Source organism: Vibrio kagoshimensis, from assembly GCF_050337535.1.
Taxonomy (GTDB): Bacteria; Pseudomonadota; Gammaproteobacteria; order Enterobacterales; family Vibrionaceae; genus Vibrio; species Vibrio gallaecicus.
Map to the genome: position 1 here is coordinate 57,672 of NZ_JAKJSZ010000002.1, position 115,343 is coordinate 173,014.

Consider the following 115,343-nt stretch of genomic DNA (forward strand, 5'->3'; position numbering starts at 1 on the left):
GAGGCTAAGCTCGTTTCATGGTTAGTTCAAAATCACTTGTTAATGTCTGTGACTGCTCAACGTCGAGATATTTACGACCCTGAAGTCATTACCGAATTTGCCAAACAAGTAAGAGATGAAGAGCGTTTAGAGTTCTTAGTTTGTTTAACTGTCGCAGATATCTGCGCAACCAATCCAGAGCTTTGGAATAGCTGGAAACGCACCTTACTTGCTGAGCTTTTCCATTCTACTCAACGAGCACTACGCCGAGGACTAGAAAACCCAGTCGATGTCCGAGATCGCATTCGCCACAATCAGCAAATGGCGTCGGCGCTATTAAGAAAAGAAGGGTTCACCGCTCGTGAAATTGAAGTGCTTTGGCAACGCTTTAAAGCTGACTACTTCCTGAGACATACGCACAAACAGATTGCTTGGCATTGTGAGCACTTGCTTCGTCAGAAAAACCCAAATCAACCAGTTGTTCTTATTAGTAAGAAATCAACTCGTGGTGGTACGGAAGTCTTCGTCTACAGCAAAGATCAACCCGCCCTTTTTGCTTCAGTCGTAGCTGAGTTGGATAGACGCAATTTTAACGTGCATGATGCTCAAGTCATGATCAGTAAAGATGGCCATGTTCTTGATACTTTCATGGTGCTGGATCAACATGGTGAAGCCATTGACGAAAGCCGCCATAAAGCGGTCATTAAACATCTAACTCATGTGTTAGAAGACGGTCGCCCAACAAAAATTAAGGCCAGAAAAACACCTAGGAATTTACAGCATTTCACCGTAAAAACGGTGGTTGAGTTTCTACCAAGTAAGAATAAAAAGCGTACGCTCATGGAGTTCAGAGCATTAGACACCCCAGGATTATTAGCTCATGTCGGTGCAACTTTCTCCAAGCTTAATATCAATCTACACGGCGCGAAAATCACCACTATTGGTGAAAGAGCTGAAGATTTATTTATTCTTACCAGTGATACCGGTGGTCGATTATCTGAAGAGCAAGAGCAAGCTCTGAGAGAAAAGCTTACCGAGAACGTTTCTGAGCTTGCACCTTAGCTGGTTACTGGTTACTGGTTACTGGTTACTGATGATTATAACTAAGCCGTTTATTTATCGATAAGAGCATACGAAATAATGATCTAACGAGTATGGAAATATAAACATCAGTAATTGAAACAGTGGGTAAGGTATAGAGCGATCTTGCCCACAACTTAAACGATAATACTGATAAGCGCTATCTAGCTCGCCATTTGGCTGCTACATTATTTCTGTCACAACTTATAACATTGATGTATTTCACTAAAAATTTAGAGGTCGCTTATGTTTCCAAACCTCACTGGATTAGGTATTCATGAACCTAAACAGATTGAACGCTACTCTCTTCGTCAAGAAGCTCACAAAGACATCCTTAAAATTTATTTCCGTAAGCAAAAAGGCGAACTCTTCGCTAAAAGCGTGAAATTCAAATACCCACGACAAGTCAAGAATGTGCTGGTTGATAGCGGTAGCCATCAGTACAAAGAAGTGACTGAAATAAACCGTAATTTAACGCTGGTTATCGATGAATTAAATAAGATCACAAAACCAGCACCTAAAGCTGAAGTCGATGTGAAAGAAAAGATTCTTACTGATTTAAGACATCTTGAAAAAGTCGTCTCGAGTAAAATTGCCGAAATTGAAGCAGATTTAGAAAAACTAAAGTAGGCTTTACCCACTTAAGCTTTTGAATTCCAAATATATAAAGGGTTAATACTGAGCATTAACCCTTTATTTTAAGCGTCTGTTTAGTTGATATGAACGTTTATGTTTAGGTAGCTTTAAGTTCTAGACTGTTTTAATTACCGTGTTGCTTGTTTTTTATAGGTCGCATTTGATAGTTTTGCGTAGAAAATCATTGCCATTATCGCTGACCGTTTTTCAAATCCACCATCGACACTTCCCAGCCAAACGTCTCAAATAAACGTAACCAAGTCTCGTCTAGCCCAGCCGTCATGATCACCTCTTTTTCTGTAAAAGGGTGGATAAAACGTAATTCCGATGCATGTAATAATAAACGGTGCGAATCTAAATCATCTCTAAATAACCGGTTATGCTTGCCGTCACCATGGGATGTATCACCTACAATTGGGTGTCTTAGGTGAGCCATATGCCTTCTTAATTGATGCTTTCGACCCGTTTTAGGTAGCATCTCTACTAAGCAATAACGGCTGGTAGGAAAACGACCAGTAGAATAAGGCACTTCAACTTTAGCTAAAGGCTCGTAAACCGTAACCGCTTCTTGAGGCTCTTTATCCTCTTTAGCAAACTTATCTGCAATTTTATCCAGTTCAACTTTTAAAGCGTAATCGAGCGTATCCCCTTCCTCTATCCAACCTCGTACGATGGCATGATAGGTCTTTTGCATCTCATGGTTAGCAAACATTGGCATTACTTCAGAGGCCACCTCACTCGAAAGAGCAAAAACAAGCACTCCAGATGTCGGTCTATCTAGGCGATGAAGTGGAAATACATGCTGACCTATTTGATCTCGCAGTGTTTGCATCACAAACTGAGTTTCATGCTTATCTAACCAAGAGCGGTGAACGAGCATCCCTGCGGGCTTGTTGACCGCAACAAAGTATTCATCTTGATAAATGATTTCTAACACTACGCGCATACCTCATCAATTAAATTTAAAGTCTTCAGAATGTCACTCAGAGCCGGCTCTAATCTCCACACTTCATCAAAATAGGGCGATATTGAGAAACCTTTAGGCAATGGTTGATTAGCTTTGAGCATCTCACTTAACTTTTGAATAAACACCCACTGTAGCCACTGCTCTGGCTGTAAGGTATCTATTGCAAATGGTTCAACACTCGCTAAAGCTTGATCTGATGGTGGGAGAGTCTCCCATAACTTCGCTTCTTGCATTTGTTGCTTAAGTTGAACAAGTAATGAAGATAACTTTGCGGCAGCTGTCATTTTTCACCAAGTAATTTGTCTTGTGACCTTGAAATTGGGCCATAGAGTACCATCTATTTAGTAAAGAAAGTTAGGACCTTATTACTCATGGAAACAATTCATACTCTTACCCAGTTACTTAAGAATAGCGGCAGCCAATATAATATTTACGATCTTGGTCGACGTATTCAAAAAGTCGATAACAGCCTATTTTCGGATGTTGAACAGGGTAAGCAGCCCTACCCGTTTCCACTTCAAAAACAAGCTCATCTTGCAATTGCTTATTGGAATTCAGAAAAACAACCTTGGATTTGGTTCTTAAAGTTCAAACTTGATGAACGTGGATTGTTAAATCAAGGGGATGTGGGTAATTTTTTAAAGTTTGTTATTGAAGCTATGGGCACCCGCCTAAGTGGTGAAATGAGTGAAGATCAGCAACAAAAATTATCTAACAATCCCTACACGTTCAAACCATCTGAAGACAAAATGGCAGTCTTTCACAGCCAAGTAAGAGCTGAACTAGATTTACCGACAAGCCAATACTACGAACATGCTCAGCATTATTTCACAGGTGAGCTTGGTTGGGAAAACTGGCAAACCGTAGGGTTACAAGGTATTACCGATATCTGCGCTCGACTAAGTAGCCAGCAAAATGGTGTTGCGGTACGTAAAGCATTAATAAAACTGCCTAACGAGCCATTATATGCAACGCTAGGTGCTTTAGAGCATACGAAGATTTCCGACAAACTGGCAGGGCGCATCCAAGATTTAGCAGAAAATCAAATCAACAGCCAAGACCCAGATCTATTTTTACTGTCAGCCCTTGCTCGTGCACTATCAGGCGCTAAAAACACAATAAGCCATGCGGTTATATCTCAAATCTTATCAAGCCCTAGACTGAGCCACCAAGAGGTACTTATTGGGTTAGCGGGTCGTAGTTGGCAAACTCTGCAAGATCCAATCATTGCCGAGCAATTCCTGCTTCGCTTAGCTCAAACAGGTAACCAAACGCTGTTTAACCAACTTTTTGCCGATCTCGTTATGATCCCTGCATTAAGAATGATTTTTTTACCGCTATTGAATTCAAGCCCATCTCCAGAGTTAACCAATGCTTTGCTCAAACTTCAACAAGCAGCAAAAGCTTAAGTATTGATATTTGGTACTAGGTATTAGGTATTAGATGCTGAATGAGAAAGCTTCAGATTATATGAAAGGAACACATCAGGAATGATAGATAATCTACTGGCGATTTTACTGCTTTGCTTCTTCTGCTTCTTTTTTTGGCAGCAGCGTAGGCAGTCAGAATTGGCAAAATCAGCCATAGCGAAAAAATGTAAGCAACTGGATTTGCAACTGTTAAGTGTCGCTTTCAATGGTCATAAATTGAAAATGCCAGATGAACTCGCAATGAAAGTAAAATGGCGCTGGCACACCGTTTACCAATTTGAGTTTTCATCTTTGGGCGATGATTGTTACCACGGTAAACTAGTCATGATCGGCTTTCGACCTATGCACTTTGAGCTACAGCCCCATAAGATGTAGTCGCTTTACTTCCATACGCTGAATATTGATATAAATAATAAGGGCCAAACTGATCTTGTTTGGCTTCTTGTTGCACAAACCCTAACTTTTCTAGCAACTTAATCGATGGTACATGGTCGATATTCACTGTCGCAAAAACCTCGGATAAGTCTAATTCAAAACAAGCCATGGTGAAAAACGGTCGTAGAACTTCTGTCGCCAAACCTTCATTCCAGTACTCTTTATTAATGATGTAGCCTAGCTCATGCTTGCCTTCACTTTGTGTCACAAATAAGTGCCCTATATATTCACGAGTTTTGTTATCAATGATCGCTCGTGTAAAGCTTTGATTATCTGTAATTAAGTTTTCAAAGACACGCTTAGCTGAAGCAAGCGTATGGGGACCATTCATTTCTAATCGATTTATTGGACAACAATTTAATAAAATAAAATCGTGTTCTAAATGTTCAGTATACGGTACGAGTAAAGCTCTTGAAGTTGCAATCGTCATTTCCACATTCCTTGTGTTGACTGTTTATTTCAGTGATAAATCGTGTATTCAAAGTGACAAGTTAAACTTTATAAAACAGCGTGGCTTTGTTTTTAAAGGAGCAGAAAAAGAAAAGCCCCGACACCGAAGTGTCAGGGCTATAGTCTTACTCGCAGCAGTCCGGCTACTTATTAATGCTCCATGCATCATCCATAATAGTGGCTGTAATCCTTCAGCTCTTTCCTTTACTTCGCCGTCCTAGCGGTGTCCAATCATCCTGAAAGCTAACAATCCTAGTTAGCGCACATCACTTGTTCCGTGAGCGGTGTCCTTTACATCATCCTGATGTTGTTCCAAAACCTTCATCCAAAAGGTGTCCATTGTCATTCCGTTGCAGCTAACATCCTATTAACTGTTGTTTCCCTACAATGTCCTTTACTCCATGCTTGATTACTAATCCTAAGTAACCAAATCTTCATCCTGAAGATGACCAAATCCGTGGTGCTTTCCTGTTCCGTGTCAGTATCCTTCCGACAAGATATAATTTACGTGATTGGCTATTTTAAACAATAGATTCAGGTCACATTTCCGAACACGCAATAGTTGTTAAATATATATTACAATTAAAAATCAGCAACTTAGTGTTTTACGGTATATTTACACCATATCTAAACTTACTTTCTCTCACACCCTTTGTAAGAGATCTCGCACAAGCCTTGGGCGCTTTTGATATTCGCTAAAAACCACTAGAACAAGTATTATGCGGTATCAACGAAAATGGAGGTCATTATCATGCTGACTAAAGATGTTTCAGAAGAATTAAGAGCCGTGCTTGAAGGACTGCAAGCGCAAGGAAAAGAACCAACCGTTGCGCTGGTTAAAGCGAGAATGAGCACTTCAGTTCCAATGCCTGCACTTATCACAACCATTAAAAGCTGGAAAAGTGCGAACCGAATTCCCAAAATTGAAGTGGCAGCTTCTGAGCAACCCGAGATAAACAGAGTATCTCAACTTGAGCAACAGGTGCTCGATTTAACCGCACGAATTACAGCTCTAGAAGCTCAGTTGTCAGATAAATAAGCGATAAAATACAATTTTAAGGTCATTAGTTTTAAGTATTAAGACTCGAACTTTGAATTAATGTCCCAAGATAAAGAGAATTAATCATGAAAATATGGGTTGATGCCGATGCCTGTCCAAAAGTAATTAGAGAAACCATCGTTCGTGCAGCCGAAAGAACAGGAGTTGAATGTACTTTTGTTGCAAACCATCTAGTCCCTGTCCCTAAGCGCAACAATATACATTCCATCCAAGTGCCAAGTGGTTTTGACATTGCTGATGATGAAATAGTGAAACGAACAGAACCAGGTGATCTTGTGATTACTTCAGACATCCCTCTCGCAGACGAAGTCATCACTAAGGGAGGGCAAGCTCTGAGTTCTCGAGGTGAGCTTTACACTAAAGAAACGATCAAAGCACGCCTCAATATTCGAGATTTTATGGACACCATGCGTTCAAGCGGAATTCAAACGGGCGGTCCAAGCTCATTATCTCAAACAGACCGACGCGAATTTGCTAACCATTTAGATAAAATTTTAGCTAAACGTTAATCCATAATTATTGAGAGACTCAATTGATTGAAATCTAAAGCTGCTAAATTTTGGTTTCATCATTCAGGCTGTTTAAACAAAAAACCTGCATCAAGTGCAGGTTTTTTATTATCTCAATTTTAGAGCTTAGTTATATAGGCATAAAGCTATATAAGCATGAAGCTCAGATAAAGTAAGCGTGTTGCTCTAGTAAAATTGATTAAGGCGTGTAGAACGTTGCGGCGCCCGGACCAACAGGTAAACCAAAGACGAATACCCATAAGTAGAACAAAATACTCCAACCGAACATGAATACCATAGAGTAAGGCAACATAGTTGCAATTAGAGTACCAATACCTAAGTTCTTCATATAACGAGTTGCTACCGCAAGGATAAGACCGAAGTAGCTCATCATAGGTGTAATGATGTTGGTTGTTGAATCGCCGATACGGTAAGCCGCTTGAATCGTTTCAGGTGCGTAGCCTACTAGCATTAGCATAGGAACGAAGATAGGAGCCGTCACTGCCCACTGAGCAGAAGCCGAGCCAATCATCAAGTTGATGAAACCACACATTAAAATAAATGCGAAGAACAACATTGGACCCGTTAAGCCAATATCTTGTAAGAAGCTTGCGCCACCTACAGCAACTACTTGACCAAAGTTCGTCCACTTAAAGAAAGCGACAAACTGCGCAGCAAAGAATACTAGAACAATATACATGCCCATTGAAGACATAGACGTTGCCATTGCATTAATCACATCACGGTCATTTTTCATTGAACCGGTGATTTTTCCATAAACAAAGCCAGGAATTGCAAAGAATACAAAGATAAACGCAACGATACTCTTCAGGAATGGAGAACCTGAAATAGTACCCGCCTCTGAACGTAAAACACCGTCAGCAGGAACTACAGTCCAAGCTAAAAGCGCACTAACGATTAATACTGCAACACCAGCAAATTTAAGACCTTTCTTCTCAATAGCAGTGAGCTTGCCCATTGAGTCATTTGAAAGATCTTCAGACGCGTCTTCATCGTTGTATTTACCCAGCTTAGGTTCAACAATCTTCTCTGTTACAAATGCACCAGCAATAGAGATAAAGAAGGTTGAAACAAACATGAAGTACCAGTTTGATTCGGGACCAACAGAGTAAGAAGGATCAAGCATTTGTGCTGCGGTTTCTGTAATACCAGAAAGCAGTGGATCAACCGTACCGATAAGTAGATTTGCAGAATAACCACCAGATACACCAGCAAATGCTGCCGCTAGACCTGCTAATGGGTGACGACCCAATGAGTGGAAAAGCATTGCTGCAAGAGGGATAAGTACTACGTAACCTAGCTCTGAAGCCGTGTTAGAGATAATACCAGCAAATACCACGGTTACAGTAACCATGCGCTGAGATGCGCCCATTACCATGCCGCGCATTGCCGCAGATAATAGACCTGAGTGTTCAGCGATCGCAACACCTAGCATGGCAACAAGCACGGTACCAAGTGGTGCAAAGCCAACAAAGTTCTTAACTAGATTAGTTACGATTAGTTGTAAGCCTTCAGCATTAAGTAAGCTTACAACGTGGATCATGCCGTCAGCAGCACGACCGCTAGCACCTTCTGGGCGAGGATCCATTACAGATACTTCGAAGTAACCAGCAATTCCTGAAGAGACTAGGATTGCGACACAGAAGATTGCGAAAAGAGTGATTGGGTGGGGTAAAAGGTTCCCCAAATATTCAACGCCATCGAGAAAGCGGGTAAAAATAGGTTTCTTTGGCGAATTGTTTTTTATTGAAGCTGATGAACTCATCAGTTCCCTCCTTGTAGTGATTCCTGTGCAATTGTGACAAAAATGTTCAAATTGCCAGCGAAGGGTACGCGACAATATTATCAATTAGAAACTCAAAATGTTACAAGATGTGTAACAGGCAGGCATTCTTAACTAAATTTAAACAATTAATTAGCAAATAAATCTAAATTAAATACAAAATTAAGATTTATAGTTCACAACCATCCATTCACCGGAGGTATAACTAAAAGTATAACTCTTTGATTTCTTTAAACAACAAGACACACCGTACGATAAATATACACTCTACATTTGGTAAAGCTTCTCTCGAAGGAAAAGAAAAACAGGCAAATAAATGAAGTTTGACTTTCCCCTCGTTTTTACACACGAGTCACATCATATTGACGGTCATTTTTGAACCGCTTTAAACCTCGGGTTAGTTTTGCAAATCACATAAAGGCGCCCTTTTCTCTTTACGATTTGGCAATCAGGGTGTCGATTTTTAGCGCTTTTTAGTGAACTTAATACCTTCATTTTAATGTCCTTATTTAACGATCTTTCCAAATCTACGTTTAAAGTTAGCAATTCGCCCTTCTTGGCTTACAACTCGTTGCTTACCAGTGTAGAAAGGGTGAGATTCAGAAGACACATCTAAGGTGCAATAAGGGTACGTTTTCCCATCTTTCCATTCGATGGTTCTGTCAGTTTTAAGAGTTGAACCAACAACAAAATACTCATCTACACTCGTGTCATGAAATACAACAGGGCGGTAGTCTGGGTGAATTCCTTCTTTCATAATTTCCTCTAGGCTTAACTTGAAATGTTATAACATACCAAATGATAACCATTATCAATTAAAAGTAAAGGGATAAAATGTGCTACCTTTGCATTCTTTCTCGTAAAACAGCGCCTTTCCGATGCATTCAATTGAACCTATTGGCTATATTCAGAGCCCATTTAAAGAGAAATTTGCAGTTCCTAGACAGCCTAGATTAACGCCCAGCGCGCACTCCAGAGTCGAGCTAATCGGAGACAGTAATTCACCAGAAGCCGTTCGCGGTATAGAACAGTTCACCCATCTATGGTTACTATTTTTGTTTGATAAAAATATTGCAGCGGGTTGGAAGCCTACTGTTCGACCGCCCAGATTAGGAGGAAATGAACGAATAGGTGTATTTGCATCTCGTGCAACTTTTCGACCTAACGCTATTGGTATGTCAGCAGTGGAGTTGAAGGGAATAACACAGAAAGGGAACCAAACTTGGCTTGACCTGGGTAGCGCCGATCTTGTTGATGGGACTCCGATCATCGATATAAAACCTTATATCCCCTACTCGGACTCTATCCCAAATGCACAAGGCGGGTTTGCTGCTGATGAGCCAGTGACTTTAGATGTCAACTTTTCAGAATGCGCACTTAATAAGCTGCAATCTCACCCAAACGCCCACCATATTATGCAAGTAATCAAAGAGGTATTGGCACAAGACCCACGACCTGCTTATAAGAAGGGAAAGCCCGACAATAAAGAATATGCAGTAAATTTGTTCGATCTTAACGTGAAATTCGTTGTTGAGGCGTTTTTCATCAATGTTACTGACATTGAGCGCTTTTGAGATTCGAAATAGGCTGATATTATATGCGGCTAAATCAGATTTATTGTAGCAAAGGGCTACAGTAAGTTTTCTTTTATCAATGATGAAACGGATACCATAAAATGCGTACCAGTAACTATCTTCTTTCTACTGTGAAAGAGACTCCAAACGACGCAGAAGTTATCAGCCACCAGCTGATGCTACGTGCAGGTATGATCCGTAAGCTAGCTTCAGGTTTATATACTTGGCTACCTACCGGTCTACGTGTTCTGCGTAAAGTCGAAAATATCGTTCGCCAAGAGATCGATAATGCAGGTGCCGTTGAAATCTTGATGCCCGTTGTTCAACCGTTTGAGCTTTGGGAAGAGACTGGTCGTTCTGAAAAGATGGGTCCTGAGCTACTTCGTTTCACAGACCGTCACTCTCGTCCATTCGTTCTTAGCCCAACAGCAGAAGAAGTTGTGACGAGCCTAGTACGTAACGAGATCAGCTCTTACAAGCAGCTACCTCTAAACCTGTACCAAATTCAAACTAAATTCCGTGATGAGCGTCGCCCTCGTTTTGGCGTAATGCGTGCACGTGAATTCTCTATGATGGATGCGTACAGCTTTGATATCGACAAAGAAGGCTTAGAAAAGTCTTACCAAGCGATGCACGATGCTTACTGTAAAGCATTCGACCGCATGGGCCTTGAGTACCGTCCAGTATTGGCAGACTCTGGTGCAATCGGCGGTAGCGGCTCTCAAGAATTCCACGTTCTTGCTGAAAGCGGCGAAGATCTAATCGCATTCTCTTCTGAATCTGATTACGCAGCGAACATCGAGAAAGCAGAAGCACTAGCTCCTACAACTGAAGCGGCAGCGCCAACTCAAGAGATGGAACTAGTTGATACGCCAAACGCAAAAACAATCGCAGAACTTGTAGAGCAGCACGGTCTAGCAATCGAGAAGACTGTTAAGACTCTATTCGTTAAAGCATCTGACGATGTTGAAGCAGACATCATCGCACTTATCATCCGTGGTGATCACGAACTTAACGAAGTGAAAGCAGAAAACCTCCCACAGGTTGCTTCTCCACTAGAGATGGCTGATGAAGCTGCAATCCGTGCTCTTGTTGGTGCAGGTCCTGGTTCACTAGGTCCTGTTGGTCTAGAGCTACCATTCATCGTTGACCGCTCTGTTGCTGTAATGAGCGACTTCGGCGCTGGCGCAAACGTAGACGGTAAGCACTACTTCGGTATCAACTGGGGTCGTGACGTTGAGCTTGCTCAAGTTGAAGACCTACGTAACGTTGTTGAAGGCGATCTTAGCCCATGTGGTCAAGGCACTATTCAACTTAAACGCGGTATCGAAGTTGGTCACATCTTCCAGCTAGGTAACACTTACTCTAAAGCGATGAACTGTAATGTTCTTGGTCCTGACGGTAAGGCGACTACGCTAGAAATGGGTTGTTACGGTATCGGTGTTTCACGTGTTGTTGCATCAGCTATCGAGCAAAACCACGATAAATTCGGCATCATTTGGCCAGAAGCGCTAGCTCCTTTCCAAGTAGCTATCGTTCCAATGAACATGCACAAGTCTGAACGCGTTAAAGAAGCCGCTGAGAAGCTATACGCTGAATTAACGGCTATGGGCATCGAAGTTTTATTTGATGACCGTAAAGAGCGCCCAGGTGTTATGTTTAAAGATATCGAGCTAGTGGGTATTCCTCACACTATCGTTATCGGTGACCGCAGCATGGACGAAGGTAACTTCGAATACAAAAACCGTCGTTCAGGTGATAAAGAAGCTATCGCAATGGACACTGTTATCGAACACCTTAAAGCTCAACTTGCTTAAGTTTAAGTACTTGCTTACACATTAAGTAAAGAGTTTTTGATTTAAAAGGCTGCCATTTGGTGGCCTTTTTTATACTTTCCTTTTAACCCCACCCTTTTATATCGACTATTTCCCAAATCCTACATCTCTCAAGCACAAGCTAAAATAAACAACGTAAGTTAATCCCCTGTTCATCTTTAAATCCGTATATTGATCTTATTAATTTGGATCGCATCACTCATTTAGATAATTACGTTGGAGGATATCTATGGATATCAAAAGTCTACTGAATCAAGCTCTTAAATCTGATTTAGTTAAACAGGGAGCACAGAAGCTATCTCAAGGCTCCTCTAAACTCAGTAATAGTTCTCTATCAAATAGTAGTCCTCTTTCAAGTAAATCAAGTAACACCAGTACCTTAAGCGCATTAGGTGCAGGAGCTGTAGGTGGTGGTGTCTTAGGAATGCTTATGGGCTCTAAGAAAACTAAGAAGATGGGGAAAAAAGCCATAGGTGTGGGCAGTGTTGCGGCTTTAGGCGCACTGGCGTACAAAGTCTATAACGACCATCAATCAAAACAAGGTCAACCTGTCGAACCTCAGCAAGCTCAATTTGATGAAAACGATGCTAACCATAGCGTGTTGATTTTGCGCTCTATGATCGCAGCTTCAAAAGCTGATGGTCATGTTGATGAAGATGAGATGGCAAAAATAGAACAAGCTGTCGAAAGCATGGGAGCCGATTACCAACTGACTCGCCTAGTCTCGGAAGAACTTCACAAGCCACTAGACCCAAGCGAGATAGCTCAACTGGCTACCTCACCTCAACAAGCCAGCGAAATTTACTTAGCCTCACTAATTGTTGCTGATGAGCAAAACTTTATGGAAAAAGCTTATCTCAAAGAGTTGGCTAAACAATTACAGCTTTCAAATGAAGTCACAGAACAACTTCAACAGCAGATATCTGGTTAATTTAACGCTATACAAAATGAGACATTGAGCAAGAACAAACTAATCCTGATCTTAATCAGAACAGCTTTGTTTTTGCTTTTCTCTATGTGTATATTGAGAGCAGTTATCATTTGGTTAGGTATAAAGATGAAAGTATACGATTGTTGTGATTTAGTTCGTGAGCTGTATTCTCAGATTGGTAGTGGTGATCAAGGCTATATTCCTAAAGCGATCACTTGTGCAGTGAAAACACTTAACGATATTGCTGCAGATGAATCTCTCCCTAAAGAAACACGAGACAGCGCTGCATTTGCTGCAGCAAATCTACTTATCTCAGATTTCGAGGACTAAGCATGAACCTAGCGAACTATCAAAAGATGGATCCTGTCATGCTCATGAGCATCGTCAACATGAAATTACGTGACGATTTCGCAGGGGATTTAGACCGCGTAGTGAATTTCTACGAAATAGACAAAGATGCACTTATTGCAAAACTTGCCTCTGCGGGTTTTGAATTTATAGAAGAAGCAAAACAATTCAGATAATAATTTGAAAACGATATTCTTCCAAAAGACCAACCTAGTGTTGGTCTTTTTGTTTCTGCTGCTTTAACTTCCTTAATCATCCCTCACTGTAGCAAATTACGGTTCATGTATTCTCGCCACATTTACTAAACTCCAGATACAAAAAAGGCCCCAGAAGGAGCCTTTCAAATCACTACGAAGAAAAATTAAGCGTAAACAGGTAGACGCTTACAGATTTCTAGTACTTTTGCTTTAGTTGCTTCGATAACAGACTCATCGCCCATGTTATCTAGGATGTCACACATCCAACCAGCAAGAGCTTTCGCGTCAGCTTCAGAGAAACCACGACGAGTAATAGAAGGAGAACCAACACGGATACCAGAAGTAACGAATGGGCTACGTGGATCGTTTGGTACTGAGTTCTTGTTCACTGTAATGTTAGCTGAACCTAGTGCAGCATCCGCTTCTTTACCCGTGATGTCTTTGTCGATTAGGTCAACAAGGAATAAGTGGTTTTCAGTAGAACCAGAAACGATGTTGTAGCCACGAGCTAGGAATTCAGCAACCATTGCTTTTGCGTTAGCAACAACGCGCGCTTGGTATTCTTTGAATTCTGGCTCTAGAGCTTCTTTGAACGCTACTGCTTTACCAGCGATAACGTGCATTAGAGGACCACCTTGACCGCCAGGGAATACCGCTGAGTTCAGCTTCTTGTAAAGGTCTTCGCCTTCGCAAGAAAGAATTAGGCCGCCACGAGGGCCCGCAAGCGTTTTGTGCGTAGTAGTAGTAACAACGTGCGCATGTGGTACTGGGTTAGGGTAAACACCAGCAGCGATAAGACCCGCAACGTGCGCCATATCTACGAAGAAGTAAGCACCTACTTTATCAGCGATTTCACGCATGCGCGCCCAATCACAAACTTGAGAGTAAGCAGAGAAGCCACCAATGATCATCTTAGGCTTATGTTCTACTGCTAACGCTTCCATTTCTTCGTAATCAATTTGACCAGCTTCATCGATACCGTAAGGAATGATGTTGTAAAGCTTGCCAGAGAAGTTTACTGGAGAACCGTGAGTCAGGTGACCACCGTGAGCAAGGCTCATACCAAGAACAGTATCACCAGCGTTTAGAAGCGCCATGTATACCGCATTGTTTGCTTGAGAACCTGAGTGAGGTTGTACGTTCGCGTACTCTGCACCAAATAGTTCACATGCACGTTCAATTGCTAAAGTTTCAACTTTATCTACGTACTCACAACCACCGTAGTAGCGCTTACCAGGGTAACCTTCAGCGTACTTGTTAGTAAGCTGAGAACCTTGAGCTTCCATTACACGTGGACTTGTGTAGTTTTCTGAAGCGATAAGTTCGATGTGCTCTTCCTGACGAAGAGTCTCTTCTTGGATAGCTGCGAATAGATCCGCATCGTAATCAGCAATGTTCATGTCACGCTTAAGCATCTGTATCTCCTGACTCAGATTGTACTGAAAGTTTCAAAAAAACCACATAACGACCGAAAGCAAACGTTTTCGTCACCGTTTCAATGCGACGCATTCTACATAATTTGATCTAGGTCATAAAGAGCTAATTGCAATTTTATCATGCAGTTTTTTCATAATGACATGTAAGCCTCATCATACTTGTGCGACGAGTCGCATCGATAATTTACCTTACTGTCAATTTTACGCTTTACACCCTGTAAAACGCAGATTACATACATTTACCTTAATTTTATGCCTCTAGCTACCGAAATGATAAGTTTTTCTCTACTATGCTCGCCCTTACTGGCTAGATAATTATGAAATTGATGGAAAAACACTCAAAAAAAGAAGACTGGATGGCAATTTTAACGGGGACTTTCCTAGTCGCCCAAGGTGTCTTCTTTCTACAATCGGCTCACCTACTGACTGGTGGTACAACAGGTTTAGCTCTTTTACTTAGCCAGTTTCTGCCTATGACATTTGGTGTCCTGTACTTTATCGCAAATAGCCCTTTCTATCTTTTAGCATGGAAACGATTTGGGCGCAGGTTCGCGATCAACAGTGCAATATCTGGTGCTTTGGTTTCCGTTTTCGCAGATAACCTCTATTTGATGATATCACTCGATACGTTTAATGAAATTTATTGTGCTGTTGCGGGTGGTTTATTAATGGGGTTAGGAATGTTAATCCTATTTAGACACCGTTCAAGCTTGGGTGGCTTCAACGTTTTATGCTTATTCATCCAAGATAAATATGGCATCTCGGTTGGCAAGACTCAAATGGGGATAGACGCTTGTATATTGTTTGCTTCTTTCTTCTTTGTATCACCATGGATCATAATGGTTTCAATCATCGGCACCGTTGCATTGAATGTAGTACTAGCCATGAACCATAAGCCTACGCGTTACTCTGTTAACTACGGGTCTTAATCGCTTATTTTATCGTAAAGCGGGATACTGGAAGCTAACTGTCTAAAAACTCACGATCTACCAGTTAAAGAAAACTATAAATATGAAAGCTTTGAGCCTGACATAGAGTTCAGACTCAAAGCTTTTACTCGTATAGGGGAACGAGTATTACTCTATCAAGAGAATTTTTGTTTCATACGGGCGCAAGGTCACCGTACTTGAAGGAATGTGTGACTGCTCATCAGGGTAATTCCCCAACAACAATTGTGCTTTATCCAATTCAAGCTCATTTGGCAGCTCAACCTCACTCGTTTCACCATAGTAGTTACTAATGCTCACTAAGGTCTGTGTTTCAGTCTTACGCTGGTAAGCAAACACACGTTCATGCTCGGGCAATAAATCGGTGTAATCACCTTGGGTAATCACTGCTACCTCTTTTCTCAGCTCAATTAATCTCTTGTAGAAGTAAAAAACTGAGTCCTTATCTTGCAGTGCTTTTTCAGCATTGATATCCACATAGTTTTTAGCAACATCTAACCAAGGCTTTCCTTCTGAGAACCCTGCGTTCATTGCGCTATTCCACTGCATCGGTGTACGCGAGTTATCACGAGACTTTTGAGCCAATATATCCATCATATCCTGATGAGATACACCTTGCTCCTCAACCATTAGCTGATACATATTGGTGCTTTCTACATCTCGGTATTGCTCAATGTCAGTGTAGCCAGGATTCGTCATTCCAATCTCTTCACCTTGATAAATATAAGGTGTGCCTTGCATCATATGTACGGACGCCGCAAGCATTTTGGCTGACTCAACTCGATAGTTTTTATCATCACCTAACCGGCTAACAATTCTCGGTTGGTCATGGTTACACCAAAATAAAGCGCCCCACCCTTTGCCGTTCAAGCCAGTCTGCCAATGGTTAAAAATGGATTTTAATTGTAAGAAATCGAACGGGGCATTCGTCCACTTTTCACCATTGGTGTAATCCACTTTTAAATGATGAAAGTTAAACACCATAGACAGTTCACTGTTATCTACGTTTGAATATTGCTGACAGTGTTCAAGTGTGGTTGATGACATTTCACCCACGGTTACACTGCCATATTGCTGAAATACCGCTTCACTTATTTCTTGTAAGTATTCATGCACACGTGGACCATCTGTATAGAATCGGCGACCATCTCCAATTTCATCATTAGGGAAGTCTTGCTGTTTAGAAATAAGGTTGATCACATCTAAACGGAAACCATCCACGCCTTTTTCAGCCCAATAACTGATAACCCCTTTCACTTCTTCACGGACTTTAGGGTTCTCCCAATTTAAATCCGCTTGTTCTTTTGCAAATAAATGCAGGTAGTATTGACCTGTAGCTTCATCCAATTCCCAGGCATTACCACCAAATTTAGATTGCCAATTCGTTGGTGCTTGCCCGTAGATAGGGTCTTTCCAAATATAGTAATCTCGATATGGACTGTTTTTATCGCCGAGCGCAGACTGAAACCAAGCATGCGCTGTGGAAGTATGGTTAACCACGATATCCATTACAATTCGGATACCGCGTTGATGAGCAGCAGCAAGCAGTTCATCAAAATCAGCCATGGTTCCAAACTCTGGGTTGATCGCATAATAATCGGAAATATCGTAACCGTTATCGATCATTGGTGATTCATAAACCGGCGTTAGCCAAATCGCATCTATCCCTAAGGTTTTCAAATAATCTAATTTAGAGATAATGCCTTTAATATCACCAGAACCTTGAGCGCCACTATCACAAAAGCTTTTTGGGTAAATTTGATAGATGGTTGCTGTTTTCCACCACAACTTATCTTTCTTATTAATCGTCATCTCTACTTACTCTTACCAATTCAAAACGTACAAAACAAAATGTGGAGGAGCGAACATTGCTACTCCAAAAATCTCTACTACTTACCCTTCACTCCAAACCACAATTAGTTAATTTAAAAATAATTAGTTTAGTAGAGAGGAAGAAAGGTAAGCACCCACTAAACATAGTGGATGCCATGTTTTAATTAATGGGTAGTATTAGCTAGCGCTTGCCATTTCAAGTTCACCTTTAGACTGTGCACGCTTATAGAAAAACAGCGTAAGCATTGCAGGTAGAACAATGGCAACTAACATTGCAACTAGGTAAATAGACCAATATTGAGGTTGAATCGATAGGATACCTGGTAAGCCACCTACTCCGATGCCATTTGCCATCACGCCTGCACTGCCGCAAATCGCCGCTGCGGCTGCACTACCAATCATTGCACTCAGCATTGGGAATTTATACTTCAAGTTAATACCGTACATTGCAGGTTCTGTTACACCTAAGTAAGCAGAAATCGCCGCAGGTACTGAGATGTCTCTTTCACCTTCACGCTTACTTAGAATAATGATGCCAACGACAGCCGATGCTTGTGCGATATTAGATAATGCGATTAATGGCCAAATTGGAGTTCCGCCAAGTTCCTGCATTAATTGAAGATCAACCGCATTCGTGGTGTGGTGAATCCCTGTAATAACCAGAGGTGCATACAAGAAGCCAAAGATTACCGAACCTAGAATTGCGAAATCACCCGTCATTGCAGCTTTAGCCGCGAACGCAACCCCATCGCCAAGAACACGACCAAATGGTCCAATGAAAGCGTGAGCCAGAATAACCGATAGAATAATGGATACGAATGGAACCACGACTAAGTACAAGTAAGCAGGCACAATACGCTTTAAATTTGTTTCAATAAATGCCAACGCCACACCAGCTAACATTGCAGGGATAACTTGTGCTTGGTAACCGACCTTTTCAATGACAAAGAAGCCAAAATCCCACACTTCAGGTACCGATTTACCTATCATGTAAGCATTCATTAATTGAGGAGAAACCAAAGTAACACCTAACGTGATACCTAAAATGGGTGTCCCTCCTAGCTTTTTCACCGTTGCCCAACAAACGCCAACAGGTAAGAAGAAGAAGATTGCTTCGCCAATTAACCACAAGAAAGAATGAACCGTTGCCCAAAATTGACTTATTTCAACTAAGGTTTTTCCATCAAACATGCGAATGTCGCCAATCACATTACGGAAACCAAGGATCAGACCACCAGTAATAATGGCAGGGAGCAGAGGTACAAAAATTTCAGCTAAATGGGAAATACCACGCTCTAGAAAGTTCATGTTCTGACGAGCTGCAAGTTTTGACTCATCTTTTGAGGAAGATTGCTTACCTGTTTGCTCAATAAGCAGCTTATAAACGTCATCAACTTCTGTACCAATAACAACTTGAAACTGACCAGCATTCGTAAAGCAGCCCTTCACTATTTTGAGCTTTTCTAATTCTGCTGTATTCGCTTTCTCAGTATCGTTTAATACAAAGCGTAATCGTGTCAAACAGTGACTTACACTCGCAATATTATCACTTCCACCGATTTGCTCGATAAGACGCGTGATGTCTTGCTTCGCAATCTTACTCATACTTTCCCCACCCTGGTTCTTGGATCATCTCTTTACCCAGATATCATGCAATCCGGATTTGCCAAAACACAAATGGGAACATTCCCATTTATTTGTAAGTATACTGCCCAAACATTGATGAAATTAAAATGGGAACAGTCCCAATAATTGAAAGGGATCACACTCTAATTTTAAATGACTTTTGGGTTAAAAGTTTGTTTTTGAGGTATTAGATGATAGGAACTTGAGTATGGTGAGTGATCACTTCTCGACCAGAAAGCTGGGAGATCAATAAGTTAGCCGCCAATTCACCTGCGCTTTGATAACCAGGATCAATACTATGAATATTTGGAAATAGGAAAGATAAGAGATCATTACCACCGACCCCTGTTACTGCAATATCTTCACGTTGTAATTCTTGTAAGCGTTTGATTACGCCTAACGCAAGTGTGTCACTGGCGCATACTATGGCTTGGGTTTCAGGTTGTATGACACGATCCACCAGCAGGTATGCACTCTCATGATGCAGCTGCCCAGTTTGATAATTGGGAGTAGACTGAGTTCGCTCACACCAATCTAAATAGGCCTTTAGGCGCATCTCACCAGTCGATTTATCACTCGGGTCAACACCAATGAATGCGATGTTTGATAAGCTTTTCTGGGTAAGGTGATCCAATGCGTTATCAATCACGCCTTGGTTATCATAATTAATTGAAGTGACGTTTTCGGTATCTAGAGCAATCACTACTGCGCGATGTTGCCATAACTCTATCTCAGCAATATCACACTCTGTGAACCCAAATACGATAACGCCATCAACATTCCTTCTTTTTAGCACTTGAAGGTGTTCATTGGTTTTATCACGGTCGAACTGACTTTCCATGATCACCACATCATACCCTGAACCATAAAGCTTATTGAGCATGGTGCTTACCGCTTTATTTTCTGAAGGAGAATCCAAACGAGAAATAATGACACCAATGACTTTTTGGCTTCCGCCACGCATAGACTGAGCAGACTTAGAAGGAACGTACCCAGATTCCGCAATAACTCTCTCCACTTTTTCTCGTGTTGCTGGCTTTACTTTAGGGTCATTGGTCAGAACTCGTGAAACTGTTGATTTTCCAACACCGGAGAGTTTTGCGATATCAAGAATGGTGAGGTTTTTGCGCATAAAAAGTCTAATATTTAGTGAAAAAAGAGTATGAAATAATGAAGGTAATCCCGCTTAACTCATAAAATTAAACCGTACATTGGCTAACAATGCACGGTTTATATTAGTTCGATAAGTAGCAGTTTTTATAGATAACTCGACCCAGCTCAAGACGAGCATTGTCACCTTTAGTATGAAGTGTCACGCTATTCAGTATTTCGGCAGTACCATCATCCAGAATGTACTTAGTCCCAGATCCAGCTGCTACTTGCGTAAGACGATATTCATGATCAGGTAAGCGTAACACCGCTTTTTCATGTTCAGGAAACGCCACGTCAAATGAGCGATTAGATTCACACTGATACGTCATAAACTGACTAGAAGTATCATCTTTTACTACTGCAGACTGACTACAGCCCACTAAAGCAGTAACAATGATTAAAACAGGAATAGACCATGTCTTCTTCATTTAATGCTCCAAAAGATATTATTAGCGTTAAGTCGATTAACTGATTTAGCCTTTAAGATAGTGCGGAACGTCAGCAATACTGTCGAGTACAACGCTCGCAAGCGATTCGCCTTTCTCAGTAACAGGTTTACCTGTGCGCACTAACACCTTAGTACCCACACCTGCAGCTTCAGCTGCCATCATGTCTTCTGCTTTATCTCCGATCATCACTGAGTTAGCCATGTCGATTTTTAGAAAATCACGAGCTGAAATAAACATACCAGGCTTAGGCTTACGGCATTCACAATCTTGCTTATATTCACCTACACCATGTTCGGCGTGATGAGGACAATAGTAAATACCATCAAGTTCAACACCGTTATCTTCAAAGTTCCAATCCATCCACTGGGTTAAAGAAATAAAACGGTCTTCACTGAACATGCCACGAGCAATACCCGATTGGTTTGTCACTAGAACCAATAAATAGCCCATATCTTTAAAGGCTTTAGCGGCTTCAAATACACCATCAATGTATTCAAAGTCATGTTCATCATGTACGTAACCGTGATCCACATTAATCACACCATCACGATCTAAAAAAACGGCAGGTTTAGACAAAATTCAGTTCTCAATAGACTCTCTATAATCAGTAATTATTACACGCTTTATTTGCTTCATCACTATCTATTTAAATGAACGGTGACTCAGTCATTTACGTTTAGACGTCTAGACGTAAAAATATCTATTGACTTAGATCACATAACACCATAGCATCGTCTGTAAATCGAACTAATTATCAACATTTTATTCTGTTTTCCCTGCACAGGTTTTTTATGATTACAGTTAATCAAGTAAACAAGACTTTCTATCAAGGCACTAAGGAAATCAATGCCTTAATAGACATCAACCTACATATTCCTCAAGGTCAAATCTTTGGGGTGATCGGCTCTTCAGGTGCAGGGAAAAGCACGCTGATTCGCTGTGTTAATATGTTAGAAGCACCGACAACAGGCGAAGTGATTGTTGATGGTGTAGATCTAACAAAACTCAGTAAATCTGAACTCAGCGAAGCTCGCCGTAATATCGGTATGATCTTTCAGCACTTTAATTTACTTTCATCACGTACAGTGTTTGAAAATATCGCGCTACCTTTAGAGCTTTCTGGCACAAATAAAGAAAAGATTGAAACTAAAGTTAATGAATTACTGAATCTGGTAGGGCTTGCTGACAAACGCGATACTTACCCAGCTAATTTGAGCGGCGGTCAGAAACAAAGAGTCGCGATTGCTCGTGCCCTTGCCTCTGACCCTAAAGTTCTACTGTGCGATGAAGCAACCAGTGCTTTAGACCCAGCAACGACACAATCAATTCTTGAGCTACTGCGTGAGATTAACCGTAAACTAGATATCACCATATTACTGATTACCCATGAAATGGATGTTGTGAAAAGCATCTGTCATGAAGTCGCTATCATTGGTGGTGGTGAATTGGTTGAGAAAGGCACGGTAGGTGAAATTTTTGCTCACCCTAAAACAGAATTAGCGCATCAGTTCATTCGTTCAACGTTAGATTTAACCATTCCTGAAGACTATCAAGCACGTTTGCAGCAGGCTCGTGTAGACGGTAGCTACCCTCTTGTACGTCTTGAGTTTACTGGCGCAACCGTTGATGCCCCTTTAATGACGCAAATTGCACGTAAATTTAATATCGATGTAAGCATATTAAGTTCTGACCTTGATTACGCAGGTGGCGTGAAATTCGGCATGATGGTCGCAGAGCTATTTGGTAATGAAGAAAACGATAATGCAGCAATTGAATTCTTACGCGAACACAATGTAAAAGTAGAGGTGCTAGGTTATGTCCTTTAATGTCAGTGAAATTACAGATTGGATAAGCCTTAATGGCAACCTACTTTTAGGGGCGACTTGGGAAACACTCTACATGGTAGCAGTTGCTGGCATTGTTGGCTTTGCTGTGGGTATTCCTCTTGGTGTGATTCTGCACACGACTAAAAAAGGTGGGCTACTTGAGAATACTAAACTCAACAAGATTCTCGGTGCGATTGTCAACATAGGCCGCTCTGTACCTTTCTTAGTACTAATGGTGGCGATTATCCCATTAACGAAAATGCTGATCGGCACTTTCATTGGTACCACAGCAGCTATCGTACCTTTAACAATTGGCGCCATTCCATTTGTTGCTCGTTTAATTGAAAGTGCATTGCTTGAAGTACCAACAGGGTTAGTTGAAGCAGCTCAATCAATGGGGGCAACTCCAACTCAAATTATCAACAAGGTACTGCTTCCTGAAGCTCTACCAACTATTGTGAACTCTGTAACTATCACTCTAGTGACGCTAGTAAGCTACTCTGCAATGGCAGGTACTGTTGGGGGTGGCGGTTTAGGTGACGTTGCGATTCGATACGGTTTCCACCGATATGACGTAACTATCATGGCAGTCACAGTCGTCATGCTGATTGTGTTAGTTCAAATCATTCAGTCTATTGGTGACAGCATTGTTCGCCGAGTAGACCACAGGTAGCTATACAAATCGTACTTAAACAAATAAAAAATTAATCACAGAATGCATTTTGCTCACAGTTATTAGGTGCACTCTGGAACAAATAATTAAATAGATATACTAAAAGGAAATTATTATGAAATTTAGTCTTAAAGGTTTACTGACTATCGCAGCTGCTGCCTCTGCACTTGTTCTTGCTGGTTGTGGTGAGAAAGAAGTTGATGTTACGAAAGTAAAAGTAGGTGTAATGGCTGGAGCTGAAGCTCAAGTAGCTGAAGTGGCAGCTAAAGTAGCAAAAGAGCAATATGGTCTTGACGTTGAGCTTGTAACTTTTACTGATTACGTAACACCAAACGCAGCTCTGGATGATGGTTCTATCGACATCAACGCATTTCAACACGTTCCTTACCTAGATCAACAAGTGGCTGACCGTGGTTACAAGCTAGCTGTCGCTGGTAACACTTTTGTTTACCCAATTGCGGGTTACTCTAAGCAAGTAAAATCAGTATCTGAGATTCAAAATGATGCTCGCATCGCAGTACCAAACGACCCAACAAACCTTGGCCGTTCTCTACTTCTTCTAGAACAACAAGGTCTTATTGAACTTCGTGACGGCGCTGGTCTTCTAGCAACAGTTCGTGACATCGTTGGTAACCCAAAGAACATCACTATTGTTGAGCTTGATGCTGCACAACTTCCTCGTTCACTTGACGATGTAGCGCTTTCTATCATCAACACAACTTACGCAAGTTCTATTAACCTAACACCACAACGCGATGGTATCTTCGTTGAAGACAAAGAGTCTCCATACGTTAACCTTATCGTTGCTCGTGAAGACAACCTAAATGCTGAAAACGTACAAAACTTCGTTAAAGCATACCAAACTGAAGAAGTGTACAACGCAGCTTCAGAAATCTTCCAAGGTGGCGTAGTTAAAGGCTGGTAATCGTTAAGATTGGTATTGGATTACTAATCTCTAGCAACTAGCAACTAGCAACTAGCAACTAGCAACTAGCAACTAAATTAAAGAGGCTGACATTATTGTCAGCCTCTTTGCTATTTAAAGCGCTATCCTATTAACGGATAAATAAGTTCATCAATTGTATTCTGACAGTCTTTAACAAGCTTACCACCAAGCCTCTACTTGCATGCCTACACTGACTTCGCTGCTTTTGCCTTCACCGAATGTGTTTTCGTTTTCTGAATCATTTAAGTACGTTGCAAAGATTCGAAATTCAGGGCGAGACCAAAAACCGACTTGGGGAACCCAAGCTTGAGCAAGAGTAAATTTGCTCCCTGCACCATCTTTATTATTAATGTTTTCAACAAAGCCACCGATCTCTACAACCGTACGCATTCTTTCATCCCACTTGTATAAAGGACGAATAACGGCGCTGAAAGATTCATCATCACTGTTGTTACTGCCAACATCAGACGCAGAGGCATAACGAACTGTGTGTCCAAATTCGATATTGTCACCGATAGAAACTACACCCCAGTTAATAATACGAAACCCTTCTGCATTATTATTTCCAACATCACGAACAATGCCTTTACCTGTACCAAATGTCGCCATTTGTTCCGCATAACCAGAGTTAGCCACTTGAACAATGGTCTTATTAAAACCGGTAGAGAAGCCCTGATTTAAACTCGCAGTGAATAAAACACTGTCATCAGCATCAACCGATTGACCTTGTTTTTCATTGGCGAAGTTCATGTCAACGCCGAGCTCGAGATCCGCTTTATCCCACAACTGAATCCCCGCGTAACGGACATCAGCGATCATAGCGGTCGTTTCTTTCCCATCGTCAATATCACCAGTAACGGTATCTTGAATCAAAGCCACCGATAATTTACCTGGTCCCATTTTAATGTGTTCGACACCACCACCAATGCCACTCACATCCCAGTAGTAGTTATCAATGATATGCACATCGTGACGTTGGTAATAACGCTCACCCGCCCACATCGCGACGTCTTTATCTTCAAATAAACCAACCGCTTGAATGTTGAGTTGAACTACATCTACGCTCTTATCTGCGGCATTGTCATCTTGTCCTTGCCAGTAAGCCAGCATAGAGTCGACAAGAAACGAAACATCATCTTCAGAGTACAGCTCTTTCTTAAATCCAAATTCACCGTAAAGATCATTTTCATTTCCTAAGCGCCCGACTTTATTCACTTCCCACTTGCTGTTGGAACCTCCTTCATTACTTAGTCCTACACCGCCCCTCATGTAGCCATTAAATTCCAGAGGTGTGGTCTCACCTGCAAATAAATTTGGTGTCAGTAACGCAGTTGATAGCGCAGCAGCAATTGGTAAAAGTTTCATCGTCTATTCCTTTCAGATCTTCGTTCAGCTTATCATTTACAAATGGGAATATTCCCATGGGATCGATCCCATTTATATTCTGAAAATTATAAATTGAAAGAGAGTCGATTAATTACTGTGATCAAGCTAACTATAGAAATGAAATAAAGTTGAGCGAAGTAGGATTAATTTGATGAATAGTTAAAGCAAAAAAGAAACACGAAAAGCATAGAAGCGACATGTTTACATCACCAAAAACAAGATGAATCAAGAAGAGAGGTAGAAAGAAGATATTCAGGCTAAATCAGACTTCTATCAGATTTAGCCTGTTCACTCGGCACCAAAAGTAATGATACAGAGCTAATTATTAAAGGGGTTATTTTAGATGATCCCAAGAGATATTAGACACTAAACGGCAGTCATCACATTTAAAATAGAAGATGTCATGTAAAGGCTCATCCAGTAACCATTCACCATCGCATTTAGGGCACTTACGCTCTTTTTCGGCTTTCAAACTCACACCACCAACACGATATAAGTAATAGTAGGTTGGAATCTTAGTCAGAAACTCAATACGCCCGCGCAGTCCCCAGCCTCGTTTAAATAACACACTTGTTGCGTCACTTATTTCGGTTAGTGTCGCATGTTCAGCGCGGCATCCGCCTCCCATTTGGACTTCGTCACAGGCTTGCCATTCCGTTTGCCATTTCAACACCGCTTTGTGGTCACCGTTAAAAGTTGGTGGGTTACGGTATAAAGGGATCGGCAACAAACTTTCACCACTACGCAATGGTGAGCATGTGTGAACAAATGTGGTGTAAAGAACTTGCCAGCTTGGAGCTTCCTCTTCAGCTACTTCTTCAGAGTTTAAATCTCGACCCAACATTCTCATTTTAGGTGCTAACAAGCTTGCTTCAGACAAACGTCCTAAACACACCTTTACGAAATCAGAATGATATTTAGGGTGAAGGCTGTCTTCATCCGGGCAAACCACACGAACAAAAAACTCACCATCTCCCATCACAATAGGAAATTCACGACCGAGAACTTGACCGTTGTAACGAAGCGCATCCATTAATCCATTTACGGCTTTATCGACAGCGCTGACTGTCGTGTTATCAAAACATTCAAATTGTAATTCTAATACGTACATGGATTTATACCGCTGGAACAAGTTTTTCTAAAAATTCGGCAAGAGTCTCTGCCAATACATCACGGTTACTGGTACCCAAACGTTCAAGCACAACATTGCCAGTTAAATTACAGATAGAGATAACATCGAGTTCAGCATCAGTTGCAGCAATAAATACCGTTGGTTTTAATTTTAAACGGCGCTGAGTCACTAGGTGACCAAGAATATTCTCTTGTAGGCAATCAAAATCCTCATCACTCCAAATTTGAAGCAAGGTTAATTCATTACCATCGAAAGTCGCATTCATATCGGCGCTATATTGCACCCCATAGAAAGTTTTAATATCTTCATGCAGTGTTAATTCAATACCATTCTCGACATTAGTAAAATCAGCATGTTGCTCACGTGGGTAGCTTTTCCATAGCACTGCGTCTTCAGTTTTGCTTTCAACACAAGGTGACACTAAATCCATAAGTTCTTCATTACGAGGTAAGCTCTGGTGTTGCTGCTGCCATGCATCAACATAACGTTGACTAAAAGAAAACAGTGCATCTTGGGCACATTGAGCCATGAAAATCTCCTAACGCATAATATTAAATTGGAATCTCTCACCTTTCTGCATCGACTAAGCGATGACTTAATGACACAGTTAAGGGGATTCAGTAAAATTGGCACCATTCTAATCGAATTTGAAGCGAAAGTATGAGCAAATATTCTGATGCAAAAGAGCTAGCGGGTTTAACCTTAGGGCAAAAAACCGAGTACTCAAACCAATACGATGCGAGCCTCTTGCAACCAGTTCCGCGTAGCCTAAACCGTGATGACCTAAATCTTGGTAATGAACTGCCTTTCAAAGGGCATGATTTATGGACAATGTATGAACTTTCTTGGTTAAACGACAAAGGGTTACCTCAAGTCGCGGTTGGTGATGTTTATATTCCGGCAACTAGCCAAAATTTGATCGAGTCAAAATCCTTCAAGCTTTATCTGAACAGCTACAACCAAACTCGTTTCAAGTCTTGGAGTGATGTGCAAGCGCGCTTGATTCAAGATCTATCACGATGTGCTGGTGAAGCGGTTGATGTTAATATTCACTCTGTTTCTGAATATACGGATCAGCCAATTGTAACGATGGGAGGTTCATGTATTGATGATCAAGACATTGAAATTTCAAGTTATGAATTTGAAGCTTCTCTTTTAGAGGGAGCGGCAAGTGAACAAGAAGTAGAAGAAACACTGCATAGCCACTTATTAAAATCGAACTGTCTAATCACTAACCAACCAGATTGGGGAAGTGTTGAGATTGCTTATTCAGGAAAACAAATTGACCGTGAAGCCCTGCTTCGTTATTTGGTGTCTTTCCGTGAGCATAATGAGTTCCACGAACAATGTGTTGAACGTATTTTTACAGACATCATGAAGTACTGCCAACCAAGTAAGTTGACCGTTTACGCTCGCTATACTCGTCGTGGTGGGTTAGACATCAACCCATATCGCTCAAGTGAGCAAGATAAACCAAACCATAACATGCGCATGGCTCGCCAATAGCGTTTGGCTTAATCACATTATTATTCAGGGATCTTAAAATGCGTTGGTTTTATGTAATTGGTTTATTGTTTGTCAGTTTAAGTTCAGCGGCAACCGCCTCTGTGTACTCTTCAGCATTGCTGAATGAAGCGAACAATCTTATAGAAATAGAGCCTAAGCGAGCTCGGCTCATTGCTAGCAATTACCTAAATCATCGCACTTTGTCTGATCAAAGTGAGAAAAGCCCCTCAGCGATATCAAGAGAAGAAACGGACTCTTCTTTACGAACGCCAAATGGCAGTATTGATGCTTATCGAATTCTCGCGCAGGCAGAATTCAACCTAGGCAATACCCGTGCTGCTATTCAGTACTTAAATGATGCAGAGAAGTTAACAGAAACACATCATCTTCCTTATGTTTACTTAGATGTTCAAATACTCAAGGCAAGATTGATTTGGAAAAATGATCAAAATTCATTAAAAGCAAACCAAACGCTAGACACGATTGAAAGTGAATTGGAGTCGGCAAGCCAAACTTTACGCCTAACCGATGGTATTACTTATCGATTAACCATGCTCCGAGCTGAAGTCGCTTCTTTTGAAAATAGAGTGGATGATGCTGAAAGTTACTTTAAACAAGCTAAATCGTATTTAGATCAGCGTTATTCCGAAAAAGTCACCATTGATTACCATATTTCTATTGGTGAGTTTTACCTAAAGCATCAACAATATAACCACGCTTTATCTGAGCTTTTATACGGGTACTGGAAGTCTGTAGAAGGGAATTTAAGCTCAAGACTGGCTAAAGTAAACCGCCTACTTGCTCAACTGTTTTTTGAAAGACAAGTTCTGGACAAAGCACTTGAACACCTATCTCAAGCTGCTGATTTTTATGATAATTTTGAAAAATCCCCGATTCTTGCAAATGTACTTAAGCAAATGGGTGATGTGTATTACTTCCAAGGTAAATATAACTTAGCCCTCGTTCACTTTTTTAACGTGTTAGACCATGAAAGTACAGACCGAGATATCTCACAAGTTATCGATATTCGCATCAGTTTAGCTGCTACTTATTTACGCTTGTATAATTACCCACTAGCGGAACAATACTTATCACGCGCTCTCGACTTACTCGAATACACCGACGCACCACATTTAGAGGCAAAAGCTGCTTTACTATCCGCAGGTTTAGCGTATCACCTACAAGAAAGCAGTGCTGTAATTGAGAATGCTAGCAGAGCGCTGGATATTGCACTTGCATCAGACAACACCGTTTTATCTAAACGATCTTACTTTTTGTTATCTCTTGGTTATGAGCAAGCCGGTCAGCCCCAACAAGCATTGAGTTACTTAAAACAATACAATGCTCTTGTGGCTTTAAAGCAGCAAACACTCAACCGCGTAAGTGAAGACGCATTCCGTCAGCAAAAAGAGTTTGCGGAGCAGACACTTCATTATTCAGGACAAGAACTTGAGCTTAAGCGATATAAATTAGAGCATCGTAAATTCCAAAAAATCTCTTTTGCGCTCTTCTTATTTAGCATCATTTTATTTTTCTTTGTATTGCGACGTGGATATATCATTCAAAATCAAGCTAGAGAAATTGATTCATTACGAGAAGATCTCTTCACGCACTCTCGGTCTAAGATGAGTAACCTAAGAATGCTGAATGCAAAGCTATCGAATTCATTGCTACAAACAAGTCAAACATTTGAACAATGGCAGCTTGGTGAGCTCATTCATGAACCACTCAATGACCGACTCCGCTTTGTGATGATTGACTTGCCTTTCCTGCGCAATATGTACACTCAAAATGGTTACAAAGCTGGGTTAGAGTTAGAAGAAGCTTTTGGCGCATTTTTGAAGAGCAAGCTAGAAGGTCCCGCACGTATTTATCACTTTTCAGATGCGAACTTACTCTATATCGAACCTAATAGTGAGCGAAATACTTCACCAGAAAGTATGTTCAGAAAAGTCCAATCATGGATTGTTGAATTTGAACCTGAGCGCAATATTAATAGAAATATTAGAGTCGGTATTGCCGACTATCCATTCTTGCCTCGCGCATACACAGCTATCAATGACCAGGAGTTGCTAGATGTTCTACTCATGTCGACCAACATTGCTCGTGAGATTAGCCTTAAGGAGCGCAGTAGCCAGTGGGTATATCTGAAGGCAATCGACAGTGCACCAGCAGCAAGCCTTGCAACTGGTAACATAAGAGAAGCTTGTAAACACGCAATAAATCAAGGGCTAATAAAGGTTCAGTCCTCTTATAAGAATGAGGACAGCATCAAAAAAATGCTAAAAGATGACTAATTAGCAAGCGGTTGATGACCTGAATCAGTGACCTTATTTTTAGTTTTGTTATTATCAATGAATTCTGATTTCATTATAAAGATCGTAATTGATCTATGCGGTAATAGTTTATTAATTTATGGGTATGCTCGAACAAGACATTCAAGCTCAACTTCACCTACTGAAATCTCAGTTAGAACAGGTGCGTTTGACACAACGAGATACATCGTTCAAATTTAAACGAGAACAAAAAGTTCTTAAGCGCATAGTTGCATCTTTAAGTGGTGCTTGCATTGGCAATAACCAGCACCTTGATGAAAACCTGACGGCACTTAGGGAAGAGCTAGAAAAACAAAAAGATATCAGCTCAATGATCCCGCGTCTTGCAGTCATAGAAAGGATGCTCAAGCAAAAAACGTTGGCTATGGAAAAACAGACCGGATATCTAGACGAAAGCATAAAACACAGCGGTGAAACACTTCAGCGCATAACTGGGCTACCCGCTCAATTAAAGCGAGACTTACGCAATTTACTGAGTTTTTCAGAGAGCAATGGCAGCCAGAAGGTTGACCACGCAATGAAGTTGCTGGGTATCTATGAACGTGCCATTAAGATTATGGCCACCAATTCTAAAGCTAACTTTGCCGACTCAGATAATTCTCCGGAACAAGAATTACTTTCCGCACTCGCTGACGAACTCCAGCACTTAATTACTGAACTTGATTTTGAAGGCGAGTCTGGTGATGTTTTAATAGATATTAGAGCAAAGCTTTTACTTGGCGTATCCACACAAAATTTATTTGAATTAACTCTACAAGTCCTAAAGCTCGTCATTGAAGGGACAAACCTAGAACGTAAAACATCTGAACAGTTCATTGAACAACTCAACGCATCCTTATCTTCAAGTATCAAAACCGCAGACCAAAATGCAGACCAAAGCCAAAGCTATTTCGAGCACCGCCAGAATCTGAATAATGAGCTTGGTGAGTTAGTCGTAAAAAGCCAAGCCTCTGTTGATAACTCAAAAGATCTCGACACACTAAAAACCTCGATTAACCCTCTACTCAGTGAACTCGCTTCATTATCTGAAAGATTAAATCACGCAGAAGAAAGGGAACAAATTCTGATCGAACGAATGAATTACGGCAAAAATCAGCTTGGTACACTTTACGAAGTGACCCAAGATTATCGTCGTCGTTTAGAAGATCAAGCTAAGCGAATGCTGCTTGACCCTCTAACTAAGGTCTATAACCGTACCGCTCTGACGGATCGTTTAGAGTTAGAGTATCGTCGTTGGATCCGTTCTCAACACTCGCTACGAGTCGTGCTTTTAGATATTGATAACTTCAAAGCGATCAATGATAGTTTCGGTTACACCGCTGGCGATAAAGCACTAAAAATTATCGCTCGTACTATCACAAAAGAAGCAGGTGATACCGACACGGTTGCTCGTTTCTCTGGTGAGGAGTTTGTTTTACTGGTGCCGGAACAAAGTGATGAATATTGCCACCAGCTCATTCAAAACATTCAAGCTCAGGTAAGCCGCTTACCATTTAAGTTCCGCGACCAGCAAATTACGATCACACTGTGTGCTGCTAGTACCCAATTCAAAGAATCCGATACTCCTGAAGAAGTATTAGAACGAATGAATAAGACATTAAATAAAGCGAAAAAGCGCGGTACTAACCAGTTGGTTTGGCACTAATTTATTGGCTTATTAATTTACCTTCAATAATTCAAATACTTATCACATAACAAACCCTCAAATCTTTGCTAAGCTAATGGTTAACATTTGCTTAACAGGCAAATCTAAATGTAATGCATAGCTTCATGCAGACATGTCATTTTCTTTGAAGGCAAAGCAAACTGATTCTTTTGATTTAATCATAATTAATTGTTTTCCGTTTTCTACATTCCTCTAAAAGCGTTCCAATGCTTTGCTTTCTCATCATATGAATTAGCGCCCGTCACAAATACTATGGCCTGATTCAGATTTTATTAGGAGGCATTATGATTACTCATATCAGCCCAGCAGGCAGCATGGATTTGCTTTCTCAACTTGAAGTTGAGCGTCTTAAAAAAACTGCATCCAGTGACCTTTACCAACTGTATCGTAACTGTACTCTCGCAGTGCTTAATTCAGGCAGCCATACTGACAACTCCAAAGAGTTACTCGATAAATATCAATCATTTGATGTAGAAGTAGTTCGACGAGAGCGTGGAATAAAGCTTGAACTCAGCAATCCACCAGAGCACGCATTTGTTGATGGTGAGATCATTAAAGGTATCCAAGAGCACCTATTCTCAGTACTTCGAGATATTGTGTATGTGAATATGCACCTTGCAGATAACCAAAGGTTAAACCCTACCAACGCTACACATATCACCAACTTAGTCTTTGGCATTTTAAGAAATGCTAGAGCTCTGACTCCAGGTATTGAACCCAACCTTGTAGTCTGTTGGGGTGGTCACTCAATTAATGCAACCGAGTATCAATATACTCGCGAAGTTGGCAATGAAATGGGGCTCCGGGAGCTCAACATATGCACAGGCTGTGGTCCTGGAGCAATGGAAGGACCAATGAAAGGGGCGGCTATTGGGCATGCTAAACAGCGCTATACTCAACATAGATACTTAGGGCTAACTGAACCTTCAATTATTGCTGCTGAGCCGCCTAACCCTATTGTTAATGAGCTGGTGATCATGCCCGACATCGAAAAACGTCTTGAGGCTTTTGTACGTATGGCTCATGGCATTGTGATTTTCCCAGGAGGACCAGGTACAGCAGAAGAGCTACTTTATATCCTTGGGATCATGATGCATCCGAAAAATGCAGACCAACCTATGCCAATCGTATTAACGGGCTCAAAAGAAAGCGAAGCTTACTTCCGTTCGATTGACAAATTCATTGCAGAAACCTTAGGTGAAGAAGCTCAGAAACATTACGAGATTGTCATTGATGACCCTGCACGCGCGGCAAAAATCATGAAGCAAGCGATGCCAAATGTACGCTCTCACCGTAAAGAGACTGGTGATGCTTATAGCTACAACTGGTCTTTACATATTGAACCTGAATTCCAGATGCCATTTGATCCAACTCATGAGTCTATGGCTGCGCTCGACCTACATATGGATCAAAAAGCGGAAGATCTGGCGGCGAATTTACGTAAAGCATTCTCTGGTATTGTCGCTGGTAATGTAAAAGCAGAAGGTATTTTAGAAATAGAACAACATGGTCCATTCATCATAGATGGCGATAAAGCACTGATGACAAAAATGGACAAACTGCTTAATGACTTTGTAGATCAACATCGAATGAAACTGCCTGGCGGTAGCGACTATGTGCCTTGCTATAAAATTGCTTAGGTTTTTGAAACTAAAAGTTATTGAGTGAAAGGTTATTAAACCAAGAGGTAATTAATCAGATAGGTGATTGAACCGAAAGATTTTTGTCTAAATGGTATAAGTAAAACCAGAATGGCAATGGATAAAAAGCCACACACACGTCACTGACATTTCAACTGACTAAACGATGCGTTACTATAAGGGGCGAATTGATAAGCCCCTTATTTATTACCTTTACTGGAAACGTATGTCTATCCACCTTGTTATTATCGATGCTTTAAACCTCATCCGACGCGTACACTCTGCTCAGCCGGATCCAGCCGATATCGCAAGAACTATTACGACTACCAATCGCACACTATCTAGAATTTTATCGGAATCTCAACCTACGCATATCATTGCTGTTTTTGACCATCACCTACAAGATCGTGGCTGGCGAGCCGAGCTGCTACCGACTTATAAACAAAACCGTAAACCCATGCCAACACCTTTAATGGAAGGGTTAGATGCCATTCAACAAGCTTGGTGGGAACTAGGAATTGACTCATTACTTTCCGATGGTGATGAAGCTGACGACTTGGTTGCAACACTCGCAAAAAAAGTCGCTGACCACGGCGAAACTGTGACCATTATTTCTACAGATAAGGGTTACTGCCAATTACTCTCTCCTACTCTGCAAATTCGCGATTACTTCCAGCATCGCTGGTTAGATAAACCATTCATTGAAAGTGAGTTTGGTGTTAAACCTGAACAATTATCTGACTATTGGGGGCTAACTGGAGTCAGCTCTAGCCAAGTGCCTGGCATCCCCGGCGTGGGTCCAAAAGCAGCAAAAGAAATTCTAACTGCCTATAACGACATTGAAGAAGCCTATCAAGCCGATGACTTACCTAAGAAATACCGTAAGAAGTTTGATGAGCACATTGAATCTGCACGTGTATGCAAAAAGATCTCAGCTCTGAAAACCGATATAGAATTAGGCTTTAACCTGCAAGATCTCCGCTATAACGAACCTCAGTAACGAAGGCAAGAAAAACGGAAATCAGCCAGTTTAAATGTTAATGAAACCTGTTGTGTTCTCCGTTGCATTCACAAAACTTTGCATTGTTGAATCAATACCTTACCTAGTATTGATTAACTTTCAACCACCGTCACAGTCTTACTGACAAAAGTATTTATTTTCGTAGCTCCCAATAAGGAGCAACACATGAAAAAAATACTATTACTCTCATTAACTACCCTTCTAGTCAGCTTTTCTTCTTTATCTTCTGCAGAAAGTGAAGCTTGCGGTCAGCACCTGGTAAAAGGCACACCATCTGAAACCTCAGACCAAATATTATGTAGATCTGGGTATGCAGTTGGTTATAACTATGACACTAAAAATGCAGACTGGGTTGCCTATCACATCACCGCAGAAAGTGTGAATGCAAAGTTCAAACGCAGTAACCGCTTCAAAGCAGACCAAGAACTACCAGAGTATGCTCAATCAACGTTAAGCGACTACTCCAAATCAGGCTATGACCGTGGACATTTAGCGCCTTCTGCCGCTATGGATTTTTCTCAAGAATCTATGCAATCTAGCTTTTTGCTCAGTAACATGTCACCACAACTTCCCGGCTTTAACCGCGTGGGCTGGCGATTACTGGAAGAGCACGTTCGAGATCTTGCCAATGAATATCAAGAGCTTTACGTAGTAACAGGTCCTATTTATGAAGGAAACGAAGCAACGATTGGCAATGGGGTAGTTATCCCAAGTGCATTCTACAAAGTTATCCTAGACCCCTACTACAATGATGCGATTGCATTTATTGTCCCACACAGAGATGTATCGGGTTCTGAGTTAGTTAATTTTGTAACGACTATTGATGAAGTAGAACAGCGCACTAATTTAGACTTCTTCTCTGCAACTGCAGACGGCACAGAAACAACGATGGAAGCAATGCTTTGGGAGATGTGGCCAACACCGGAATAACCGAATGTTTCAGTCTCGTTTAAAGCCGTTTATTTTAGAATATTAAGTATAAAAAACGCTCCTAAAAAGGAGCGTTTCTATTATCGATTTATTAACCGTTTTAGTGCGGAGAAATATTCGATAGAGACTGAATGTGAACCGTAATTTCTTCACGGTCATGATAAAGGTGCTTAGCTTGCATCTTAAACTTCACGCCATTCTCAATTAAGAAGACTTTCAAGTTTTCGATATCTTGAAGTACTTCATCGTAACGACCTTTCATAGGAAGCTTCAGGTTAAATAGGGCTTCTTTTGCCCAACCTTTAATGATCCATTCTCCCATAAGGTGAGCAACTCGAGCTGGTTTCTCAACCATGTCACAAACAATCCAAGTTACGTTCTTACGATCTGGTTCAAACTTAAAACCATCAACCATGTGGTGTTTAATCTGGCCCGTTTCCATCAAACTATCAGCCATCATGCCGTTATCAACACAGTGAACGAACATTGAACGCTTCACCAGTTGGTAAGTCCAACCGCCAGGGCAAGCGCCCAAATCGACACCCCACATACCCGGAGCTAAACGCTCATCCCACTCATCACGAGGAATAAATACATGGAAAGCTTCTTCTAGCTTCAATGTAGAACGGCTTGGAGAGTCTGAAGGGAACTTCAAACGAGGAATACCCATAAAGAACTGAGAGTTGTTTGTTGGGTAGGAGTAACCAATAAAGCAATGACCCGGTGCAATAAAGCACACGTGAAGCACAGGCTTCTTAACATTGTCTTTTGACGTCATAAGACCTTTACCGCGTAATGCTTGACGCATAGGCACTGTAAACTTACGACAGAATTTCAAAAGCTCTTTCGCTTCATTCGTATCTGGTGTTTCAATGCGAATATCACCACAACGAGGGAAGTTATCTTTTGTAGAAAGCGCTTCTAAAATTGGGGAGATACGATCTTCACTTGGTAGATCTTTAATTTCAACAGCAACTGCAATCATTTGACGAGCAAAAATCAGAGACTGAAAATCAACACCTTTAACCAGTTTATCGGCTTCGCCAGCTTGATAACATTCGAACAAAACAAAACCCGTATTGTTCTTTAAGCGAGGAAAACCAAACACTTCAAGTTGTGTTGCTTTGTCTTGAATTTCGCCAGCACATTCTTTTTCAAAACCAGAGCGACAATAGAGTAGTACGTGTTTCACTTAGTTACCTCATTTATATTCAAAGCAGCAAAGGAGAAAGCTCCCCAACCGATAATAAATAGTAGCCCACCCAGTGGAGTGATGGGACCAAACCATTTAATTCCTGTTAAAGCGAGCGCATAAAGGCTACCACTAAAACAAAGGATGCCGATGATAAAGCAAATCGCGGCAATGAAAAAATATTTTTGTGATTTTAAGCCAAGTTTCAATTGGAGTAAGATGCCACAGGCTAAAATAGCCAGCGTATGAATGAACTGATACTGAACACCCGTTTCAAACACACCAAGTAAATATTCAGATAACTGCCCTTTCAATGCATGCGCAGCAAAAGCACCAAAAATGACAGCTACCATTGCTGAAAGCCCAGAAAATATAAGCAGTGCCTTACTTTTCATCCAACACCTCTTTGATAAAAGTAGAAAGCAACTCAACCGTCAGCGCTATATTCTTCTGTTCTGTATACCCTGAGCTTTTACGAGGCTTAAAGCTATGATCACCATCAGGGATAAATGAGACTTTGATTGAATCTGATAAGTTAAATTCTGCAAACTCTTCGCGCTTACCAAAGGTGTCTCGCTCTCCTTGCAGGATTAAACAAGGCTTTTGCACTTCAGCTAAGTGCTCACCTTTGTATTTTTCCGGTTTACCTGGGGGATGAAACGGAAACCCTAAACACGCGACACCTGCAACTTTGTCATACTCCGATAGATGGCTCGCCATACGCCCCCCCATAGATTTACCACCAATAACCACACTCGTTACTGATAACTCATCAATCACATGCTGGTAGGCTTCCAGTAGCTTAGGCGCTCTATCTGGTGGGCGACGCTTGCCGTCTTCCGCACGTTTAATCATATATGGGAAGTTAAAGCGAATAACCCGTATTCCCTTAAAAGATAACCCTTTCGCAACGGATTCCATAAATTCATGGTCCATTCCCGCTCCAGCCCCATGAGCAAAGATAAAGGTATAAGGATACTTCTCACCATCAATAAGCAAACTGGAAGCTTTCTCTACTGCCGACAGCGTATCAACTGACACATTACTCATGCTCACTTCCTGTTTCATCCAATAAATCCTCTTGCTCACTCTGAGCTTTCGCTAACATCCAATCTCGGAATGTCGCTATTCTGCCCATATCAGCCTGTTTTTCATGGCACACGACATAAAACGCATTCTTGCTAACAAGAACCTCATCGAAAGGAGCAATTAAACGACCCGCTTCAATTTCAGGTTGTGCCAGTACGTTGTTGCCTAGTGCAATCCCCTGCCCGTGAGCTGCAGCTTGCAGTACCATAGTAGAATGACTGAAGATAGGACCATGGTTCACATTGACCCCATCAATGAAATTCTGCTTAGCAAATTGTTTCCAATCTTTTCGAGATGTATCGTGCAATAACGTATGACATGCTAAGTCAGTTAGGGATTCTAATGGTTTTGCTCCTAGTAATACTGATGGCGCGCATAATGGTATCAAGTACTCTTGGTACAGTTTATCGGCTCTTAAACTTGGCCAATTACCCCGACCATAATAGATAGCAACATCCACATCGTCCGTAAGCGAGCCTTCATCCATATCAACCGCTTTAATTCTTACATCAATATCAGGTTCTTGCTGATTAAAATCCGCTAATCTCGGAACTAGCCATTGAATAGCAAAACTAGGCGGTAAACTTATGGTTAATGCGCCTTTCTCACTGCGTTCAAGTACCTTATCGGTAGCCTCAGCAAGGGATGTGAAGATATCTTTGATATCAAGAAAATAGCTTTGCCCTTCTTCCGTTAATAATAAAGAACGGTTTCGACGGCGAAATAACTTTAAAGCTAAGAATTCTTCCAACGCTTTTATTTGGTGGCTAACTGCCGCCTGCGTAACAAAAAGCTCTTCCGCTGCACGAGTAAAACTTAAATGACGTGCCGCCGCTTCAAACACTCTCAAGGAGTTTAATGGGGGTAATCTACGAGACATGGCTACTCTCTACTAAAGCATTAGTTTTTTTCATCTGAAACATTATAAATTGTCCATTGTCTAGCGGCTAGAGAAATTCTATATTTCGTTTCGCAGCGCTAGCCTGAACGGCTTGATTCTCTCTAGAATCAATTGGCTTAGTTGTTGCGATGTTGTGTTTGCAAACTCGAACTTTTCGAGTTGGGTAGAGTTCTACCAAGTGTTTCGTTACAGCTAATCCAATGTAACGAGGCATCTACTTCCTGTTTATTTTGACCTGTCTGTCAAATTTCTTTACACCGCCTATATGGCGGTGTTTTTTTATGGAAGAAAACAAATTTAACAGCACATAGGTGCCCATAAATTTTCTTATTCAAATAAAAAAGCCGCTTACCCATGTAAGCGGCTTTTCAAATCACATCTGCGATTCAGGTAAGTTACCTAAGGGCGGTAAACCTTCACATTGTGGAAGCCTTGCTCTTGCAGGTAAAGCGCTTGTAAGCGGCTCATCACGCCACGGTCACAATACAGTAAGTATTCTTTACCTTGGTCAAGATCACCAAACTGAGTCGCAAGCTTATAGAATGGAAGATGTTTTACTTCTACGCCATCAATTTCTAATGGGCTGTCATCTTCTTCATCTGGGCTACGAATATCCAGCACAACAGCATGCTCAGCGACCGCTTGAACTTGTTCAACTTCAGGCGCCTGCTCTTGGCTTTCTTTTTCAATATCACGGATATCCATCACACGAGCATTTTCAATCACTTGATCAAGGACTTCGAAATTGAATTTTGCTTCTTCTGCTTCCAGTTTGCCTTTCTTCGCTTTTACCGTCGGCTTCTTAGAAATCACACCACAGTATTCCGGCATTACTTTCGCGAAGTCTTCAGTGCCAATAATACGAGACAAATCGATAATGTCTTCTTTATCCCAGTTAATCAAAGGACGAAGAATTAAAGTATCTGTCACATTGTCGATATGGCGTAAGTTCGTCAACGTTTGGCTAGACACCTGACCAAGCGCTTCACCAGTGACTAATGCTTCAATACCAAAACGCTCTGCAACCATGCCACCAGCACGCATAAACATACGTTTCAGTACCACACCCATTTGACCGTCTTCTACATTTTCTAGAATCTCAGCCACTACAGGTTCAAAATCTATAGAAACAAACTTCACCTTTGCCGATGAGCCGTATTTATTCCATAGGTAATGAGCAACTTGCTTAACGCCAATCTCGTGAGCTGGCCCACCAAGATTGAAGAAACAGTAATGCACTTTAGAGCCACGCTTAATATGTAGGTAACTTGAAACACCAGAGTCAAAGCCACCAGAGATCAAACTAAGCAGATCTTCTTGAGTACCAAGAGGGAAACCACCTAAACCTTTATGGCGAGCCAATACTTGATTTAGTTTGTCGTTAGCTATTTCAACTTTAACGGTTACGTCTGGGTTCTTCAGTCTTACTTTTGCAGACTCAACCGCTTGGTTTAAGCCACCACCAACATAGCGCTCTAATTCAATCGATGTGAATTCATGCTTACCACGACGCTTAGCACGAACTGAGAAAGTTTTACCTTCGATATCAGCACGGCTGCGCTCTAAAACTTGCTCGTAAATATCGTGCAGGTCTTTAAATTCTGATTGTTGAACTTCAAGCGAGTGATGAATACCCGGAGTGTGAGTTAATGCCTCTAACACTTCAGGGTAAAACTTATCACTTTCAGATGTGACTTCAATGTGATCACGACGGTTGAATACCGCAACGCCTTCAGCCTTGCGCTGAATAACATTTCGGATATTGCATTCTAGAATCCTTGTGAAGCGCTTACGCACCGACTCACTTTTTACAAAAATTTCCGGATGGGGCTTAACAATAAATTTCATAATACTTTCACAACAATAAGGTTCACAATTTTAGAAGGTCCATCGTTAAGTGAAGCGTTTTTAACACGGCACTTAAAGCAGAATAGATCATTATCTAAATCTAAGGGCGCGAATTATACATGAGAACCAGATTCAAAGAAAAGACTACCGCCTTTCTGCTTAAAAATACTCCTTCAGATCTGATGCATTTTCCAAACAATTCAATAAATAAAACACGGCGCACTGATAATAAAAAAGCCTGAGGCTATGACACCTCAGGCTTTTCTGTTTCTGCTATGAACCGTTTTAGCTAGAAGCGTTCTATATTAAATAGAACTAATAAGAATTCTGCAGAGCTAATGCTATTTAAGCAGGACACATTAAAGCGCTGGCACTTCTTCGCTAAACAAAGGTTCACCTTGCATAATGCTGATTTCAACACGGCGGTTTAAACTACGCTGAGCTTCAGTATCATTAGGTTCAACTGGCTCTGTATCCGCCATGCCTCTCACACGTAAACGCTGATGTGAGAAACCACGAACTTTTTCCATTTCTTGAGCAACAGACACAGCGCGCTGCGAAGATAAATCCCAATTAGAACGATAAAGTTCAGAGTCTAAACGCTGGTTATCGGTGTGCCCTGAAATTCTAACAATCCCCGGAACATCTTTAACAAGTTCCGCGACTTGCCTTACTAGGGGGCGAAACTTAGGTTGTAGAAACGCAGACCCTGATGGAAATGCACCTTTTTCACGAATACGAATCACAATTTGCTGACCTAAGTTTTCAACTTCGATCGCCCCTTGGTCAATCTCTCGCTCTAAAGCTTTTTTAATGCTCTCCATTAAGGTTTCCATTTCTTGAGATTGTGCTTCAGCTTGTTGCTGTTGCATCTCAGATTCGGAGTTTTGATTATTCTGAGTCGACGTATCTGGTGATTGACCACCAGTCAATTTACCTTGGTCACGTTTAGTGCCGCCAGCTCTGTCTGATTCTCCCTCATGAAACTCAAGGGTTTGCTGAGTAATATCAATCGTCTGCTGCATGATGACATCAATAGGCGTTGGCTCAGGACGACCTGGTCTAAACTCCTGGGCAATAATACTGGTGCCTTTAGGAATATCTTTTACTTCCAGCTTATTCTGCACACCAAAAGCAAATTTCATTGAACCTGCAATTTGTTTGAATTTCAGTACATCCATTTCTGAGAATGAAAGTAGTAATACAAAGAAACACATTAGCAGTGACATTAAATCAGCAAATGTTCCCATCCATAAAGGAAGACCGGGAGGGGGACATTTACAGGGAACTTCTTCTTCCATTGTGAATATCCTTAGTCTGCTTCGCCATCAAGAATTCGTTTACCTTCATTTAGGTAGTTTTTCAAATAGCCATCAATGACTCGAGGGTTTTGACCATCTTGGATAGCGAGGACTCCATCCATAATTAAGCGGCGGTTCAGTGTTTCTTGATCTCGGCGTAAGGCTAGTTTGTCGGCAATAGGAAAGAACACCATGTTTGAAAGCACAGCGCCGTATAGTGTTGTTAAAAGTGCTACCGCCATTGCTGGACCAATTGATTTTGGATCATCCATATTTGAAAGCATGGCAACAAGACCAACCAAAGTACCAATCATTCCCATTGCAGGGGAAACATCACCAAATGCACTGAATACTTTACCGCCTTGCTCATGACGCTCATCGGTAAGCGCGATATCTTTTTGTAAAGCCGCTCGAACGACATCAGCATCATGACCATCAACCAACAGATCGATGCCCTTCTGCATAAAACTGTTGGTAATTTCCATCTCTTCCAATGCAAGGAAACCGCCTTTACGAGCGGCATCTGCCATTTCAACCACTTTAGCAATCAATTCTTCAGGCGCATCAGCTTTAAACATGAATGCCTTGCCTGCAATTTTTGCAGCTCCAAAAAACTGGCCCATAGTGAATTTCATTAATACAACAAAAGTAGAACCACCTACCACGATCAGTAACGAAGTCGTGTCATAGAACATGCCTAGGCTTCCACCTAAGATCATCGCCATGATTACAAAGGCAAATCCACCAATCAAACCTAATAGGGTTGCTAAATCCACTGAGCACTCCTCATGCTGTTTATCTTTCTACTTTTAGAATAATCTTGTTATCGGCAAGATCATAAGATCTTTAAGTAAATTCTTGGTCTAAGTATCACACTTTTCTGTTCTAACACCAGCAATTGCTCGGCATTTGGACTCATATCTTCCTCCTGTGACTCTACGAGAGTTAACCAAGCTTTGCGACCATAAGTGTAGACCGTCTGAAAACAAACTTTCTGACAAATTTTATTGGTTAAATTTGACCAACTCTACGCCCTAAGGTAACGTTCGTTCATCTTTCCCAACGCAGAATTATTATGGCGACTAAGAAACCGGAAAATATGACCTTCGAGGCTGCAATTGAAGAGCTTGATGGCTTGGTTGATCAACTAGAAAATGGTGATCTAGCTTTAGATGATGCGCTGAAAAAATTTGAGCGTGGTATTTCTCTCGCTCGTGCTGGTCAAAGTAAACTAAATGATGCCGAGCAGCGCGTCAGTATCTTGCTGCAAAATAATGAAAACGCAGAACTTAGTGACTTTAACCCACAACCAGAATAATTATTGTATGAGACCCTCTATGATTGAGACTTTATCGTCTTATCAAGCACGTAATAATGCTCAACTAAACCTTTGGCTAAATCGCCTCCCTCACCAAAATTTAGATCTCATTAACGCAATGCGCTATGGGCTATTGCTTGGTGGAAAACGTGCTCGTCCTTTCCTTGTATACATGACTGGTGAAATGCTTGGGTGCAGTAGCGAAGAGCTGGATACTCCAGCCTCTGCGATTGAATGCATTCATGCCTACTCCCTCATTCATGATGATTTACCAGCGATGGATGACGATGAGTTACGCCGCGGACATCAAACATGTCACATAAAATTTGATGAAGCGACAGCTATCTTAACGGGCGATGCCTTACAAACGTTAGCATTTACTATTCTTGCTGAAGGTGAACTCAGTTCTGCAGGTGAAAGTTGCCGAGTTAAAATGATCCAAAATTTGGCTCAAGCTTCTGGTGCTCAGGGCATGTGCTTAGGGCAATCTCTTGACCTTGCTGCTGAAAACCGAACGGTCTCTCTTACCGAATTAGAAGAAATCCACAGGAATAAAACCGGTGCTTTATTAAAGTGTGCAATTCGTTTAGGCGCATTATCTGCCGGTAAAAAAGGATTAGATCTGTTACCTCAACTTGATAAATTTGCAGACGCTATAGGGCTCGCTTTTCAAGTTCAGGACGATATTTTGGATATCATTAGTGATACTGAAACATTAGGCAAACCACAAGGTTCAGACCTAGAATTAAACAAGAGTACTTATCCTTCTTTGTTAGGTTTAGAGGGTGCTCAAGAAAAAGCACAAACTCTGTTACATGAAGCACTTCAAGCTTTGGACATGATCCCCTACAATACTCAGTCACTCGAAGAGTTCGCCCGATACGTCATCGAGCGCAAGAACTAAGATTATAAGCGCGCATTACTATGACTCTTGATATTTCAAAGTACCCAACACTTGCTTTGGCTAATAAGCCAGAGGATTTGCGTCTACTTCCAAAAGAGACGCTACCGCAACTCTGTGATGAACTGAGATCCTATTTACTGAATTCTGTGAGCCAATCAAGTGGCCACTTAGCATCAGGTTTAGGCACAGTGGAGCTAACTGTCGCATTACATTATGTTTATAACACACCATTTGACCAATTAGTGTGGGATGTGGGTCACCAAGCATACCCGCATAAAATCTTGACTGGTCGTCGTGATAAATTGGCTACGATTCGTCAAAAAGGTGGATTACACCCATTTCCTTGGCGCGAAGAAAGTGAATACGACACATTGTCTGTAGGTCACTCTTCTACTTCTATCAGTGCTGCGCTTGGGATGGCGATCAGCGCTGAGAAAGAAGGTCAGAACCGTAAAGTCGTAAGTGTTATCGGTGATGGCGCTATTACTGCGGGCATGGCATTTGAAGCAATGAACCATGCTGGTGACATTCACAACGATATGCTTGTCGTACTGAATGACAATGAAATGTCTATTTCAGAGAATGTTGGCGCGTTAAATAACCACTTAGCTCAAGTCCTTTCTGGCAGCCTTTATACCTCGATCCGTGAAGGTGGAAAAAAGGTGTTATCAGGTGTACCACCAATTAAAGAACTGGTTCGTCGCACTGAAGAGCATCTGAAGGGTATGGTTGTACCTGGCACTATGTTCGAAGAACTTGGCTTTAACTACATTGGTCCTGTTGATGGTCACGATGTTAATGAGCTAATCAAAACATTGAAGAACATGAGAGATTTAAAAGGTCCTCAATTTCTTCATATCATGACGAAAAAAGGCAAAGGCTACGAGCCTGCAGAAAAAGATCCTATTGGCTACCATGGCGTACCGAAATTTGATCCTGCACACTCAAGCTTGCCTAAGAGTACAAGCTCAAAGCCGACTTTTTCTAAGATCTTCGGTGACTTCCTTTGTGACATGGCAGCTCAAGATCCAAAGCTAATGGCAATTACACCAGCCATGCGTGAAGGTTCTGGAATGGTTCGCTTCTCTAAAGAGTACCCTAACCAGTACTTTGATGTTGCTATCGCAGAACAACACGCTGTGACCCTAGCAACAGGTATGGCGATTTCTGGCGATAAACCAATTGTCGCGATTTACTCAACATTCCTACAACGTGGTTATGATCAACTGATCCATGATGTGGCGATTATGGATTTACCCGTAATGTTCGCCATTGATCGCGCAGGTCTTGTTGGGGCAGACGGGCAAACTCACCAAGGTGCTTTTGATTTAAGCTTTATGCGCTGTATTCCAAATATGGTCATCATGGCGCCAAGTGATGAAAATGAATGCCGCCAGATGCTGTATACCGGTCACCAACATACTGGTCCAAGTGCCGTTCGTTACCCTAGGGGTAATGGTATGGGCACTGAAATCCAAAGTGAATTTACTGCTCTAGAGATTGGTAAGGGACGGATTGTACGTCAAAGTAATAAAGTTAAGGATGGTCAGAAAGTCGCAATTCTTAGCTTTGGTACTTTCCTTGAAAGTGCTCTAGAAGCAGCTGAATCTATCGATGCAACAGTCGCGGATATGCGATTTGTTAAGCCACTCGATGAAGCGCTTATTCAGTCTTTAGCAGCAGAGCATGATGTGCTAGTGACTATAGAAGAAAATGCCATTGCCGGTGGTGCAGGTTCCGGTGTTGTGGAATTCTTAATGCAAGAAAAACAGCCTATGCCAGTGCTGAATTTAGGCTTACCAGATAAGTTTATATCTCAAGGGACTCAAGGCGAGCTTCACGAAGAGCTAGGTTTAGATGTGAAAGGCATTCTTAATTCAATCACTACTTATGTATCTAAGTAAGCTAAGTAGCTGATATTACTTAAAGCTAAAAACAAAAAGGTTGACCAAATGGTCAACCTTTTTTAATGGGAAAACTTAATGTTAGCAGCAAGGCTTCAACTTAGGTGCATCGTAGTTTTCTGGTTCATCTGAATAGATAGAAACATTAAATTTATCAACTAGCCCATCTTCAGAAACACATTGCTCTTCGAAGAAAGCCTGAATTTCACGACGCTGACAGTGTGCTTCGAACGCTTCGTTATCTGCCCAAATTTCATTGAATGCAATAGGGTAACTTTCCCCTTCAGCAAATGGGCTTTGAATATGACGTGTCACTGTATATTGGATGCAACCATCTTCACGTAAAGTGTTCGGTTCAAGCGCTTGTAGCACTTTAAATAGCTCATTTAATTTACCTTCTTTCGGTAGAAATTGAGCAATACAATAAACTTTCTTAGACATTTTTATTCCTATTATTCATTAACGACTAAACCAGCCAACCTGCATATCGAGCAATCGCATACAACGCGATACCAGCCATGATACCTGCAACGATATCATCAATCATAATACCTAAGCCGCCATGTATGCGTTTATCTAACCAACCAATCGGCCAAGGTTTTACCATATCGAAAAAACGGAACAAAATGAAACCCGTTAATAGCCACTTCCAATCTGTTGGTGGAATACTGAGAAGTGGCACAAGACCCATAGTGATCCAAAAGCCTGCAAACTCATCCCATACAATAGAACCATGATCGTGAACTTTCATGTCATCTGAAGTCACTTGGCAAATTTTAATTCCAACAATACAGCTAATCACTACGGCAATCACATAAGCCGGAAAAGGTAATTGAACCAGCAGAAAATACAATGGAATAGAAGCCAAAGTACCCATAGTGCCGGGAATAATTGGAGACAAGCCACTTCCAAACCCTGTCGCTAATAAATGCCATGGGTTCTTCAATGAGATAAGTGATAGAGGGTTTGTCATTATTTCGCCTTAAAGTGATCGTAACCACTTAAATCCCAGTTAAGCGGTTTATTGTTATCATGAATTTCAAAGTAGTCTACAGGTCTTATCTGACCAATGCAGGTGACTTTTGTCCCTGCGTGCGCCAACGCACTCTCTAGTGACCCTTTATTTTCTTCAGGTACGGTAAAGCACAGTTCGTACTCTTCACCACTGGTTAACGCATAGTACTGTGCTTTATCAATGGAGGTAGCATATTCCAATAATTCAACAGAGAGCGGTAGCAAACTTACATCTATACTTGCCCCTACTTCAGAGCGATTCAAGATATGCTTAAGGTCAGCTATTACACCATCTGAAATATCAATGGCTGAAGAAGCAAGGTCGCATAATGCACGCCCAGCTAACACTCTCGGTGTACTCAAATAATGACGCTTTTCCAATTCTTCTGCGTTTGGACGAACTCGATTCTCTGTATCAAGCAACACTTCTAAGCCAGCTTTGCTATCACCCAAGTTTCCTGTAACGTAAATCCAATCACCAACTTTAGCTCCATCTCGGCGCAGTGCTTTACCCTCAGGTACGAAGCCTTGAACCGTTAAGGTTAAACTTAAAGGTCCCTTAGTGGTATCTCCGCCAATGAGCTGAATACCAAAGTAATCAGCTAATTCAAAAAAGGAGTCACAAAAAGGTGCTAGCCATTCTTCATCGACTTCTGGCATCGTCAAAGCAAATGATACCCACGCAGGCGTTGCGCCCATGGCAGCCAAATCACTGATGTTGGAAGATAGTGCTTTATGCGCTACCCATGCAGGGTTAGCTTCAGGAAGAAAATGAGTACCCGCAACTAAAGTGTCCGTACTTATTGCAATCTCAACATTGCTAGGCGGTTTCACAAGCGCACAATCATCACCCGCCGCTAAATGTACATCTTTTCTTTGTGGTTGTCGGTTTACGAAATATTTGTCAATCAGGTTAAATTCACCAGACATCAGATAAGCCTATTGTTTTGTTTTTTGAACCTAGTAAACACGTACTCTTGTTAGCTATGCTGCTTTTTTAGTTACGTGTATTTAATCACTACAGTCACTTTATTTTAGTTACAAAAAAGGCCAGCATGATAGCTGACCTTTTATATTCGTTTATGAACGTATTACTTCTTACGTACATGTGGTGCAGCTTTATCAAGCACACCATTAACAAACTTATGGCTGTCTTCTGCTGCAAATACTTTTGCAAGCTCGATAGCTTCATTGATGACCACTTTGTATGGTACATCTTCACGACGAGTCATCTCGTACATAGCTAAACGTAGAAGAGCCAGTTCCATCAAATCAAGATCTTGCATAGGGCGAGATACGAAAGGACGAAGCTTGCTATCTAGTTCCATGTGGCTAAGAGCAACACCAGTCAGTAGGTCGCGGAAGTATGCAACGTCTGTTTCTGGCATAGCAAGAGCAGGCTCTGCTGCATGATGCTCTTCTTCATCATACTTACCACCAGATAAGAACTGTTCTTCAACAGTAGCAACATTTTCTTTAGTAATTTGCCACGAATAAATTGCTTGTAGAGCAAATTGACGTGCGTTACGACGTGCGGCTGGTTTCACACTGGCCCCCATTAGGAATCGATTTCAGAAAGAACGTTGATCATCTCAAGTGCGCTTAGTGCAGCTTCTGCACCTTTATTACCAGCCTTGGTCCCTGCGCGTTCAATAGCTTGATCGATCGTATCAACAGTAAGAACACCAAATGCTACTGGAAGAGAATATTCCAAAGACACTTGTGCCAAACCTTTATTACATTCACTACAAACATAGTCGAAATGAGGCGTACCGCCGCGGATAACTGTACCTAGAGATACAATAGCGTCGAACTTACCTGTTTTTGCAACGCGTTGCGCTACAAGTGGAAGTTCTACCGCACCAGGACAACGAACAATAGTAATATTGTCTTCGCTTACTTGTCCGTGACGTTTTAAAGTATCGATTGCACCAGAAAGTAAACTTTCGTTAATAAAACTGTTGAAACGAGCTATAACGATAGCAATTTTTGCATTTGGCGCTGGGAAGCCACCCTCGATCACTTTCATAAGCCTTCCTTTAACTATATTCATCAAGTGAGAATCGCCGGATTCTAGCATAAAACTGTGAGCAATATCTAATGGAATTTAGGTTTATACCTTAACCACGCTATTGGAATTGCAAGCTAGAATTCAACTCAGAAAAATTAATAAAGGAAACATGGTTGTTTCCTTTATTTTTATATTGATAATTCACGTAATACTGTGTTTTCTTTTTGCGTAAAATACTCATGTGAGCACTTGAACAGCAAAAGCCACAATTACTCACACACATATTCCACAACATTAAGACCAAAACCACCAAGTGCGTGGTAACGCTTCGAACTTGAAGAAAGTAAGCGCATATCATGGACACCTAGGTCTTGTAGGATCTGAGAGCCAACACCAACACGACGAGAGGTACCTTGCTTCTTCGCCATCTTTGGCTGTTCGTTCTTATCTTGAGCTTCAAAGGTCTTCACTTTGTGGATCAAAGAATCAGACGATTCTTCGTTGCCAAGGATAACCAGCACTCCACCTTCGTCACCAATGCGCTTCATCGCTTTATCTAGCGACCAACTACGCTCTGTACCACGGTCTGAATGAAGAAGGTCTGTGAAAGTATCATGTAAGTGCACACGAACTAATGGAGCACCTGCTGATAAATCCCCTTTCTGCATGGCGTAATGAATTTGGTTATCGATAGTGTCACGGTAAGTAACAAGCTCGAAGTCACCAAACTCTGTCGGTAAATGGCACTGTGCAACACGCTCAATTGTGGTCTCGGTGTTGTTACGGTATTCGATGAGATCAGCAATAGTACCCAATTTGATATCGTGTTTTTCAGCAAACACTTCAAGATCAGGGCGACGTGCCATTGTGCCATCGTCATTAAGAATTTCGACAATAACAGACGCTGGTTCACAGCCCGCTAGACGAGCTAAATCACAACCTGCCTCTGTATGACCAGCACGGGTTAACACCCCACCTTCTTGAGCTGTTAAAGGGAAAATGTGCCCAGGCTGAACAAGATCAGCCGCTTTCGCATCTTTTGCTACGGCAGCCTGCACTGTAACAGCGCGATCAGAAGCTGAAATACCTGTAGTTACCCCTTCAGCAGCTTCAATCGAAACCGTAAAATTAGTGGTGTACTGGGCATTGTTATCTTGAACCATTGGCGCTAAACCCATTCGATTTGAGCGCTCTTTAGTCAATGTTAAACAAATTAAACCGCGACCAAACATAGCCATAAAGTTGATGGCTTCTGGTGTTACATGCTCCGCAGCCATAATAAGATCGCCTTCGTTTTCACGATCTTCATCATCCATCAGGATAACCATCTTTCCTAGACGAATGTCTTCAATAATTTCTTGAGGAGTACTAATTGGCATTTTCTATTCCTATGAAATGGTTCAGCTTCCTAGAACCAACACGATTAAACCTGATGATATTACTTAACTTATTCTGTTTCAGTTAAGCAAAACCATTCTGCTGTAAAAATTCCATTGTAAGACGTGACTCAGGCTCAGCATTTTGCTGTTGCCCTTGTAACAAACGCTCCATATATCGCGCTAAAACATCCACTTCCAAATTTACTTTTCGCCCAACATTAAACTGGTCGATTGTGGTTTCGGATGAAGTATGAGGAACAATCGTCAATTTAAACGCGTTTTTACGTAAATCATTCACTGTTAGGCTAATGCCATCAACGGTAATTGACCCTTTTTGAGCGACATATTTAGATATCTCTTCAGGCATTTCTACCCAAAACTCGATGGCTCGTCCAACTTGGTTTCGCTCTATGATTTCGCCTACACCATCAACGTGACCAGAAACGATATGACCACCAAAGCGCGTTGTTGGCAGCATGGCTTTTTCTAAATTCAATTTATCGCCAGCTTGGTAATCAATGAAACCGGTTTTTTTTAATGTTTCTAGTGAAAGGTCAGCGCTGTAGCTATTCTCGTCAAATTCAACCACAGTCAAACACACACCATTGGTCGCAATGCTGTCGCCTAATTTAACATCAGACATATCCAACTTATTTGCTTTTACCGTTACGGTAATATCTTCTCCACGAGGAGTGATTGCGCTTAGGGTGCCAACGGCTTCTACAATTCCTGTAAACATATTCAAGCTCTTGTATTTTTAACGTGATTAATTCGATGCTTTCCAGCGCGGTTTTGCAATAATGCGGATATCAGGACCTACCATTCTAAGATCGCTAATATCAAGGTCAATAACTTCAGACATTGAATCAAGCCCAAGAGCACCCATTAGACCTCGTCCATCACTGCCCATAAGCTTAGGTGCTAAATAAAGGATTAGTTCATCAACAAGCTGCGCTTCCATCAGGCTTTTTGCCAAGGTAGCGCCCGCTTCAACCCAAACATGGTCAATATGATGTGCTGGTAACTGAGAAAAAAGAGCCTCTAGATCTAGCCCTTTATCCGATGCAATGACATGAATGTCAGCGTTACTTTCCGCTACTCTTAAGACTGCAGATTCAGAACGAAATAACTTCAATTCAGGCGTCAGTTTATTTTGGCGATCTAAGATAATTCGAACAGGTTGACGTAATGCGTCTTTAAAATACTGGCTTTTTAAGTTCGTTGAGAAATCCTCCCAGCGAACATTCAGTGACGCATTATCATCAATAACCGTTTGGCTTGTTGATAATACGGCTCCAGCTTTTGCTCGGAAATGCTGAACATCTTTTCGAGCTTCTGAAGAAGTAATCCACTGACTTTCACCATTGCTCAGGGCGGTTTGCCCATCCAAACTGGCAGCCATTTTTAGTTGTACAAAAGGCATACCCGTTTTCATTTTTTTAATGAATGCCGGGTTCAAATCATTCGCATCTTGCTCTAACAGCCCTACTTCAACAGTGATCCCAGCGTCTTGCAACATTGCAATACCGCGGCCGGCTACCTGAGGATTAGGATCGACCATGGCACAAATCACTTTTGAAACTTGAGCCTTGATAAGCCCTTCAGCACATGGAGGTGTTCGACCATAATGAGAGCATGGTTCTAACGTGACATAAGCTGTCGAACCTTTTGCTTGCTCGCCAGCCATTCTCATAGCATGGACCTCTGCATGAGGCTCTCCTGCCTTGTGGTGATAACCTTCACCAACAATATGACCATCATTGACAATCACACACCCTACATTTGGGTTAGGAGCTGTTGTATAGATACCACGCTTTGCTAACTGAATAGCTTGTGACATCATTTCAAAATCAAAGGGAGTAAATTTAGGCATGATAAGGCGTACTAGTCTTCTAATTTTGCGATTTCTTCACCAAACTCTCGAATATCTTCAAAACTACGATAAACCGATGCAAAGCGGATATAAGCGACTTTATCGAGTTCTTTAAGTTGGTCCATAACAAAGTTACCAATCATATCGCTCGGTACTTCTCGTTCACCAGTAGCGCGAAGTTGAGATTTGATGGTGCTGATTGCAAGTTCAATAGAATCAGCACTTACTGGACGTTTTTCTAATGCTCGTTGGACACCGCCCACCATTTTGTCTTCATTAAATGGTTCACGGTTTCCATTCGATTTAATTACTTTCGGCATCACGAGTTCAGCCGATTCAAAAGTAGTAAAACGCTCACTGCATGCTAGGCATTGACGACGACGACGCACTTGGTGCCCATCAGCAACTAGCCTCGAATCAATAACTTTAGTGTCGTTCTCTGAACAAAAAGGACAATGCATATCACCTCCAAACAATTATATTCAGTGTAACGGAATTGCTAAACGTTAGGAAAGAAAAAGGACCATTTAAGGTCCTTTACTCAGGTTGAACACCTATATATGCGGTTATAAATTAGTATTTATCACTCACTAGGTCGTACTCGCTGTCAGCTACGTGATGGATAAGTTTAACTTCGAACTAAGTAGTTCGCCTTACCTACCCACTTATAACTGGTTAACTCTTCAAGCCCCATCGGTCCGCGGGCGTGAAGTTTTTGAGTTGAAACGGCCACTTCAGCACCTAAACCAAATTGTGCGCCATCAGTGAAACGAGTTGAAGCGTTGACATAAACCGCCGCTGAGCCTACAGAGTTAATGAATAGCTCTGAGCTTTCTAAGCTATTAGTCATGATAGCATCTGAGTGGCTCGCATTATGAATACGCATATGGTCAACGGCTTCTTTTACATCCGCCACGACTTTAACGCCTAGCGTGTAACTTAGCCATTCAGTATCAAAGTCACCTTCAACTGCGTCTCGCTGGTCAGCAAAGCCTACTAATAACTCTTTTGCACTCGCATCCGCTACTAAAGTCACTTTTCCATCTAATCGTGCTTTAAGTTTCGCTAGAAACTCTGGCGCAATCGCCTCATGAACGAGCAATGAATCGAGTGAATTACATGCTGATGGACGCTGAACTTTCGAGTTTTCAACAACATCAACAGACTTATCAAGATCGGCACTTTCATCAACAAAAATATGGCTAATGCCAAAACCACCAATAATCACAGGGATAGTGCTGTTTTCTTTACACATTTTATGTAATCCAGCACCACCACGAGGAATGATCATATCAACGTAGTCATCCAATTTAAGCAATTGAGAAACTAGCTCACGATCTGGCTTTTCGATGTATTGAACAGAAGCCGCAGGTAGCTTCGCTTTCTCAAGTGCAGATTGGATTACTTTTACCAATTCCATGTTGGAGAAAAACGTTTCTTTACCACCACGTAAAATACTCGCATTGCCTGTTTTTAAACAAAGAGCAGCAATATCAATCGTCACATTCGGGCGAGCTTCGTAAATTACGCCAACAACACCTAAAGGAACACGACGGCGAGAAAGTGACATGCCATTTTCTAAGACTTTGCTGTCAATTTCACTGCCTACAGGGTCATTTAAACTAATAACATTGCGAACATCGTTAGCAATTCCAGTCAGACGCTCTTCATTCAATAAAAGACGATCAAGTAATGCTTCTGTTAAACCTGCATCTCGACCTAATTGAATATCTTTCGAGTTTGCTTCTAAAATTGTGCTGGCATTTGCTTCCAGCTCATCAGCAATAATCGCTAGAGCTTGGTTCTTTTGCGCTGTCGAAGCAGTCGCAAGGTGAAAGGCAGCCTCTTTTGCCGCAATACCCATGTTAGTTAAATCCACGTTTAACTCTCCTAAATTCTGTCTGTCTCTGAATGCTATTCTAAGGGTATGTTCTTCTAAAAAGTTATTCTTGAATCACAACCAAGTCATCACGATGAATGACTTCTGAACCATAGTCATAACCTAAAATCGCACCAATATCTTTACTGTGTTTACCGGCAATTTTTGCCAGGTCTTGGCTTGAGTAACTTGAAATACCACGAGCAATAACGGCTCCTTTCAAATCAGTCACTTGAGTCACTTCTCCACGAGAAAACTCTCCGCTGACTTTCGTCACGCCTTTAGCCAAAAGGCTACTACCTTTAGTGATAACGGCATTTACAGCGCCATCATCAATCATAATATCACCAGCAGATGCCGGCCCAGCCAGAATCCAGCGCTTACGGTTTTCTAACGCCTCGGCTAATGGTAAGAAGCGAGTGCCTTGTGGATCATTGCTCAAAGAGTCAAAAACCACATTTTCAGCACTGCCCGCTGCAATAATAACTTCAATACCAGCGCGACGTGCAATATCAGCAGCTTGCAACTTAGTCGCCATACCGCCAGTTCCTAATGTAGAACCACTGCCACCTGCTATTTTACGTAGCGTATCGTCAATGGTTTTCACTTCTTTAATAAGCTCAGCATTCGGATCTTTTCTTGGGTCTGCAGTGAACAGCCCTTTTTGATCTGTCAGAAGTAACAATTTATCTGCGCCACATAAAATGCCAACCAATGCCGATAAGTTATCGTTATCACCGACTTTGATTTCGTTAGTGGCAACCGCATCGTTTTCATTCACGATTGGAATAATGTCATTGTCGACTAATGCATTTATGGTATCGCGGGCATTAAGAAAACGTTCACGATCGTCAAGGTCAGCACGGGTAAGTAGCATTTGACCAATTTTAATACCATAAATGGCGAATAATGATTCCCATGCTTGAATCAACTGGCTCTGCCCTACTGCCGCAAGCAACTGTTTGCTTGCCATTGAGTTGGGGAGTGCGGGGTAACCTAGGTGTTCACGCCCAGCAGCAATTGCACCAGACGAAACCATGACCACTGAATGGCCTTGTTTTTTTAATTCAGCACACTGACGCACCAACTCAACCATATGAGCTCGGTCTAATGCTAACGTTCCACCAGTAAGAACACTGGTACCTAGTTTCACAACAACAGTTTTACGCTGTGCTGCGGTTCCGCTTTGTTGATTTGTAGTCATTGGGTCTTTTATGGAATAAAACAAATAAGAGGTAATGTTTTAGCAATCAAAGCACCAATTCACAAGTAGAAAAGGTGCTAATTAGCACCTTTTTATCTTATAGAGGAAGGTAACGCTTAAAATCAGACGAATTCAACAGACTCTTCATCCAATTGAACATTGATTTCAAACTTTTTGGAAAGTTCATCTACCAACTTCTGGTGGAAGGCTTCTTGGGTACGGCTAACTTCTGCTACTGCTTTTTTCGGCAAAGCCTGTGAATCCCAATCACCAGCAACATTGTATCGACCAATGTTATATTTTGCCGTAAATCCATCTTCTGATCGGTTTAGCTCTAACCACCATCCCCAGAACTCGCGTTCTTCTGGTGACTTTTTGTCACTAACACATACTGATAAACAGTCAAAGATATAATGCCCATCTTCAGACTGAGGTTCCCTCAGATATGGTCCAATCGCTTTAAGTGCGGTCAACAAACGGTAATGTGTAGGTTTCTTTGTCACTTCTGACATATTGAATCTCCATTTCAATGTTAAGAATGACGCCATCTAACAGTTTTTATAAATTATTGTTAAATGTCATATGCTTGCGCATACGTATATCATGCTTAACTAATTTAGGAGGAATGTCATCTAAATAATTCATCTTCCAGCCATTTTATCGCTAAATCGAGGGATTGCTCATACCCTTTTGTAATTGATTTAGATTTGATCATTTTGGCTTTACCGTAATCGCTGTAAATCGCAACCAATTGATTATCTGAATGAGGTGAGATTGGGTCGCCTTCTAGCGATAAAGCTAAAATCGGCACTCGAGTTTTGCTATTGGCAAGCAACCCTTGCACTTTCAGTGACCAAGCCATTAATTGCCCTGACAGACTATTAATATCGACCACACTTTTACCAAGACGTGATGCTAATACATCCAAATACATTTTGGGCATTTGTTTGAGTTTCTTGGAGTTTGCGAATATATCGTGAATAGGCGCCCCAAAAGTAACACAGGCTTTGATTTTCGTTTGCTCCATAAACGACAATCTAACCATTGCATTCCCGCCAAAACGAAAGCCAAATAGACCCACTTTATGGTGATCAACCCAAGGAATATTATAGAGCTCATTTAATACGGCTTGATGTAAACACGAAGAATCTTCAGATAAGTTCCAGTGAGAACTATGACCAATAGACGGCATATCTACCGTTAACATCGCAATATTTTTGGGAGCTAAGAAATCACGGAACAAACGCCACATATCGGTTTGTAGACTGTCTAAACCCGCACTCACAATCACAACTGGCTGAGGCTTATCCGTTTTGGTGAGGTGTAAATGCGCTTTGATTTTTTTATTCTCGTATGGAATCTCGATCTGCTTAACAATAAAATCGGTCTTTTTGATGGCTTCGCTGTATGCCGAATTCGCAAGGACTTGCGCCTGTGTCGCTAAATTATCGTTTTTAAGGTGAGGGTAACCAGCAATACTAAAACACAAAGATGCCGAAAAGAGCTCTTCTGCAGCACTGTTATCATCCAAGTTGTTTGAACGTTTTTGGTGTCGCATTCCCAATTTGGTCCACTCATACGCCCAGTTTCCACTGTGGTATCCCATCACAGTATCTAACCACTCATCACTCGTACGGGAATGAGTAGAAGAGGCGATTCTAGAAAGCACTTCTTCTTGTTCTATTGGATCAACACCCTGCCACACCCACTGCAAGCGCCTTAAGTTTCTATACCAAGCTTGATCTTGCTTTGCTTTCTTTTCGTCAAGCAATTCAATTGAACTTGGCATATAACGCGTGAGCATGGATGTCTCTTTAGCTTGCTTATGTTTTACAAACAAGGTTTCTGAGAGGTTGCTGCTGGTTTCTTTTGATTCAGACATGGGCTTACTTAGTAGGGAACTATTATTCTCATAATATAAAAAAAAATGCCCCAATAAAGGGGCATTTTTCATAAATCGTAACTAGAGCTTACTTTTGCTTGCGGTTAATAGGCTCAATAAACGTGATGCCTGTATCCCACGGTTGCTCAATCCAAGTGTCTTGAGCAATATCAACAATATAATCATCAAGTAAATCAGCGCCAGACGGCTTAGCACATACCGCAATAAGTTTTGCTTTCGGGTACATTTCACGAAGCTTACGGGCAGTATCACCGCTATCCACTAAATCTTCTACAATCAAGAAGCCTTCGCCATCACCTTCAGGCGCTTTAACTACTGTCATATCACGTTGGTGATCGTGGTCGTAGCTAGAAATACAAATCGTATCAACATGGCGAATACCCAGTTCACGAGCAAGAATTGCACCTGGAACTAAGCCTCCACGGCTTACAGCCCAGATTCCCTTCCACTGCTCTGCAGGCATTTGCTTTTCTGCAAGTTGGCGACAATATGTTTGCATGTTGTCCCAAGAGATGACGAATTTTGTAGTCATAGTATTGAACCTAATAGTTATAAGCTTGTTGGTTTACGAATTAAGCAGCAGTTAAAACGTATTTTAAAATAAAGATTGCAGACATCACCCACACACTAAGTGAAACATCACGGCCTTTACCACTTGCTAGTTTGATTGCAGCGTAAGCAATGAACCCTAGAGAAATACCTTCTGCTATAGAGAAAGTCAGTGGCATTAATAGACACGTCACGACAACTGGTGCAGCTTCCGTTAAATCACGCCAATCGATGCTAACTAAGCCAGATAGCATTAGAATTGCTACGTAGAAAAGCGCACCAGTTGTCGCGTAAGCGGGGATCATACCTGCTAATGGCGAGAAGAATAATGCAAGTAGGAATAAAATACCAACTACAACCGCAGTTAAACCTGTACGACCACCAGCCGCAACACCTGAAACACTCTCGATGTATGACGTTGTATTTGAAGTACCTAATAAAGCACCTACAGATGTAGCAGTTGAATCAGCCAGTAGCGCTTTGTTTAAACGTGGAATTTTTCCATCTTTACCGATTAGGTCAGCTTTTTGAGCCACACCCACAAGCGTACCTGCCGTATCGAAAAGATCGACGAACAAGAAAGCAAATACAACAGAGATCATGCCAATTTCAAATACAGCTGAAAAATCTAACTGTAGAAATGTTGGAGCAATGCTTGGCGGAGCAGAGATAATACCCGCGTATTCAACATCACCAAAAATAAGGCCAAGACCTGTAACCGCTAAAATTGCGATCATCACACCGCCTTTAACACCGCGATGTACAAGAGCAATAGTAATGAAGAAACCAATAGAGGCGAGAACAGCAGGTACCGACGTAATTGCGCCCATAGAGACTAATGTCGCTGGATTATCAACAACAATGCCTGCATTTTTCAGTGCGATAAACGCAAGGAATAAACCAATACCCGCAGAGATACCGGTACGCAGTGACATCGGAATTGAATTAATTATCCATTCACGAATGCGAAAAATGCTTAAGAAAATGAATAGCACACCGGAAACGAATACAGCAGCAAGTGCAACCTGCCATGTGTAACCCATGCCTAAAACAACGGCATACGTAAAAAATGCGTTCAACCCCATACCCGGAGCTTGTGCGATTGGGTAGTTTGCTACGAAGCCCATGATGAAACAACCAACGGCAGCAGCAAGACAAGTGGCAACAAATACAGCCCCATGATCCATACCAGCATCTGCTAGCATCGCTGGGTTTACAAAAATAATGTAAGCCATGGTTAAGAAGGTTGTTAAACCAGCAATGATTTCAGTGCGCACATTTGTGCCATTTTCACTGAGTTTGAATAGCCTTTCGAGCATTTTCATTTCCTATAAGGGTAAAGGTAAACGGTTGCGTAAACGATTGGCTTCGGATTATAAAGTTATAAAATAACAAATTCCAGATAGAATTAAGACTCTAATAGATATTTATGACAAACATTACGAAACTAAGGACATAACAGGGAGGAAGGGTTTTAATTTAGTGCTTATAAAACAATAAAATACATTAGATTACTATATATAAATCTAATGGTGCTTTTTTATACTTCACACCAATTTTCTAAACAATATAAGCCCAATAGCTCATCATCAACCTAATGAAATGCATTACAACTTCAACATAATTAGTTATAAGCATTGGTTGTCTATGTCTGAGCTTAAAATTTACACACTGAAAGTAACAGGCAAAAAAAACGCCACTCTAAAATGAGTGGCGGTAGAATTACTCAACCAATATAGGTTGTAAGAAAAATTCTTAATAAATATAGGGGTGAACAAACTGTTCAAGTCACATGCAGTTGGTCTTAGTAACCAAAGCTTGTTGGGTATGCAAAGTTGCCAGTGTAAACAGAGTTGTTAATCCAGAACATTGCAGATGGTAAACCTTTCATAAATATCACCTTATTAAATCAATAAAAATTAAGTTTGATTTCTCAGTTCCATGGAGGCGATAAAACGGACTCTTCCTTTGAGCATTTCGTCTTCACTGCTGAAGTTGGTTTTAATATACCCTAAAGAATTTTTATTACAAGAATTATTTGCACTACATCACACTTTTTATTAAAAAAAGCTAAAAACCCTTAGTAAAATGTAATTAAATTACAAAAAAGACAATTACAAACGTTTGCTTGACTAGTAATTATGCACTTACGCACTTATCCATTATTCTTTAGTGATCTTATAGACAAGACTCCTTTCAAATATTGAAACATTTGAAGCTTAGAAGCCCTACTCGTAAAAAGGCACTAGTGGTATGCTGTCGCCATCAAACAGAGCCATATTTTAGTTCTTTACTCTATATCTAGTTTTTTCATCTACATATTAAGTATGAACACTCCAATACCTGTGGCTAAAATATACAAAAGGAGTCATCCGTGTCTGAATTCCATTCTGAAATTAGCAACCTATCTCCAGCTCCAATCTGGCAGTTTTTCGATAAAATTTGTTCTATTCCGCACCCTTCAAAACATGAAGAAGCATTAGCTCAATACATTATCTCTTGGGCAAAAGAGCAAGGTCTTGACGTTCGCCGCGACCCAACTGGAAATGTCTTCATTAAAAAACCTGCAACACCAGGAATGGAAGGCAAGAAAGGTGTCGTACTGCAAGCTCATATCGACATGGTTCCACAGAAAAATGAAGACACAGTGCATGACTTCACTAAAGATCCTATCCAACCATATATTGATGGTGAGTGGGTAACAGCGAAAGGCACAACACTAGGTGCAGATAACGGCATGGGTATGGCTTCATGTCTTGCAGTATTGGCATCAAACGACATTAAGCACGGTCCTCTGGAAGTACTTCTAACTGTAGATGAAGAAGCAGGCATGACTGGTGCTTTTGGTCTTGAAGCTGGTTGGTTAGAAGGCGACATTCTTCTAAACACAGATTCAGAGCAAGAAGGCGAAGTTTACATGGGTTGTGCTGGCGGTATTGATGGTGCAATAACATTTGATATCACTCGTGAAGCACTTCCTACTGGTTTTGTTACTCGTAAACTAACGCTGAAAGGCTTAAAAGGCGGTCACTCTGGTTGTGATATTCACACAGGTCGTGCTAATGCGAACAAACTGCTTGCTCGTTTTCTAGCAGGTCACGCACAAGAGCTTGATCTACGAGTTGTTGAATTTAAAGGTGGTAGCCTACGTAACGCTATTCCTCGTGAAGGCTTCGTTACTGTTGCAGTTCCTAGTGAGAACCAAGAAAAACTGGCTTCTCTATACAACTTCTATACTGAGCTTCTTTCTACTGAACTTGGCAAAATTGAAGACAGCATTGTGACTTTTAACGAAGAAGCAACAGTTGAACTAGGTGTACTTGCACAAGCTGACCAAGCACGCTTTATCGCTGCACTTAACGCATGTCCGAATGGCGTGATTCGTATGAGTGATGAAATTGAAGGTGTTGTTGAAACGTCTCTTAACGTTGGTGTTATCACAACAGAAGAAAACTCAATCACTGTTCTTTGCCTAATTCGCTCTCTTATCGACTCTGGTCGTAGCCAAGTAGAAAGCATGCTTCATTCTGTTGCTGAATTAGCAGGCGCGAACATCGCATTCTCTGGTGCTTACCCAGGTTGGAAGCCAGACGCAGATTCAGAGATCATGCACATTTTCCGTGACATGTACGAAGGCATCTACGGTCATAAACCAAACATCATGGTTATTCATGCTGGTCTTGAGTGTGGTCTATTCAAAGAACCTTACCCTGAAATGGATATGGTTTCTTTCGGTCCAACTATCAAGTTCCCACACTCTCCAGATGAGAAAGTACAGATTGATACCGTTGAACTGTTCTGGAACCAAATGGTTGCTCTACTAGAAGCTATTCCTGAAAAAGCATAGTTGCTTTAATTGCTGTTTTGAAAGAAACACAATTTATAAGAACAAAATAAAACAGGTACTCATTGAGTACCTGTTTTCTATTTGCAAAGCTATTTCATTATGTAAAGTGATCCCATAACGAACGACTTAAGCACGCGAATCTGCGTATGCTTCCAATTCTGTCATTGAAGTTTGAGAGATCATTTCTCCATCAAGGAAGTAAGTCACAACTTCACCTTCACGAATACCAATCAGCGTCGCTTTCTCTCCAGATAAATACGTAATATTCATTTGAATAGTATTTTCGTCGATCTGCTGCATCTCACCTTTTTCAATCATATGAACGTTTGAAATTGGTCCTACTGGAGCTTCTGTTAATGACTTATCCAGTTGATCATTAATATCGATGTAAGTATCCATCTTCGAATCAAAGATATGTGGTGTACCCGTGATTGGGTTTTTACCTGTCCAAAATTCCAGTGAGTTAATCACTAAATAATCAGCAGCAACCGTTAAACCATAAACTGGGGCTAATAGAAGGTTCAGCCCACCACGTGCGTAACGGTTATCTACCGCCTTAAGGTTGAACTTCATTAAATATCCAGTCACAGCATTGCTACCAACGCAGCCAGACAAAGCAACCGCCACAACAGAAAGTGCGACAATTTTAGCAATTGATTTTTTCATGATTATCTCTATTTCAACAGTACCCCCACAAAATTGGGGGGCTGGATGATACCGATAAACAATTTTACTTTTATCAGGGAATTGTCAGAAATAAAGCTAAAACCAAATTGCCTAATTAAAGTTATAGCATTGTTTTAAAAGAGAATAACCTACAAAAGCATCTCATGATTAATATTATTTGTCGTGACCTCAAAGCGATTGATTCGTACTAAAAATCAACGATTGTTACATTCCCTCAAAAGCATAAATCACTTTATTGGGAACTCTCTACGATGGCACGACTAAAACTGAATAACCCTTTTGAAATGCTTGGGTACACTGTACTGCCCGGTCAGAGAATGGAGATTGAGCTGCAAGCCGCTCAGCTATACACTCACTCACCACTTTCTATCCCTATTGAAATCATTCATGGCCGTCAAGCTGGACCAACCTTAATGGTCAATGCTGCCATACATGGTGATGAGTTAAACGGTGTTGAGATAGCAAGACAGCTCACCAACGCAATTGAGCCGAATAAGCTTAAAGGAACATTAATTGTGGTTCCTATTGTGAACGTATTTGGTTTTATACATAAATCTCGTTACCTGCCAGACCGACGTGATTTAAACCGATGCTTCCCGGGTAGTGAAAAAGGCTCATTAACATCACGTATTGCTTATACTTTTTTCGAAAGTGTCGCGAAGCATTGTGACTATATTTTGGATCTACATACAGGTGCGATCCACCGAACTAACTTGCCACAAATTCGTGCGAATTTATCTAACCCAGAAACTCTGAGAATGGCAAAAGCCTTTGCAACACCTGTTATTATTGATTCACCACTAAGAGATGGTTCATTACGAAGTGAAGCGGAAAAACTGGGAATTCCAGTTCTGACATATGAAGGCGGAGAAGCATTACGTTTTGATCACTTAGCCATCCGAGCGGGTTACTTAGGTATTCACCAAGTAATGAAAGAAATTGGCATGTTAAGACCAAACCGTAAAAAGCTACCAGAACCAGTGATTAGTCGATCAACCAGTTGGATTCGCGCTGAATCAGACGGTATTTTACGTAATATGGTTAGGCTAGGTGAAAAGGTAGAAGCAGGGCAAACTCTGGCTTACATTAGCTCACCACTTGGTCACCAAGAAACTCAAATCAAAACATTGAAAGGCGGAATTGTAATTGGACAACAAACCCTTCCTTTAGTAAATGAAGGCGATGCAGTCTTCCACCTTGCGTATTTCAAGCAAGATGATGACGATGTTGAACAAACCGTTGAAACCTACATTGAAGAAGTGGCTGAAGATAATTGGCTAACTGAGCTTAACAACTAGCGCTTAATGACTAACGCTCAATGGCTAAAGTTCAGAACGAATAAAAAGATTCGGTAAAACTAAAAAGCCCCGATATACACTCAGAATGAGTAAACATCGGGGCTTTTTTATGCGCTCATTCTAAAGAGAAAAAGCGCCATCAATTTAGGCTAATTACTCAGCGTCAAAATCATCAGCTTCGCGAGCTTTTGCACGTGCTTCACGAGCTTGCTCTGCTTTTAGTTCTTTAGTGTGACGAATTTCATCACGCTCTTTACGCTGTTCAGATTTACGCTCGTTACGCTCAGCTTGGTTCTTAATGAAACCAGCTAGTTCTTTTTCAGCCCACTCTTTTGCAAGCTCTTCTGTTTCAAAACCGTTTTCACGTTTAGAAACGGTAGTGCTGCGAGACGTTACTTGGCGAGTGATTTCAGCCGTCCAACCAGTGCGTTTTTCAGAAAGGCGGATATCGAATTTTTTGCTTTTAGACATGTATTTTTATTTCCTAAGGGAGATCATTAAGGGATCGGTCAACTTTGATAACTCCATCTAAGTGAGCATCTTTCAACACCATCCCTTGGTAAGCGCGGTATTAGAGCACAATTCAATACACATTGCTGCAAATATTTGCCGTAGATCACACCTTCTTTGCTTGTGCCCTTTCACTCTTGCATTAGCCAGTTAACCCGGATGCCCATCAACCCTTGGAGTTAATAACATTAAGCCGAATTTCCACATGAACATCACATAAGCTAACACCCAAAGCCCTGCGCTAATATTAACCATTTCTATCAGATATACAGGGAAAAAAGCGACACCAACACTGCGCACTAACGCGGCAACAAATATAGCGAAAAAAGCAATCGCCATGCTCGGACCTTTGTAGATCGCTCGACCAGTGTGTCCCATTGTTACTCGTGAAATCATCGCAATGATTAGTCCGCCTAAAGCGCCAATCGCAAATAAGTGAATCATATTGTGGTTGGCAAATGGATTATCCAGCAAGCCTCGTAATAACAAGCTCAACGGAATACAAAGATAAGCAGTATGTAAAGACCACACTAAAGGCTCAGACAATGTTAACCATGGCTTCCAACGCATAAAACGAACAAGTTGCGCGATACCAGCCAGAACCATTAATGGCGCTCCCACTTGTGCAAAAGTCAGCGGGAAGAAACTTAAAATGAATAATGCGACGAGCGGTAAGTTCGCAACCCACTCTAACCAAACCAGTGGTTGGGCTTTTTCAAAATTAAAGCGGCGCGCGGTAAAGAAAGGAATAACCCTTCCCCCCATAACTGACAGTAACAGGGTAAACCACCACAACATGGCCTGCCACACCGCCGAAGAAGGGAAAGGAGGAAGACCTTTAATGGTTGCGTAACTCGCAAAGTTCGCCACGATTGCCAATATAAATAAAGGAACGAAGAATAAGTTTTTCCACCCTTTAGGTCGAACTACTCTAAAGCCCACTTCGTAAGCAACCATTAATAAAAACACCGCTTCGATTGAGGAAATTAACCACATTGGCGCAGGCGTCCAAAATAGTATTCTTGGTGCTAGCCATAATGCCACCAACACACCTAACCTGTGATGCTTGGTTCCATTGACGCCTGTCCAAGTTTGAACAGCAGTGAGCACAAAACCTACGACAATTGCCATTGAAAATCCAAAAAGCATTTCATGAACATGCCACCACAAGGCTGGTACTTTTAGCATGTCAGGCTGACCGTATTGAAACATCAAAGCCCAAGCCGCAATGGCAATAACCGCATAGGCACTGCCCAAGAAAAAGAACGGTCTGAACCCTAAGCGAAGATAAGCGGGAATAGCATCCTCAACACTTTTATCGGTGATATTTAACAAATTCACTCCTAACACTCTAAATGGCAATATAAGCTTAAGGTTATATTACACTCAATCATTCAATTACCCATATCAATGCAGATTTTAAGCCAACAGTATAAAACCAATAAAATCAGCACTTAACAATACACCCTCAGCTAAAATAAAGTCACAAAGACTCACCACAAAGGGTCACTATGACTACAGAGTGTCATTAATTACAGGTTAGGCTACTTTTATCTTGGGTTAACTTCTAGTAATAATAGGATTCAATCACTAAAGCAGCACAAGGAATGGTATGTATATTTTCGGCTATGGCAGTTTAATGAATTCGTCCTCAAGACAACTCACAGGGCAAACCGGCGCAGCCATTCCTGCAATAGTGCATGGTTTAGTTAGGCATTGGAGTAAAATAGACGATAGCTACGTGCTATCCCCTTTAGTGGTCAATAAAGGTCAAGGGCAAGTTAATGGCGTACTTTTAAAAGTCGATGATGAAGCACTAGATGAATTCGATATTCGCGAACGTGGCTACCATAGAATCAAGCTTTCTCCGGAACAAATTGAACTCAATATTGATTCAAAAAGTCACACTGAAGCTTTTGACTCACAGCAAGCCATTTGGGTTTACATCAATGATGAAGTGATTGCTCCCTGTGAGCAAAGCCCTATTGTGCAAAGCTACGTAGACACTGTCATGGCGGGATGTTTAGAAGTCTCTGAAAAATTCGCAGAACACTTCGTAACACACACTAAAGGCTGGCATCACCCTTTTGAAAATGATCGCCACCAGCCTAAATACAACAAACTTGCTGGTGTTGCAGAGCACCACCATAGTGTCATTGACGGTTTGCTGATTGATGTACGCTGCGAAGCCTAATTACGTACTCATGAGGTTTATTAACTCGTAAGCTTTAGGATCATAGTGTTCCAAATGCTAAACAGTTAAGTCGTTTAGCTGTTTAGCCGTTTAGCCGTAAGCCCATCACTATTTTTTAGTCTTATAATGACTTAAAAATAATTGTGTGGTTTGCAGAGCAAGTTCATGTGATTCACTATCGGTAAGCGAAGCTTTCACACCCATAATTTGGGGCCAAAACGCACTGCCTTTTACTAAACTATGAAGCTGAGTTCCAGCAAGTACAACATCATCAATACTGAGTTTCCCTTGCTCATTTTGGGCTTCTAACCAACGAAATAAAGCCGTATCTTGCTTCGACATTTTTGCTTCTTGCTCTTTCAGTTCATCAGGCTTATAAAAATAATGCCCTAACGCCACTTTCGCTAACTCAATATAATGCGGTGCGGTCACAACTTTAATTTCACTTTCAAGCAAAGCTATCAACTGTTGTTCAAGAGGCAATAAACTCAATCCTGAAATATCATCTTCAGCCATTGCACTACGCCAAAGCTCAGACAACAGCTCCATCACAATCGCTTCTTTAGAGTTAAAGTGGTTATACACCGTTCTTTTGGATACTTTTGCCATCGCAGAAAGCTTATCCATACTAGTATTTTGCACACCAAACTCTTGAAAGGCTTGTTTCGCCGCCAGCAAAATAGATTCTCGCTTTACTTCACTACGACCTTTTCTTTTTATATTCATGAGCTTAGTTACTCTAATTCAATTCATTGATTTCTATTTTACACTAGTCAGTTTACTTTTAAAGCCTTTAATGTAAACTACACCGTACAGTTTACATTGAAAAACGAAACTGCCATGAAGAAAATACTATTAGCGACTGTAGGAGTCTTTGCCATGAGTTCATCACTGACCGCTTGTTCAAAAGTAGAAGAAGAAACCACTTATCCAAATAAGTTTACAAATACAGAGCTTGAGTATAAAAGTGGCCTGAGTGACATCCTTAGTATCGCGAAAGCTTACTTTACAACGGAGCGAGCTAACTCTACTCCCACTTTTGAATTACCTGTTCATACCATTACCGCTGAACAGTTAGTGACAGAAAAGGAAGACGCTATCTTTCGTTTAGGGCACTCCAGCGTGGCGATGAAGCTTGATAATCAATTGATCTTAACCGATCCGGTATTCAGTGATAGAGCTTCACCAGTTCAGTGGGCTGGTCCAAAACGTTTTCACAAAACACCGATTACACTAAGTGAATTACCTAACATCGATACGATTGTGATCAGCCATGATCATTACGATCACTTAGATAAAGCATCAGTCAAAGTTCTCGCAGAAAAAACCGGGCTGTTCTTAACACCATTGAAAGTTGGTCAGCTACTGATCAAATGGGGGGTGCCTCAAGAAAAAGTGGTTGAGCTAGATTGGTGGCAATCTCACACTCATAACGGTATTGAATACACACTCACACCCACTCAGCACTTCTCAGGTCGTGGGCTAACGGACAGAGATGCCACTCTTTGGGGAAGTTGGGTGATCAATGCTCAAGAGAATAAAGTCTTTTTCAGTGGCGACTCTGGCTATTTCGGTGGGTTTAAAGAAATTGGTGAGCGATATGGTCCATTTGATTTCACCATGATAGAAACCGGTGCTTATAACAGCCTTTGGTCCGACATCCACATGTTCCCAGAGGAAAGTATCCAAGCTCACATTGATTTGAAAGGCAAGGTCCTGATGCCTATTCATAACAGTACCTTTGATCTATCTATGCATGACTGGAATGAACCATTGCAACAAGCCATGGAACTGAGCCAACAAAAAAACGTGACTATGGTCAGCCCTGAAATTGGGCAAAGAATGTCATTAAGCGAACCACTTTCAGTGAATGCTTGGTGGAAAGATTAATACGTGAATTAGAACTCGGTAAATAAAGAAAAAGCGCTAGGGGGAACTAGCGCTTTGATTTCCTACTAAATCCATTTAGTAAAGGAGAACTTTTGCCTACATAATATAGACAGGGCTTAGTTTTCATATTACAAAACAAGCCTAAGAAGGATTGATATGACTAAAAGGAGCTTTAAATTAAGTATAGTCACAAACTCAAATTTCTCGCGTTTATTTGCTTCTTTTTACTCTCTTCCTATCTCAACGATTGATTCTTTTTTAAACCAATCAAGAAGCCGTGTTTTACACTAGGATTATAGATACATATTTCAGAGAGCTATACGGGGACAACCGCCTATGAAAGCAGAAGGGATTCTTCTCTCAAGTTTATTATTTTTAGCTCTCATTGGTTTACTTGTTTTCAGCTTTAATACTTTCATTTCACGTGATGACATCATTCTTCTCTACGACGCCAAACGTTTCTTCGTTTGTTTTTTAATTCTATTCGCTTGGTGTGCTTTACTCTATTCAAACACCCTCAAACAACAAACCTATGACAGGCTCATCCACTTAAATCAAACCACCCGTATCCTGCTTACCATTATGCTGGTTGGAGCCTTGATTGCGAACACATTGAGTGAGCACCCTCTTCGCTCCCACACTGATTTCTTTTACCTGCTAAGCTTAGGCTTATTAAACGTTTTATTTTCCATATCAGCGCAGAATCATCGAGTTCGAATTTACATTTATCTTTCTTGGATCTCTGTCTTACTGTTTCTTTCAGTACTCACTGCATTTTGGATACGGGTTTACTATCAATTAGATACGACCATCCACTCTATTTTCGGCTTTGCTAACGCGCGTTTTCTTAATCAAATGCAAGTGTGGCTAGTGCTACCTACTTTGTATCTAGCGATAACACAGCGTAGGAAACCTCTTCTATTTAATTTTCTTAGGTTAACTTTGGCGATGCATGTCGCTATTTTTATGGCGTTAGATGCTCGGGGAGTTACGATTGCGGTCACAACAGGAGTGTTACTGTGGGCGTGGCTAGATAAGCCATTACGCGGGTTGATATTAAAACTTCTCTGGCAAAGCATTGTATTCGGCATAATTTTAAAGCTAGTGATACTAGAGCCTTTACCTGCTTTTCTTGTCTACGGTGAACCTTTCTCTATTTCAAAAATTCGAACCGACTCTCAAGGAAGATTAGCACTATGGAAAGAGTCATTAGAAATAGCTCAATGGTGGGGCTATGGTGGAGGCGGGTTTGTTTGTCGAACATCATCTGCTTTTGGACATCCACATAATTCAGCTTTATTACTACTGGTTAACTGGGGAGTAATTCCAGCCCTAAGCTATCTAAGCTTGCTGCTTTACACTTTCAAACATGTACTCCAAAGCACACTGCGCAAAGTAAGAGTCACAGGGTTAAGCTTACTGACAGGTTTTGCATACAGCTTAATTTCCGGAGTGCTCACCATGCCTTTAAGCCAGTTATTAATGACCTTAACTCTTGGTCTTTTCTGGTTTTCACTAACCTCTCGGAATAGAACCTATTCAGCCTTTAAATCTCCCCTCACTCGAGCTGGTTCATACTTCCAAGCTTTCTTATATATCACCATCATATGCGCTGTCTTTTCAATATTGGCAATAACGTACAAAAGTTACCTGCGTATTGAGGGATACGAAAACCATGTCGCGCACAAAAAAATCTATCCGCAATTTTGGATGGGGTATAACTGTGAAAAGTCACTATATTAATAAAAATTTTGATACCTAGAAACGGTGATTAAACCTCATGTTTAACTAAGTCTCATGCTTAACAAAATATCACGGTTAGCTAGGCATCACGGCTGTTCAACAAAGCTTGAGATAGAGTCATGCACTAACGCCCTTAACCACTGGTTTTTCTCGGTATGTGCCACACCTTTACGGTAAATAAGCGAAATATCAAAATCGGCGATAGGTAATGGCGGCTCAACAGACGATAGGTGAGTTTCACCTAAGTCTATTTTTACCATGAGTTCTGGAACAATACATAACAACGCCCTGCCAGCAATTAAGTGCCGAATAGTGAGAAAGTTTCGCGATGCTACCGCCACTCTTCGACTTAAACCTAACTCCCCTATCATTTCATCCACTTGTGTTTTCAAATGCCCATCGGGACTCACCAAGGCATGAGGATACTGAACAAATTCTTCAACACGAAATGGAGAAGACAAACTGACTTTTGTTGGATCGAACATGCATACGTGCTTTTCAGTATAAATTTTCTCAGCGGATAAAGAGGAATCCAAAGCAGGGAAGCTTCCTATCATCACATCGACATTTTCTTCAGTTAACAGCTGTTGGTAATTATGTCGGTTAGCATGCACAAAGCTCACCCGAGACTGAGGGGCAGCTTGAGAAATCGCGTCAAAAAGGATTGGTGCGAAGATCAATTCTGCATAATCAGTTAGTCCAATTTTGCAGGTTCCTTGATAATGCGTTGGGTTAAACTCTTCGGTCGTAAATACGCTCATTTGTAACTGAGTGAGAGACTTTTGAATGATGGGGGCAACCTGGTCGGCTCTTTCTGTTGGCTGCATTTTATGACCTTTTCTTTCAAATAATCGGTCTCCCATGAGCTCTCTTAATTTCGCTAAGCTGTGGCTCATAGCAGACTGACTCACAAAAACTCTTTCAGCCGCTCCTGTCACGCTTCCAGTTTCATACAAAGCCATAAAAGCGACTAACAGGTTTAAATCAATACTCTTCCAATTGAATTCATTCACACCAGACCCACCCAATTAATTTCATTCATAGTTAAAATTAAAACTATCGATTTGAATCATTATAATTCATTTTTTATTCTAGCGACGATCATAAACCATCACTGAGTAAACAAAGATGTTCTCTATATTCAAAACCTTCTTTTTATTAGGTTGGGTAAGCTTTGGCGGACCTGCCGCACATATTGGCTATTTTAGAAATGCTTTCGTGGAAAAGCGTAAATGGCTAAGTGATGAAGAATACGCGCAGATTGTCGCTTTAAGTCAATTTCTGCCAGGTCCGGGGTCAAGCCAAGTAGGGTTTGCTGTGGGTTACAAAAAAGGAGGACTGTTAGGAGCGGTATCTGCTTTTGTCGGGTTCACTCTACCTTCTGTTATTCTCATGCTGCTACTTGCCGTTTTAAGTAGCCAGTTCACTGAATCATCACTCTTTCAAAGTATTATTCACGGCCTAAAGTTGTTAGCAGTTGTCGTGGTTGCCGACGCTTGTTGGGGGATGTACAAAAATTTTTGCAAAGACAAACTTACCGTCGGGTTATGTGTATTTACAGCTATTGCACTGCTTGTTGCCCCGAGCATCATGACTCAAATTGGTGTGTTGATCTTCGCTGCTCTATCAGGTAGCTATTACCTAAAAAAAGGAGAAGCGAAGCCGTTTAAAACGTCTGAATTGTCATTCACTCCTCTCATTATTTTTATCTCGTTACTGATTGGATTACCTGTTGCGGCATCTTTAAGTGACTCTGTTCAATTGTTCTCTGATTTTTATCAAGCTGGCAGCTTAGTATTCGGTGGCGGTCATGTGGTTCTTCCATTACTGCAAAATATTGTTGGCGATACAGTTAGCCAAGATGCATTTTTAACAGGCTATGCGGCAGCGCAAGCCGTACCTGGTCCAATGTTCACACTGGCAACCTATGTCGGTTATGAGATGCTTCCTAGTGCACCATTAACAGGAGCGTTCTTAGCGACCATCGCAGTATTTTTACCGGGCTTTTTATTACTACTTGGCGTACTTAAAAACTGGCAAGCATTGGCAAGCCAACCAAAAATTGCAGGAGCGCTGGTTGGGGTCAATGCTTCAGTTGTGGGATTACTATTAGCTGCGCTGTATAGCCCTGTATTTACCAGTGCTATTTTTAGTGCTATCGACATGGCACTTGTGATCACGGGTATTTACTTACTGAAACAGCTCAAATTACCTATCGTGTACTTAGTGGCTTTCTTTGCATTATCAGGCGCTTTCATTGGTTTGATTTAAAGCTCGTTACTCACTCAGAGTAACGTTTGGGCTTTGGGCTTTGGGCTTTGGGCTTTGGGCTTTGGGCTTTGGGCTTTGGGCTTTGGGCTTAAAGATAATACCCAAACAAAAAAGAGCCTACTATTTTAGTAGGCTCTTTTATTAGACACTGAGTATTAAACAACGTATTTTAAGCATTGTGTATTAAACATAGAGTGGAAAGAAGCTTAAGACTCAGGTTCTGTATCTTTCGGCTTATTCGCTCTCACTTCTGCAACCGCTCTTTCCAAGTTCTCATTCGCCACTTTGTAATATGAAGGCTTTTTATCTATTGCTTGTTCTAAGTAAGGAATCGCCTTATCGGGCTTACCCTGCAGAATCAAGAAGTAACCGACATTATTCAAAGCCTCAGCAGCATCCATATGCCTCATAAATACATTAATCGCCCGCTTAATCTCCCCTTTTCCTAAGTAGATAAGCGCTAAATTATTCAGAGCATTTTCATTATTGGGTGATTTTTCAAGTGCGGCCAAGGTAAAACGTTGAGCGTCGTTATACTCACCATTCATGTAATAAGAGTAGCCCAAATTGATTAATGCTTTTACAGAGCCTGGCTTAATCTTTAACGCTTTATGCAAAAAGGCTTTGGCTATTTCATGATTAGCTTCCACGTCGTATAAAACCCCAAGCCCCATATAAGCCAAAGCTGGGGATGAATTATCGACTTGTAAATCATCAATACCTGCAACGGTTAGCTCATCACCATCGAAAACATCGGTATTACTCAAACGTACCTGGTCTGCATTCACCGAACGGAAAAAGTAAGATCGCCCTTGCTCAATATTGCCTTGCTTGGTGTACATTGCCCCTAAATGTTCCAATACTTTAGCGTTGTTTGGGTTGTATTCCACAGACATCAAATACGCTTTCTCAGACAAGGCGAAGTTGCCGCGAGAGTAATGAATTCTCCCTATGGTATAAAGAGACTGGTCTTGATACTTCGCATCTGCAAACTCTAGAGATCGGATATATTCATAAAGTGCCAAGTCAGTATTACCGCTAGATAACGCTAAATCACCGCGGGTAATCGCCTCTTTTTCAGTAAGAGGGGCTAACTCAGAGGTAAGAGTGTCGATTGGTCGACCATCGTAGAGTACGCTATCAAAACTTTCTGGCTCAGGTTCGCTCGCACACCCCGAGATAAAAAGCACCGTGACTAACACTATCCATAGTTGTTTCATACTGACTCCTAGTTTCCAAGCGTGCTCGTAAGTGTGAGCATGGCAGGCCCGATAGCGACAATAAAGAAACAGGGCCAAATGAAAAGTAATAATGGGAAAATCATTTTCGTTGGGATTTTCGCCGCAATTTCTTCGATTTCTTGGTTTCTCTTATCTCGATAATCTTCCGTATAATCACGTAACGTTTGTGACAAACTGCCCCCTATACGTGAGGCATGAGACAGCATACTCACCAAGCCAGTAATCTCGACCACACCCGTTCTTTCAATTAAGTCCTCAAAGGCATCCGACATTTCAACACCCGCTTTTATCTTGCCGCAAACCGTATCAAGCTCATCAGCAAAATCAGGGTGAGAGATCATTAATTCATCCGCAACCCTTCTTAAAGCTGCATTAAAACCAAGACCTGATTCAGTACAAACCACCAGCAAATCGAGCGCATCAGGCACCCCGCCACGTACTAACCTTTGTCTTTTGTCTACGTAACGCTCAAGGATCGCGTTAGGTGCAAAGAAGCCAAGAGCAACACTGCCTATCATAGATAAATTCAAGTGCTTAAAATCAGGAGCAAAAAAGTATAAAGAAGCCGCGCAACCCACACCAACCACTAAGAAAAAAACTTTCACGGCATAAAAAATGGTTAAAGCATTACTGTCATGGAACCCAGCATGCATAAGTTTGTGCCGAATACTTTCACGCTCTTTGGTATCTTTTGAGGTCACGATAGGCGCGAGTGATTCTAACGTTGAATCTAAACGACCATGGCGCTTAGCTCTTGAATGAGACACTTCACCAGCCCTAAGCGATTCTAGTTTTTGCTTCAGTGGGGATTTACTGCCTATCAAAAACAGCCCCAAACTCATCACGATTAAGATGCTTGCGATTAAGATGACAAATAGAAAAAATGTCTGCTCATTAAATTGTATTTCTGAAAAAAAACTGAGAAGGCTACCCATAATGTTACACCTCAAAGTTTATGATATTGCGCATCCATATCGAACCAATAAACAAACTTACGATACCAACACTAACAATGGTAAAACCTCTGGGGTCTTCATACAGAGGAGCAACATATTCAGGGTTAATAAACAATAACCCAATAAACAAAACAAACGGAGATAGCACCAGTATCCATGCTGACATTCGGCTTTCAGCTGAAATAGTTTTAATCTTCCGAGTCAGTTTAAAACGAGCTCTTAATACCTTAGACACCTTATCCAAATTTTCAGACAAGTTGCCCCCCGTTTCTTTTTGTAAAAGAACAGCACTTGAGAAAGCCAGCATCGAAACCGTCGGAGTTCGCTCCGCCATTTGCATGATTGCTAAACGTAAGTCATAGCCATAATTCAATAAATTGAAGGTATTTTTAAACTCAGTGCCAATCGGGTCTGGCATCTCATTACCCACTTCATTGAACGCTTGAGTCACCGGCTGACCTGCTTGTAGCATCCTACGAATAATATCGAGCGCATCCGGAAGTTGCTCTTCAAACATGGCAAGCCTGTCTCCAATCTTCTTCTGAAGGGAAAAGTACATGATGAACCAAATGCCCACTGCCGCGGCAAGCGCCACGTACCAAAACTGCCCGAGAATCAATAAAACAATAGCCGTACAGAGGCTGATCAACCCTGTGACAGAGAGAGTGTGGCTTAATGACCAATCATAGCCCGCTAACTCAATCATTTTCTTTAATGAGGAAAAAGCTTCTACACTCACGAGCTTTCTATCAAGCGGGCTTAGTCCTTTTAAGTAATGTTCTTGGAGTAATGATCGGCTTTCATCATCTAAATTAGATTGTGTTTCCTTCAACCTAGCCGCTAACTCTTTGTGTCTTGCTTTACTCCCAGCCGCAGGAAGTATGAGTGCCTGAGAAATAAACACCACTGCAAAGAAGAGTAAAACCAAGAAATACGTAATGTCGTCACCCATAGTCTTATCTCCCTACTCGACACTTTCATTGAATAGCTCAAAGGGAAGATCAAGCCCTCTTTTCGCAAGCTGATCATGGCACGCTGGCACAACGCCTGTTGCCGTATAATATCCAATGATATTGCCGTCTTCATCCAAGCCTTTACGGTGGAATTTGAATATTTCAGACATGGTAATGATCTCCCCTTCCATGCCATTTATTTCTTGAATACTCACCATTCGGCGCTTACCGTCTTCTTGACGTTCCATTTGAACAACAAGGTGAATAGCCGAAGCAATTTGTGAGCGTAAGTTTTTAGCTGAAATGCTCCACCCTGCCATTGAGAACATGTTCTCAACACGGCTTAAAGCATCTCGTGGGGTATTGGCATGAATTGTCGCTAATGAACCATCGTGACCCGTGTTCATCGCCGCCAGCATATCTACGGCTTCACTGCCACGCACCTCTCCTAACACCACTCGGTCAGGTCGCATACGTAAAGAGTTTTTAACCAGTTCTCTTTGGGATATTTCGCCCTTACCTTCAAGGTTGGCGGGGCGAGTTTCTAAACGCACTACATGAGGCTGTTGCAATTGCAACTCAGCAGAATCTTCAATGGTAATAATGCGGTCATCACTTGGAATAAAACCCGAGAAGATATTCAAGGTGGTGGTTTTTCCAGACCCTGTACCACCGGAAATCAAGATATTCAGTTCACCTTTAACGGCGGCTTCGACAAACTTTGCCATTTCAGGAGAGATGGAATTAAAACCTAACAGGTTATCCATGGTCAGTTTGTCTACCGCGAAACGACGAATTGATAACGAAGGACCATCTAATGCTAAAGGTGGGATTATTGCATTAACCCTTGAGCCATCCATAAGACGAGCATCTACCATGGGTGAGGCTTCATCTATACGACGACCCACTTGGCTCACTATGCGGTCTAAAATATTTCTTAAGTGCCTGTCATCCAGAAAGGTATACGGTGTTTTCTCTAGTTTTCCGCGGCGTTCCACAAATACACTTTTCGGACCATTCACTAGAATATCCGAAACCGTTTTATCATTAAGAAGCGGTTCGAGAGGTCCTAAGCCAAAGACTTCATCTTCAATTTGGCGGACGACGCGTTTTCGCCCTTCAGCACTCATTGGGTGTGATTGATCATCTGCCATGATTTGAATGATCGCTTCGTGTAAATCTTGTTTAGCTCGGTCTTGATCTAAGCTAGACAGTAAGCCTAAGTCCAAAGTTTCAAGTAAGCGCTGATGATAATAATGCTTAATTTCCAGCTCTTGCTCTAAAACCTTACGCGACTCTTCTATCTCTTTATCTTTTTCTTCAGCAGCTCGAAGTTTTTTTTCTATTCGGTTTTCAGTTCCAGAGTCATCCGATGCCGATCGACCTAGACCACTTTCATTAGGTGATGATGCTTCCTGCTCTTCTTCGACTACGTTGTTTTGAAATTCTGAATTCACATTCTTTCTTTTAAAAAACATACTCATTCCCTTTATTCGCTGACCTAAGAAGCCCTAAGAAAATAGGCGCTTAAACCAACCTTTTTTATTATCCCCAGGAGCGGCTATGGTGTGGGAAAACTCAATAACGGATCGCGAAATCGAACTGCTCTTTCTTGATTCGATAAAAGGCTTACCTAAATTCGCACTTTCTATCGCCACTTTAAAATCGTTCGGGATGATATGAATCACCACCCCTGAAACGGTTTGTTCAATATCTTTTATTTTGATCGATTGACGCTTCTCATAACGGTTAATAATCAACTCAACTTGTTCTCTTGATAGACCAAATTCAAAAGTCAGTGACTTAGAAATTCGAGTGGTGTTTTTAATCGCGACTAAGTTTTGTTGTGATACCAAATACACTTTTGTAGCAGGAGACAAAACCGATGAGAACATGCGATCTATACCTCGAGATAAATCCACAATAATGTAAGGATAAAACTCTCTAAGCACTGGCAGTAGCTTGCCTATATTTTTAGCTTTATCGTAATCGTCATTACTGTTTTCATGCTGAAAGTTTAGTACATGTAGCCCCGATGAGTGTTTAGTCACCATTGAGTCTAATGATTCTTCATCTAAATCACTGACACTAGAGATAGCGTCTGAAAGGCTATACTTCGGTGAGATATTTAAATAATCAGGTATCACACCAAACTGTAGGTCTAAATCTAACAAAAGCACTTCGTTCTTATGTTCAAGCGCTATTTGCAGCGCGGTATTAAGCGCAAGAGTCGATGCTCCGCACCCGCCCTTACTATTCAAGAAAACAAATAGCTCACCAAGATCTCTATTAGATACCTTTTCTTCTGCCACCCCTTTTAGTAGCGGGGTAAACTCATCAAGCGTCGCTTTGTCAGAAATAAAGTCAGCCGCACCAATTCTTAATGCTATCTTAAGTGCCCCATTATCTGATTCATTTCCAAATACAATCAGGGATGCCTCAAAGTCATCACTTGGCGCTTCGTATTCTTGAAGGGACACTATTTTCTGCGCCCAATTAGGTCCTGTTTCTACAAAGATAATATCCGGTGGGGTATGTGATTTAAGAGATTCGACATCAAGGGCATGCATTGAAATCGTATCGAAAGTGATACTTCGACATTGAGACAGTTCATGGCTCATATGTAATTTAAAACGGTCATTAGAATACAAAACCCAAATGTGCAGGTTTGTTTTTAGTCTAATTGCACTGTCGTCGTTTCGAGTTAACTTCACTGCTTCTCCCATCACTATCCCCCACAGTCAAAATTGCTACCATCGTTATCATTTTTATTTGGTCTAATCACCCCCAAGCTTTCTGAAGGTAGGGTGGTTTCAAATGCAGAAACCGTTACTTCTCCGTCATTCCCAATGAAATTCAATAAAGATGTGAACTGGTAGTCATAGTTATGAATTCGAGCTCGAACATATCGAATATCGGCAAATACAGCAGTAACATCACTATCTTCATCAAGGTATTCAACAACCAAGTTAGCGGATGTAAAGCCGACGGGAGCGTTATCATCAATGACAATATCGAAAATTTCTTGTTGGCTTACATTAGAAGTATTACAGACGCTTGCTAACCTTGCTGCTTTCCTTGTCATATCATTAAGCGTTTGCACTGAGTACATGTAATAACCTATCGAAACAATCCCCAAAAGAAGCAACAGTAGAAATGTCGCCACGATAGAAAACTCCACAATAGCTAAACCTTTCTGTTTTTTATTTATCCGTTTAGCCACAATCCATCTCCTTCTAGAAATGATTTATCGAAGATGCACTCATTGGAAAGGTTAAAGAAAAATCCGTAAAAGGTATTTTTTCAGCCATTTTAGGTGTGTATGAATAATTGGCGGCCACCGTAACAAGCCCTGAGCTTGAGCAAGAAACACTAACATCAGAGACCTGCATCGACTCTAATGCGGAGGTCTGCCCACCATCAATATCGCCATAAACGACAACGTTACGAATATCACTAAGCTTGTCGGTAATATCGGTACAAGTTACCCCAGCAGTTCCATAAGATTGAGTCACTGCAAATCGAGACCCGCTTTGTACCACTTTCGTTAAGTTATTGTACTGAGTGAACATATTTCCTATTTCAGAAATGCTCATGAGCAATATCAGTAACACTGGTAATGTCAGAGTAACCTCTATGGCGGCTAGCCCTTTTTGCTGCTGTAAAGAACTTTTCATATTCTTCATATCAAGACTCCTCTCTCAAGGGGTCGTTATAAAGTACAATTCGAAATGCACCATCGGCACTCGGTACAAGCCCTAATCCACCATTGGATGACGCGCAAGATTCAACAAATTCACCAAAGACCGTTTGTCCACCAGAGTTATTATTGGGTGCTTGTTGAAGGAAAAAGAAACAACCAATATCTTCAACAACAAAAGATGAAACCCCGCCAGATTGTCCTGTGCAGTTGAGCATAGGCAGCGTTAGCATTCTTCGCCATGCGACACCATCGGTCTCACAATCCGAACCCACGCCACTTAAACAATCTTCCGTCTGTTCTTTATATTCAGCATAGTCATAGGTGTCGTTATAGACCACGTCTCCATCGCTATCTAATTCGGCTTCGTCTGAAGGTTGTTCCGTAACAAGATCTGGTGGGTAATCGCTGTCACTTAACCCACCTTTATATACGCCAAGGCGAGTGTTGATACCTTGTGCAGTTGGGCCTGTTGATGCTCCAGGCTTGGTGATAACAGTATCTCCAATAGAAACCGATTGGGTGTATGCTCCAGCTAGCCCTTTCCTAACCGTGCTTGCCCCTGAGCCAAAATCGAGTAAATGATAGTTACCGCTTCCCATTAAACTTACAGAAGAGTCCCCTACTTTTAAGGCATATACCTCTCCTGGTGTGTAACCAAACACACCGGTGGATTCATCACCGGTACAAACTCCAATAGGCACAATATTGACAGTATTCAGCGCTGAGCTAGGGCCTGCAACTGCACTGGCTGTAACCAACTTTTCCATGCCCATTGTGTCAATCAGGTATTCATCCAGATCCATTCCTGTCACCAAAACACGCGCATACACATCTAAATCAATATCAAAGCTGTTATCAGGAAATGTCAGCGGATCATTTGAAAATTGGACCTCAACCGTTGCGTTGGACATGTCCATTTCGGAGTTACCACTGGCGTTCGTTATTGCACTTAACAGGTTATTAGCAGCGGTAGTCGCTGAGGTTTCACTTCCTCCAAAGTTAGCTTCATCAGCGGCGGCAAGGGCGGCTGAATCAACCGCATTTTGTAAACGTGTTAGGTTTAAGCGGTAATGGTTCACATCAATGGCAAAGGCTGCGGCAACAATCAATAACAAAAGCGCAGCAGTCATAAGGACCAGTACGATACCCTTTTGTTTATTTTTCATTGATTTAGAAAAACGTAAATCAGCTCGATATCCATGTAACATATAACCACCTAACTAGTTAAAGCCTTCTAAAACTTGGCTTTCACTACTCCCTTGCAATGAACTACTTTCTTTCCCAGTGTACGCTTGGTAAGCCCCTTCCGTTCTTTCCCCATTACCATCTGGCACTATGCCTAAATTATCTTGTGTCGCATTTGGGTCGTAGGTTTGAGCCACTCTAAGCTTTGCGACGTGACTCCCTAAAGGCGCATCATTAGCACACCCTATAAGTATGGTTGATAATCCTAAAATGACTGCTGTAATTCGTACATTCATCATAAATATCCTTATAAACTATGCCCAAAAGATCCCTCAGAACCACCACTGGAGTTTTCCAAAAATTGTTCATCTTGAGGTTTTTTGGATGTGCGATTAGCAGATGAAGAGTCAATGTATGCACCCTGACCTAATAAGTAATATTTTAAGTCTGTTGGCTCTACAAATGAGTCAGTTGGAAGCGAAATATCGTTACGATCAACAGGACGGGCAAGACGTGGAGTCACCAAAATAACCAATTCAGTTTCACCAGAAATATACTCTTGGCTATTGAATAGTTGCCCCAGAACAGGAATATCACCAAAGCCCGGCATTTTACTGATTGAGTCACGCACATTCTCGCTAAGTAGACCTGCGATACCAATAGTCTGACCATCTGCAAGCTCTAGGGTGGAAGATGCACTACGACGGGTGATAGGTGGAATAAAATACGTCCCGTTCGAACCATTTGGATTTAACGTTAAGCTGCTTGCACTCGCTATTTCACTCACATCGACCGCTAAATTCAGATTGATTTTCTTATCACTTAGCACCGTAGGGATAAACTTAAGCCCAACACCATATTCTTTATATTCAATGGTGATCCCATCTTCATTGGGTACCGGAATAGGGAATTCTCCCCCAGCTAAAAATTCAGCTTTTTCGCCACTTAATGCGGTTAAATTTGGTTCAGCTAAGACTTTGGCTACCCCATTGGTTTTCGCAATATCTAATGCGAAAGTAAACAAGGTATCCCCATCAATGAAAGTGCCGAGTAAACCAGTCGAATCAATACTTGGCGCATTAAATATTGGTCCGATACTGCCGCCAATATCATCAATAATTCCGCCCCCTGATGTTGCCCCCCAAGAGAAGTTCCCATTACTCTCTAAGAAGTGAAAATTGGCATCAAAGCGTCGTACTAAACTGCGCTGAACTTCCGCTACCGTCACTTCAAGCATAACTTGCTGCGCCCCACCAATAGACATTAGGTTTATGATCCCTGTTTTTTCTACCTGCGCGCTTGCTGACTCTTCAGCTTCATCAACTTCTTGACCACCTGAATACGTTTCCGCGACCCTCAACGCCACATTCATTTTCTCTTGAGAACTAATTTGACCACTCAAGATTAAACGATTTTGGGCACTATGAACTTGCACCGTTTCATCCGGAAGGAATTCATACAACTTAGCTTTTAGGCTATTAAGATCATGGGTGACTTCTATATTAATCGATTCAATTAATCGCCCACGGCTATCCCATGCCATTAAGTTGGTAGAGCCTAACTTTTTACCGATTAAAAACAGTTCATCGGATTTAAGCATCACAATATCAAGCACTTCAGGATCACCCAGTGACACCCTTTTCGCTTTGCCAGAAAGCTCAACATGAGTCGATTTATGATGAGGAACTTTAACTACTTTCCCCGTTTGAGTTGAAGCTAAAACTGAAAAGCTACAGATAACCCATGTGCATACCATTGCTATTATTATTTTCATACATCACCTCAATCCCTAACTCGAACATTGGAAGATTGCGTTCCTTTGATTATCGTTACCTGCGGAGCTACGTAGCGCTTCACAACTTTTTCTTCTGGTTCGTGTGGATTTCTAAGTGTTAACTGTATTTGCCCCTTACTTTTTGCAGACAGCAGTTTCTCTGCTTCTCTAGGGGTCACTTCTAACGTCACCGCTCGTACAATAACTGGCTTGTTTTCTTTAGTTTTTGCGGTTTGGTCAACCGCTAATACTTTTATTTCTTTTAGTACTGTTTTCGTAGTTGCAGACCCCTGCCCATAACTAATCGTATTGAGAATATCGACTTTATTACCCGGCAATAGGAACCCAGCAACCCCAATCACATCATTTACCCGAATAGTGACGGCTCGTTTATTTTCAGGAATCAAAGAGGCAAGTGTTGAGCCCTCTCCAGGAGTCGTTAATCGAATACGGCTAACAATCTCACCTTGGTATATGGATGTCGCGACAACCTGACCAAGTAGCTCTTCAGCAGAAGTAAATTGGTCTTCACTTCTCCAACTTTTTTCTAGTAATTTGGTCGTAAGATGCTGCTCTTCTATCACACTTCCTGCTGCAATTTCTTGTGCGGCAATGATGACAGGCTCTCTTTCTACCACCTCTACTTCTACTTGAGGTTGTAATTGGCTATCCATCCATTGCTTTGCAAAGAAAACCGCTGCCAAACCAAATAGAATAGATAATAAAAACAATAGGATGATTTGATTTCTACTCATCGTTCTCCCCCTCCCTTACCGTCTGCTGTGAAGTACACTTCCCAAGATCTTTCCAATACAGCAGAAGAGATCACAGGCTCGACCTCTTCAAAGGCGATAATATCTCGGCTTATCCCGACAAGATCTTTGGGTAAACATGGGTAAAACCCAACGGAGTGTTGACGGTGTAGGTTCAATAATGTGTCGAATAAAGCTTCATCAAGTACGAGTGACTTGTTTGATGCCATGATGTGCCACAATTCTCGGTATTCCTCTTCAAGCAGAGGTTGGAATTGAATTTTGTAACCAAGACGTCGCAAGAAAGCAGGGTCTGCGATCGTTTCTGGGCTTAAGTTTGTTGAAAATGCGATTGTTAAAATGAAGGGGATAGAGATTTGCTGTCCATTGGGTAATGACAAGTAGTCGTAAAAATACTCCATAGGAACAATCCAGCGATTTAGGAGCGTATCGACAGGCATAGGTTGTCTGCCCAAGTCATCAATAATGAAAATACCGTTATTCGCCATCATTTGCAGAGGAGCCATCCATACACGGTTATGCTCGGTATGATTCACTTCGAGCATGTCCATAGTTAACTCACCACCGACTTGAATACTAGGTCTTTCACATAAGGTCCAACGTCTGTCGTATTGCTCTTTAAACAGAATCGTTTGAGATTGGTGATTTTCATCCACCCGCTTATGATGTTGTGGAGTGAACACTTTGATAATGTTGCCCGCTGCAAACACCGAATAAGGAATATAAACAGATGTATTTAAAGAATTAAGTAAACGTGTGGCTACATAAGTTTTACCCGTTCCGGCATCACCATACAGCAGAAGAGCTCGACCAGAGTTAATGGCAGGTCCTAAAACTGAGACCATACGATCAGCTCCCAGCACATCTTGAAGAGCAAAAGACACATCGTCTCTTCTTACCAGTTTTGCTCGTACGTCTTGAGCTTCAACCATTTGGGTATAATCTTGCATTGAAACAGGGCAAGGTCCTAAATAAGCGTCTTTATTAAAAGCAACATCCGCTTCGGACATCCCGGTTTCAGATAGCGCATAGCGAACGTTATTGCTTTTATCGCTCCCAAATTGAGCTGTTGATGCTTGAAACACTTCTACTAAGGATTTCTTTCTAAGACCTGCAATTAAGTCTTCAATGATATGGCTGTTAATCCCCATTAACCGAGTTAACGTTAAAACATCCGATTTTGGATAGGCAGCTAACTGTTTTATAAGTAGATTTTCAACAACAGCTGAGGGAATTTTTAGGCTATCAAGAGAAGTGGGTACGACCGGAGCACTCGCTTGCGGTACCAATATGTCTCTATGTTTAGCTTCTTTATTCATTTCCATAGAGGTTTCGCCTTATTGGAAATAGCTATATAACGCAAGCCCTATAACAACAACAGGCCCAAATGGCATTCTCAGTTTTTTTGAGGGTTCAGTATTAGTTATTAGGTCTTCTGATGCTTTCCCATATAAAAATACTGTTGAGTATCTATTAACCATTAATTTAAATTGATTAGGGTTATCTGCAAGAACCTGTAAACTATATAAAGAGCCAACTATTGCACCCGAAATAAGTGTATAGAACATAAAGCTCGGGATATTCCAAAAACCAATATAATAGCCAACTACACCAAGTAATTTCACATCCCCAGGAGCCATAGCTTTAACGAAAAAAAGCAATAACCCTATAGAAAACAATACTACCAACCCTAAAAGGGAGTGCGTCATTGATACGGAATGAGTAAATATAATACTATTTATAGTTACCACTACTATTATTGAAATAAGCAACTTATTGGGTATTCTATTATCTCGAGCATCAAAAACAGCAATAATAAAAAACAATCCCCAGATAATAATGTCCATATCCACCCACTATTAAAATAAAGTGGCAAAGTTAGCTGTTAATATATCTCTAAATGCAATAAACAACCCAGCAAAACCAATAACAATCAGCCCAGCACCTACAACATATTCAACAACCGTAAGTCCGGATTCATCATCAATAAAATCTTTAATTTCTTCAAATTGATTAAACATATCTAAACCTCATAAATGCTGAGCTTGCTTATAATTAAACAAGCTCTAAACATTCGATAACCAATTATCATTCCTAACTACCGGATGAGAATATGCTACCTAGCTCAGTAGTTAGTGTGCCACTGAAAGTAGTGAAAATACCAGTAAGTCCAGCAACCAATAGCCCTGCACCAACTACGTATTCAACTACTGTTAGCCCCTCTTCGTCTTTCATAAATGCTTTACAATTATTAATAAAGTTATTCATAATTTGGTCTCCTTCCAAATGCAACTTATGCCTAAGTGCCTCTTAAACTTAGGTACAAGTTTCAAGAGTCGTTAGGACTTTCTTATCTTCTTCTTGCACTTTCTTGTCACTCTTCTAATCTATAAATATACAAGGATGTAATCTTAAAGTTTATTAAACACGAGCGTGATTTATGGAAGCCACACATATTGGTCACTGGATTGGTGCCCCCCTCAATAGCTTAATGATAGAAATATCATCTGAAATATCAGATAGATTCAATATTATTGAGCATGGAAAAGATATTTCTATTCTTAGCGACAGTGAGGTGAGTTTTTGTTTTTTTTGTTATGACTACGGAAGTAATCAAGACCTTCTAAATTCAGCTTTAGTGATAAGTAATAATCTTGCTAAGAATCTAATAATTATAAATAAAAGTGATATTGAAAGAAGAACACCAAATCATCATTCTATATATGACAGTTACAACATACATACTGAAGGGTTCGATAACTGGATAGATGAGTTAGCTTCAAAAGTGAAATTAAGCTTCTCTATGAATCACGAGTACTTAGAAAGTAAGAATTTAGAGCCACTTATTCTAACAAAGAGTGTGAATAAAGAACTTATCAATACATTGCGATATATCGAGAATAACCTTTCTGACACTATTCGTGAGGAAGATATTGCGGAGAAGTGCCACTATTCTGTCACCTATTTCTCTAAAATATTTCATAAATCTATCGGTATTAGCTTCCGTGATTACCTATGCAACAAAAGGATTAATCAAGCCAAGTCTATGTTAATAAGTGATCGCTCCTCAAAAGTTGCTTTTATTGCTTATCAGTGCGGTTACAGCGATGTATCGTACTTTTCTCGAATCTTTAAAAAGAAGACAGGGATGACTCCTTGTGCTTTTAGACACGTTCACTAACTTGCTTACAAAATCTCGAACCAACCTACTCGCGTTCAAATCACACTTATACGGCTTATGTTTTAACTCTGTAAAAAGGCATGATAAAGTTAACAAGTATTTAACAAGAAAAATAAGCTATCATAAATCAATAAGCTATCATAAAAATAATAAGCTAGATTGCCAATAACACGGAGTTAGAGAATGATCCAACCTAACGAGTTAAGCAAACCAACCTGCGCTCTCCCGCCACCAAACGAAATGATCTTAAAATGGGCAGAGGAACGCCCAAATGAGGTTTACTTAAGACAGATAATTAATCGACAATTCGTTGAATTTACTTACCACGAGGTTGCCGATAAAGCACTTCGTCTTGCCAGTGCACTTGAAAATTTAGGTGCAAAGCCTGGTGATAGAGTCGCGCTGGTTTCAAAAAACTGTGCTGAATGGTTTATTTGCGATTTAGCCATGATGCTGGGGGACTTTGTCAGCGTACCAATTTTCCCGACAGCCGGCGCTGATACCATTGAATACTGTATTACACATAGTGAAAGCAAAATCGTTATCACTGGTAAGCTAGATGATCCAGCCGCTACTCAAAAAGTTTTAGATGACAACCCGAGCTTAATCAGCATTTCATTACCTTATGATACGGCTGCACAATGCACTCACACATTTGATGACCTCATCAGCCAAAACAGTCCAACAGAGAAACGCCCTGAACATTACGACGATAAACTCATGTCGCTCGTATATACTTCTGGCACCTCTGGTTTACCTAAAGGCGCAATGCTCACTTATGGTTCATTCTGTTGGTCTGTCCAAAGGTTAATTGATCATATTGGTATAGAGAAAAACGATCGACTCTTTTCCTATCTTCCACTTGCTCATATAACTGAACGTGTTTACATCTTTGGTTCATCCATTGTGGGTGGTGTACAAACAGCTTTCCCAGAGTCACTAGATACTTTTATCGATGATGTGAAAATGCAACGACCAACACTGTTCATCTCAGTGCCGCGTTTATGGACGCTATTCCAACAAAGAATCCAAGATAAACTCCCGCAGAAGAAGCTCAATTTCTTACTGAAGATTCCGTTTGTAAATGGAATCATTAAGAAAAAGCTCGCTGACGGTTTAGGGTTAGATCAAGCTCGCGTTTTAGGATGTGGGTCAGCTGCTGTACCACCAGCTTTACTTGAGTGGTATGAAAGCGTTGGTTTACACATTACTGAAGCTTGGGGAATGACCGAATCATTCGCTTATAGCACGCTCAACTACCCATTCAGAGCCGACAAAATTGGATCTGTAGGTAATGCTGGACCAGGAATAGAACTAAAAATAGCTCCTGAAGATGATGAAATCTTAGTCCGAGGTGAGGGGTTATTCTCTGGCTATTATAAGAATGATATTGCGACACAAGAAGCCTTTAACGCTGAAGGATGGCTTCATACGGGTGACATCGGTTCACTTGATAGTGAAGGCTACTTAACCATTAGAGGTCGTAAGAAAGATACCTTTAAAACCGCTAAAGGGAAGTTTGTTGCTCCTGTACCGATTGAGAATAAGCTATTTGAATACAGCCGTGTTGAAATGATGTGTTTAATCGGTTTAGGTCTTCCAGGTCCTATTTTACTTGTCGTCCCTCATGACTTTCCGAATTTTGATAAAGACCGCTATGAGAGAACCACTAAACGCGTAATCGAAAAAATGAATGCGCAATTAGCCTCTCATGAAAAAATTAAAGGCGTCTTAATGATAAAAGACCCATGGAGTATTGAGAACGGTGTCCTTACTCCTACATTGAAAATTAAACGACATGTCCTTGAGCAAAAATACCATGAAATTGGGCACAACTGGCCGAGTGATAAATTGGTTGTTTGGGAAGAATAAAGTTCAGATTAAGCCTATCACCTGAATACAATCCTTCTAATAAAAACAGAAAGGGAGCCTAAAGCTCCCTTTTTTTAATACACTAATTTGTAACATCCAACGCTTCTCCTTTCATAAGCACTAGTCCCAAAATGGTCTTGACGATTCTTTGTTCGCCTCAAGCTTAGTCACTCCAATATCTTCCAGTAAGTAATCGGGTAATTCTGAAAGAGCTTTGCGAGTCCTTGAATTCTGTCTCCATTTTAAAAAGTAAGTATAGAATTTCTTAACCAAATTTGTAGAGAAAGGTAGTAATAAATCTGCGTTTCTTTTCGTTGTCATTTCCATGGTCCAAATACCTCTTGTCGATTCTCTTTTCGTGATTAATAATCGAACAAGTTCGTATTTCTAACAAACGATTAATATCGCCATACAGTTAAGGTATTCTAATGTGAAAGATAAAATGCCCCCGCTACAAGGCTTGTACTACTTTTATAAGGCAGCTCAATTTGGAAGCTTTAAACTCGCAGCCGAAAACTTATTTGTCACGTCAGCAGCCGTAAGCCAACAAATTCGTGTACTGGAAGAATTCTTAGGCACTTCCTTATTTATCAGACAGCACCGAAAAGTTGTGCTCACTTCTGAAGGGCAGATCTTGTTTACACAAGCCAAAAAAGGCTTTGCTCATATTCAAGATGGTGTCAGACAAATTAATCAGGACCCCGATCCAAATCGGTTATCTATTTCGACTTTGCCATCTTTTGCTCAAAACTGGCTAGTACCAAGAGTCAATCAATTCAGAGAAACGTTCCCTAGCTTATCTTTGCTGATAGAGCCAACAAACAGGCTAGTCACTTTTGAAGACTCGTCTGTCGATTTATGTATCCGTTACGGGCAAGGAAAGTACCCTAATTTAGAGTCAACTCTCTTGATGGAAGAAATTATCTACCCTGTTTGTCATCCTATTTATCAAGAAAAGCACAAGATCTATGATATTGACGACCTCTCAAGGGCAGAACTAATTGAAGACTCATGGCCAGATATGGATTGGGAGCACTGGCTAACAACCTTCAGCAAAGTAGGTAAGCAATCCAGTATTAAGTATGACGGTTCACACTTTGTACTAGAAGGCGCTTTGTCTGTACAAGGAGTAGCACTGGTCAAACACAGTTTAGCTCGGCGATATATTGAAGAAGGCAAGCTGGTCCGAATCGGAAATAAAGCAATGAAGCCCAAATATAAGTACTTCTTATGTGCACCAAAGGGCTATTTTAAGCGAAAGAAAGTTCAAGATTTCCAATTGTGGATTAATGAACAAGTTAAAGCATTTCAAAATCAAAATCTTAATGACTTAGAAATTATAGACTCCGACTACACCTTAAAATGGGAACAAGAGAAGTAAACTAGCTGCTATAATGCGCTGATAATTACAGATGAGATAGAATAATGGCACAAGCGAACAACCCACTGCATGGCATCACTTTAGAGAAACTACTAACTGAGCTCGTGGAGCATTATGGCTGGGAAGAATTAAGCTATATGGTCAACATAAACTGTTTCAAGAAAGATCCAAGCGTTAAATCTAGTTTGAAGTTTTTAAGAAAAACAGACTGGGCACGTACTAAAGTAGAAAATATCTACGTGCAGTTAAAGCAAAGCTAGCTTTCGCTAAACAGCTAAACAGCTAAACAGCTAAACAGCTAAACAGCTAAACAGCTAAACAGCTAAACAGCTAAACAGCTAAACAGCTAAACAGCTAAACACAGTGTTACTAATAAACAAAAGCCCCGCTAGTTAAACTAGCGGGGCTTTTTAAGTTATTTCAGATAAGAGCTAATTACTTAGCTTCTTTTTCTGCTTTAACTTTTGCAATCACTTCGTCAGCAACGTTAGTTGGACATGGTGAGTATTGTGCGAATTCCATAGAGAATTGGCCACGACCAGAAGTGATAGTACGTAGGTGACCGATATAGCCGAACATCTCAGAAAGAGGTACGTCAGCTTTAATACGAACACCAGTAACACCAGCTTGTTGATCTTTGATCATGCCACGACGACGGTTAAGGTCACCGATAACATCACCAACGTGATCGTCTGGAGTGAACACGTCAACGTTCATGATAGGCTCAAGAAGTTGCGCGCCAGCTTTAGGCATAGATTGACGGAATGCGCCTTTCGCTGCGATTTCAAATGCGATAGCAGATGAATCGACTGCGTGGAAACCACCATCGTAAAGTTCAACTTCAACGTCTAGCGTAGGGAAGCCAGCTAGTACGCCGTTATCCATCATGCCAGCAAAGCCTTTCTCAACTGCAGGCCAGAATTCTTTAGGAACGTTACCGCCCACAACTACAGAATTGAACTTGAAGCCTGAACCAGCTTCGCCTGGTTTGATACGGTAATCGATCTTACCGAATTGACCAGAACCACCAGATTGCTTCTTGTGCGTGTAGCTATCTTCAATTGCTTGAGTGATAGTTTCACGGTAAGCAACTTGAGGAGCACCTACAGTTAGGTCAACGCCGTATGTACGCTTAAGGATATCTACCTTGATGTCTAGGTGAAGCTCACCCATACCTTTCAGGATAGTTTCGCCAGTTTCTTCGTCAGTCTCAACTTGGAAAGATGGATCTTCTGCAACCATTTTACCGATCGCGATACCCATTTTCTCAGAACCGCCTTTATCTTTTGGAGATACAGCGATAGAGATTACTGGAGTTGGGAAAACCATTGGCTCAAGCGTTACTTGATCTTTTGGATCACATAGAGTGTGGCCAGTTTGCACGTTCTTCATACCAACGATCGCAATGATGTCACCAGCTTGTGCGCTAGTTAGTTCGTTACGGTCATCAGCTTGCATCTCAACCATACGGCCAACACGCTCAGTTTTACCTGTGAATGAGTTAAGAATCGTGTCACCTTTGTTCAATTTACCAGAGTAAATACGAACGAAAGTTAGAGCACCAAAACGGTCATCCATGATTTTGAATGCAAGCGCTTTGAAAGTTTCTTCTGTAGAAACGATAGCGTGTTCGCCAGTTTCTTCGCCAGCTTCGTCCATTAGAGGTTGAGGATCAACTTCAGTTGGAGAAGGTAGGTAATCTACAACAGCGTCAAGAACGATTTGTACGCCCTTGTTTTTGAATGCAGAACCACAGAAAGTTGGGAAGAACGCTAGGTCACGAGTACCTTTACGGATACAACGCTTGATGTCTTCGATAGAAGGCTCTTCACCTTCCATGTAAGCTTCCATTAGGTCATCGTCTTGCTCTACAGCAGTTTCGATTAGCTCTTCACGGTATTGCTCTACGTCATCTACCATGTCCGCAGGAACATCTAGGATTTCGTAGTTTTCAGGAAGACCAGTGTCATCCCAAACGTATGCTTTACGGCTTAGTAGGTCTACAACACCAACGAATTCGTCTTCACGACCAATTGGTAGAACCATAACTAGTGGGTTTGCGCCTAGAACGTTTTTAACTTGGTCAACAACGTTGTAGAAATCTGCACCCATACGGTCTAGTTTGTTAACGAAGATCAGACGAGATACTTCTGATTCGTTAGCGTAACGCCAGTTAGTTTCTGATTGTGGTTCAACACCACCAGAACCACAGAATACACCGATACCGCCATCAAGTACTTTAAGAGAACGGTATACTTCAACTGTGAAGTCAACGTGTCCAGGAGTATCGATAACGTTTAGACGGTGACCGTTCCAGAAACAGCTTACAGCTGCTGATTGGATAGTAATTCCGCGCTCAGCTTCCTGTTCCATGAAGTCAGTCGTTGATTCGCCATCATGTACTTCACCAGTCTTGTGGATTTGACCAGTTAGCTTAAGGATACGCTCAGTGGTAGTAGTTTTACCCGCATCAACGTGCGCGAAAATACCAATGTTTCTGTATTTCGATAAATCTGCCATTGTCTTACTCTGTTAATAGGATATAAAATGCGCGCAGAGTATATCACAATCTGTGAAGACTGATAGCTTTGCATGCATTTGAGATTGAAAAACTTCACCTTTTCAGAATAAAATGAAAAGGCGACTCAATTAAAACAATCTAAGCGATTGTTTATTAAAAGGTTAGAATCATTAAATGTTATTTAATAACCCTAAGCTGATTACTGACCTATAGATTAGCTGAAGTAAAATTGATTACAACTCATCAAAGGCATTAATTGCTTCCGAAAGCTTTTTAACCCCATGGATTTGCATTCCAGGAATCCCACCTTTGGGCATATTTGCCGCAGGTACAATCGCCTTAGTAAACCCATGCTTAAACGCTTCATTTAAACGTTCTTGTCCACTTGGTACAGGGCGAATTTCACCGGCTAAACCAACTTCACCAAATACAACCACATCTTTTGGTAGCGCGCGGTCTCTGAAGCTCGATAAAAGCGCCATCACTAATGCTAGGTCTGCACTGGTTTCGGTTACTTTAACGCCCCCGACTACATTGACAAATACATCTTGGTCAGCCATCTGTAAACCACCGTGTTTATGTAATACTGCCAGCAGGAGTGATAAGCGATTCTGTTCAAGACCAACCGCTACACGACGCGGGTTAGCCAATTGTGAGTAATCCACCAAGGCTTGAATTTCGACAAGTAAAGGGCGAGTTCCCTCCCAGACAACCATAACCGAGCTGCCTGACGTTTCCTCTTCACCGCGAGACAAGAATATAGCAGAAGGGTTACTTACCTCCTTCAAACCTTGCTCTGTCATTGCAAAAACGCCTAGTTCATTCACAGCACCAAAACGGTTTTTATGACTTCGAAGTGTTCTAAACCGGCTATCCGTTCCACCATCTAACAAAACCGAACAGTCGATAATATGTTCCAGAACTTTAGGTCCTGCCAATGTGCCGTCTTTAGTTACATGACCTACTAAGAATACCGCAACATTATTTTGCTTGGCATAACGAGTCAAAGCAGTCGCCGACTCTCGAACTTGAGCAACACTACCCGGTGAGGATTGCACATCCGCCACATGCATAACTTGAATCGAATCGATCACCATTATTTTGGGTTGTTCTTTCTCTGCAACTTGGCAAATTTTGTCGACATTGGTCTCAGACAACATCTTCAAATGATCTTTAGGCAAACCCAAACGAGAAGCTCGCATGGCGACTTGCTGTAATGATTCTTCACCCGTGACATATAAGGTTGGTATCTGCGAAGACAACAAACACATTGTTTGTAACAGCAGTGTCGACTTACCGGCACCAGGGTTACCACCAATCAAAATCGCCGCCCCCGGAACAACACCACCACCAAGCACACGATCGAGCTCTTTAAAGCCACTACTAAAGCGTGGGACTTCTTGAAGGTTAATTTCAGAAAGAGTCTGAACGGCTGATTCCGTCGCTCCACCTGCATAACCAGATAACCTTTCATTTCTCGCAACTTGTGGCGACGCAGCTAACCTGACTTCCGTTATTGTGTTCCATGCCCCACATGCATTGCACTGACCTTGCCAACGCGGAAAGTCTGCGCCACAGTCGTTACATACATATGCTCGTTTCGCTTTAGCCATATGACCTCAATTGTTATACAACATAATTAAAGTTGTACTAAGTAACCTAAAATTTAAAACTCTGTGACTCAGTTGACCGTACGCATGAAAATAAAAGTTGCAGTAAGCTTACTTATACTTAAAGATCGAAGGTAACTAGTCGATAACATAAATGCCCAGACCATTTTAACAATAAAAGTATGCAGCAATCTGAAATTCTATCTTTAGCTGAGCGGCTTATCTCCGCTTACCATGCCAGTGACTTTGATTACCTTCTTTCACAAATGACAGAAGGGGAATCCCCGTCGCTCAAATTACTCGTTAAGATGGAATTGAATCGTATCATGGCTCCGTGTACTAAGAGCATTGATTTACGAGGTCGAGTCGATACAGAGTGCCATCAATACGTTTTAGATGGTCGCAAGCACTGGTTAGATGATATTGCATTTAACGCGTATCAAAAAGGCACAATAAAATTCAAAGGTTATACTGAAGGTGTATGGGAGAATCTAATCAACTCTCGAAACACCTTCCGAACAAATAATGTCAATAAACCACCAGCTGAAACCAAAGAACTCACCAGCGCCAGTAGCCCTTACGAAGCGGAACCGATCAACCTAGGTTACGATCTTAAACGCAAAGAAAACCGACTTCGACTTCATTCTCAAGTCGAAGTCAAAGCTTCTAAGGGGCAAGTGTTACAAGCCGTTACAGTCGATATTTCTCCGTCAGGGGCTAAATTCAAAGTCCCGAGCGCATTCAAATATAACTTAGGCGAAGTCATTGCCGTTTCATTTACTGAGTTGGCAGAAAAATCATCATTAACTGATGTGAGTGACGCTGTTGAATTTAGAGTCTTAGGTATAGACGACTCTTACGAAAACAATGCTGTTAAGTATCTCAGAACCATCCGTCTCACAGATACTAATATCATGAGTCAATTGATTGATGAAGCTTTACACAGCACAAGTAAAAAAACACAGCATGAGAACCAAGACAAAATAATACGAGCTCGCTCTCGAGGCTTTGAACATACCTTTTTAAAGCACACTTGTAATTTGCCACTCTTTTTTAAAGAAGATGAACTCAAGCTCGCCTTACTAACAGATAACAACCACCCGTTGTGGCAGTATTGGCATGATGAGCGTAACCAGCATGCTCTCGGCACTTTGTTTAACGAACAGAGAATGAAACAGCTAGCTAAACCTGGTGTTAAAGGTACGAGCACTGTTATTTATTCTTTTACTCATGTTCACCAAGATAAAACATTATTTTATTCAATGATGCTTCCTGAAGCATCAAGAGAGCAAAGACAATTATTTTGGCATGTCGGAGCCAAGCGCAAGAGTTGGAAAGCTTTCAAATTTTCTGTATTCGAGTTATCAAAAGAAGAACGACAAGCGTTAGCCTCTCACTCCGACAGCTTAGCTCAAAGCTCTGATGGATTAACGCACTGTGGTATTTTGCAGGAGATTGGCGATGAAGAAAGCGCTCAGGATTACTTACTTTCTGAAAAGCCAAGAATTGCTAGTAGTGAACTGAATCGCTTCCGTCACCCTCGAAAAGTGATAGGAAATATTCAAAGTATTTATTTTGATTCCCAGTCGCGTCGTAAAGAACCAAGATACCAATTCAAATCGCCACTGCAAATTACCAGTCCTAATGATGCGTCTGCAAATGGTTCTACCGTTGACCTTTCAAAGCGCGGGTTAAGTTTGGCGCTAGAGCAACCTCTAGTATTGAAGATTGACGATTTAATTTCTGTTAATTTCAGCGAACTTCAACTTTATGACAAAAAGCTACCTTTAAGCTCAGTCCCCTATCGCGTCATTCGAGTGAGCCCCAATGGAAAAAATGTGCAACTGGTTATTGAAGAAAACAGTAAAACAGTACGCACTATTGGCTTCTTAAATGGTTTGATAGAACAAAACCAAGATAAGCTGATGAAGAAAAAGGAACTGCTTCCAACTAACGCTTTATTGGAATCTTTACACAATATTCTTTTAAGCAAAATAGTCAGCAACCCGATTTTTATTGATAAACCAAGCTCTACATTGAGAACCAAAGTCATTGGGGTCAACTTCCCATTGCCGAATCACTTAATGTTATTAGCAAAGCTTGGGCATGAGCAACATTTCTCTTTAGAACCTATCTTTAAAGGACATTCGAACTCATTACTTGCTGAACCTCTCAGAAAGATTGAAGGGGCAGAGCCACAGCACCACGACGTGTATATTGCCGCCATAAAATTTGCAGGGAAGATTCAATCCGTTCATTCTAAGCTAACGAAAGATTTCACATCAGTTAAAGAACGTATTCTCTTCATCAAGAAAGCACAGCAAATGGGTGAAATTTATGTGCTCCGAGTATCAACGGCACCAATTTTCAACCCGTTAAGTAGCCTATTTCAGACGGACTTAGAAGAGTTAGCCAAAGTCAGCATGCATCAAGCACGTAAACTTGAAAAGGAAGTCACAGCATTTGTTGGGTATGGTGAAGCTGAAGATATTACTGAAGAAGTGCTTATCCGCTTAGAGTTAACAACCTGATACAGATAAAGATGTACATTAGAAATAAAAAAGCAGGCGTTATGCCTGCTTTTCTCTTTTTTAGTTAAGACTGTAAACGTAATAGAAACTGAAATTCGCTACGGTTTTACTTTCCAGCTGATTTTTTGCTGCTTAGCTAAAACTCCAGATAAAATACACAGCACACCACCCAACCCAGAATAACGGACAGCAGTTTGAGCCTGCTCCTCAACTTTAGGTTTGGCATGATATGCGATCCCCAAACCAGCTGCTCCCATCATCACCAGATCATTAGCACCATCGCCAACTGCGACTGTGTTATGGATTTCGATTTCATGCTCTTCTGCTAGTTCAACCAAAATGTCTGCTTTGGTTTGTGCAGACACAACATCACCAAGCACTTCACCCGTCAGTTTTCCATTCACAATCTCTAAGGTGTTTGACTGAGCATGATCGAGATCTAACGTATCTTTTAAGTAATCTGAGAAATAAGTAAAGCCACCGGAAGCAATTGCAGTCTTCCACCCAAGCGCCTTCAGCGTATTCACAAGTTCAGCTAGATCAGGCATGAATGGTAATGTCTTACGAACCTGCTCTAGAATCTCTTGGTCAGCACCTTTTAATGCACCTACACGCTGACGTAAACTTTGTTCGAAGTCGAGCTCACCTTGCATTGCTCGCTCCGTAATATCCGAGACTAATGTACCCACACCGGCTAACTTTGCGATTTCGTCAATACATTCGATCTTGATAGCGGTTGAGTCCATATCCATCACAATCAAACCCGGCTTAGACAAGTCAGGTACTTCACTCAAGTTTGCGTAATCAAGTTTTAGTGCTTGTAAGATTTCTTCATGCGCAGGAGTCAAATTCCCTGACATTAAGGCGACTTCGTATTGCCCCACTTTCCAAGTATCTAAAATCGTGTTGTAAAAACCCGTGAAGAAATCAATGTCATCAAAATACTGAGGAGATAAGTACTCGGCAAACACGATCCAATTGGCTTTTGATTTAGACAATTGCGATGAAAAACGAGTTTCAGGCAACCGAGTAATAAGTGTTGTATGCCTTTTAATTGGCAAATATTTGTGAGCGTCCATGTATGTAATTCCTAAATAACCTAGCTAGACGTTAACCTATTGCAATTTAAAAACGCAAGTCTCAATATGTCTAAATATAAAATTTGTTTACTCTAGGTTTATCTAAACATGAATGAATCACTTTTTTCATTGCGTAATGCTCTGCGTATTTTTGCCTTAATTTTGCTTAGTGTGATGTTTATTGTCACCATCAAAAACAGCGTCGTTATTAGTAAAGGCAACGAGAAAATTCAAAGTAAACAGTTAGAAACCCTAACCAAGGTTTTAATTTCTCAAGCCTCTTTATCAGCAAGCAAGATGATTGCTCAACAAGATCAAGAAAGGTTGCTACAGCTGACTAACCAGCTATCCCAAGATCGCTTGGTATTTGATGCCACTATTTACGACGCTGAAGGAATTCGTTTAGCATCCAGTGAACAAGCAAGCACAGTAAGAGATATTCTAGGTTTAGATACGCCACTCGCAACGGCAAGCATTGGGCGACAACAACTTGTTGAGCCTATTTACTCAGCAGAAAATGCCATTATAGGTTTTGTTAGAGTGACCTTCGAAACCGGAAAGGTGACCTCGATTTCAGATCATCATTACCGTAGGATTGATCGTTACATGCTAGGAATGATTTTGATGGGGTTTATTAGTGGGATGCTTTTCATCTTAATCATCCGTAAAAAGAAAACAAAGCCTGGTGAAAACTTACTACTTAAGAATGTGGCCCAGTAAGAACTCAAAATAAAGTGCCGTGTAATCAATAGCTAGAAGCTAAGATTCAATATTCTGGCTCTGATTAGATTCCAGATAAAAAAGCCCCCAAAACTCAGGCAGTTTTGAGGGCTTTTGTTTGTCCATTACAAATGTCTCATCTCTTTATGATAAAAAGATTAACACTCATAATTATTATGCGTCGCCAAGAAGAACTGAATCTAAAGCAATCAGCATCATTTCATTAAAAGTGGTTGCACGCTCATCTGATGTGGTTTGCTCACCAGTTTTAATGTGGTCCGAAACAGTACAGATCGTTAGTGCTTGAGCGCCGTACTCAGCCGCAACACCGTAGATCCCAGCCGCTTCCATTTCAACGCCCACAATTCCGTACTTATCCATTACTTCGAACATTTCAGGATCTGGCGTATAGAACAGTTCAGCAGAGAATAGGTTACCGACTTTTACATCAATACCGCGAGCTTTTGCTGCTTCTTCTGCATTACGAACCATCTTGTAGTCAGCAATAGCGGCAAAGTCATGACCTTTGAAGCGAATGCGGTTCACTTTAGAATCCGTACATGCACCCATGCCAATTACAACATCACGAACTTTAATATCTTCATTTACAGCACCACAACTGCCGACACGGATAACCTTTTTAACACCAAAGTCTTTAATAAGCTCAGTCACGTAGATTGAGCAAGATGGAATGCCCATACCGTGCCCCATTACTGAGATCTTACGACCTTTGTAAGTACCGGTATAACCAAACATGCTTCGAACATCACAAACTTGTACAACATCATCTAAAAAAGTCTCAGCGATGTACTTGGCGCGTAGCGGGTCACCTGGCATTAAAACAACGTCAGCGAATGCACCCATTTCTGCATTAATATGTGGAGTTGCCATTGAAAATATCCTTTATCTCAAACCAAAAAAAGAAGAGAGAGGTCTCCCTCTCTCTTAGTTAACTATTATAAAAAGCTTGTACCGTGTCCCATCGCCGATGTGCCAAAGTATGTTGCTAAACTCTGACCAATATCTGCAAATGTATCGCGACGCCCTAAAGAGCCCGCAGGGATGTTCTTACCGTAAACAATCACTGGGATATGTTCACGTGTATGATCAGTTCCTGGCCATGTCGGATCACAACCGTGATCGGCAGTTAGGATAAGTACGTCATCTTGCTCCATCATATCAATGACTTCATTGATACGACCATCAAAGTACTCAAGCGCTGCAGCGTAGCCTGCAACATCACGACGGTGGCCGTAAGCTGAGTCGAAGTCTACAAAGTTAGTGAATACGATAGTGTTATCGCCCGCTTCTTTGATTGCTTCTTTTGTCGCTTCGAATAAAGCAGGAATACCTGTCGCTTTAGTTTTCTGAGTAATACCACAACCTGCATAGATATCAGAGATCTTGCCGATTGAGTGAACGTTACCGCCCTTCTCATCAACAAGTTTCTGAAGAACAGTTGCCGCTGGTGGCTCAACAGAAAGGTCACGACGGTTACCAGTACGCTCAAATTGACCTTTACCAGGGCCAACGAACGGACGCGCGATAACACGACCAATGTTGTAATCTTCTAATTCTTCGCGAGCGATTTGACAAAGATCGAGCAAGTTTTGCAGACCGAATGTCTCTTCATGACAAGCAATTTGGAATACTGAATCCGCTGAAGTGTAGAAGATTGGTAAGCCAGTCTTCATGTGCTCTTCACCTAGGTTGTCTAGGATTTCGGTACCTGATGAGTGGCAGTTACCTAAGAAATCAGACAAACCAGCGCGCTCAAGGATGCGATCAGTTAGTTCTTTAGGGAAGCTGTTCTCTTTATCAGTGAAGTAACCCCAATCAAACAATACCGGTACACCAGCAATTTCCCAGTGACCAGATGGCGTGTCTTTACCAGAAGATAACTCTGCTGCATGACCGTATGCACCAATAATTTCAGCATTTGCATCCATACCAGGAGCAAAGCGACCTGTTGACTCTTTATGAGCCATAGCTAAGCCAAGCTTAGACAGGTTAGGTAATGTTAGCGGACCTTGACGATCAGCGTTATCTGCTAAGCCTTTATCACAGTGATCTGCGATATGACCCATAGTGTCAGAACCTACATCACCGAATGTATCTGCATCTGCAGTTTCGCCAATACCAAATGAATCTAAAACTAAAATAAATGCTCTTTTCATTGCTCTCTCCACCAGAGTAATTTATACGTCTTCAGAACGAATCTGACGGTAAACATCTGGAGTTGCTGTATATTCTCCGCCCACAGTGATTGCATTTTGTAATGCAGTCGCGGCTTCTTGCCACTGTTGTTCGTTGCGAGCATGAATCATTGCTAATGGCTTATCTTCACTTGCTACTTCGCCTAGGCGAATGAAGTTATCAAAACCAACAGCGTAATCAATACTGTCTGTTGCTACGCGGCGACCGCCACCCATACCAACAACAGCCATACCAATTGCACGCGTATCCATCGCAGATACGACACCGCTTTCTAACGCATACACTGGTTTAATAATTTCTGCTTTATCTAGGTAATTATCGTAGTTTTCTACGAAATCTGCTGGACCACCAAGCCCTGCAACCATCTTACCAAAGCACTCTGCAGCTTTACCGTTATCCAGTACAGCCATCAGTTTTTCGCGTGCTTCATCTGAATCTTTCGCTAGGTTACCAAGCACAAGCATTTCAGCACATGACGCTAGAGTGATCTCTAATAAACGTGGGTTACGGTATTCACCCGTTAGGAATTGAACCGCTTCACGTACTTCAACTGCATTACCTGCCGATGAAGCCAATACTTGGTTCATATCAGTTAGGATTGCCGTTGTTTTCGTACCAGCACCGTTTGCTACTGCAACGATAGACTTCGCCAGTTCTTCAGATGCTTCATACGTTGGCATGAATGCGCCTGAACCTACTTTTACATCCATGACTAGAGAATCAAGGCCAGCAGCCAATTTCTTAGATAGGATAGAAGCAGTGATTAGCGAGATGTTATCTACTGTTGCCGTGATATCACGAGTCGCGTAAACACGCTTATCAGCAGGTGCAAGATCGCCAGTTTGACCGATGATCGCAACACCAGCGTCTTTAGTCACTTGACCAAACACATCGTTTGTTGGGGTAATGTTGTAACCAGGAATTGATTCTAGCTTGTCTAGCGTACCGCCAGTGTGTCCTAGACCACGTCCAGAAATCATTGGAACGAAACCACCACATGCTGCCACCATAGGGCCAAGCATTAATGAAGTTACGTCACCCACACCACCAGTAGAGTGTTTATCAACGATTGGACCATCAAAGTTCATGTGGCTCCAATCAATAACCATACCTGAATCACGCATCGCACAAGTTAGTGCAATACGCTCTGGCATAGACATTTCATTGAAGAAAATAGCCATTGCGAATGCTGCAATTTGGCCTTCAGATACTTCATTCTTAGCAACGCCTTGAATGAAAAAGTTGATTTCTTCAGTAGTAAGAATTTCGTTGTCGCGTTTTTTACGGATAATTTCTTGAGGTAGATACATTAGTGCCTCCCAAACTCTGAGCGAGTATGGTTGTAGGATAAAGAGGTAATATGGAGTGGCTTAACGCCACTCCATCAAACAGACTTAATTTTTCATACCCGAATGGGTAAATTAGTATGCTGCTGGATCCGCAGTTTTGTCTGTTACTTCTAATGTATTAAGTAGGTTAGTCAGAAGACTTGAAGCACCAAAACGATAGTGCATGTTATCAGCCCATTCTGCGCCTAAAAGCTCGTCAGCCATTGCTAAGTATGCTTGTGCATCTTCAGCTGTACGAACGCCACCAGCAGGTTTGAAACCAACTGTTTTTGCTACACCCATGTCACGAATAACTTCAAGCATCATGCGTGCAAATTCAGGTGTTGCGTTTACTGGCACTTTACCAGTAGAAGTTTTAATGAAGTCAGCGCCTGCTTCAATACAGATTTGAGATGCTTTCTTGATTAGAGCTTCTTCTTTTAGCTCACCCGTTTCGATGATCACTTTAAGAGTGATGTCACCACAAGCAGCTTTACACTGTTTAACTAGGTTAAAGCCAACTTCTTCGTTACCAGCAATTAATGCGCGGTATGGGAATACAACATCAACTTCATCTGCGCCGTACGCAACTGCTGCTTTTGTTTCTGCAACAGCAATATCGATGTCGTCATTACCGTGTGGGAAGTTAGTTACAGTAGCAATACGAACTTCTGGCGTACCTTGCTCACGTAGTGTCTTCTTAGCAATAGGAATAAAGCGAGGGTAGATACAGATTGCAGCTGTGTTGCCCACTGCAGTCTTCGCGTCATGACAAAGAGCGATCACTTTTTCATTCGTGTCGTCGTCATTCAACGTAGTTAGGTCCATAAGTTTAAGTGCACGTAGAGCTGCTGCTTTTAAATCGCTCATTTCTATCTCCGATCAATATATTCAAATAGTTAACTACTTCGCCCCCCATCCAGTATAGATGGAGAATAAAAAAATGCTCAGTAGTCACCAATGAACGGACTTGGTTCCCTGAAGACTTGATAACACACTACTGCATTATCAATTGCTATCCTTGTCACCGCACAGTACCAGTTTGGTCTATGGCACAACAATTCAGTCATGTTGTGTCTAACATCTATAACTTGAGTCAAATCTAGCTAAGCTACATTTAACGAAAGCTAAGTATGGCTAAATTCCTAATCTAATAAAACCAATATCACTTATAGGGAGCAAATATTACGAATCATCAGTGTAAAGCCAAGAAGAGAATCCTATCTCTTAAGCTTATACATTATAGGCATCAGCCCAAAATTTGTAGTGCTCCTTAGAACGCAAACGGTTTGTATCTCAAAATAAATTAGAAAACGGCATTTACTCAATGAATATCTTAGATGAAAACTATCACTTTCCATTCAACAGAGATATTTGCTCGTTTCTAAAACAAAAAAGCCCCGTAGCAATTTCTTGCTACGGGGCGATATTATAATGGCGTCTATATATCGAGTTCTAACGAATTAGAAAGATAGGAAGAAGCCAGCAATAGTTGCTGCCATCAAGTTAGATAGAGTACCAGCAATAACCGCTTTAACACCCATACGCGCGATGTCGTGACGACGGTTTGGAGCAATACCACCTAGACCACCAAGAAGAATCGCAATTGAAGAAAGGTTTGCGAAACCACATAGTGCGAATGCGATGATAGCTTGAGTCTTCTCAGACATCACTTGACCAGTCGCTTCAACGATTTGAGCGTTCTCACCAACGTATGGTACGAAGTTTAAGTATGCAACGAATTCGTTAACAACTGTCTTCTGACCAATGAAAGAACCAGCGATAGTCGCTTCTTCCCATGGCACACCAATGATGAATGCTAGTGGAGCGAAGATGTAACCTAGAAGAAGTTCTAGAGTTAGGTTGTCCATACCGAACCAACCACCGATGCCACCTAGGATACCGTTGATAAGAGCGATTAGACCGATGAATGCTAGTAGCATTGCACCTACGTTAAGTGCTAGTTGAAGACCAACAGAAGCACCGCCAGCAGCTGCATCGATAACGTTAGCAGGCTTGTCGTCGCCACCGTCGATGTCAGAACCTAGGTTCTCATCAACTTCATCAGTTTCAGGCTTGATGATTTTAGCGAATAGTAGACCACCAGGTGCTGCCATGAATGACGCTGCAACTAGGTACTCTAGAGGAACACCCATAGATGCGTAACCCGCTAGTACACCACCAGCAACAGATGCTAAACCACCACACATTACTGCGAATAGTTCAGAGTTAGTCATTTTAGGAACAAATGGGCGAACAACTAGAGGAGCTTCCGTTTGACCAACGAAGATGTTTGCTGCTGCAGACATAGACTCGGCGCGAGAAGTACCTAGAGCTTTCTGAAGACCACCACCAAGAACCTTGATTACAACTTGCATCGCACCAATGTAGTAAAGTACAGAGATTAGAGCAGAGAAGAAGATTAGTGTAGGTAGAACTTGGAATGCAAAGATGAAACCGATACCGTCAACTGAGAAGTTAACTAGGCTACCAAATAGGAAGCCAGTACCATCTTTACCGTAGTCGATCACGTTTGCTACACCAGCAGAGAAACCTGCAAGTAGATCACGACCCCAAGGGATGTAAAGTACGAATGCACCAAGTGCGAATTGGATAGCGAAAGCGCCAGCCACTGTTCTGATATTAATTGCTTTGCGGTTATCGGATAGTAGTACTGCGATTGCGATCAGTGCAAACATTCCGACGAGGCTCATAAACAGGCTCATAGTTTATGACTTCCTTATTAGTTATTGATTGGCGTGTGACAAAATGGAGCTATAAAGCGGGAGCAATTATACTCATGCGACCACTAATAAAGTAATGCCGGCCTCACACTTTGGTATAAGATTCATGAATCATTCACACGCATCTGTGAGTCGGATCACAGGTGATGTGTAATTTAGGCAAACGATAAACAAAATATTCAGATTTTATTCACAGATATCGAATAGCAAATGGCTGTTTTGCCACATTCGCACTGCAACCGATTGCTTTGTTTCTTTTCTAAGCAAAGCCAGTTCATTCAATAAAACCTCTAAGTACTTCGAATGATTCAGCTGCCCTTGCAACCCATTAAAAGGCATATCCGGCGCATCCGTTTCTAGTACTAATGATTCAAGCGGAAGTTCTGAGATCGTAGTTCGTGTTTTTTTTGCTCTAGGGTAAGTTATCGTTCCTCCCACACCAATGAAGAAACCGAGCTTTATCCACTCTAACGCTTGCTGTTTGCTTCCAGAAAAACCATGAACAACTCCACCACCTTTAAACTTATTTTGCTTAATAAGTTGTATAAGGCGATTATGTGACTGTCTTTCATGGACTATTATAGGTAGCTTAAATTCATCAGCTAAAGTCAATTGAGCAACAAAGAAATCCTCTTGTTTTTGCATATCGACACCAATTGCGAAATCTAAGCCACATTCACCTATTGCCACGCATTGCCCTGAACGTTGAATCAAAAAATCTCGCAGTGACTCTAATTGAGATGATGAGTAATCATCCAAAAAATAAGGGTGGAAACCAACGGCAAAGTACACGTTCCTATATTGCTTAGAAATAGCATGGAGACGAGCCCAATTAGCTTTTCCAATTGCAGGCACCATAAATTTAGTCACATGAGACTTCCCTGCATCAGCAAGATACTGCTCAACACCTTCACTAAAAACCTCAAAATCTAAATGGCAATGGGTATCAAACAAATTAGTCATGGTGCTTCCCGTTGGGCCGTTCTGCCTTTGTATTAGTGGTTTCGTCATCAGCATTAATAGTGTCAGTTCGATGTGGAACACAACTACGCTTGTTTTCAGGTGTTAAGCCAAGTTCTTCACACCACTTGTCATATCGCCTTACTAATGATTTTAACCAACTCAACATCGCAGCCTCTCACACATGTATTTGTTCTCTGTAATTTCATAACTTCTAAATAAATGAAGTAAAAATCACCAAGATAATATTTCGAGTATAAAAAAACGCCTATTGATGAACAATAGGCGCTTTATCAAACTTACACATCGTGATTAAGCGTAAAGCCAAAGACGAGTGTTATCGAGTTGATTAGTGCTCGCGTGTTGCGCGGAACTTAACTTCAGGGAAACGTTCTGAAGCTAAGTTCAGGTTTACCATCGTTGGAGCAATATAAGAAAGGTTGTCACCACCATCTAATGCTAAGTTAGCTTGGCTCTTACGCTTAAACTCTTCCAGCTTTTTCACGTCATCGCATTCAACCCAGCGAGCTGTTGCAACGTTGACACCTTCATAGATCGCTTCTACGTTGTATTCTGCTTTTAGACGAGCCACAACCACATCAAACTGAAGTACACCAACCGCGCCAACAATTAGGTCGTTATTTTGCAGTGGGCGGAATACTTGAACCGCACCTTCTTCAGATAATTGAACCAGACCTTTAAGAAGTTGCTTTTGCTTAAGAGGATCACGTAAACGAATACGGCGGAATAACTCAGGCGCAAAGTTTGGAATACCAGAAAACTTCAGATTTTCACCTTGAGTGAAAGTATCACCAATCTGGATTGTGCCGTGGTTATGTAAACCGATAATGTCGCCTGCGTATGCTTTTTCTGCACGAGAACGATCGCCTGCCATGAAAGTTACTGCATCTGAAATACTTACATTTTTACCAGTACGAACATGGTTCATCTTCATACCTTGGTCATAAGTTCCCGATACAATTCGCATGAACGCGATACGGTCACGGTGCTTAGGATCCATATTTGCTTGGATCTTAAATACGAAACCAGAGAACTTCTCTTCAGTTGCTTCAACTTCACGCTCATTTGCTTGGCGAGTTTGTGGACCCGGAGCCCATTCAGTCAAACCATCTAACATGTGGTCCACACCGAAGTTACCTAATGCAGTACCAAAGTAAACAGGCGTTAGCTCACCAGCTAAGAAAAGCTCATGATCAAACTCAGGACATGCGCCAATCACTAGTTCTAGTTCTTCACGAACACTTCCAGCAAGGTCTTCACCAACAGCAACATCTAACTCTGGGTTATCTAACCCTTTAATAATGCGAACTTCTTGGATTTCATGACCATGACCAGATTCATACAAAATCGTTTCATCGCGGTGAATATGGTAAACACCTTTAAACTCTTTACCACAACCAATTGGCCATGAGATTGGAGCGCAAGCCATACCTAGCTCACTTTCCACTTCATCCAGCACTTCCATTGGGTCACGAACATCACGGTCAAGTTTGTTCATAAATGTAACGATTGGCGTATCACGAAGACGAGTTACTTCCATTAGCTTACGTGTACGGTCTTCGACACCTTTCGCAGCATCAATAACCATTAGGCAAGAATCAACCGCAGTTAAGGTACGGTAAGTATCTTCAGAGAAATCTTCGTGTCCAGGAGTATCTAGTAGGTTCACTAGGCATTCGTTGTATGGAAACTGCATTACAGATGTAGTTACCGAGATACCACGTTCTTTTTCCATCTCCATCCAGTCAGATTTTGCATGCTGGTTAGAGCCACGGCCTTTAACAGTACCCGCTTTTTGAATCGCGTTTCCGAATAAAAGTACCTTTTCAGTAATCGTGGTTTTACCCGCATCCGGGTGAGAGATAATGGCGAAAGTTCTACGTTTAGATACTTCACCAATAAATGGAGTATTTGACATGAATGTGTTCTTCTTTGGTTGGCCAATGTATCAAACAATTCAATAAAATTGTATGAGAGCGAGTTGGACGAATCTATTACGGCGTATTTTCCCCTATATTTACTCAATGGGCAACTTGTCTGTATATAAGCTTCGAGCACAACCTTTGATGCAATGTTGATGAAATTACAATAGATGATCAAATTATCAATAAATATGAGCTATAACTAAATAAGTGGCAGATAATGGTTATAGGTATGACGACAACAAAAAAAATACATTCGTTAGCATTTAAACAGGCTAAAACAGTTTTCTTAGTTTCCGTTGTTCTTGGGGTGTTTTTTAGCTTCTACCACATTGTTGTGGATTTACACCAAGAACAAACTCGAATTGAAGACCATTACCAGTTCAAGCTGTTGCAGAATTATTCGAATGCAAGCCAAGCGGCATATCACCTTAATCATTTATTGGCAGATCAAGTTGCCTCTAGCCTAATGATGGATAAAGCTATTTATAGCGTTGCTATTATTGATGATTTTGGCGATATGCTAACCAAACAAGATCGTGTAATCGAACAGCAAGATCTTATTACACGCTTACTTTCGGACTTCTTAACACCTGATACTCCTTTTTATAGCGCTGAACTTCATCAGCCAGATTCTAATGTTATTGTTGGAACGCTCAATTTTTCAGTCAATGGAACCACCATAGCTGAAGCATTTATTTCTAAATCCAGCCGGATACTTATTTTTGATCTCATTCGAAATATATTACTGACCACTATTTTGCTGGCTTTCTTCTATTACAAGCTGTCAAAACCAATCGTGACATTAATTGAATGGGTGCAATCTCTTCAAAATCGTCAAACCGCTCTCCCACTTCCGATGAATAATCGACAGGATGAATTAAGCCGGCTCGCGACATCCTTTCATAACATTTGGCAAGCTCGTGAAGCAGCTGAAAACCAACTTAATCAACTTGCGTATTTTGATACCTTAACAGGGCTGGCAAACCGTAGCTTATTACTGAAAAAACTCAATGAGACCATCAGTTCAGCCATGAAGTCTAAAACGTCTGGAGCTTTATTTTATTTAGACTTGGATCGCTTCAAAACTATCAACGATTCATTAGGTCACACAATTGGAGACCATTTAATTAAAGCTATCTCTATGAGAATTGAAGCTTGGGTGAAAGAACAAGACATTGCCGCGAGAATAGGCGGGGATGAGTTTGCGATTTTAATGCCTGATATCAAAATCGAGCAAGCTCCAGATATGGCAAAACAATTGTTGGCTTTAATCTCTAACCCTTACTCCATTGATGACCACCAGCTTTATTGCACTGTGAGTATTGGTATTTCCATGTTCCCTTCAGAAGGGATAACCAGTATTGATGTATTACGTCAAGCCGATACAGCGCTCTACCGAGCCAAAGTGGCAGGTCGGAATAAATACATGTTTTATGAACCTGAGATGCAAGCTCAGGTTGAAACCTTTCTTGATATTGAAAAAGGTCTACATGAAGCTCTGAGTAAAGATCAATTAGAGCTTTACTATCAACCACAGGTGAATGACAAACATGAAATCATCGGAGTGGAAGCTTTAATTCGCTGGAATCACCCGGATCGCGGTTTGCTACCTCCAGGGGTATTTATGCCGATTGCAGAAGAAACCGGGCAAATTTTGAAAATTGGGGATTGGATCATAGAGCAGGCTTGCTACCAATATGCGAGCTGGGAAAAACAAGGCGTCTTACCTGAATGCTTCCATCGTCTCGCCATCAACATTAGCCCTCTGCAATTTTCTCAAGAGTCTTTTGTCGAGCACATAACCCACACTTTATCTCAAGCCGGTATCACTGGAGAAAATATAGAACTTGAGATAACAGAAAGTTTACTACTTGAGAATGTCGATGATGCCATCCGAAAAATGGCGCAGCTTAAAGAGCATAACTTAAAAATATCTATTGATGACTTCGGTACTGGCTACTCTTCTCTTCGCTACTTAAAACATCTCGCTGTAGATGTTTTGAAAATAGATCGCTCTTTTGTTACCCAGCTTCACTTAGATGAAAGTGATCAAGCCATTGTCGACACAATCATTATGACTGCACAACGATTAAACCTCGAAGTCATAGCTGAAGGAGTGGAAGAAATACCTGAACTCGATTCATTAAAAGCCTTAGGCTGTAAGCAATTTCAAGGGTACCTGTTTGATAAGCCTTTACCCGTAAGTGAAATCACTCAGCGATTATTGAATTACCACTATGAATTGAAAAGCGAGGAACCTTTAGCAACAAGAAATGAACGAATGAGCTAATGAGCTAATGAGCTAATGAGCTAATGAGCTAATGAGCTAATGAGCTAATGAGCTAATGAGCTAATGAGGATAGCATTGCTCACTAGCTAAATTTCAGACACAACATTTAGCTCTAGAAGAAGATGTAACTCATAATAATGGCATCTTCTTTACCTTGTTTGCTCGGGTAGTAGTTTCTACGGCGGTCAACTTCATTGAAACCGACCCACTCGTATAGACCAAATGCGTTGTGGTTACTTTCTCTGACTTCAAGCCATGCGCTTTCAGCCTTTGCTTTTTCACACACATCAAGGAAGTGTTCAATTAACGCTTTACCATAACCTTTGCCTTGCTCTTTTGGGTCAACGGCAATGTTCAACAAGGTGACTTCCCCAACAATATTTTGAGCAAAGAAATAGCCAACGATTTCATCATTAACAATCATGGCATGATGACATGCACCACGGCTATTCAGGTCACGAATCATAGTCTCAGACCATGGGTGAGAATGAGCCGCTTGCTCTATTCGCCAAACAGAATCTAAATGCTGTTCAGAAGTGGGTAATAGTTGAATTTTATTTACAGCAGATTGGTTAGTCATAAGCACAAATTTGTTGCCATAAATCACGGCGATGTTGGTTATTACCGTCAATCTCAGATAACAAAGGAGATTGAAGTACTTTAGCATCTAGTTTTATTGGAGAGGAGCAACCAGCAAACCATACCCAATCAGCCGTATTACTCTCGATAGATGCAAATTGGTTAGAAGGTATATATAGGGCTTGCGATAAATCTAGCTTGATACTTTTTACCACACGCTCAAACATCTCGGCTAATTTACCTTCAGGCTTTTCATCAGAAACCAGAAGTAACTTACAGCCTTCAGGCAATACCTCGAGGTCAACTTTGTATCCGGTTAACCGCTCTGGGTGAATAAGCTCCCATTGGTCTATGCCCATTTCGTGCAAATATTGAGACTGTATTGATGATGATATGCTTGCCATAAATAACCCTTTATAGAACGACGCCGATACTAACAAAAAATAAAGGAGCATCAAGCTCCTTTATTATGTTAATGAATCAAATAGAAACACTACAGTTCATTAAACTCAGGGCAATATTCAATAACACCGCTATGTTCGTCAAAAGCCCCAGAAGCTAGCTCAATAGCCTGAAACGCGCCAGCTGGAACTTCCCAAGCACACGTCAGATCAAACTGGCTGGCAGATTTAAACCCCATACGAGAGTAGTAATTCGGATCGCCAAGCACCACACAAGCTGGGTAACCAAATTCATGCAAAGAAGATAAGCCTTCTTTCACTAAAGTTTCACCGATGCCTTGTTTTCTGAACTCTTCTTTTACAGCTAAAGGCGCTAAACCTTGCCAGTTGTGGTCAGTACCATCCAACATCACAGGGCTAAACATAGTATGACCGATCACCTCACCTTCATCAGAGCAAGCCACCAACGATAACGTTAAGTGACTATTTTCACGCAGGCTCATGACCAGTTTGGCTTCCGCATCGGTTTCAAACACTGACTTAAGTAGGCGGTCTATCGCTAAGATATCAGCGGGTGCTTCAGTTCGAATAAGCATTTATTACCTCATTTTGTGTATGAGGCGATTGTACTCCCTTCTGCACAAAATCAGCTAATTGATTTAATAACATTTTCATAGGAGCGGGAAGTAACTCTAAATCTACGCTGTCCATTAAGTTCTTCACTTCTAATCCCAGCTCTGTATCACCTTCAATAGAAAGACGTCGTTGGAAAAATAAAGTGTCCGGATCTTCTTTTCGACCTGCAATCAGAACAAGATCATTCAAATTACCACTAAAGCTTACATCTTCTGCTACTTCTTTATCTGCGACGATAAGCTTTTCATTTTGGTAACTAATACACCAACTTAGCTCCATGTCTTTTATCGAAACTTTCAGCCACTTATCTTCGAGGAATTCAAAGTCACCATCTTCTAAGGCTTCTTGGAAGACGGTTTTCAGCCCTTCAAGCAAGGCTTTTTTTTGTACTGATTTAGGCAATAACTGGACTGGGGATCGCAAAATTGATGCGGCATTTTGAACTAGTTGAGTGCGAATCTTGTGTATCACGTGACTTATCCGTAACTTAAACAATAACAATGAAACCATCATAAATGATGTGTTAGCCTCTATTACTGTTGTGTATCAATTAATTTCTCTTTGCTACTCAGCTTTAATATCCTGAAAATCACAGTTATAGTTAGAACTATTAGTAGATATATGGTTACAAGCATTCACCTACTGTGAGTGTGCAACCTTTTGGAGAATTGGTAGTACTTTGATGCCTCCCCAGCAATTACAGCATTGGTTTGAAAAATTCACATCAAATAGCCCGTTCTTTTTTGCGGTGCTCGATGACCAACATAATTATTTTATGGTCAACGAACGTTACTGTGATATTGCAGGGTTAAGCCAAAATGAATTGGCAGGCATGAATGATCGACAAACTCTCGGCGAACAATTCTACAACCATATAAAACCTTATTATGAGCGTGCTTTTTCAGGTGAAACAATTGAAGCAGAAATAACGCTTAATGAAACTGACTTAGAAACCAGTATTCATTTCAGTTTATCCCCCCTCGTTAGTGACGATAAAACGGAATACATTGTATTTCATGCAATCGACACCTCAGAAAACCAAGTATTAATACGTTCTCTTGAAGAGTCTGAAGCCAAATTCACAAAACTGTCTCAGCTCCTACCGGATGGTCTTTTACTGGTGGAAGATGATTATATTTTGTCATCTAACCCGGCAGCAGCCCGAATTCTTGGCTTTAACTCAACCACTGAGTTAATTGGTGAAGAGTTAGGGCGATTATTTATAGATCAGCAAACCAAAACAGTATTCAGTACTAAAATTAGCTCTTTAATCTCAGAGTCTGGTTTGGTTTGCTTAACTGGCGCACGTTGTGGCTTCGAAAGAAAAGTTCAGTTACATACTGATTCAACAGCAATTTTAGGTAACACAACTCAATTAGTGCTTATCCAAAATGCTCAAGATGCACCGAAACAACTTTCTAGTACGACCAATGAAGATGCCTATATTGATTGTCTAACAAAGCTGTATAACCGAGTGGGTTTTACCAAGCGGCTAGAACAATTTATTCAAAATAATACACCTGTTGTGATGCTCTACTTAGACATCGATAACTTTAAGAATATCAATGACTCTCTCGGTCACCACATTGGTGACAAAGTCATTAAAGAAGTCTCTTCACGTCTTAAGAGACTGTTACCTCGCCATGCTGTAATTGGTCATTTAGGCGGCGATGAGTTTGGGGTCATTTTACCTGAACCTGAAAATGACCGAATGGCTGAAATGCTGGCTGAAAGGATTATTTCCCTTATTAACCAACCATTTGACCTACACCACTTTAGTAAAAGATTGGCTTGTTCAATTGGCAGCGTTACTTTTCCACAAGATGGCAGAGATGCTCGCATTTTGCTGCAGAATGCCGATACCGCTATGTATGAAGCGAAGGATCGTGGACGTAACCGTTTGATTAAATTCAACGACCAAATGAACAAAGAAGCGCGTATGCGCCTTTGGCTTGAAATTGAATTGCAAAAAGCACTTCAACAAAACGGTTTAGAAGTATGGTACCAACCTAAAGTTAATGCTCGTGATTTTACTATCAACGGTGCGGAAGCCTTAGTTCGCTGGAAACACCCTGTAGAAGGCTACATTAGCCCTGCTGCATTTATACCAGTAGCAGAGCGAGCAGGTTTGATAGAACACTTAGGTAGAGTCGTCATGAGAGACGTATTCACCACAGTCAAACGTTGGAAAACACAGGGCATATTGCCAGGAAGAGTCGCAATCAATCTATCACCTGAGCAGTTTGGAAATCCTAAATTAATCGATTACATGGAAAAACTGCTTCGCACCACAGAGCTTGACCCTAGCGCAATAACGTTTGAATTAACCGAAAGTGCCGTAATGAGTGATAGTGATCATACATTGCAAATGCTTAATGCTATCAAGAAGTTAGGGTTTGCCCTTTCAATTGATGATTTCGGTACCGGCTATTCTTCATTATCTTATTTAGCTCGTTTCCCTATTGATGAGCTAAAAATTGACCGAGCATTCATCATGAATGTTGACACTTTGCCAAAGCAAGTGACTGTGATTGAAAACATTATCAATTTAGGTAAATCACTCGATTTGACGGTTGTTGCTGAAGGTGTTGAAACACGCGAGCAAGCCACACTTCTTTCCAATCTTAATTGCAGCTCTATACAAGGGTTTCACTTTTATCGACCTCAACCAAAAGAAGAAGTTGAAGAGTTGTTTGCACAAAATCGCCGTCATAAAAACTGATTTTCTTATTTAAACACCTGCCCTCCCCTACTCCTTATTGAGTAAAACTCGATTTATCCATCTAAACCTGCCCCACATCAATTATGGTATTCATAATTCTTCATAAAATGCTCGCTTCAATTTTATCCTATTGGTATCAAGCAAATGGAACTCCTATGCCCAGCAGGCAACTTACCTGCTTTAAAAACAGCAATTGATTGTGGTGCAGATGCGGTTTATATCGGATTCAAAGATGATACTAACGCTCGCCATTTTGCTGGTTTGAATTTTGCCGGAAAAAAACTGGACCGTGCTGTCCAATATGTTCATGACCGAAATAAAAAAATCCACGTTGCACTCAACACTTTTGCACATCCTAATGGATTTGAACGCTGGACGAACGCTGTCGATAATGCTGCCGCACTTGGTGTTGATGCGCTGATCGTTGCAGATATTGCTGTGTTGGAGTATGCAGCTAACAAATACCCAGATCTTGAACTTCACCTATCTGTTCAGGCATCCGCGACTAACATTGCAGCGATAGATTTCTACAAGCAAAACTTCAATGTAAAACGAGTCGTACTGCCTCGCGTACTGTCAATTCATCAAGTAAAACAACTTTCTCGTAACATCACTTCTGACGTTGAACTTGAAGTTTTCGCATTTGGCAGTCTTTGTATTATGGCAGAAGGTCGTTGTTACCTTTCTTCATATATGACGGGTGAGTCACCTAACACTGTAGGCGCTTGTTCACCAGCAAAGTATGTACGCTGGCAAGAAACAGAATCAGGGTTAGAATCTCGTTTAAATGAGATATTAATTGATAAATATGTCGCAGGTGAAAATGCAGGATACCCTACACTTTGTAAAGGACGTTTTGATGCGAATATTGATGGCGAACGTAAGCGCTATCACGCATTAGAAGAGCCTACTAGTCTGAATACCTTATCCATGATACCAGAGCTTTTTGCTGCAAATGTTGCTTCAGTGAAGATTGAAGGACGCCAACGTAGCCCAGCGTATGTTGAACAAGTAACTCGAACATGGCGCGCAGCTATTGACCGGTACTTAGCAAACCCAGAACAATATCATGTGGAGCCTTCTTGGAATGCTGCATTGGCTAATGTATCTGAAGGTACTCAAACTACCCTGGGTGCTTACCACCGTAAATGGCAATAACAAATAGATGGAGAATTCTATGAAATACGCATTAGGGCCTCTATTATATTTTTGGCCAAAACAAGATGTTGAAAGTTTTTACGAACAAGCAAAAAATAGTTCAGCGGATATTATTTATCTGGGTGAATCTGTTTGTTCAAAACGTCGAGAAATGAAAACTAAACACTGGCTTGATATCGCTAAAGATTTATCGTCTACCGGTAAACAGGTCGTGTTATCGACAATGGCATTGCTGGAAGCACCAAGCGAAGTGAACATCATGAAAAAGTACATCGATAATGGTGACTTTGCTATTGAAGCAAATGATGTATCTGCAATCCAACTGGCTAGTGAAAGCAAAGTGCCTTTTGTTGTAGGTCCTGCTGTAAATACTTATAACGCTCACACGTTAAACCTATTCTTAAAGCAAGGAATGACGCGCTGGTGCATGCCA

General features: G+C 41.2%; 115 protein-coding genes (2 of these 115 cut by a window edge). 40 read left to right on the plus strand and 75 right to left on the minus strand.

The features are described from left to right. Positions 1-1,041 carry the 3' portion of a bifunctional uridylyltransferase/uridylyl-removing protein GlnD gene (gene glnD / locus L4C37_RS00405; protein ID WP_429767605.1) on the plus strand. Its footprint begins 1,581 nt before the window's first position, so only the last 1,041 of its 2,622 coding nucleotides appear in the window; its start codon lies beyond the left edge, outside the window; the stop codon is at positions 1,039-1,041. A 264-nt stretch (positions 1,042-1,305) separates the two neighbouring features. After that, positions 1,306-1,689 (plus strand): DUF3461 family protein, encoded by a 384-nt coding sequence (locus L4C37_RS00410; protein ID WP_137373554.1) that lies wholly within the window; start codon positions 1,306-1,308, stop codon positions 1,687-1,689. A gap of 196 nt (positions 1,690-1,885) precedes the next feature. On the opposite strand, the gene truC is transcribed toward L4C37_RS00410, so the two are convergent. Beyond that, a complete protein-coding gene (gene truC, locus L4C37_RS00415; protein WP_273295637.1) occupies positions 1,886-2,641 on the minus strand; it encodes a tRNA pseudouridine(65) synthase TruC in 756 nt (251 codons plus the stop codon). Next, on the minus strand, positions 2,632-2,946 hold the full coding sequence (locus L4C37_RS00420; RefSeq protein ID WP_429767606.1) for a YqcC family protein: 315 nt from the start codon (positions 2,944-2,946) through the stop codon (positions 2,632-2,634). The genes truC and L4C37_RS00420 overlap by 10 nt, the downstream gene beginning before the upstream one ends. Positions 2,947-3,033: 87 nt before the next feature. Between L4C37_RS00420 and L4C37_RS00425 the strand changes: the two genes are divergently transcribed. Both L4C37_RS00425 and L4C37_RS00430 read left to right on the plus strand, forming a co-directional pair. Next, positions 3,034-4,071 (plus strand): DUF3549 family protein, encoded by a 1,038-nt coding sequence (locus L4C37_RS00425; RefSeq protein WP_429767607.1) that lies wholly within the window; start codon positions 3,034-3,036, stop codon positions 4,069-4,071. A gap of 81 nt (positions 4,072-4,152) precedes the next feature. Continuing rightward, complete coding sequence (locus L4C37_RS00430) at positions 4,153-4,467, plus strand: DUF3301 domain-containing protein (protein WP_137373550.1); 315 nt, start codon at positions 4,153-4,155, stop codon at positions 4,465-4,467. Here L4C37_RS00430 and L4C37_RS00435 read toward each other — a convergent pair. Further along, positions 4,433-4,957 (minus strand): GNAT family N-acetyltransferase, encoded by a 525-nt coding sequence (locus L4C37_RS00435; RefSeq protein WP_137373549.1) that lies wholly within the window; start codon positions 4,955-4,957, stop codon positions 4,433-4,435. The two genes, L4C37_RS00430 and L4C37_RS00435, sit on opposite strands and share 35 nt — an antisense overlap. A gap of 771 nt (positions 4,958-5,728) precedes the next feature. On the opposite strand from L4C37_RS00435, the gene L4C37_RS00440 reads away from it, so the two are divergent. Together L4C37_RS00440 and L4C37_RS00445 are read left to right on the plus strand one after the other, a co-directional pair. After that, complete coding sequence (locus tag L4C37_RS00440) at positions 5,729-6,016, plus strand: hypothetical protein (protein WP_137373548.1); 288 nt, start codon at positions 5,729-5,731, stop codon at positions 6,014-6,016. An 86-nt stretch (positions 6,017-6,102) separates the two neighbouring features. Beyond that, complete coding sequence (locus L4C37_RS00445; protein ID WP_137373547.1) at positions 6,103-6,546, plus strand: YaiI/YqxD family protein; 444 nt, start codon at positions 6,103-6,105, stop codon at positions 6,544-6,546. A gap of 199 nt (positions 6,547-6,745) precedes the next feature. Here L4C37_RS00445 and L4C37_RS00450 read toward each other — a convergent pair whose 3' ends face one another. The 3 genes from L4C37_RS00450 to L4C37_RS00460 form a co-directional block, all read right to left on the minus strand. Beyond that, positions 6,746-8,332 (minus strand): AbgT family transporter, encoded by a 1,587-nt coding sequence (locus L4C37_RS00450; protein WP_137373546.1) that lies wholly within the window; start codon positions 8,330-8,332, stop codon positions 6,746-6,748. A gap of 387 nt (positions 8,333-8,719) precedes the next feature. Beyond that, a complete protein-coding gene (gene ykgO, locus L4C37_RS00455; protein ID WP_137373545.1) occupies positions 8,720-8,845 on the minus strand; it encodes a type B 50S ribosomal protein L36 in 126 nt (41 codons plus the stop codon). A 10-nt stretch (positions 8,846-8,855) separates the two neighbouring features. Continuing rightward, entirely contained in the window at positions 8,856-9,107 is a 252-nt protein-coding gene (locus L4C37_RS00460; protein WP_137373544.1) for a type B 50S ribosomal protein L31, read from the minus strand. A gap of 121 nt (positions 9,108-9,228) precedes the next feature. Here L4C37_RS00460 and tsaA point away from each other — a divergent pair, with 121 nt between their 5' ends. The 5 genes from tsaA (at position 9,229) to L4C37_RS00485 (ending at position 13,214) form a co-directional block, all read left to right on the plus strand. Beyond that, positions 9,229-9,924: a tRNA (N6-threonylcarbamoyladenosine(37)-N6)-methyltransferase TrmO gene (gene tsaA, locus L4C37_RS00465; RefSeq protein ID WP_429767608.1), complete on the plus strand. Its 696-nt coding sequence runs from the start codon at positions 9,229-9,231 to the stop codon at positions 9,922-9,924. 101 nt (positions 9,925-10,025) lie between these two features. Next, positions 10,026-11,741 carry a proline--tRNA ligase gene (locus tag L4C37_RS00470; RefSeq protein ID WP_273296697.1) on the plus strand — a complete coding sequence of 572 codons (1,716 nt, stop codon included), beginning with the start codon at positions 10,026-10,028 and terminating at the stop codon, positions 11,739-11,741. 247 nt (positions 11,742-11,988) lie between these two features. Beyond that, entirely contained in the window at positions 11,989-12,690 is a 702-nt protein-coding gene (locus tag L4C37_RS00475; protein WP_429767609.1) for a tellurite resistance TerB family protein, read from the plus strand. A gap of 126 nt (positions 12,691-12,816) precedes the next feature. Next, positions 12,817-13,020: a YaeP family protein gene (locus L4C37_RS00480; RefSeq protein WP_137373540.1), complete on the plus strand. Its 204-nt coding sequence runs from the start codon at positions 12,817-12,819 to the stop codon at positions 13,018-13,020. Between the two features lie 2 nt (positions 13,021-13,022). After that, positions 13,023-13,214, plus strand: coding sequence for a DUF4250 domain-containing protein (locus tag L4C37_RS00485; RefSeq protein ID WP_137373539.1), 192 nt, complete (start codon positions 13,023-13,025; stop codon positions 13,212-13,214). A 185-nt stretch (positions 13,215-13,399) separates the two neighbouring features. Here the strand turns inward: L4C37_RS00485 and glyA are convergent, their stop codons facing one another. After that, positions 13,400-14,650 (minus strand): serine hydroxymethyltransferase, encoded by a 1,251-nt coding sequence (glyA, locus tag L4C37_RS00490; protein WP_273293733.1) that lies wholly within the window; start codon positions 14,648-14,650, stop codon positions 13,400-13,402. A 347-nt stretch (positions 14,651-14,997) separates the two neighbouring features. Here glyA and L4C37_RS00495 point away from each other — a divergent pair, with 347 nt between their 5' ends. Then, positions 14,998-15,600: a YitT family protein gene (locus tag L4C37_RS00495; protein ID WP_429767610.1), complete on the plus strand. Its 603-nt coding sequence runs from the start codon at positions 14,998-15,000 to the stop codon at positions 15,598-15,600. Between the two features lie 147 nt (positions 15,601-15,747). On the opposite strand, the gene treC is transcribed toward L4C37_RS00495, so the two are convergent. The 5 genes from treC to gmhB form a co-directional block, all read right to left on the minus strand. Continuing rightward, positions 15,748-17,430, minus strand: coding sequence for an alpha,alpha-phosphotrehalase (gene treC, locus L4C37_RS00500; protein ID WP_429767611.1), 1,683 nt, complete (start codon positions 17,428-17,430; stop codon positions 15,748-15,750). Between the two features lie 198 nt (positions 17,431-17,628). Further along, positions 17,629-19,056 (minus strand): PTS trehalose transporter subunit IIBC, encoded by a 1,428-nt coding sequence (treB, locus tag L4C37_RS00505; RefSeq protein WP_273293735.1) that lies wholly within the window; start codon positions 19,054-19,056, stop codon positions 17,629-17,631. Positions 19,057-19,264: 208 nt separating this feature from the next. Next, positions 19,265-20,209, minus strand: a complete 945-nt coding sequence (treR, locus tag L4C37_RS00510) for a trehalose operon repressor TreR (RefSeq protein ID WP_429767612.1) — start codon at positions 20,207-20,209, stop codon at positions 19,265-19,267. A 103-nt stretch (positions 20,210-20,312) separates the two neighbouring features. Then, the gene (locus L4C37_RS00515; RefSeq protein WP_429767613.1) at positions 20,313-20,657 is read right to left on the minus strand and encodes an MliC family protein; all 345 of its coding nucleotides are present in this window, start codon (positions 20,655-20,657) and stop codon (positions 20,313-20,315) included. Positions 20,658-20,702: 45 nt separating this feature from the next. Then, positions 20,703-21,254 (minus strand): D-glycero-beta-D-manno-heptose 1,7-bisphosphate 7-phosphatase, encoded by a 552-nt coding sequence (gmhB, locus tag L4C37_RS00520; protein ID WP_137373532.1) that lies wholly within the window; start codon positions 21,252-21,254, stop codon positions 20,703-20,705. Between the two features lie 215 nt (positions 21,255-21,469). On the opposite strand from gmhB, the gene metN reads away from it, so the two are divergent. From metN to L4C37_RS00535, 3 genes are all read left to right on the plus strand, one after another. Beyond that, positions 21,470-22,504, plus strand: a complete 1,035-nt coding sequence (gene metN, locus L4C37_RS00525; RefSeq protein WP_137373531.1) for a methionine ABC transporter ATP-binding protein MetN — start codon at positions 21,470-21,472, stop codon at positions 22,502-22,504. Beyond that, positions 22,494-23,177 carry a methionine ABC transporter permease gene (locus L4C37_RS00530; RefSeq protein ID WP_137373530.1) on the plus strand — a complete coding sequence of 228 codons (684 nt, stop codon included), beginning with the start codon at positions 22,494-22,496 and terminating at the stop codon, positions 23,175-23,177. Before metN ends, L4C37_RS00530 begins: the two co-directional genes overlap by 11 nt. Before the next feature lie 115 nt (positions 23,178-23,292). Further along, positions 23,293-24,102, plus strand: coding sequence for a MetQ/NlpA family lipoprotein (locus tag L4C37_RS00535; RefSeq protein WP_137373529.1), 810 nt, complete (start codon positions 23,293-23,295; stop codon positions 24,100-24,102). A gap of 180 nt (positions 24,103-24,282) precedes the next feature. On the opposite strand, the gene lamB is transcribed toward L4C37_RS00535, so the two are convergent. The 3 genes from lamB to syd form a co-directional block, all read right to left on the minus strand. Then, positions 24,283-25,488, minus strand: coding sequence for a maltoporin LamB (lamB, locus tag L4C37_RS00540; RefSeq protein WP_429767614.1), 1,206 nt, complete (start codon positions 25,486-25,488; stop codon positions 24,283-24,285). Between the two features lie 355 nt (positions 25,489-25,843). After that, positions 25,844-26,620, minus strand: a complete 777-nt coding sequence (locus L4C37_RS00545; RefSeq protein ID WP_429767615.1) for a Zn-ribbon-containing protein — start codon at positions 26,618-26,620, stop codon at positions 25,844-25,846. A gap of 4 nt (positions 26,621-26,624) precedes the next feature. Continuing rightward, complete coding sequence (gene syd, locus L4C37_RS00550; protein WP_273293740.1) at positions 26,625-27,170, minus strand: SecY-interacting protein; 546 nt, start codon at positions 27,168-27,170, stop codon at positions 26,625-26,627. 131 nt (positions 27,171-27,301) lie between these two features. On the opposite strand from syd, the gene queF reads away from it, so the two are divergent. From queF to L4C37_RS00580, 6 genes are all read left to right on the plus strand, one after another. Further along, positions 27,302-28,147, plus strand: coding sequence for an NADPH-dependent 7-cyano-7-deazaguanine reductase QueF (gene queF, locus L4C37_RS00555; RefSeq protein WP_137373525.1), 846 nt, complete (start codon positions 27,302-27,304; stop codon positions 28,145-28,147). Between the two features lie 38 nt (positions 28,148-28,185). Next, complete coding sequence (locus L4C37_RS00560) at positions 28,186-30,444, plus strand: tetratricopeptide repeat protein (protein ID WP_137373524.1); 2,259 nt, start codon at positions 28,186-28,188, stop codon at positions 30,442-30,444. 118 nt (positions 30,445-30,562) lie between these two features. Beyond that, positions 30,563-32,128 carry a GGDEF domain-containing protein gene (locus L4C37_RS00565; protein WP_372264972.1) on the plus strand — a complete coding sequence of 522 codons (1,566 nt, stop codon included), beginning with the start codon at positions 30,563-30,565 and terminating at the stop codon, positions 32,126-32,128. Between the two features lie 305 nt (positions 32,129-32,433). Further along, complete coding sequence (gene ppnN / locus L4C37_RS00570; protein WP_137373522.1) at positions 32,434-33,789, plus strand: nucleotide 5'-monophosphate nucleosidase PpnN; 1,356 nt, start codon at positions 32,434-32,436, stop codon at positions 33,787-33,789. A gap of 226 nt (positions 33,790-34,015) precedes the next feature. Next, positions 34,016-34,789, plus strand: coding sequence for a flap endonuclease Xni (gene xni, locus L4C37_RS00575; protein ID WP_137373621.1), 774 nt, complete (start codon positions 34,016-34,018; stop codon positions 34,787-34,789). A gap of 186 nt (positions 34,790-34,975) precedes the next feature. Then, on the plus strand, positions 34,976-35,740 hold the full coding sequence (locus L4C37_RS00580; RefSeq protein WP_273294766.1) for a DNA/RNA non-specific endonuclease: 765 nt from the start codon (positions 34,976-34,978) through the stop codon (positions 35,738-35,740). Positions 35,741-35,840: 100 nt separating this feature from the next. Here L4C37_RS00580 and rlmM read toward each other — a convergent pair whose 3' ends face one another. The 8 genes from rlmM to pomA all read right to left on the minus strand — a co-directional run bounded on the left by rlmM (position 35,841) and on the right by pomA (position 42,847). Further along, complete coding sequence (gene rlmM / locus L4C37_RS00585) at positions 35,841-36,932, minus strand: 23S rRNA (cytidine(2498)-2'-O)-methyltransferase RlmM (RefSeq protein WP_137373520.1); 1,092 nt, start codon at positions 36,930-36,932, stop codon at positions 35,841-35,843. After that, a complete protein-coding gene (locus tag L4C37_RS00590; protein ID WP_273294763.1) occupies positions 36,929-37,327 on the minus strand; it encodes a DUF423 domain-containing protein in 399 nt (132 codons plus the stop codon). The genes rlmM and L4C37_RS00590 overlap by 4 nt, the downstream gene beginning before the upstream one ends. Then, positions 37,317-37,982 carry an alpha/beta fold hydrolase gene (locus L4C37_RS00595; RefSeq protein WP_429767616.1) on the minus strand — a complete coding sequence of 222 codons (666 nt, stop codon included), beginning with the start codon at positions 37,980-37,982 and terminating at the stop codon, positions 37,317-37,319. Before L4C37_RS00595 ends, L4C37_RS00590 begins: the two co-directional genes overlap by 11 nt. Continuing rightward, positions 37,975-38,901: a transcriptional regulator GcvA gene (locus L4C37_RS00600; RefSeq protein ID WP_429767617.1), complete on the minus strand. Its 927-nt coding sequence runs from the start codon at positions 38,899-38,901 to the stop codon at positions 37,975-37,977. The genes L4C37_RS00595 and L4C37_RS00600 overlap by 8 nt, the downstream gene beginning before the upstream one ends. Positions 38,902-38,968: 67 nt before the next feature. Further along, complete coding sequence (locus L4C37_RS00605) at positions 38,969-39,136, minus strand: hypothetical protein (RefSeq protein ID WP_290346858.1); 168 nt, start codon at positions 39,134-39,136, stop codon at positions 38,969-38,971. Between the two features lie 185 nt (positions 39,137-39,321). Next, positions 39,322-40,770: a tRNA uracil 4-sulfurtransferase ThiI gene (thiI, locus tag L4C37_RS00610; protein ID WP_429767618.1), complete on the minus strand. Its 1,449-nt coding sequence runs from the start codon at positions 40,768-40,770 to the stop codon at positions 39,322-39,324. 359 nt (positions 40,771-41,129) lie between these two features. Beyond that, entirely contained in the window at positions 41,130-42,071 is a 942-nt protein-coding gene (locus tag L4C37_RS00615) for a flagellar motor protein MotB (protein ID WP_137373516.1), read from the minus strand. 11 nt (positions 42,072-42,082) lie between these two features. Further along, on the minus strand, positions 42,083-42,847 hold the full coding sequence (gene pomA, locus L4C37_RS00620; protein WP_137373515.1) for a flagellar motor protein PomA: 765 nt from the start codon (positions 42,845-42,847) through the stop codon (positions 42,083-42,085). 299 nt (positions 42,848-43,146) lie between these two features. On the opposite strand from pomA, the gene xseB reads away from it, so the two are divergent. From xseB to dxs, 3 genes are read left to right on the plus strand one after another with little or no spacing between them, the layout of a single operon-like run. Continuing rightward, the gene (gene xseB, locus L4C37_RS00625; RefSeq protein ID WP_429767619.1) at positions 43,147-43,389 is read left to right on the plus strand and encodes an exodeoxyribonuclease VII small subunit; all 243 of its coding nucleotides are present in this window, start codon (positions 43,147-43,149) and stop codon (positions 43,387-43,389) included. A 19-nt stretch (positions 43,390-43,408) separates the two neighbouring features. After that, positions 43,409-44,293 (plus strand): (2E,6E)-farnesyl diphosphate synthase, encoded by an 885-nt coding sequence (gene ispA / locus L4C37_RS00630; protein WP_429767620.1) that lies wholly within the window; start codon positions 43,409-43,411, stop codon positions 44,291-44,293. 20 nt (positions 44,294-44,313) lie between these two features. Then, positions 44,314-46,197, plus strand: coding sequence for a 1-deoxy-D-xylulose-5-phosphate synthase (gene dxs, locus L4C37_RS00635; protein WP_429767621.1), 1,884 nt, complete (start codon positions 44,314-44,316; stop codon positions 46,195-46,197). A gap of 81 nt (positions 46,198-46,278) precedes the next feature. On the opposite strand, the gene L4C37_RS00640 is transcribed toward dxs, so the two are convergent. From L4C37_RS00640 to vcdP, 16 genes are all read right to left on the minus strand, one after another. Beyond that, entirely contained in the window at positions 46,279-46,638 is a 360-nt protein-coding gene (locus L4C37_RS00640) for a putative quinol monooxygenase (RefSeq protein WP_137373511.1), read from the minus strand. 25 nt (positions 46,639-46,663) lie between these two features. Further along, the gene (gene pgpA / locus L4C37_RS00645) at positions 46,664-47,170 is read right to left on the minus strand and encodes a phosphatidylglycerophosphatase A (protein ID WP_429767622.1); all 507 of its coding nucleotides are present in this window, start codon (positions 47,168-47,170) and stop codon (positions 46,664-46,666) included. Next, positions 47,170-48,141, minus strand: coding sequence for a thiamine-phosphate kinase (gene thiL, locus L4C37_RS00650; RefSeq protein WP_429767623.1), 972 nt, complete (start codon positions 48,139-48,141; stop codon positions 47,170-47,172). Before thiL ends, pgpA begins: the two co-directional genes overlap by 1 nt. A gap of 161 nt (positions 48,142-48,302) precedes the next feature. Beyond that, positions 48,303-48,770 (minus strand): transcription antitermination factor NusB, encoded by a 468-nt coding sequence (gene nusB / locus L4C37_RS00655; protein WP_137373508.1) that lies wholly within the window; start codon positions 48,768-48,770, stop codon positions 48,303-48,305. Then, positions 48,770-49,240: a 6,7-dimethyl-8-ribityllumazine synthase gene (gene ribH, locus L4C37_RS00660; protein ID WP_137373507.1), complete on the minus strand. Its 471-nt coding sequence runs from the start codon at positions 49,238-49,240 to the stop codon at positions 48,770-48,772. Before ribH ends, nusB begins: the two co-directional genes overlap by 1 nt. Positions 49,241-49,491: 251 nt before the next feature. Further along, on the minus strand, positions 49,492-50,601 hold the full coding sequence (gene ribBA, locus L4C37_RS00665) for a bifunctional 3,4-dihydroxy-2-butanone-4-phosphate synthase/GTP cyclohydrolase II (RefSeq protein WP_137373506.1): 1,110 nt from the start codon (positions 50,599-50,601) through the stop codon (positions 49,492-49,494). 82 nt (positions 50,602-50,683) lie between these two features. Continuing rightward, positions 50,684-51,340, minus strand: a complete 657-nt coding sequence (locus tag L4C37_RS00670; protein ID WP_137373505.1) for a riboflavin synthase — start codon at positions 51,338-51,340, stop codon at positions 50,684-50,686. A gap of 27 nt (positions 51,341-51,367) precedes the next feature. Continuing rightward, on the minus strand, positions 51,368-52,444 hold the full coding sequence (ribD, locus tag L4C37_RS00675; RefSeq protein ID WP_429767726.1) for a bifunctional diaminohydroxyphosphoribosylaminopyrimidine deaminase/5-amino-6-(5-phosphoribosylamino)uracil reductase RibD: 1,077 nt from the start codon (positions 52,442-52,444) through the stop codon (positions 51,368-51,370). A gap of 41 nt (positions 52,445-52,485) precedes the next feature. Next, positions 52,486-52,935, minus strand: coding sequence for a transcriptional regulator NrdR (nrdR, locus tag L4C37_RS00680; RefSeq protein WP_137373504.1), 450 nt, complete (start codon positions 52,933-52,935; stop codon positions 52,486-52,488). Positions 52,936-53,102: 167 nt separating this feature from the next. Beyond that, entirely contained in the window at positions 53,103-54,353 is a 1,251-nt protein-coding gene (locus L4C37_RS00685) for a glutamate-5-semialdehyde dehydrogenase (protein ID WP_273293590.1), read from the minus strand. Between the two features lie 64 nt (positions 54,354-54,417). Continuing rightward, complete coding sequence (gene proB / locus L4C37_RS00690; protein ID WP_137373502.1) at positions 54,418-55,557, minus strand: glutamate 5-kinase; 1,140 nt, start codon at positions 55,555-55,557, stop codon at positions 54,418-54,420. Between the two features lie 122 nt (positions 55,558-55,679). Next, on the minus strand, positions 55,680-56,069 hold the full coding sequence (gene crl / locus L4C37_RS00695) for a sigma factor-binding protein Crl (protein WP_137373501.1): 390 nt from the start codon (positions 56,067-56,069) through the stop codon (positions 55,680-55,682). Between the two features lie 116 nt (positions 56,070-56,185). Beyond that, positions 56,186-57,439, minus strand: a complete 1,254-nt coding sequence (frsA, locus tag L4C37_RS00700; RefSeq protein WP_137373500.1) for an esterase FrsA — start codon at positions 57,437-57,439, stop codon at positions 56,186-56,188. A gap of 88 nt (positions 57,440-57,527) precedes the next feature. Beyond that, on the minus strand, positions 57,528-57,992 hold the full coding sequence (gene gpt, locus L4C37_RS00705) for a xanthine phosphoribosyltransferase (RefSeq protein ID WP_137373499.1): 465 nt from the start codon (positions 57,990-57,992) through the stop codon (positions 57,528-57,530). Between the two features lie 40 nt (positions 57,993-58,032). Beyond that, complete coding sequence (locus L4C37_RS00710) at positions 58,033-59,328, minus strand: NCS2 family permease (RefSeq protein ID WP_137373498.1); 1,296 nt, start codon at positions 59,326-59,328, stop codon at positions 58,033-58,035. A gap of 485 nt (positions 59,329-59,813) precedes the next feature. Next, on the minus strand, positions 59,814-59,900 hold the full coding sequence (gene vcdP / locus L4C37_RS22455) for a small protein VcdP (protein ID WP_489686366.1): 87 nt from the start codon (positions 59,898-59,900) through the stop codon (positions 59,814-59,816). A gap of 483 nt (positions 59,901-60,383) precedes the next feature. Between vcdP and L4C37_RS00715 the strand changes: the two genes are divergently transcribed. Then, on the plus strand, positions 60,384-61,856 hold the full coding sequence (locus L4C37_RS00715) for an aminoacyl-histidine dipeptidase (protein WP_429767624.1): 1,473 nt from the start codon (positions 60,384-60,386) through the stop codon (positions 61,854-61,856). Positions 61,857-61,982: 126 nt separating this feature from the next. On the opposite strand, the gene L4C37_RS00720 is transcribed toward L4C37_RS00715, so the two are convergent. Further along, positions 61,983-62,522, minus strand: coding sequence for a DUF3332 domain-containing protein (locus L4C37_RS00720; protein ID WP_137373496.1), 540 nt, complete (start codon positions 62,520-62,522; stop codon positions 61,983-61,985). A 272-nt stretch (positions 62,523-62,794) separates the two neighbouring features. Here L4C37_RS00720 and L4C37_RS00725 point away from each other — a divergent pair, with 272 nt between their 5' ends. After that, on the plus strand, positions 62,795-63,841 hold the full coding sequence (locus L4C37_RS00725) for a succinylglutamate desuccinylase/aspartoacylase family protein (RefSeq protein ID WP_429767625.1): 1,047 nt from the start codon (positions 62,795-62,797) through the stop codon (positions 63,839-63,841). A gap of 153 nt (positions 63,842-63,994) precedes the next feature. On the opposite strand, the gene L4C37_RS00730 is transcribed toward L4C37_RS00725, so the two are convergent. Continuing rightward, complete coding sequence (locus tag L4C37_RS00730) at positions 63,995-64,312, minus strand: DUF3622 domain-containing protein (RefSeq protein WP_137373494.1); 318 nt, start codon at positions 64,310-64,312, stop codon at positions 63,995-63,997. Positions 64,313-64,501: 189 nt separating this feature from the next. Then, on the minus strand, positions 64,502-65,686 hold the full coding sequence (locus L4C37_RS00735) for an NnrS family protein (protein WP_429767626.1): 1,185 nt from the start codon (positions 65,684-65,686) through the stop codon (positions 64,502-64,504). Positions 65,687-65,963: 277 nt separating this feature from the next. Between L4C37_RS00735 and L4C37_RS00740 the strand changes: the two genes are divergently transcribed. Further along, a complete protein-coding gene (locus L4C37_RS00740; RefSeq protein ID WP_429767627.1) occupies positions 65,964-66,545 on the plus strand; it encodes a gamma-glutamylcyclotransferase family protein in 582 nt (193 codons plus the stop codon). 108 nt (positions 66,546-66,653) lie between these two features. On the opposite strand, the gene L4C37_RS00745 is transcribed toward L4C37_RS00740, so the two are convergent. Then, positions 66,654-67,271 (minus strand): TetR/AcrR family transcriptional regulator, encoded by a 618-nt coding sequence (locus L4C37_RS00745; protein ID WP_429767628.1) that lies wholly within the window; start codon positions 67,269-67,271, stop codon positions 66,654-66,656. Positions 67,272-67,385: 114 nt separating this feature from the next. Between L4C37_RS00745 and L4C37_RS00750 the strand changes: the two genes are divergently transcribed. Beyond that, the gene (locus L4C37_RS00750; RefSeq protein ID WP_429767629.1) at positions 67,386-68,435 is read left to right on the plus strand and encodes an MBL fold metallo-hydrolase; all 1,050 of its coding nucleotides are present in this window, start codon (positions 67,386-67,388) and stop codon (positions 68,433-68,435) included. 336 nt (positions 68,436-68,771) lie between these two features. After that, entirely contained in the window at positions 68,772-70,178 is a 1,407-nt protein-coding gene (locus L4C37_RS00755; protein WP_429767630.1) for an O-antigen ligase family protein, read from the plus strand. 86 nt (positions 70,179-70,264) lie between these two features. Here L4C37_RS00755 and L4C37_RS00760 read toward each other — a convergent pair whose 3' ends face one another. Continuing rightward, positions 70,265-71,191, minus strand: a complete 927-nt coding sequence (locus L4C37_RS00760; RefSeq protein ID WP_429767631.1) for a LysR family transcriptional regulator — start codon at positions 71,189-71,191, stop codon at positions 70,265-70,267. A gap of 115 nt (positions 71,192-71,306) precedes the next feature. On the opposite strand from L4C37_RS00760, the gene chrA reads away from it, so the two are divergent. After that, positions 71,307-72,449, plus strand: coding sequence for a chromate efflux transporter (gene chrA, locus L4C37_RS00765; protein WP_429767632.1), 1,143 nt, complete (start codon positions 71,307-71,309; stop codon positions 72,447-72,449). 206 nt (positions 72,450-72,655) lie between these two features. On the opposite strand, the gene L4C37_RS00770 is transcribed toward chrA, so the two are convergent. The 15 genes from L4C37_RS00770 to L4C37_RS00840 all read right to left on the minus strand — a co-directional run bounded on the left by L4C37_RS00770 (position 72,656) and on the right by L4C37_RS00840 (position 85,302). Continuing rightward, on the minus strand, positions 72,656-73,669 hold the full coding sequence (locus L4C37_RS00770; protein WP_137373487.1) for a tetratricopeptide repeat protein: 1,014 nt from the start codon (positions 73,667-73,669) through the stop codon (positions 72,656-72,658). 8 nt (positions 73,670-73,677) lie between these two features. After that, positions 73,678-74,625 carry a type II secretion system F family protein gene (locus tag L4C37_RS00775; protein WP_429767633.1) on the minus strand — a complete coding sequence of 316 codons (948 nt, stop codon included), beginning with the start codon at positions 74,623-74,625 and terminating at the stop codon, positions 73,678-73,680. A gap of 4 nt (positions 74,626-74,629) precedes the next feature. After that, on the minus strand, positions 74,630-75,598 hold the full coding sequence (locus tag L4C37_RS00780; protein WP_273293580.1) for a type II secretion system F family protein: 969 nt from the start codon (positions 75,596-75,598) through the stop codon (positions 74,630-74,632). 12 nt (positions 75,599-75,610) lie between these two features. Continuing rightward, complete coding sequence (locus tag L4C37_RS00785; RefSeq protein ID WP_137373484.1) at positions 75,611-77,077, minus strand: TadA family conjugal transfer-associated ATPase; 1,467 nt, start codon at positions 77,075-77,077, stop codon at positions 75,611-75,613. Between the two features lie 33 nt (positions 77,078-77,110). Next, complete coding sequence (locus tag L4C37_RS00790; protein ID WP_137373483.1) at positions 77,111-78,325, minus strand: nucleotide-binding protein; 1,215 nt, start codon at positions 78,323-78,325, stop codon at positions 77,111-77,113. 2 nt (positions 78,326-78,327) lie between these two features. Beyond that, positions 78,328-78,822, minus strand: a complete 495-nt coding sequence (locus L4C37_RS00795) for a TadE/TadG family type IV pilus assembly protein (RefSeq protein WP_240701738.1) — start codon at positions 78,820-78,822, stop codon at positions 78,328-78,330. Between the two features lie 13 nt (positions 78,823-78,835). After that, positions 78,836-79,285, minus strand: coding sequence for a TadE/TadG family type IV pilus assembly protein (locus tag L4C37_RS00800; RefSeq protein WP_429767634.1), 450 nt, complete (start codon positions 79,283-79,285; stop codon positions 78,836-78,838). Between the two features lies 1 nt (position 79,286). Beyond that, a complete protein-coding gene (locus tag L4C37_RS00805) occupies positions 79,287-80,510 on the minus strand; it encodes a pilus assembly protein TadG-related protein (protein ID WP_137373480.1) in 1,224 nt (407 codons plus the stop codon). A 12-nt stretch (positions 80,511-80,522) separates the two neighbouring features. Next, entirely contained in the window at positions 80,523-80,786 is a 264-nt protein-coding gene (locus tag L4C37_RS00810; RefSeq protein WP_137373479.1) for a hypothetical protein, read from the minus strand. A gap of 8 nt (positions 80,787-80,794) precedes the next feature. Continuing rightward, positions 80,795-82,243: a type II and III secretion system protein family protein gene (locus L4C37_RS00815; protein WP_429767727.1), complete on the minus strand. Its 1,449-nt coding sequence runs from the start codon at positions 82,241-82,243 to the stop codon at positions 80,795-80,797. Between the two features lie 26 nt (positions 82,244-82,269). Then, positions 82,270-83,016: a Flp pilus assembly protein CpaB gene (cpaB, locus tag L4C37_RS00820; RefSeq protein WP_137373477.1), complete on the minus strand. Its 747-nt coding sequence runs from the start codon at positions 83,014-83,016 to the stop codon at positions 82,270-82,272. Continuing rightward, complete coding sequence (locus tag L4C37_RS00825; protein WP_273296017.1) at positions 83,013-84,359, minus strand: DUF8689 domain-containing protein; 1,347 nt, start codon at positions 84,357-84,359, stop codon at positions 83,013-83,015. Before L4C37_RS00825 ends, cpaB begins: the two co-directional genes overlap by 4 nt. A gap of 12 nt (positions 84,360-84,371) precedes the next feature. Then, a complete protein-coding gene (locus L4C37_RS00830; protein ID WP_429767635.1) occupies positions 84,372-84,881 on the minus strand; it encodes an A24 family peptidase in 510 nt (169 codons plus the stop codon). A gap of 12 nt (positions 84,882-84,893) precedes the next feature. After that, positions 84,894-85,055: a Flp family type IVb pilin gene (locus L4C37_RS00835; protein WP_429767636.1), complete on the minus strand. Its 162-nt coding sequence runs from the start codon at positions 85,053-85,055 to the stop codon at positions 84,894-84,896. 73 nt (positions 85,056-85,128) lie between these two features. Continuing rightward, positions 85,129-85,302, minus strand: a complete 174-nt coding sequence (locus L4C37_RS00840; protein WP_372264939.1) for a Flp family type IVb pilin — start codon at positions 85,300-85,302, stop codon at positions 85,129-85,131. Between the two features lie 172 nt (positions 85,303-85,474). Here L4C37_RS00840 and L4C37_RS00845 point away from each other — a divergent pair, with 172 nt between their 5' ends. After that, positions 85,475-86,215 carry a helix-turn-helix domain-containing protein gene (locus L4C37_RS00845; RefSeq protein WP_429767637.1) on the plus strand — a complete coding sequence of 247 codons (741 nt, stop codon included), beginning with the start codon at positions 85,475-85,477 and terminating at the stop codon, positions 86,213-86,215. A 183-nt stretch (positions 86,216-86,398) separates the two neighbouring features. Continuing rightward, entirely contained in the window at positions 86,399-88,087 is a 1,689-nt protein-coding gene (locus L4C37_RS00850; protein WP_137373472.1) for an AMP-binding protein, read from the plus strand. A 120-nt stretch (positions 88,088-88,207) separates the two neighbouring features. Here the strand turns inward: L4C37_RS00850 and L4C37_RS00855 are convergent, their stop codons facing one another. Further along, complete coding sequence (locus L4C37_RS00855) at positions 88,208-88,414, minus strand: DUF1127 domain-containing protein (RefSeq protein WP_429767638.1); 207 nt, start codon at positions 88,412-88,414, stop codon at positions 88,208-88,210. 103 nt (positions 88,415-88,517) lie between these two features. Between L4C37_RS00855 and L4C37_RS00860 the strand changes: the two genes are divergently transcribed. Next, on the plus strand, positions 88,518-89,468 hold the full coding sequence (locus L4C37_RS00860; protein ID WP_273296023.1) for a LysR substrate-binding domain-containing protein: 951 nt from the start codon (positions 88,518-88,520) through the stop codon (positions 89,466-89,468). A 44-nt stretch (positions 89,469-89,512) separates the two neighbouring features. Beyond that, positions 89,513-89,728 (plus strand): VF530 family protein, encoded by a 216-nt coding sequence (locus L4C37_RS00865; protein WP_137373469.1) that lies wholly within the window; start codon positions 89,513-89,515, stop codon positions 89,726-89,728. Positions 89,729-89,903: 175 nt separating this feature from the next. Here the strand turns inward: L4C37_RS00865 and fusA are convergent, their stop codons facing one another. Both fusA and radA read right to left on the minus strand, forming a co-directional pair. Beyond that, a complete protein-coding gene (fusA, locus tag L4C37_RS00870; RefSeq protein ID WP_137373468.1) occupies positions 89,904-91,988 on the minus strand; it encodes an elongation factor G in 2,085 nt (694 codons plus the stop codon). 234 nt (positions 91,989-92,222) lie between these two features. Continuing rightward, positions 92,223-93,602, minus strand: coding sequence for a DNA repair protein RadA (radA, locus tag L4C37_RS00875; protein WP_137373467.1), 1,380 nt, complete (start codon positions 93,600-93,602; stop codon positions 92,223-92,225). A gap of 179 nt (positions 93,603-93,781) precedes the next feature. Between radA and L4C37_RS00880 the strand changes: the two genes are divergently transcribed. Next, entirely contained in the window at positions 93,782-96,130 is a 2,349-nt protein-coding gene (locus tag L4C37_RS00880; RefSeq protein ID WP_273296881.1) for a PilZ domain-containing protein, read from the plus strand. A gap of 98 nt (positions 96,131-96,228) precedes the next feature. On the opposite strand, the gene serB is transcribed toward L4C37_RS00880, so the two are convergent. Next, positions 96,229-97,209 (minus strand): phosphoserine phosphatase, encoded by a 981-nt coding sequence (gene serB / locus L4C37_RS00885; RefSeq protein ID WP_429767639.1) that lies wholly within the window; start codon positions 97,207-97,209, stop codon positions 96,229-96,231. 108 nt (positions 97,210-97,317) lie between these two features. Between serB and L4C37_RS00890 the strand changes: the two genes are divergently transcribed. Further along, a complete protein-coding gene (locus tag L4C37_RS00890) occupies positions 97,318-97,929 on the plus strand; it encodes a YtjB family periplasmic protein (protein WP_429767640.1) in 612 nt (203 codons plus the stop codon). 174 nt (positions 97,930-98,103) lie between these two features. Here the strand turns inward: L4C37_RS00890 and deoD are convergent, their stop codons facing one another. The 8 genes from deoD to prfC all read right to left on the minus strand — a co-directional run bounded on the left by deoD (position 98,104) and on the right by prfC (position 107,117). Next, positions 98,104-98,820: a purine-nucleoside phosphorylase gene (deoD, locus tag L4C37_RS00895; protein ID WP_137373463.1), complete on the minus strand. Its 717-nt coding sequence runs from the start codon at positions 98,818-98,820 to the stop codon at positions 98,104-98,106. A gap of 65 nt (positions 98,821-98,885) precedes the next feature. Further along, positions 98,886-100,106, minus strand: coding sequence for a phosphopentomutase (locus L4C37_RS00900; RefSeq protein ID WP_137373462.1), 1,221 nt, complete (start codon positions 100,104-100,106; stop codon positions 98,886-98,888). Positions 100,107-100,127: 21 nt separating this feature from the next. Continuing rightward, positions 100,128-101,456 (minus strand): thymidine phosphorylase, encoded by a 1,329-nt coding sequence (gene deoA / locus L4C37_RS00905; RefSeq protein WP_137373461.1) that lies wholly within the window; start codon positions 101,454-101,456, stop codon positions 100,128-100,130. Positions 101,457-101,567: 111 nt separating this feature from the next. After that, complete coding sequence (gene deoC, locus L4C37_RS00910) at positions 101,568-102,344, minus strand: deoxyribose-phosphate aldolase (protein ID WP_137373460.1); 777 nt, start codon at positions 102,342-102,344, stop codon at positions 101,568-101,570. Between the two features lie 593 nt (positions 102,345-102,937). Beyond that, positions 102,938-104,200: a NupC/NupG family nucleoside CNT transporter gene (locus L4C37_RS00915; RefSeq protein ID WP_137373459.1), complete on the minus strand. Its 1,263-nt coding sequence runs from the start codon at positions 104,198-104,200 to the stop codon at positions 102,938-102,940. 204 nt (positions 104,201-104,404) lie between these two features. Continuing rightward, positions 104,405-105,181: a TatD family hydrolase gene (locus L4C37_RS00920; RefSeq protein ID WP_429767641.1), complete on the minus strand. Its 777-nt coding sequence runs from the start codon at positions 105,179-105,181 to the stop codon at positions 104,405-104,407. Beyond that, the gene (locus L4C37_RS00925) at positions 105,174-105,347 is read right to left on the minus strand and encodes a DUF5363 family protein (protein WP_429767642.1); all 174 of its coding nucleotides are present in this window, start codon (positions 105,345-105,347) and stop codon (positions 105,174-105,176) included. Before L4C37_RS00925 ends, L4C37_RS00920 begins: the two co-directional genes overlap by 8 nt. 180 nt (positions 105,348-105,527) lie before the next feature. Then, positions 105,528-107,117: a peptide chain release factor 3 gene (prfC, locus tag L4C37_RS00930; RefSeq protein ID WP_137373457.1), complete on the minus strand. Its 1,590-nt coding sequence runs from the start codon at positions 107,115-107,117 to the stop codon at positions 105,528-105,530. A 236-nt stretch (positions 107,118-107,353) separates the two neighbouring features. On the opposite strand from prfC, the gene L4C37_RS00935 reads away from it, so the two are divergent. Then, complete coding sequence (locus L4C37_RS00935) at positions 107,354-109,414, plus strand: putative bifunctional diguanylate cyclase/phosphodiesterase (RefSeq protein WP_429767643.1); 2,061 nt, start codon at positions 107,354-107,356, stop codon at positions 109,412-109,414. A 112-nt stretch (positions 109,415-109,526) separates the two neighbouring features. Here L4C37_RS00935 and rimI read toward each other — a convergent pair whose 3' ends face one another. The 4 genes from rimI to ubiT all read right to left on the minus strand — a co-directional run bounded on the left by rimI (position 109,527) and on the right by ubiT (position 111,501). Continuing rightward, positions 109,527-109,994 carry a ribosomal protein S18-alanine N-acetyltransferase gene (gene rimI, locus L4C37_RS00940; RefSeq protein ID WP_429767644.1) on the minus strand — a complete coding sequence of 156 codons (468 nt, stop codon included), beginning with the start codon at positions 109,992-109,994 and terminating at the stop codon, positions 109,527-109,529. Beyond that, complete coding sequence (locus tag L4C37_RS00945) at positions 109,987-110,397, minus strand: DNA polymerase III subunit psi (protein WP_429767645.1); 411 nt, start codon at positions 110,395-110,397, stop codon at positions 109,987-109,989. Before L4C37_RS00945 ends, rimI begins: the two co-directional genes overlap by 8 nt. 89 nt (positions 110,398-110,486) lie before the next feature. Continuing rightward, positions 110,487-110,990, minus strand: a complete 504-nt coding sequence (locus L4C37_RS00950) for a GNAT family N-acetyltransferase (RefSeq protein ID WP_429767646.1) — start codon at positions 110,988-110,990, stop codon at positions 110,487-110,489. Continuing rightward, on the minus strand, positions 110,974-111,501 hold the full coding sequence (ubiT, locus tag L4C37_RS00955; RefSeq protein WP_137373452.1) for a ubiquinone anaerobic biosynthesis accessory factor UbiT: 528 nt from the start codon (positions 111,499-111,501) through the stop codon (positions 110,974-110,976). The genes L4C37_RS00950 and ubiT overlap by 17 nt, the downstream gene beginning before the upstream one ends. A gap of 211 nt (positions 111,502-111,712) precedes the next feature. Here ubiT and L4C37_RS00960 point away from each other — a divergent pair, with 211 nt between their 5' ends. The 3 genes from L4C37_RS00960 to L4C37_RS00970 form a co-directional block, all read left to right on the plus strand. Then, on the plus strand, positions 111,713-113,752 hold the full coding sequence (locus L4C37_RS00960; RefSeq protein ID WP_137373451.1) for a bifunctional diguanylate cyclase/phosphodiesterase: 2,040 nt from the start codon (positions 111,713-111,715) through the stop codon (positions 113,750-113,752). A gap of 144 nt (positions 113,753-113,896) precedes the next feature. After that, positions 113,897-114,910: a ubiquinone anaerobic biosynthesis protein UbiU gene (gene ubiU / locus L4C37_RS00965; RefSeq protein ID WP_273295056.1), complete on the plus strand. Its 1,014-nt coding sequence runs from the start codon at positions 113,897-113,899 to the stop codon at positions 114,908-114,910. 19 nt (positions 114,911-114,929) lie between these two features. After that, positions 114,930-115,343, plus strand: the start of a protein-coding gene (locus L4C37_RS00970; RefSeq protein ID WP_167494033.1) for a U32 family peptidase. 465 nt of this gene lie beyond the right edge of the window; the window shows 414 of its 879 coding nt (coding positions 1-414); the start codon lies at positions 114,930-114,932; the stop codon falls past the right edge of the window.

Excerpts from the sequence above, each read along its gene's own strand:
- L4C37_RS00410 (WP_137373554.1), top strand. The coding sequence starts at position 1,306 with ATGTTTCCAAACCTCACTGGATTAGGTATTCATGAACCTAAACAGATT.
- truC (WP_273295637.1), bottom strand. The coding sequence starts at position 2,641 with ATGCGCGTAGTGTTAGAAATCATTTATCAAGATGAATACTTTGTTGCG.
- L4C37_RS00420 (WP_429767606.1), bottom strand. The coding sequence starts at position 2,946 with ATGACAGCTGCCGCAAAGTTATCTTCATTACTTGTTCAACTTAAGCAA.
- L4C37_RS00425 (WP_429767607.1), top strand. The coding sequence starts at position 3,034 with ATGGAAACAATTCATACTCTTACCCAGTTACTTAAGAATAGCGGCAGC.
- L4C37_RS00430 (WP_137373550.1), top strand. The coding sequence starts at position 4,153 with ATGATAGATAATCTACTGGCGATTTTACTGCTTTGCTTCTTCTGCTTC.
- L4C37_RS00435 (WP_137373549.1), bottom strand. The coding sequence starts at position 4,957 with ATGACGATTGCAACTTCAAGAGCTTTACTCGTACCGTATACTGAACAT.
- L4C37_RS00440 (WP_137373548.1), top strand. The coding sequence starts at position 5,729 with ATGCTGACTAAAGATGTTTCAGAAGAATTAAGAGCCGTGCTTGAAGGA.
- L4C37_RS00445 (WP_137373547.1), top strand. The coding sequence starts at position 6,103 with ATGAAAATATGGGTTGATGCCGATGCCTGTCCAAAAGTAATTAGAGAA.
- L4C37_RS00450 (WP_137373546.1), bottom strand. The coding sequence starts at position 8,332 with ATGAGTTCATCAGCTTCAATAAAAAACAATTCGCCAAAGAAACCTATT.
- ykgO (WP_137373545.1), bottom strand. The coding sequence starts at position 8,845 with ATGAAGGTATTAAGTTCACTAAAAAGCGCTAAAAATCGACACCCTGAT.
- L4C37_RS00460 (WP_137373544.1), bottom strand. The coding sequence starts at position 9,107 with ATGAAAGAAGGAATTCACCCAGACTACCGCCCTGTTGTATTTCATGAC.
- tsaA (WP_429767608.1), top strand. The coding sequence starts at position 9,229 with ATGCATTCAATTGAACCTATTGGCTATATTCAGAGCCCATTTAAAGAG.
- L4C37_RS00470 (WP_273296697.1), top strand. The coding sequence starts at position 10,026 with ATGCGTACCAGTAACTATCTTCTTTCTACTGTGAAAGAGACTCCAAAC.
- L4C37_RS00475 (WP_429767609.1), top strand. The coding sequence starts at position 11,989 with ATGGATATCAAAAGTCTACTGAATCAAGCTCTTAAATCTGATTTAGTT.
- L4C37_RS00480 (WP_137373540.1), top strand. The coding sequence starts at position 12,817 with ATGAAAGTATACGATTGTTGTGATTTAGTTCGTGAGCTGTATTCTCAG.
- L4C37_RS00485 (WP_137373539.1), top strand. The coding sequence starts at position 13,023 with ATGAACCTAGCGAACTATCAAAAGATGGATCCTGTCATGCTCATGAGC.
- glyA (WP_273293733.1), bottom strand. The coding sequence starts at position 14,650 with ATGCTTAAGCGTGACATGAACATTGCTGATTACGATGCGGATCTATTC.
- L4C37_RS00495 (WP_429767610.1), top strand. The coding sequence starts at position 14,998 with ATGGAAAAACACTCAAAAAAAGAAGACTGGATGGCAATTTTAACGGGG.
- treC (WP_429767611.1), bottom strand. The coding sequence starts at position 17,430 with ATGACGATTAATAAGAAAGATAAGTTGTGGTGGAAAACAGCAACCATC.
- treB (WP_273293735.1), bottom strand. The coding sequence starts at position 19,056 with ATGAGTAAGATTGCGAAGCAAGACATCACGCGTCTTATCGAGCAAATC.
- treR (WP_429767612.1), bottom strand. The coding sequence starts at position 20,209 with ATGCGCAAAAACCTCACCATTCTTGATATCGCAAAACTCTCCGGTGTT.
- L4C37_RS00515 (WP_429767613.1), bottom strand. The coding sequence starts at position 20,657 with ATGAAGAAGACATGGTCTATTCCTGTTTTAATCATTGTTACTGCTTTA.
- metN (WP_137373531.1), top strand. The coding sequence starts at position 21,470 with ATGATTACAGTTAATCAAGTAAACAAGACTTTCTATCAAGGCACTAAG.
- L4C37_RS00530 (WP_137373530.1), top strand. The coding sequence starts at position 22,494 with ATGTCCTTTAATGTCAGTGAAATTACAGATTGGATAAGCCTTAATGGC.
- L4C37_RS00535 (WP_137373529.1), top strand. The coding sequence starts at position 23,293 with ATGAAATTTAGTCTTAAAGGTTTACTGACTATCGCAGCTGCTGCCTCT.
- lamB (WP_429767614.1), bottom strand. The coding sequence starts at position 25,488 with ATGAAACTTTTACCAATTGCTGCTGCGCTATCAACTGCGTTACTGACA.
- L4C37_RS00545 (WP_429767615.1), bottom strand. The coding sequence starts at position 26,620 with ATGTACGTATTAGAATTACAATTTGAATGTTTTGATAACACGACAGTC.
- syd (WP_273293740.1), bottom strand. The coding sequence starts at position 27,170 with ATGGCTCAATGTGCCCAAGATGCACTGTTTTCTTTTAGTCAACGTTAT.
- queF (WP_137373525.1), top strand. The coding sequence starts at position 27,302 with ATGAGCAAATATTCTGATGCAAAAGAGCTAGCGGGTTTAACCTTAGGG.
- L4C37_RS00560 (WP_137373524.1), top strand. The coding sequence starts at position 28,186 with ATGCGTTGGTTTTATGTAATTGGTTTATTGTTTGTCAGTTTAAGTTCA.
- L4C37_RS00565 (WP_372264972.1), top strand. The coding sequence starts at position 30,563 with ATGGGTATGCTCGAACAAGACATTCAAGCTCAACTTCACCTACTGAAA.
- ppnN (WP_137373522.1), top strand. The coding sequence starts at position 32,434 with ATGATTACTCATATCAGCCCAGCAGGCAGCATGGATTTGCTTTCTCAA.
- xni (WP_137373621.1), top strand. The coding sequence starts at position 34,016 with ATGTCTATCCACCTTGTTATTATCGATGCTTTAAACCTCATCCGACGC.
- L4C37_RS00580 (WP_273294766.1), top strand. The coding sequence starts at position 34,976 with ATGAAAAAAATACTATTACTCTCATTAACTACCCTTCTAGTCAGCTTT.
- L4C37_RS00590 (WP_273294763.1), bottom strand. The coding sequence starts at position 37,327 with ATGAAAAGTAAGGCACTGCTTATATTTTCTGGGCTTTCAGCAATGGTA.
- L4C37_RS00595 (WP_429767616.1), bottom strand. The coding sequence starts at position 37,982 with ATGAGTAATGTGTCAGTTGATACGCTGTCGGCAGTAGAGAAAGCTTCC.
- L4C37_RS00600 (WP_429767617.1), bottom strand. The coding sequence starts at position 38,901 with ATGTCTCGTAGATTACCCCCATTAAACTCCTTGAGAGTGTTTGAAGCG.
- L4C37_RS00605 (WP_290346858.1), bottom strand. The coding sequence starts at position 39,136 with ATGCCTCGTTACATTGGATTAGCTGTAACGAAACACTTGGTAGAACTC.
- thiI (WP_429767618.1), bottom strand. The coding sequence starts at position 40,770 with ATGAAATTTATTGTTAAGCCCCATCCGGAAATTTTTGTAAAAAGTGAG.
- L4C37_RS00615 (WP_137373516.1), bottom strand. The coding sequence starts at position 42,071 with ATGGAAGAAGAAGTTCCCTGTAAATGTCCCCCTCCCGGTCTTCCTTTA.
- xseB (WP_429767619.1), top strand. The coding sequence starts at position 43,147 with ATGGCGACTAAGAAACCGGAAAATATGACCTTCGAGGCTGCAATTGAA.
- ispA (WP_429767620.1), top strand. The coding sequence starts at position 43,409 with ATGATTGAGACTTTATCGTCTTATCAAGCACGTAATAATGCTCAACTA.
- dxs (WP_429767621.1), top strand. The coding sequence starts at position 44,314 with ATGACTCTTGATATTTCAAAGTACCCAACACTTGCTTTGGCTAATAAG.
- L4C37_RS00640 (WP_137373511.1), bottom strand. The coding sequence starts at position 46,638 with ATGTCTAAGAAAGTTTATTGTATTGCTCAATTTCTACCGAAAGAAGGT.
- pgpA (WP_429767622.1), bottom strand. The coding sequence starts at position 47,170 with ATGACAAACCCTCTATCACTTATCTCATTGAAGAACCCATGGCATTTA.
- thiL (WP_429767623.1), bottom strand. The coding sequence starts at position 48,141 with ATGTCTGGTGAATTTAACCTGATTGACAAATATTTCGTAAACCGACAA.
- nusB (WP_137373508.1), bottom strand. The coding sequence starts at position 48,770 with ATGGGGGCCAGTGTGAAACCAGCCGCACGTCGTAACGCACGTCAATTT.
- ribH (WP_137373507.1), bottom strand. The coding sequence starts at position 49,240 with ATGAAAGTGATCGAGGGTGGCTTCCCAGCGCCAAATGCAAAAATTGCT.
- ribBA (WP_137373506.1), bottom strand. The coding sequence starts at position 50,601 with ATGCCAATTAGTACTCCTCAAGAAATTATTGAAGACATTCGTCTAGGA.
- L4C37_RS00670 (WP_137373505.1), bottom strand. The coding sequence starts at position 51,340 with ATGTTTACAGGAATTGTAGAAGCCGTTGGCACCCTAAGCGCAATCACT.
- ribD (WP_429767726.1), bottom strand. The coding sequence starts at position 52,444 with ATGATGTCACAAGCTATTCAGTTAGCAAAGCGTGGTATCTATACAACA.
- nrdR (WP_137373504.1), bottom strand. The coding sequence starts at position 52,935 with ATGCATTGTCCTTTTTGTTCAGAGAACGACACTAAAGTTATTGATTCG.
- proB (WP_137373502.1), bottom strand. The coding sequence starts at position 55,557 with ATGACTACAAATCAACAAAGCGGAACCGCAGCACAGCGTAAAACTGTT.
- crl (WP_137373501.1), bottom strand. The coding sequence starts at position 56,069 with ATGTCAGAAGTGACAAAGAAACCTACACATTACCGTTTGTTGACCGCA.
- frsA (WP_137373500.1), bottom strand. The coding sequence starts at position 57,439 with ATGTCTGAATCAAAAGAAACCAGCAGCAACCTCTCAGAAACCTTGTTT.
- gpt (WP_137373499.1), bottom strand. The coding sequence starts at position 57,992 with ATGACTACAAAATTCGTCATCTCTTGGGACAACATGCAAACATATTGT.
- L4C37_RS00710 (WP_137373498.1), bottom strand. The coding sequence starts at position 59,328 with ATGCTCGAAAGGCTATTCAAACTCAGTGAAAATGGCACAAATGTGCGC.
- vcdP (WP_489686366.1), bottom strand. The coding sequence starts at position 59,900 with ATGAAAGGTTTACCATCTGCAATGTTCTGGATTAACAACTCTGTTTAC.
- L4C37_RS00720 (WP_137373496.1), bottom strand. The coding sequence starts at position 62,522 with ATGAAAAAATCAATTGCTAAAATTGTCGCACTTTCTGTTGTGGCGGTT.
- L4C37_RS00725 (WP_429767625.1), top strand. The coding sequence starts at position 62,795 with ATGGCACGACTAAAACTGAATAACCCTTTTGAAATGCTTGGGTACACT.
- L4C37_RS00730 (WP_137373494.1), bottom strand. The coding sequence starts at position 64,312 with ATGTCTAAAAGCAAAAAATTCGATATCCGCCTTTCTGAAAAACGCACT.
- L4C37_RS00740 (WP_429767627.1), top strand. The coding sequence starts at position 65,964 with ATGTATATTTTCGGCTATGGCAGTTTAATGAATTCGTCCTCAAGACAA.
- L4C37_RS00745 (WP_429767628.1), bottom strand. The coding sequence starts at position 67,271 with ATGAATATAAAAAGAAAAGGTCGTAGTGAAGTAAAGCGAGAATCTATT.
- L4C37_RS00750 (WP_429767629.1), top strand. The coding sequence starts at position 67,386 with ATGAAGAAAATACTATTAGCGACTGTAGGAGTCTTTGCCATGAGTTCA.
- L4C37_RS00755 (WP_429767630.1), top strand. The coding sequence starts at position 68,772 with ATGAAAGCAGAAGGGATTCTTCTCTCAAGTTTATTATTTTTAGCTCTC.
- chrA (WP_429767632.1), top strand. The coding sequence starts at position 71,307 with ATGTTCTCTATATTCAAAACCTTCTTTTTATTAGGTTGGGTAAGCTTT.
- L4C37_RS00770 (WP_137373487.1), bottom strand. The coding sequence starts at position 73,669 with ATGAAACAACTATGGATAGTGTTAGTCACGGTGCTTTTTATCTCGGGG.
- L4C37_RS00775 (WP_429767633.1), bottom strand. The coding sequence starts at position 74,625 with ATGGGTAGCCTTCTCAGTTTTTTTTCAGAAATACAATTTAATGAGCAG.
- L4C37_RS00780 (WP_273293580.1), bottom strand. The coding sequence starts at position 75,598 with ATGGGTGACGACATTACGTATTTCTTGGTTTTACTCTTCTTTGCAGTG.
- L4C37_RS00785 (WP_137373484.1), bottom strand. The coding sequence starts at position 77,077 with ATGTTTTTTAAAAGAAAGAATGTGAATTCAGAATTTCAAAACAACGTA.
- L4C37_RS00790 (WP_137373483.1), bottom strand. The coding sequence starts at position 78,325 with ATGGGAGAAGCAGTGAAGTTAACTCGAAACGACGACAGTGCAATTAGA.
- L4C37_RS00800 (WP_429767634.1), bottom strand. The coding sequence starts at position 79,285 with ATGAAGAATATGAAAAGTTCTTTACAGCAGCAAAAAGGGCTAGCCGCC.
- L4C37_RS00805 (WP_137373480.1), bottom strand. The coding sequence starts at position 80,510 with ATGTTACATGGATATCGAGCTGATTTACGTTTTTCTAAATCAATGAAA.
- L4C37_RS00810 (WP_137373479.1), bottom strand. The coding sequence starts at position 80,786 with ATGATGAATGTACGAATTACAGCAGTCATTTTAGGATTATCAACCATA.
- L4C37_RS00815 (WP_429767727.1), bottom strand. The coding sequence starts at position 82,243 with ATGGTATGCACATGGGTTATCTGTAGCTTTTCAGTTTTAGCTTCAACT.
- cpaB (WP_137373477.1), bottom strand. The coding sequence starts at position 83,016 with ATGAGTAGAAATCAAATCATCCTATTGTTTTTATTATCTATTCTATTT.
- L4C37_RS00825 (WP_273296017.1), bottom strand. The coding sequence starts at position 84,359 with ATGGAAATGAATAAAGAAGCTAAACATAGAGACATATTGGTACCGCAA.
- L4C37_RS00830 (WP_429767635.1), bottom strand. The coding sequence starts at position 84,881 with ATGGACATTATTATCTGGGGATTGTTTTTTATTATTGCTGTTTTTGAT.
- L4C37_RS00835 (WP_429767636.1), bottom strand. The coding sequence starts at position 85,055 with ATGTTTAATCAATTTGAAGAAATTAAAGATTTTATTGATGATGAATCC.
- L4C37_RS00840 (WP_372264939.1), bottom strand. The coding sequence starts at position 85,302 with ATGAATAACTTTATTAATAATTGTAAAGCATTTATGAAAGACGAAGAG.
- L4C37_RS00845 (WP_429767637.1), top strand. The coding sequence starts at position 85,475 with ATGGAAGCCACACATATTGGTCACTGGATTGGTGCCCCCCTCAATAGC.
- L4C37_RS00850 (WP_137373472.1), top strand. The coding sequence starts at position 86,399 with ATGATCCAACCTAACGAGTTAAGCAAACCAACCTGCGCTCTCCCGCCA.
- L4C37_RS00855 (WP_429767638.1), bottom strand. The coding sequence starts at position 88,414 with ATGGAAATGACAACGAAAAGAAACGCAGATTTATTACTACCTTTCTCT.
- L4C37_RS00865 (WP_137373469.1), top strand. The coding sequence starts at position 89,513 with ATGGCACAAGCGAACAACCCACTGCATGGCATCACTTTAGAGAAACTA.
- fusA (WP_137373468.1), bottom strand. The coding sequence starts at position 91,988 with ATGGCAGATTTATCGAAATACAGAAACATTGGTATTTTCGCGCACGTT.
- radA (WP_137373467.1), bottom strand. The coding sequence starts at position 93,602 with ATGGCTAAAGCGAAACGAGCATATGTATGTAACGACTGTGGCGCAGAC.
- L4C37_RS00880 (WP_273296881.1), top strand. The coding sequence starts at position 93,782 with ATGCAGCAATCTGAAATTCTATCTTTAGCTGAGCGGCTTATCTCCGCT.
- serB (WP_429767639.1), bottom strand. The coding sequence starts at position 97,209 with ATGGACGCTCACAAATATTTGCCAATTAAAAGGCATACAACACTTATT.
- L4C37_RS00890 (WP_429767640.1), top strand. The coding sequence starts at position 97,318 with ATGAATGAATCACTTTTTTCATTGCGTAATGCTCTGCGTATTTTTGCC.
- deoD (WP_137373463.1), bottom strand. The coding sequence starts at position 98,820 with ATGGCAACTCCACATATTAATGCAGAAATGGGTGCATTCGCTGACGTT.
- L4C37_RS00900 (WP_137373462.1), bottom strand. The coding sequence starts at position 100,106 with ATGAAAAGAGCATTTATTTTAGTTTTAGATTCATTTGGTATTGGCGAA.
- deoA (WP_137373461.1), bottom strand. The coding sequence starts at position 101,456 with ATGTATCTACCTCAAGAAATTATCCGTAAAAAACGCGACAACGAAATT.
- deoC (WP_137373460.1), bottom strand. The coding sequence starts at position 102,344 with ATGAGCGATTTAAAAGCAGCAGCTCTACGTGCACTTAAACTTATGGAC.
- L4C37_RS00915 (WP_137373459.1), bottom strand. The coding sequence starts at position 104,200 with ATGAGCCTGTTTATGAGCCTCGTCGGAATGTTTGCACTGATCGCAATC.
- L4C37_RS00920 (WP_429767641.1), bottom strand. The coding sequence starts at position 105,181 with ATGACTAATTTGTTTGATACCCATTGCCATTTAGATTTTGAGGTTTTT.
- L4C37_RS00925 (WP_429767642.1), bottom strand. The coding sequence starts at position 105,347 with ATGTTGAGTTGGTTAAAATCATTAGTAAGGCGATATGACAAGTGGTGT.
- prfC (WP_137373457.1), bottom strand. The coding sequence starts at position 107,117 with ATGTCAAATACTCCATTTATTGGTGAAGTATCTAAACGTAGAACTTTC.
- L4C37_RS00935 (WP_429767643.1), top strand. The coding sequence starts at position 107,354 with ATGACGACAACAAAAAAAATACATTCGTTAGCATTTAAACAGGCTAAA.
- rimI (WP_429767644.1), bottom strand. The coding sequence starts at position 109,994 with ATGACTAACCAATCTGCTGTAAATAAAATTCAACTATTACCCACTTCT.
- L4C37_RS00945 (WP_429767645.1), bottom strand. The coding sequence starts at position 110,397 with ATGGCAAGCATATCATCATCAATACAGTCTCAATATTTGCACGAAATG.
- L4C37_RS00950 (WP_429767646.1), bottom strand. The coding sequence starts at position 110,990 with ATGCTTATTCGAACTGAAGCACCCGCTGATATCTTAGCGATAGACCGC.
- L4C37_RS00960 (WP_137373451.1), top strand. The coding sequence starts at position 111,713 with ATGCCTCCCCAGCAATTACAGCATTGGTTTGAAAAATTCACATCAAAT.
- ubiU (WP_273295056.1), top strand. The coding sequence starts at position 113,897 with ATGGAACTCCTATGCCCAGCAGGCAACTTACCTGCTTTAAAAACAGCA.